91 protein-coding genes and 5 tRNA genes (1 of these 96 cut by a window edge) are annotated in these 115343 nt (G+C 66.5%); 22 read left to right on the top strand and 74 right to left on the bottom strand.

Features of this window, described 5'->3' with window-relative positions:
• The 4 genes from FB461_RS01590 to FB461_RS01575 all read right to left on the bottom strand — a co-directional run.
• Positions 1 to 578, bottom strand: the start of a protein-coding gene (locus FB461_RS01590) for a cystathionine beta-synthase (RefSeq protein WP_142118324.1). It extends 829 nt beyond the left edge of the window; 578 of the gene's 1407 nt are visible here — the first part of the coding sequence; the start codon lies at positions 576 to 578; its stop codon lies off the left edge, out of view.
• A 136-nt stretch (positions 579 to 714) separates the two neighbouring features.
• On the bottom strand, positions 715 to 1635 hold the full coding sequence (locus tag FB461_RS01585) for a carbohydrate kinase family protein (protein ID WP_142118322.1): 921 nt from the start codon (positions 1633 to 1635) through the stop codon (positions 715 to 717).
• Positions 1632 to 2858 (bottom strand): AGE family epimerase/isomerase, encoded by a 1227-nt coding sequence (locus FB461_RS01580; RefSeq protein WP_142118320.1) that lies wholly within the window; start codon positions 2856 to 2858, stop codon positions 1632 to 1634. Before FB461_RS01580 ends, FB461_RS01585 begins: the two co-directional genes overlap by 4 nt.
• 98 nt (positions 2859 to 2956) lie before the next feature.
• Positions 2957 to 3736 (bottom strand): isoprenyl transferase, encoded by a 780-nt coding sequence (locus FB461_RS01575; RefSeq protein ID WP_142120647.1) that lies wholly within the window; start codon positions 3734 to 3736, stop codon positions 2957 to 2959.
• Positions 3737 to 3851: 115 nt separating this feature from the next.
• On the opposite strand from FB461_RS01575, the gene trhA reads away from it, so the two are divergent.
• Entirely contained in the window at positions 3852 to 4538 is a 687-nt protein-coding gene (trhA, locus tag FB461_RS01570; RefSeq protein WP_142118318.1) for a PAQR family membrane homeostasis protein TrhA, read from the top strand.
• 118 nt (positions 4539 to 4656) lie between these two features.
• On the opposite strand, the gene FB461_RS01565 is transcribed toward trhA, so the two are convergent.
• The 3 genes from FB461_RS01565 to mca are packed head-to-tail and all read right to left on the bottom strand — an operon-like array spanning position 4657 to position 6867.
• On the bottom strand, positions 4657 to 5463 hold the full coding sequence (locus FB461_RS01565) for a nitrilase-related carbon-nitrogen hydrolase (protein ID WP_142118316.1): 807 nt from the start codon (positions 5461 to 5463) through the stop codon (positions 4657 to 4659).
• A 4-nt stretch (positions 5464 to 5467) separates the two neighbouring features.
• Positions 5468 to 5812, bottom strand: coding sequence for a hypothetical protein (locus tag FB461_RS01560; RefSeq protein ID WP_142118314.1), 345 nt, complete (start codon positions 5810 to 5812; stop codon positions 5468 to 5470).
• Positions 5813 to 5817: 5 nt separating this feature from the next.
• On the bottom strand, positions 5818 to 6867 hold the full coding sequence (mca, locus tag FB461_RS01555; RefSeq protein WP_142118312.1) for a mycothiol conjugate amidase Mca: 1050 nt from the start codon (positions 6865 to 6867) through the stop codon (positions 5818 to 5820).
• A 110-nt stretch (positions 6868 to 6977) separates the two neighbouring features.
• Between mca and FB461_RS01550 the strand changes: the two genes are divergently transcribed.
• On the top strand, positions 6978 to 7373 hold the full coding sequence (locus FB461_RS01550; RefSeq protein ID WP_142118310.1) for a DUF4307 domain-containing protein: 396 nt from the start codon (positions 6978 to 6980) through the stop codon (positions 7371 to 7373).
• Positions 7374 to 7471: 98 nt separating this feature from the next.
• On the top strand, positions 7472 to 7954 hold the full coding sequence (gene greA, locus FB461_RS01545; RefSeq protein WP_142118308.1) for a transcription elongation factor GreA: 483 nt from the start codon (positions 7472 to 7474) through the stop codon (positions 7952 to 7954).
• 10 nt (positions 7955 to 7964) lie between these two features.
• Here greA and ilvA read toward each other — a convergent pair whose 3' ends face one another.
• A complete protein-coding gene (gene ilvA / locus FB461_RS01540; RefSeq protein WP_142118306.1) occupies positions 7965 to 9185 on the bottom strand; it encodes a threonine ammonia-lyase in 1221 nt (406 codons plus the stop codon).
• A gap of 94 nt (positions 9186 to 9279) precedes the next feature.
• Here ilvA and msrA point away from each other — a divergent pair, with 94 nt between their 5' ends.
• Complete coding sequence (gene msrA / locus FB461_RS01535; protein ID WP_142120645.1) at positions 9280 to 9897, top strand: peptide-methionine (S)-S-oxide reductase MsrA; 618 nt, start codon at positions 9280 to 9282, stop codon at positions 9895 to 9897.
• A gap of 34 nt (positions 9898 to 9931) precedes the next feature.
• Here msrA and FB461_RS01530 read toward each other — a convergent pair whose 3' ends face one another.
• From FB461_RS01530 to FB461_RS01500, 7 genes are all read right to left on the bottom strand, one after another.
• The gene (locus tag FB461_RS01530; protein WP_142118304.1) at positions 9932 to 11611 is read right to left on the bottom strand and encodes a hypothetical protein; all 1680 of its coding nucleotides are present in this window, start codon (positions 11609 to 11611) and stop codon (positions 9932 to 9934) included.
• A 121-nt stretch (positions 11612 to 11732) separates the two neighbouring features.
• Complete coding sequence (locus tag FB461_RS01525; RefSeq protein ID WP_246045953.1) at positions 11733 to 12758, bottom strand: class C sortase; 1026 nt, start codon at positions 12756 to 12758, stop codon at positions 11733 to 11735.
• 26 nt (positions 12759 to 12784) lie between these two features.
• Positions 12785 to 14305, bottom strand: coding sequence for a SpaH/EbpB family LPXTG-anchored major pilin (locus FB461_RS01520; protein ID WP_170222550.1), 1521 nt, complete (start codon positions 14303 to 14305; stop codon positions 12785 to 12787).
• A gap of 77 nt (positions 14306 to 14382) precedes the next feature.
• Positions 14383 to 17124, bottom strand: coding sequence for a DUF7507 domain-containing protein (locus FB461_RS01515; RefSeq protein WP_170222547.1), 2742 nt, complete (start codon positions 17122 to 17124; stop codon positions 14383 to 14385).
• A gap of 473 nt (positions 17125 to 17597) precedes the next feature.
• On the bottom strand, positions 17598 to 18353 hold the full coding sequence (locus tag FB461_RS01510) for a LysR substrate-binding domain-containing protein (protein WP_170222545.1): 756 nt from the start codon (positions 18351 to 18353) through the stop codon (positions 17598 to 17600).
• A 31-nt stretch (positions 18354 to 18384) separates the two neighbouring features.
• A complete protein-coding gene (locus FB461_RS01505) occupies positions 18385 to 18792 on the bottom strand; it encodes an FKBP-type peptidyl-prolyl cis-trans isomerase (RefSeq protein WP_142118297.1) in 408 nt (135 codons plus the stop codon).
• Positions 18793 to 18843: 51 nt separating this feature from the next.
• Entirely contained in the window at positions 18844 to 19644 is an 801-nt protein-coding gene (locus tag FB461_RS01500; RefSeq protein WP_142118295.1) for a Bax inhibitor-1/YccA family protein, read from the bottom strand.
• A 116-nt stretch (positions 19645 to 19760) separates the two neighbouring features.
• Here FB461_RS01500 and FB461_RS01495 point away from each other — a divergent pair, with 116 nt between their 5' ends.
• Complete coding sequence (locus FB461_RS01495; protein WP_170222544.1) at positions 19761 to 20867, top strand: ferredoxin reductase domain-containing protein; 1107 nt, start codon at positions 19761 to 19763, stop codon at positions 20865 to 20867.
• A 292-nt stretch (positions 20868 to 21159) separates the two neighbouring features.
• Here the strand turns inward: FB461_RS01495 and FB461_RS01490 are convergent, their stop codons facing one another.
• Both FB461_RS01490 and FB461_RS01485 read right to left on the bottom strand, forming a co-directional pair.
• Positions 21160 to 22002 carry a cytochrome c biogenesis CcdA family protein gene (locus FB461_RS01490; RefSeq protein WP_142118291.1) on the bottom strand — a complete coding sequence of 281 codons (843 nt, stop codon included), beginning with the start codon at positions 22000 to 22002 and terminating at the stop codon, positions 21160 to 21162.
• Positions 22002 to 22874: a DsbA family protein gene (locus FB461_RS01485; RefSeq protein WP_142118289.1), complete on the bottom strand. Its 873-nt coding sequence runs from the start codon at positions 22872 to 22874 to the stop codon at positions 22002 to 22004. Before FB461_RS01485 ends, FB461_RS01490 begins: the two co-directional genes overlap by 1 nt.
• 239 nt (positions 22875 to 23113) lie before the next feature.
• Here FB461_RS01485 and FB461_RS01480 point away from each other — a divergent pair, with 239 nt between their 5' ends.
• A complete protein-coding gene (locus FB461_RS01480; protein ID WP_142118287.1) occupies positions 23114 to 25033 on the top strand; it encodes a heavy metal translocating P-type ATPase in 1920 nt (639 codons plus the stop codon).
• A gap of 74 nt (positions 25034 to 25107) precedes the next feature.
• On the opposite strand, the gene FB461_RS01475 is transcribed toward FB461_RS01480, so the two are convergent.
• From FB461_RS01475 to FB461_RS01410, 14 genes are all read right to left on the bottom strand, one after another.
• Positions 25108 to 25184 (bottom strand) — tRNA-Leu (locus FB461_RS01475).
• Positions 25185 to 25190: 6 nt separating this feature from the next.
• Positions 25191 to 26579, bottom strand: a complete 1389-nt coding sequence (locus FB461_RS01470; RefSeq protein WP_142118285.1) for an NAD(P)/FAD-dependent oxidoreductase — start codon at positions 26577 to 26579, stop codon at positions 25191 to 25193.
• Positions 26580 to 26692: 113 nt separating this feature from the next.
• Positions 26693 to 27667 (bottom strand): Ppx/GppA phosphatase family protein, encoded by a 975-nt coding sequence (locus FB461_RS01465; protein ID WP_142118282.1) that lies wholly within the window; start codon positions 27665 to 27667, stop codon positions 26693 to 26695.
• Positions 27668 to 27672: 5 nt separating this feature from the next.
• The gene (locus tag FB461_RS01460; RefSeq protein WP_142120641.1) at positions 27673 to 28224 is read right to left on the bottom strand and encodes a DUF501 domain-containing protein; all 552 of its coding nucleotides are present in this window, start codon (positions 28222 to 28224) and stop codon (positions 27673 to 27675) included.
• A 79-nt stretch (positions 28225 to 28303) separates the two neighbouring features.
• Positions 28304 to 28774 (bottom strand): FtsB family cell division protein, encoded by a 471-nt coding sequence (locus FB461_RS01455; protein ID WP_142118280.1) that lies wholly within the window; start codon positions 28772 to 28774, stop codon positions 28304 to 28306.
• A 272-nt stretch (positions 28775 to 29046) separates the two neighbouring features.
• Complete coding sequence (eno, locus tag FB461_RS01450) at positions 29047 to 30327, bottom strand: phosphopyruvate hydratase (RefSeq protein ID WP_142118278.1); 1281 nt, start codon at positions 30325 to 30327, stop codon at positions 29047 to 29049.
• A gap of 274 nt (positions 30328 to 30601) precedes the next feature.
• Positions 30602 to 34702: a beta-1,3-glucanase family protein gene (locus tag FB461_RS01445; protein ID WP_142118276.1), complete on the bottom strand. Its 4101-nt coding sequence runs from the start codon at positions 34700 to 34702 to the stop codon at positions 30602 to 30604.
• Between the two features lie 465 nt (positions 34703 to 35167).
• Positions 35168 to 36151, bottom strand: a complete 984-nt coding sequence (galE, locus tag FB461_RS01440) for a UDP-glucose 4-epimerase GalE (protein ID WP_142118274.1) — start codon at positions 36149 to 36151, stop codon at positions 35168 to 35170.
• Positions 36152 to 36249: 98 nt separating this feature from the next.
• Positions 36250 to 37695 carry a Re/Si-specific NAD(P)(+) transhydrogenase subunit beta gene (gene pntB, locus FB461_RS01435; protein ID WP_142118272.1) on the bottom strand — a complete coding sequence of 482 codons (1446 nt, stop codon included), beginning with the start codon at positions 37693 to 37695 and terminating at the stop codon, positions 36250 to 36252.
• A 3-nt stretch (positions 37696 to 37698) separates the two neighbouring features.
• Positions 37699 to 39255, bottom strand: coding sequence for a Re/Si-specific NAD(P)(+) transhydrogenase subunit alpha (locus FB461_RS01430; RefSeq protein ID WP_142118270.1), 1557 nt, complete (start codon positions 39253 to 39255; stop codon positions 37699 to 37701).
• Positions 39256 to 39470: 215 nt separating this feature from the next.
• The gene (locus tag FB461_RS01425; RefSeq protein ID WP_142118268.1) at positions 39471 to 40151 is read right to left on the bottom strand and encodes a hypothetical protein; all 681 of its coding nucleotides are present in this window, start codon (positions 40149 to 40151) and stop codon (positions 39471 to 39473) included.
• Positions 40152 to 40292: 141 nt separating this feature from the next.
• Positions 40293 to 43871 (bottom strand): transcription-repair coupling factor, encoded by a 3579-nt coding sequence (mfd, locus tag FB461_RS01420; protein ID WP_142118266.1) that lies wholly within the window; start codon positions 43869 to 43871, stop codon positions 40293 to 40295.
• Positions 43872 to 43879: 8 nt separating this feature from the next.
• Entirely contained in the window at positions 43880 to 44485 is a 606-nt protein-coding gene (pth, locus tag FB461_RS01415) for an aminoacyl-tRNA hydrolase (RefSeq protein ID WP_142118264.1), read from the bottom strand.
• Positions 44486 to 44650: 165 nt separating this feature from the next.
• Positions 44651 to 45235: a 50S ribosomal protein L25/general stress protein Ctc gene (locus tag FB461_RS01410; RefSeq protein WP_142118262.1), complete on the bottom strand. Its 585-nt coding sequence runs from the start codon at positions 45233 to 45235 to the stop codon at positions 44651 to 44653.
• A 422-nt stretch (positions 45236 to 45657) separates the two neighbouring features.
• On the opposite strand from FB461_RS01410, the gene FB461_RS01405 reads away from it, so the two are divergent.
• Together FB461_RS01405 and FB461_RS01400 are read left to right on the top strand one after the other, a co-directional pair.
• Positions 45658 to 46707: a hypothetical protein gene (locus FB461_RS01405; protein ID WP_142118260.1), complete on the top strand. Its 1050-nt coding sequence runs from the start codon at positions 45658 to 45660 to the stop codon at positions 46705 to 46707.
• 167 nt (positions 46708 to 46874) lie between these two features.
• The gene (locus tag FB461_RS01400; RefSeq protein ID WP_142118258.1) at positions 46875 to 49316 is read left to right on the top strand and encodes a phosphoketolase family protein; all 2442 of its coding nucleotides are present in this window, start codon (positions 46875 to 46877) and stop codon (positions 49314 to 49316) included.
• Between the two features lie 36 nt (positions 49317 to 49352).
• Here FB461_RS01400 and FB461_RS01395 read toward each other — a convergent pair whose 3' ends face one another.
• From FB461_RS01395 to FB461_RS01355, 9 genes are all read right to left on the bottom strand, one after another.
• The gene (locus FB461_RS01395) at positions 49353 to 50408 is read right to left on the bottom strand and encodes a threonine aldolase family protein (protein ID WP_142118256.1); all 1056 of its coding nucleotides are present in this window, start codon (positions 50406 to 50408) and stop codon (positions 49353 to 49355) included.
• Between the two features lie 53 nt (positions 50409 to 50461).
• Positions 50462 to 56227 (bottom strand): GH92 family glycosyl hydrolase, encoded by a 5766-nt coding sequence (locus FB461_RS01390; RefSeq protein WP_170222543.1) that lies wholly within the window; start codon positions 56225 to 56227, stop codon positions 50462 to 50464.
• Positions 56228 to 56453: 226 nt separating this feature from the next.
• Positions 56454 to 60230: a discoidin domain-containing protein gene (locus FB461_RS01385; protein ID WP_142118252.1), complete on the bottom strand. Its 3777-nt coding sequence runs from the start codon at positions 60228 to 60230 to the stop codon at positions 56454 to 56456.
• Positions 60227 to 64288: an Ig-like domain repeat protein gene (locus tag FB461_RS01380; protein WP_142118250.1), complete on the bottom strand. Its 4062-nt coding sequence runs from the start codon at positions 64286 to 64288 to the stop codon at positions 60227 to 60229. Before FB461_RS01380 ends, FB461_RS01385 begins: the two co-directional genes overlap by 4 nt.
• A gap of 139 nt (positions 64289 to 64427) precedes the next feature.
• Positions 64428 to 68408, bottom strand: a complete 3981-nt coding sequence (locus tag FB461_RS01375) for an alpha-L-rhamnosidase-related protein (protein WP_142118248.1) — start codon at positions 68406 to 68408, stop codon at positions 64428 to 64430.
• 188 nt (positions 68409 to 68596) lie between these two features.
• Positions 68597 to 70096 (bottom strand): CDP-glycerol glycerophosphotransferase family protein, encoded by a 1500-nt coding sequence (locus FB461_RS01370; RefSeq protein ID WP_142118245.1) that lies wholly within the window; start codon positions 70094 to 70096, stop codon positions 68597 to 68599.
• A 35-nt stretch (positions 70097 to 70131) separates the two neighbouring features.
• Entirely contained in the window at positions 70132 to 71118 is a 987-nt protein-coding gene (locus FB461_RS01365) for a ribose-phosphate diphosphokinase (RefSeq protein ID WP_142118243.1), read from the bottom strand.
• On the bottom strand, positions 71115 to 72815 hold the full coding sequence (glmU, locus tag FB461_RS01360) for a bifunctional UDP-N-acetylglucosamine diphosphorylase/glucosamine-1-phosphate N-acetyltransferase GlmU (RefSeq protein ID WP_142118241.1): 1701 nt from the start codon (positions 72813 to 72815) through the stop codon (positions 71115 to 71117). Before glmU ends, FB461_RS01365 begins: the two co-directional genes overlap by 4 nt.
• 110 nt (positions 72816 to 72925) lie before the next feature.
• A tRNA-Gln gene (locus FB461_RS01355) sits at positions 72926 to 72997 on the bottom strand.
• A 72-nt stretch (positions 72998 to 73069) separates the two neighbouring features.
• Between FB461_RS01355 and FB461_RS01350 the strand changes: the two genes are divergently transcribed.
• Both FB461_RS01350 and FB461_RS01345 read left to right on the top strand, forming a co-directional pair.
• Complete coding sequence (locus FB461_RS01350) at positions 73070 to 73708, top strand: TetR/AcrR family transcriptional regulator (protein ID WP_425466867.1); 639 nt, start codon at positions 73070 to 73072, stop codon at positions 73706 to 73708.
• A 255-nt stretch (positions 73709 to 73963) separates the two neighbouring features.
• Positions 73964 to 74470: a MarR family winged helix-turn-helix transcriptional regulator gene (locus tag FB461_RS01345; protein ID WP_142118239.1), complete on the top strand. Its 507-nt coding sequence runs from the start codon at positions 73964 to 73966 to the stop codon at positions 74468 to 74470.
• Here the strand turns inward: FB461_RS01345 and FB461_RS01340 are convergent.
• The 6 genes from FB461_RS01340 to rsmI form a co-directional block, all read right to left on the bottom strand.
• Positions 74415 to 75332: a 4-(cytidine 5'-diphospho)-2-C-methyl-D-erythritol kinase gene (locus tag FB461_RS01340; RefSeq protein ID WP_142118237.1), complete on the bottom strand. Its 918-nt coding sequence runs from the start codon at positions 75330 to 75332 to the stop codon at positions 74415 to 74417. The two genes, FB461_RS01345 and FB461_RS01340, sit on opposite strands and share 56 nt — an antisense overlap.
• A 3-nt stretch (positions 75333 to 75335) precedes the next feature.
• A complete protein-coding gene (rsmA, locus tag FB461_RS01335) occupies positions 75336 to 76205 on the bottom strand; it encodes a 16S rRNA (adenine(1518)-N(6)/adenine(1519)-N(6))-dimethyltransferase RsmA (RefSeq protein WP_211349818.1) in 870 nt (289 codons plus the stop codon).
• Positions 76205 to 77299 (bottom strand): resuscitation-promoting factor, encoded by a 1095-nt coding sequence (locus tag FB461_RS01330; protein WP_142118232.1) that lies wholly within the window; start codon positions 77297 to 77299, stop codon positions 76205 to 76207. Before FB461_RS01330 ends, rsmA begins: the two co-directional genes overlap by 1 nt.
• Positions 77300 to 77374: 75 nt before the next feature.
• Positions 77375 to 78289 carry a TatD family hydrolase gene (locus FB461_RS01325; protein WP_142118229.1) on the bottom strand — a complete coding sequence of 305 codons (915 nt, stop codon included), beginning with the start codon at positions 78287 to 78289 and terminating at the stop codon, positions 77375 to 77377.
• A gap of 7 nt (positions 78290 to 78296) precedes the next feature.
• On the bottom strand, positions 78297 to 79898 hold the full coding sequence (metG, locus tag FB461_RS01320; RefSeq protein WP_142118227.1) for a methionine--tRNA ligase: 1602 nt from the start codon (positions 79896 to 79898) through the stop codon (positions 78297 to 78299).
• Positions 79899 to 80078: 180 nt separating this feature from the next.
• A complete protein-coding gene (gene rsmI / locus FB461_RS01315; RefSeq protein ID WP_142118225.1) occupies positions 80079 to 80921 on the bottom strand; it encodes a 16S rRNA (cytidine(1402)-2'-O)-methyltransferase in 843 nt (280 codons plus the stop codon).
• Between the two features lie 34 nt (positions 80922 to 80955).
• Between rsmI and FB461_RS01310 the strand changes: the two genes are divergently transcribed.
• On the top strand, positions 80956 to 82818 hold the full coding sequence (locus tag FB461_RS01310) for a dolichyl-phosphate-mannose--protein mannosyltransferase (protein ID WP_170222541.1): 1863 nt from the start codon (positions 80956 to 80958) through the stop codon (positions 82816 to 82818).
• A 172-nt stretch (positions 82819 to 82990) separates the two neighbouring features.
• On the opposite strand, the gene FB461_RS01305 is transcribed toward FB461_RS01310, so the two are convergent.
• Complete coding sequence (locus FB461_RS01305) at positions 82991 to 83479, bottom strand: flavin reductase family protein (RefSeq protein ID WP_142118221.1); 489 nt, start codon at positions 83477 to 83479, stop codon at positions 82991 to 82993.
• 48 nt (positions 83480 to 83527) lie between these two features.
• Positions 83528 to 84595, bottom strand: coding sequence for a DUF3048 domain-containing protein (locus tag FB461_RS01300; RefSeq protein ID WP_246045952.1), 1068 nt, complete (start codon positions 84593 to 84595; stop codon positions 83528 to 83530).
• A 439-nt stretch (positions 84596 to 85034) separates the two neighbouring features.
• Between FB461_RS01300 and FB461_RS01295 the strand changes: the two genes are divergently transcribed.
• The 3 genes from FB461_RS01295 (at position 85035) to FB461_RS01285 (ending at position 87685) form a co-directional block, all read left to right on the top strand.
• Positions 85035 to 85505, top strand: a complete 471-nt coding sequence (locus FB461_RS01295) for a polysaccharide deacetylase family protein (RefSeq protein WP_170222539.1) — start codon at positions 85035 to 85037, stop codon at positions 85503 to 85505.
• Positions 85506 to 85619: 114 nt separating this feature from the next.
• Positions 85620 to 86768: an AMP-binding protein gene (locus FB461_RS01290; RefSeq protein WP_246045951.1), complete on the top strand. Its 1149-nt coding sequence runs from the start codon at positions 85620 to 85622 to the stop codon at positions 86766 to 86768.
• Positions 86769 to 86806: 38 nt separating this feature from the next.
• On the top strand, positions 86807 to 87685 hold the full coding sequence (locus tag FB461_RS01285) for a 1,4-dihydroxy-2-naphthoate polyprenyltransferase (RefSeq protein ID WP_142118215.1): 879 nt from the start codon (positions 86807 to 86809) through the stop codon (positions 87683 to 87685).
• Here FB461_RS01285 and FB461_RS01280 read toward each other — a convergent pair.
• A complete protein-coding gene (locus FB461_RS01280) occupies positions 87653 to 88006 on the bottom strand; it encodes a DUF4229 domain-containing protein (RefSeq protein WP_170222537.1) in 354 nt (117 codons plus the stop codon). The genes FB461_RS01285 and FB461_RS01280 overlap by 33 nt on opposite strands.
• Positions 88007 to 88046: 40 nt before the next feature.
• On the opposite strand from FB461_RS01280, the gene FB461_RS01275 reads away from it, so the two are divergent.
• Positions 88047 to 88400, top strand: coding sequence for a PLD nuclease N-terminal domain-containing protein (locus FB461_RS01275; RefSeq protein ID WP_142118211.1), 354 nt, complete (start codon positions 88047 to 88049; stop codon positions 88398 to 88400).
• Here FB461_RS01275 and FB461_RS01270 read toward each other — a convergent pair.
• The 8 genes from FB461_RS01270 to FB461_RS01235 are packed head-to-tail and all read right to left on the bottom strand — an operon-like array spanning position 88307 to position 96332.
• On the bottom strand, positions 88307 to 89725 hold the full coding sequence (locus tag FB461_RS01270; RefSeq protein ID WP_246045950.1) for a YibE/F family protein: 1419 nt from the start codon (positions 89723 to 89725) through the stop codon (positions 88307 to 88309). The genes FB461_RS01275 and FB461_RS01270 overlap by 94 nt on opposite strands.
• Positions 89722 to 90519 carry an ABC transporter permease gene (locus tag FB461_RS01265; protein WP_246045949.1) on the bottom strand — a complete coding sequence of 266 codons (798 nt, stop codon included), beginning with the start codon at positions 90517 to 90519 and terminating at the stop codon, positions 89722 to 89724. Before FB461_RS01265 ends, FB461_RS01270 begins: the two co-directional genes overlap by 4 nt.
• Positions 90516 to 91457 (bottom strand): ABC transporter ATP-binding protein, encoded by a 942-nt coding sequence (locus FB461_RS01260; protein WP_142120631.1) that lies wholly within the window; start codon positions 91455 to 91457, stop codon positions 90516 to 90518. The genes FB461_RS01265 and FB461_RS01260 overlap by 4 nt, the downstream gene beginning before the upstream one ends.
• 22 nt (positions 91458 to 91479) lie before the next feature.
• The gene (ccsB, locus tag FB461_RS01255) at positions 91480 to 92529 is read right to left on the bottom strand and encodes a c-type cytochrome biogenesis protein CcsB (RefSeq protein ID WP_246045948.1); all 1050 of its coding nucleotides are present in this window, start codon (positions 92527 to 92529) and stop codon (positions 91480 to 91482) included.
• Positions 92526 to 94109, bottom strand: coding sequence for a cytochrome c biogenesis protein ResB (gene resB, locus FB461_RS01250; RefSeq protein ID WP_246045947.1), 1584 nt, complete (start codon positions 94107 to 94109; stop codon positions 92526 to 92528). Before resB ends, ccsB begins: the two co-directional genes overlap by 4 nt.
• The gene (locus FB461_RS01245; protein WP_211349817.1) at positions 94106 to 94936 is read right to left on the bottom strand and encodes a cytochrome c biogenesis CcdA family protein; all 831 of its coding nucleotides are present in this window, start codon (positions 94934 to 94936) and stop codon (positions 94106 to 94108) included. Before FB461_RS01245 ends, resB begins: the two co-directional genes overlap by 4 nt.
• Positions 94933 to 95691 carry a TlpA family protein disulfide reductase gene (locus tag FB461_RS01240; protein WP_342776101.1) on the bottom strand — a complete coding sequence of 253 codons (759 nt, stop codon included), beginning with the start codon at positions 95689 to 95691 and terminating at the stop codon, positions 94933 to 94935. Before FB461_RS01240 ends, FB461_RS01245 begins: the two co-directional genes overlap by 4 nt.
• The gene (locus tag FB461_RS01235; protein WP_142118208.1) at positions 95688 to 96332 is read right to left on the bottom strand and encodes a histidine phosphatase family protein; all 645 of its coding nucleotides are present in this window, start codon (positions 96330 to 96332) and stop codon (positions 95688 to 95690) included. Before FB461_RS01235 ends, FB461_RS01240 begins: the two co-directional genes overlap by 4 nt.
• 99 nt (positions 96333 to 96431) lie before the next feature.
• On the opposite strand from FB461_RS01235, the gene FB461_RS01230 reads away from it, so the two are divergent.
• Complete coding sequence (locus tag FB461_RS01230; RefSeq protein ID WP_142118206.1) at positions 96432 to 96980, top strand: YceI family protein; 549 nt, start codon at positions 96432 to 96434, stop codon at positions 96978 to 96980.
• A 410-nt stretch (positions 96981 to 97390) separates the two neighbouring features.
• Here the strand turns inward: FB461_RS01230 and FB461_RS01225 are convergent, their stop codons facing one another.
• Entirely contained in the window at positions 97391 to 97720 is a 330-nt protein-coding gene (locus tag FB461_RS01225) for a glutaredoxin family protein (protein ID WP_246045946.1), read from the bottom strand.
• A 61-nt stretch (positions 97721 to 97781) separates the two neighbouring features.
• Here FB461_RS01225 and FB461_RS01220 point away from each other — a divergent pair, with 61 nt between their 5' ends.
• The gene (locus FB461_RS01220) at positions 97782 to 98576 is read left to right on the top strand and encodes an HAD family hydrolase (protein WP_142118202.1); all 795 of its coding nucleotides are present in this window, start codon (positions 97782 to 97784) and stop codon (positions 98574 to 98576) included.
• Between the two features lie 252 nt (positions 98577 to 98828).
• On the opposite strand, the gene FB461_RS01215 is transcribed toward FB461_RS01220, so the two are convergent.
• The 3 genes from FB461_RS01215 to FB461_RS01205 form a co-directional block, all read right to left on the bottom strand.
• On the bottom strand, positions 98829 to 98927 hold the full coding sequence (locus tag FB461_RS01215) for a 30S ribosomal protein bS22 (protein WP_003792170.1): 99 nt from the start codon (positions 98925 to 98927) through the stop codon (positions 98829 to 98831).
• A 119-nt stretch (positions 98928 to 99046) separates the two neighbouring features.
• The gene (locus tag FB461_RS01210; RefSeq protein ID WP_142118200.1) at positions 99047 to 99253 is read right to left on the bottom strand and encodes a helix-turn-helix domain-containing protein; all 207 of its coding nucleotides are present in this window, start codon (positions 99251 to 99253) and stop codon (positions 99047 to 99049) included.
• A gap of 95 nt (positions 99254 to 99348) precedes the next feature.
• Positions 99349 to 100527, bottom strand: coding sequence for an acetoin utilization protein AcuC (locus FB461_RS01205; RefSeq protein ID WP_142118198.1), 1179 nt, complete (start codon positions 100525 to 100527; stop codon positions 99349 to 99351).
• A gap of 143 nt (positions 100528 to 100670) precedes the next feature.
• Between FB461_RS01205 and FB461_RS01200 the strand changes: the two genes are divergently transcribed.
• Both FB461_RS01200 and FB461_RS01195 read left to right on the top strand, forming a co-directional pair.
• On the top strand, positions 100671 to 102062 hold the full coding sequence (locus tag FB461_RS01200; RefSeq protein WP_142118196.1) for a TrkH family potassium uptake protein: 1392 nt from the start codon (positions 100671 to 100673) through the stop codon (positions 102060 to 102062).
• Positions 102055 to 102753, top strand: coding sequence for a potassium channel family protein (locus tag FB461_RS01195; protein ID WP_142118194.1), 699 nt, complete (start codon positions 102055 to 102057; stop codon positions 102751 to 102753). The genes FB461_RS01200 and FB461_RS01195 overlap by 8 nt, the downstream gene beginning before the upstream one ends.
• A gap of 156 nt (positions 102754 to 102909) precedes the next feature.
• On the opposite strand, the gene FB461_RS01190 is transcribed toward FB461_RS01195, so the two are convergent.
• Complete coding sequence (locus tag FB461_RS01190) at positions 102910 to 103809, bottom strand: hypothetical protein (RefSeq protein ID WP_142118192.1); 900 nt, start codon at positions 103807 to 103809, stop codon at positions 102910 to 102912.
• Between the two features lie 192 nt (positions 103810 to 104001).
• Between FB461_RS01190 and radA the strand changes: the two genes are divergently transcribed.
• Both radA and disA read left to right on the top strand, forming a co-directional pair.
• The gene (gene radA / locus FB461_RS01185; protein WP_142118190.1) at positions 104002 to 105384 is read left to right on the top strand and encodes a DNA repair protein RadA; all 1383 of its coding nucleotides are present in this window, start codon (positions 104002 to 104004) and stop codon (positions 105382 to 105384) included.
• Positions 105385 to 105398: 14 nt separating this feature from the next.
• Positions 105399 to 106484 carry a DNA integrity scanning diadenylate cyclase DisA gene (gene disA, locus FB461_RS01180; RefSeq protein ID WP_142118188.1) on the top strand — a complete coding sequence of 362 codons (1086 nt, stop codon included), beginning with the start codon at positions 105399 to 105401 and terminating at the stop codon, positions 106482 to 106484.
• 171 nt (positions 106485 to 106655) lie between these two features.
• On the opposite strand, the gene FB461_RS01175 is transcribed toward disA, so the two are convergent.
• The 7 genes from FB461_RS01175 to FB461_RS01145 all read right to left on the bottom strand — a co-directional run bounded on the left by FB461_RS01175 (position 106656) and on the right by FB461_RS01145 (position 109374).
• The gene (locus FB461_RS01175) at positions 106656 to 107798 is read right to left on the bottom strand and encodes a UDP-N-acetylmuramate dehydrogenase (protein ID WP_142118185.1); all 1143 of its coding nucleotides are present in this window, start codon (positions 107796 to 107798) and stop codon (positions 106656 to 106658) included.
• 10 nt (positions 107799 to 107808) lie between these two features.
• Complete coding sequence (locus FB461_RS01170) at positions 107809 to 108219, bottom strand: MaoC/PaaZ C-terminal domain-containing protein (RefSeq protein ID WP_142118183.1); 411 nt, start codon at positions 108217 to 108219, stop codon at positions 107809 to 107811.
• Positions 108216 to 108683, bottom strand: coding sequence for an FAS1-like dehydratase domain-containing protein (locus tag FB461_RS01165; RefSeq protein ID WP_142118181.1), 468 nt, complete (start codon positions 108681 to 108683; stop codon positions 108216 to 108218). Before FB461_RS01165 ends, FB461_RS01170 begins: the two co-directional genes overlap by 4 nt.
• Before the next feature lie 8 nt (positions 108684 to 108691).
• Positions 108692 to 108862: a 50S ribosomal protein L33 gene (gene rpmG, locus FB461_RS01160; protein ID WP_142118179.1), complete on the bottom strand. Its 171-nt coding sequence runs from the start codon at positions 108860 to 108862 to the stop codon at positions 108692 to 108694.
• Positions 108863 to 108938: 76 nt separating this feature from the next.
• Positions 108939 to 109015, bottom strand: a tRNA-Met gene (locus FB461_RS01155).
• A gap of 102 nt (positions 109016 to 109117) precedes the next feature.
• Positions 109118 to 109189: transfer RNA gene (locus tag FB461_RS01150), tRNA-Thr, on the bottom strand.
• Positions 109190 to 109292: 103 nt separating this feature from the next.
• Positions 109293 to 109374, bottom strand: a tRNA-Tyr gene (locus FB461_RS01145).
• Between the two features lie 134 nt (positions 109375 to 109508).
• On the opposite strand from FB461_RS01145, the gene FB461_RS01140 reads away from it, so the two are divergent.
• Positions 109509 to 110003 (top strand): YajQ family cyclic di-GMP-binding protein, encoded by a 495-nt coding sequence (locus FB461_RS01140; RefSeq protein WP_142118177.1) that lies wholly within the window; start codon positions 109509 to 109511, stop codon positions 110001 to 110003.
• A 207-nt stretch (positions 110004 to 110210) separates the two neighbouring features.
• Here FB461_RS01140 and FB461_RS01135 read toward each other — a convergent pair whose 3' ends face one another.
• The 5 genes from FB461_RS01135 to FB461_RS01115 all read right to left on the bottom strand — a co-directional run bounded on the left by FB461_RS01135 (position 110211) and on the right by FB461_RS01115 (position 115096).
• Positions 110211 to 110669, bottom strand: coding sequence for a hypothetical protein (locus tag FB461_RS01135; RefSeq protein WP_142118175.1), 459 nt, complete (start codon positions 110667 to 110669; stop codon positions 110211 to 110213).
• A gap of 48 nt (positions 110670 to 110717) precedes the next feature.
• The gene (gene htpX, locus FB461_RS01130) at positions 110718 to 111596 is read right to left on the bottom strand and encodes a zinc metalloprotease HtpX (protein ID WP_142118174.1); all 879 of its coding nucleotides are present in this window, start codon (positions 111594 to 111596) and stop codon (positions 110718 to 110720) included.
• 126 nt (positions 111597 to 111722) lie between these two features.
• Complete coding sequence (locus FB461_RS01125) at positions 111723 to 113096, bottom strand: FAD-dependent oxidoreductase (protein WP_142118172.1); 1374 nt, start codon at positions 113094 to 113096, stop codon at positions 111723 to 111725.
• Positions 113097 to 113285: 189 nt separating this feature from the next.
• Positions 113286 to 114266 (bottom strand): FHA domain-containing protein, encoded by a 981-nt coding sequence (locus FB461_RS01120; protein WP_142118169.1) that lies wholly within the window; start codon positions 114264 to 114266, stop codon positions 113286 to 113288.
• On the bottom strand, positions 114260 to 115096 hold the full coding sequence (locus tag FB461_RS01115) for an FHA domain-containing protein (protein ID WP_170222536.1): 837 nt from the start codon (positions 115094 to 115096) through the stop codon (positions 114260 to 114262). Before FB461_RS01115 ends, FB461_RS01120 begins: the two co-directional genes overlap by 7 nt.
• Positions 115097 to 115343 lie beyond the last annotated feature (247 nt).

Below are 115343 nucleotides of genomic sequence, written 5' to 3'. Positions count from 1 at the left end.
AGGTAGCGCCCGGTGCCGGTTATCGTTCCGCCAGTGCCCACGCCGGCCACGAAGTGCGTGACCCGGCCATCGGTATCGGCCCAGATCTCCGGGCCAGTCGTGGCGAAGTGGCTGGCGGGACCGTTGGGGTTCGAGTACTGGTCCGGCTTGTAGGCGCCGGGAATCTCGGTGACGAGTCGATCCGACACCGAGTAGTACGAATTGGGGTCGTCGGGCGCGACGGCGGTAGGCGTAACCACGACCTCGGCGCCATACGCCCGCAGCACGTCCTGCTTGTCCTGGCTGACCTTGTCCGGGCAGACGAAGATGCAGTCGTAGCCCTTGCGCTGAGCGACCATGGCCAGGCCAACGCCGGTGTTGCCCGACGTGGGCTCGATGATCGTGCCGCCCGGGCGGAGCTGACCCGATCGTTCGGCAGCCTCGATGATCCGCTCCGCGATGCGGTCCTTGACCGAGCCGCCGGGGTTCAGGTATTCGACCTTCGCGAGAATGGTCGCGCTGAGTCCCATCGACACCGCGTTCAGGCGAACCAGCGGCGTCGAACCGACGAGTTCCGAAATGTGCTCGGCGTATTTCATTCCTCCACCGTACCGACTCCCTCGCAAGAAAATCGAAAGTGCCACGGAGCGGACGCGCTCGCCGAGTCGGCCCGGAACAACCGCCCGAGCGTTCCGGACTTAGCCGCAGCCGATGGAGCGGGATCGGGCGAGGTGGTCAGCCGTCCAACTCGGCCAGCGTGGGCGGGTCCGCCCCCGGGCGCGAGACCGTCACCGCGGCTGCCCTGGCGCAGCGATTCAGCACCGCCACGAGCGCCTCGTGATCGATCGTCTTGACCGCACCCTGGTGGCCGTAGCCCAGCGCGCCGGCGCTCAGCAGACCGTCGATCAGCGCGCCCATGAAGGTGTCGCCGGCCCCCACCGTGTCGACCACCTCGACGCTCACGCCATCGACCTCGAAGTTCGCCTCCTCGGTGAATGCCAGCGCGCCGGAGCCGCCGCGAGTGACGATGACGAGTCCGGGGCCGGAAGCCGCCCAGCGTCGCGCAACGTCCTCGTAGGATTCGCCGGGGGCGACCCACTCGAGATCCTCGTCGGACACCTTTACGACGTCGCTGATGGCGACGAGCCGCGCGAACTTGCGGGCCGTAATCTCGGGCGCCTCCATGATCGCGGGTCGCGCGTTCGGGTCGTAGGAGATGGTCGCGCCCGCAACCTTGAGCGCCGAAAGCAGGTCATAGAGCGGACCGGCGGCGGGCTCCAGCACCGCCCCGATCGACCCGACGTGCACGTGTCCGATGCCGGACAGATCGACATCCGCCGGGATGTTCCAGTCGATGTCGAAGATGTACCGGGCCCCGCCGTCCTCCCCGAGCACGGCCGTCGCGGTCGACGTGTGGTCGGACCCGAACGAACTCGGCTCGACCACGACGCCGGACGCTCGCAGCCACTGCGCAATCCGCTGGCCAGCGGCATCGTCACCGACCCAGGTCAGCAGGTGCGGGGTGCGGCCGAGCCGTCCCAGGGTGATGGCGACGTTCGCGGGAGAGCCGCCGGGAACCTCGTCCACGGAACCGTCGAGGCGATGCACCACGTCGATGAGTGCCTCGCCGATGATCAGCAGACCGTCGTTGCTCATTTGATCAGTCCCTCGGCAATCGCGCTGGCGAGCGACGGCGTCAGGGGCAGGCGCGGGATCAGCGTCGCCTGCACCGCGTGATACAGGTCGGGCTTGCCGGGCCAGACGATCGCCGCCGGAACGTTTTCAACGTCGAGTTCGTGGAACCAGGATCCGCGCTCGTGGTCGATCAGGTGGACATCGATGTAGTCCCACCACGCGGCGTACACCTCGGCGTACTCGTCCTCGTGCGTGCGGTGCCACAGCGCAGCGGCCGCACCGACGCCCTCGGCGGCGACCCAGTGCATGCGGCCGCGGACCACGGGGACGCCCTCCCAGTCGGTCGTGTAGACGAACCCGGGTTCCCCGTCCACGTGCCATCCCTTGTCAACGGCCGCCCGGAAGAGGCTGCGGGAAGCGTCCAGGAAGTCGCCGTGCGGCAGACCGAGCTTGTCGAGCGATGCCTCCAGGTGCAGGATCAGCCGAGCCCACTCGAGCGAGTGGCCGATGGTCACGCCGTACGGCTTGAACTGATCGTCGCGGCGGTCATCGTTGTAGTCGAGAAGCGGGACCCAGGTCGCATCATAGTGCTCCGGAATCTGCCAATCGTGGCCCTTGGCCTGGTCGATCACGAAGTCGACAACGCGCTGCGCGCGCAGTAGCCAGATCGGGTCTTCGGTGACGTCGGCAACCGCCAGCATCGCCTCGACGCCGTGCATATTGGCGTTTATGCCGCGGTAGGGGTCGAGCTCGGAGAAGTCGGTGTTCCAGGTGTCGACGAGCTTGCCGGCCTGCTCGTCCCAGAAGTACTTTTCGAAGACCGCGATGGCATCGTCGAGGAGTTCGCGCCCCCCTTCGAGTCCTGCGCGCGTGGCGGAGGTTCCCGCCAGCAGGACGAACGCGTGGGCGTAGGCGGACTTGTCGGCCTCTGGCCCATCGGCGCCGATGGACGAGAACCACCCGCCGCCATCGGCGTCCCGCAGACGCGTCGACAGCCCGTCGAGGACGTTCTGCGCCACGGGCTTCGAACCGGGCAGGCCGAGCAACGCGCCAATCGAGTACACGTGAACCATGCGGCAACTGATCCAGGTGTACACCGGCTGGTCCAGAATCGGCTGACCATTGTCATCGAGAACCCCGGCGCCACCATCGGGGTGAACGACGTTACGTCCGAAGTCGAGAAGATTGACCGTCTCCCCCTGCAGCCATTGACGGTGGCTGGCAAGGTCGTACCACGGTTGCATCGATTGTTACCTCTATCTGGATTGTGATCTTCGTGCCTGGCACCGACGCCGGACGATCACCTACAACGTTGTCAGTCCCACGCTACTACCTCAGAGCACTACCTTCCCAGACGGCGTTCCCGCTCGGAATAGGACCTCAGTGCCCTGAGGAAGTCCACGCGGCGGAATTCCGGCCAGTATGCCTCACAGAAATAGAATTCCGAGTGGGCAGACTGCCACATGAGAAAGCCGCTGAGCCGCTGCTCCCCCGAGGTCCGGATGACGAGATCCGGATCGGGCTGGCCACGAGTGTATAGGTGCGCGGCGATGTCCTCGACATCGAGGCATTCCGCAACAGAGGCAAGGTCCTCGCCGTTCGCCAGGCGCTCGCGAAGCGCGGCGCGCACGGCATCGGCAATCTCGTGGCGTCCGCCGTAGCCGACAGCGACGTTGACCTGCAGTCCGTCCGTGATTCCCGCCGTGGCCCGCTGCGCCTCGCGCAGGGCGGCCGCAACCGATTCGGGCAGGAGCTCGAGCCGGCCCACGACACGCAGCCGCCATCGACCGACCTCGGCGAGGTCGCGGATGGTCTCCTCGATGATCACGAGGAGGTCCGTGAGCTCATCGCTCGAGCGGCTGAGGTTGTCCGTGGACAGCATCCACAGCGTTGCGAGCTCGATGTCGAGTTCCTCGCACCACGACAGGAACTCCGCGATCTTGTCGGCGCCCCTGCGGTGTCCGGTCATCGCCGGCTCGCCGAACGCGCGCGCCCAGCGGCGGTTGCCGTCGAGAATGACGCCGACGTGACGAGGCATCCGACTGGTGGACAGCGTCCCGAGCAGCCTGCGCTCGTAGGCGCGGTACAGCGGGCTGGGCAAGCGCCCGATCTGCCTCACCATGCGCTGCGACCGCGGCACCGTCCGGCCGCGCTCGCTATCTGCTGAACTCACGGGGACCAGGTTACCCGAGCCGCCGTGAAACGTACCGTAAGTTACGGTACCGTAGGTTAGGTCCGTGAGATCAGCGACTTTGGAGCTACCCGTGGTGACGACGATCGATCCCCAACCGATCAAACCGCGATTGCGCGGCTGGCTGCATGCCGCCGCCGCGCCGCTGGCGCTCGTCGTCGGCATCGTGCTGATTTGCCTCACGCCCACCATCGCCGGAAAGGTCGCGAGCGCCATCTTCGCGCTCACCTCCGTCATGCTGTTCAGCACTTCGGCGACGTACCACCTGGGCCACTGGTCGGTGCGCACCAAGGCCGTCCTGCGCCGACTCGATCATTCGAACATCTTCCTGCTGATCGCCGGCACCTACACCCCGCTCGCCGTCCTGCTCCTGGATCGCAAGCCAATGATCATCCTGCTGTCGGTGATCTGGTCCGGTGCCCTGATCGGCTTGCTCGCCCGCGTGCTGTGGATCGGCGCCCCACGCTGGCTCTACGTCCCGATCTACATCGCACTGGGTTGGGTTGCCGTCATCTACCTACCGGCCTTCGCGCGCGGGGGCGGTGAGGCGGTCGTGTGGCTGATCATCGCGGGCGGCCTCGCCTATACGCTCGGCGCGGTCGTCTACGGGCTGAAGCGGCCGAATCCCCTGCCGCGCTGGTTCGGCTTCCACGAGATATTCCACCTGTTCACGCTCATCGCGTTCGCGTGCCACGCCACGGCCATCATGATCGCGGCCGTGGCGCTGCGCTAGGGCCGCCCAACTTCCGCCGAAATCGTTGGCGGGCTCGTTGTTCGCGTGCGGGCGCTTGAACGGGCGCAAACGCACGAAACCCGGGCATCCGACGCGTCAGCCCGACGGGAAAATCCAGCTAGAGCGGTTCGACCCGGTACTTGCGGGCGGCGAGCGACGGATTGCGCAGTCGCGCGGCGCGGATCTCGTCCGCAGCCACCGAATACGCGAGGAAGCCGGGCTCGTCGCCAAGCCGCGCACGAACCTCGCCATCTGGGGCGACAACGAGTGAATTCCCCGTCACCGCCTGCCCCGCGAGGCCGACGGCGGCCACCACGGCGACGTTCTCTATCGCCCGGGCCCGCGCCAGGGTTTCCCAGTGGCTGAGTTTCCCCGGCCCGCTGGCCCATGCCGCCGGCACGAGGACGATTTCTCCGCCCGCATCGATCACGCGTCTGGCAGATTCGGGGAAACGCAGGTCGTAGCACGTGATGATGCCCACCCGAACGTCGGCGATCGAGATGACCGTGGGCGTGGCAGCCGGATCGCCAGCCGTGAGCCGGTCCGATTCGCGCGCCCCGAAAGCGTCGTAGAGGTGCACCTTGTCGTACGTGCCAGCGATCGTTCCGGCCGGGTCTGTCACGACGATCGTGTTGCGTGGGCGGGCGCCATCTGCCGCCCCGACTAGGTCGGGGCAGGTCGCGACCCCGGCGGCGATCCAGACGGCGTGCCGCCTCGACAGTTCGCGCATGCGCGTCACGTAGGGGCCGTCGAGGAGCTGCGCCTGCGCCGATCCAACACCAGCCGGGTCGAATCCGCTGGCGTACTCGGGCAGGACGAGTAGGTCGGCCTTCTCGGTTCCGGCCCGTACCGCAGCGTCCTCGAGCGCGGCGATATTTACGGCGGGAACGTCCGAACCGGCGGTCTGCGCGACGAGGAATCGCATGATGTCAGCCGCGACCTGCCCCGGGCGCCCCGCTGGTCCCTGGCGGTGTCTGCTCCAGCCTGGCTGAGACGTCCATGCTCGACGGCGCGGCAGCGCCCGGGGGTGCCGCCAGCGAACCATCCGGCAGGAACGTAGCGCTCGTGGTGTGATTCGCGTGGTCGGCGTGGTGGATGCGGCGAATGCGACGGGAAAGCGAGACCATCAGCACGATGCCCGCGCAGACGATGGCGAACGTGACCAGGAAGCCCACCACACCCGGAGCGATGTCCGAGTCCTTGAGCTCTCCGCGCAGGACGGGAGCAGGCGATTGGGAGGCGGCCAGCAGGCGCCCCGTAATCTCGTTCAGCATGATGGTCACTTTCCTTGGTTCTGATCGGATTCGAGCGCACTGGTGGTTTTCGCCGCGGCGGCTAGCGGATCGTCCGCCCCGAACAGTGTCGAGAGCGGATCGCCCAGCTCTTCGTAGCCTGCCACGCTGACATCCCGGCCTCGCGCCGCTTCCTGCAACTCATCGTCGCTGGCCAGCGCGTCGATCCCGGCGAACAGGTCCACCTCGGGCAAGGTGATCTGGACCCGCGCCGCGGCGAGCTCGTACTCCTCCCACGGCCAGATCCTCGATTCGAGTTCGCGCGGCACCGCGAAGAAGAAGCCGTTCGGGTCGATCTGACTCGCGTGCGCGAGCAATGCGCCATCGCGTGCATCGTAATGGTCCTCGACGGCGATGCGGGTGGTGACCGGCCGTTCGTGGATGGCCCACTCCTCCCGGAGTTCGATCCACGGGCCGTAGGGCGAATCGAGTCCGGCGTCCAGCATCGCCTCGTGGAGCACCTTGGAGCGTTCGAGCGAGAAGTCGTGGTTGTAGTAGAGCTTAAGCGGAGCCCAGGGCTCCCCTGCGTCCGCGAATTGCTCGGCGTCGCCCGCCAGGAGGAAGGCGGCCACCGCGACCTGGTGCGAGCGAATATGGTCGGGGTGCGGATATCCCCCCATTGGGTCGTACGTCGTCACCACGTGGGGCCGGAACTCCCGTATCACGCGAACGAGCGCGGCGGTCTGCTCGCGCAGATCGCCCGCCGCGAAGGAACCCACCGGAAGCGGCGGCAACGGATCACCCTGCGGCAGACCGGAGTCGACGAAGCCGAGCCAGCGGTGGCCGACCCCCAGCGCGGCGGCCGCCGCTGCCATCTCGTGCCTACGAACCTCGCGCATGGCCTCGAGCCCGCCATCGACCGGCGCGAAGGCGGGGTTGAGCACGTCACCTCGCTCGCCGCCCGTGCAGCTCACGACCAGGACGTCCACCCCCTCGCTCGCATAGCGAGCCGTGGTCGCGGCGCCCTTGCTCGATTCGTCATCGGGATGGGCGTGAACGGCCAAGATTCTGCGAACTGGCGCCACCATTACCTCCATGCGGTTCTGACTCCCTCGATTATCTCAGGCTCGGGGACGCGTTCGCCCTCTTGTCGGGTGGGACACTTAAAAGACCAGTCAATTCTCGTCAATTCTCGAAAGGGTGAGCGATGCACGAGTTCAACGAAGTCGAGGACGCCGAAGCGGCCGCCTCTACGCGCTGGCTGGGCCCGCGGCAACGGCTGATCGCGGGAATCATCCTCGCCATCGGGATCGGGGTGGCGGCGTGGTTCGCCTTCGGTAACGAGAATTCATCGGTCGCCGCGGACGAGGTCTCCTTCACCATCAACGGCTCGGAATCGGTTTCACTGACCTTCAACCTGACGAAACCAAAGAACGCCGCGGTCACCTGCGTTGCCGAGGCGCTATCGCACAATTTCCTCCAGGTGGGCTATCAGGAACTCGAATTCGGCCCCGCGACGGCCGAAAAGCAGCAGTTCACGACGACGATACCTACGACCGAGAGGGCCGTCACCGCAGTCGTGAAGTATTGCCTCTCGCAGTGAGACTCGCTGTTGTATGATGGCAAGTTCATGCGCCCTGGCGCCTACAGGCTAAACGTTAGGCACCCCGGTGCCTACATGCACAACGAAGGGAGGCCGCCGTGCCCAACTCATCAGGTACTTGGCTGACCCAAGAGGCATTCGACAAACTCAGTGCCGAGCTGGAGAACCTAAAAGGTCCGATTCGCGACGAGATCACCCGCCGCATTGCTGCCGCACGCGACGAGGGGGACCTGAAGGAGAACGGCGGATACCACGCCGCGCGCGAGGAGCAGGGCAAGAACGAAGCCCGCATTCGCGAACTCGCCGAGAAGCTACGCACCGCACAGGTCGGAACGCCGCCCGATGACGGCGTGGTCGAGCCCGGAATGCTGGTCACCGCGCTCGTAAACGGCAAGGAAATGGTCTTCCTGCTGGGCTCTCGCGAGATCTCCGAGACCACGGACGTCAGCGTGTTCTCGCCGACCTCACCGCTGGGTGAAGCCATCGACGGCAAGCGCGTCGGTGAATCGACCACATACACGGCCCCGAACGGCAACCAGATTCCCGTGGAGATCAAGGACGCGAAGCCGTTCACCGGCTAGGGAGACGCGCCTAGTCCACGATTCGATAACCGCGGCCCCGAAGACTCGCCAGGAGTTCCTGGCAGTGTTCGGGGCCTTTGGTTTCCACCTGGAAGATCACCTCGACCTCATCGATCGCCAGATCCGGGCCGGTGCGGACGTGATCGACGTGCATCACGTTGCCGCCATCGCGCGCTAGTTCCACCACCAGCGAGGCGAGGGCTCCCGGCCGGTCGATGAGCCGCACCCGGAGATTGAGGTAGCGCCCGGCCGCGACGAGACCGTGCCGGATGACGCGCAGCAGTACGGTTGGGTCGACGTTTCCGCCCGATAGCACCACGCACACCGGCCCGCGCGCGAACTGCTCGGGCCGGGCAAGCAGCGCGGCCACTCCGACGGCCCCGGCCGGCTCCACGACGAATTTTGATCGTTCGAGCAGGTGCAGCAGTGCGCGGGAGATGTCCTCCTCCTCGACGGTCACGATATCGGCGCGACCGTGCGCAACGGCGAACGGAACATCCCCGGGCCGGGCGACCGCGATTCCATCGGCCATCGTCGAACGACCCTCGACCGTAACCGGCGCGGCGCTCGCCACGGACGGCGGCCACGAGGCGAACTGCGCCGCCTGCACCCCCACCACGCGGGTGGTCAGACCGCGCGTCGTCACCGCCTGCACGATGCCGGCCAGCAAGCCGCCCCCGCCGACGGGGCTGACGATCGTCGCCACGCCCGGGAGCTGTTCCAGGATCTCGAGCGCGACGGTGCCCTGCCCGGCCACGACATCGGGATGATCGAACGGATGAATGAACACCTTGCCGGTCTCGTCGGCTTCGATAGCCGCTGCGGCGAGCGCGTCCGCGACCGAATCGCCCGTGAGCCGGACCTCGGCTCCGTAGGCGGACGTGGCCGCGATCTTGGGCAGGGCCGCATCGGTGGGCATGTAGATCGTGGCACTGATGCCCAGTTCCGCCGCGGCGAGGGCAACACCCTGCGCGTGATTGCCGGCGCTGGCCGCTAAGACGCCGCGGGAGCGCTCGTCCGCTGAAAGCCCGGCCATGCGCGTGTACGCGCCGCGGATCTTGAACGAGCCCGTGCGCTGGAGATTCTCGCACTTGAGCCACACCGGGACGCCGACCAATTCACTTAGCGCGCGGGAATAAGCCAGCGGCGTTCTCCCCGCCACGCCGCGCAGCACACGGGCGGCTGAGGCTATCGGGTCAGTCGCCCCAGAGGGGGCGGGCGTGGCGCTCATGTCTCACGACACTACCGAACCCGACCGGTGGCACACTAGGAATGTGAGCGAAAACCCGTGGAACGCGATCTTCGGCCGCCGGGAACCGGCGCGAATGGTCGATCAGTCGAGCGCCTTGCCGGGACGAGACTTCCCCGTCCTGCCCTCCCCCGGGCACCACGCCGTGCTGGGCACGCCCATCGCCCCGCCGTGGCCTGAGGGCATCGAGGTGATCTACCTAGCCCTGGGCTGCTTCTGGGGCGCGGAAAAGGTGTTCTGGCAACTGGACGGCGTCTACACGACCGCTGTCGGATACCAAGGCGGCATAACTCCCAACCCTACGTACGAGGAAGTGTGCACGGGCAGGACCGGGCACGCCGAGACTGTGCTCGTCGCGTTCGATCCGGCACGCGTGGAAGCAGCCGCGATCCTGCGAACCTTCTGGGAGGTTCACGACCCGACGCAGGGCTTCCGACAGGGGAACGACGTGGGAACGCAGTATCGTTCAGCCGTCTACTACACGAGCGAGGCGCAGGCGGAACTGACCGAACAGACAGGCAGGACTTTCGCCGAGCGGCTCGCGCAGGCCGGGTTCGGCGCCATTACAACCGAGATTCGCGGGGCGGCCGATGCCGGCCCCTTCTACTACGCCGAGGACTACCACCAGCAGTACCTGGCGAAGAATCCGAACGGCTACTGCCCGGTTCACGCAACTGGCGTGTCCTGCGGCTAAGGGCGGCGTGGCGCGCGGCGATCCCGACCCCAAATCAATCGTCCCAGTAGTAGTTAGTCGAACCGAGTGCGAGTCCCACGCCATGCGGAGACGCCTTGCCTCGAACGTCGCGCATGAAGCCGATCGTCGTCCGCTCCTTCGTGCCGTTCGCGAAGCGCAACTCGATCCGCCCAGCGCTCACGATCTTGTAGGTCCCCCGCTTGTCCGGCGGGATGACCGACCAGGACGATCCGAGCCCCGGCCACGAGCCTATCGACCACCCTGATCGGACGAACCGGCCCTTCTTGTCGAAGGAGAGGCGTGTGGTCGTTGTGGTACACGTGAGCAGGCAGTTGCCGTACCAGTCGTTGTTGAGGAGATTCGCGGCGAAGCGGGTGCCGCGCTTGGGTAGGGTCAACGGCTCGTAGTAGCGGCGCGCATCGCCCTTTCCGAACGATCCGGAGAAGCCCTCTGTCGTCACTTTGAACGTGCCCTTGCCGACCTTCACCTTGCCCGTCTTGGGGTTGTACTTGTAGCGCACGCACGATTTCGACCTCTTCACGCATCGCGGCTTCTTGCCGTTCTTACTGACTCCCACGTACACGAATTTCTTGTTGACGAAGCGCACCGTCTGGGTGTCCCAGCCGCTGTACGAGTTAAGGTCCGTCGTGGCGAATCCCCAGAAATACTGCCCGACGAGGGTCTTGTATCTTTTTGGTTTGGGTTTTTGCACAATGGTGATCGTTCGCTTGGCCGTTGCCCCACCTGCTTCTCTGACGGAGATCACCAGTTTCGTCGTCTTCTTCTTACTGCCGAGCTTTACCTTCACCCGGAGGGCACGCGACGTGCTCCCGTCGGAGAGGTCACCCACGGAAATCGTCTTCTTCTTGAAAGTGAGATGTTTGCCCGACAGCCCCGCGGATACGCTCTTCGCGAGCCCCTTGCCGCGATTGCCGACCTGGAAACGTATTTCGAGCCATTTTCCCTTCAACGCACCCTGCACGGGTGCCGCGATATCGACCACTGCCACGGAGGCCTCGGCAAGGTCGTCCGAATAGACGTTCTGCGCCACCACCCACGTCCCGGCGTCCAGCACGCCCACAACGGCGCCGGCGCAGTTCCAGTTACCCGCGGCGACCTGCCCGTTTGCCGCGGAGGTCGCGGTGACGCGCGCCCCGGACTGCTTCACCGTCGCGTTGATGTCGCCGCCCCACGTCGTGCCCGACATCATCCCGCCCTGCGCCCCAGAACCGGGAACGATACGCAATTCGAATTTCGACACGCAATAGTCGTTCGCGTTCCACACGCCGAAGTAGACATCCACCCGCACCGGGTTGGCCGTCGTCGGCGGCGCCTCGAAGGTGATGTCCGCGACGGTCACGCCCTTCGCGCTGTGACGGACCTCGATCTTGTCGACGGTCTGGGATTTCAGGACGCTGGAATCGGGCCAGGATGTGTCGTCGAGGAGGGCGGTTCGGTCGGGGCGACCGGCGGCCATCACTCCCCCTTGGCTGGCCGGCGCGGCCTGCGTCTCGGCTTCATCACCATCCCCGCCAGAGCGATGCCCCGGTTTCGAGGTCGCGCTCAGCATGGCGGAGCCTGCTCCGTGCGCCACGAAGGGCGACTCGATGGCGGAAGCGAGACGCGCGGGCACCGCGGATTGCGCATCCTCGCGGGGTGCCGCTGCAGCGATCGGCAACCCGAGCCCGATCATCAATCCGCCGGCACCGAGCATTGCGATAAGTCTGGCTCCACGCATCTAGTCCCCCTCAAGATCGGGGACACCCGCGCTACGTCCTCTAACGCCGGTTTACGCGGCGAGCGTGGCATCCCCCGGTGTCACGTCTGAGTCCAGGCTATGCAGGGATCGCAGATTCGGCATCCGGTCCATCGCGCTCGCCTGTCCGGCGGACGCGCCCTGCGCTCCAGACGTACAGGCCGACCAGGATCAGACTGCCGCCGGCGATCGCCACCCACCAGGGGAATCGTGGGAGGTCAGAGGGGTGACCTGCTCCGGCGAGGTCAGATGGCGGCGTCGGATGCACCCGCTCGCCGGTCACTAGTATTCGGTGGCTATTGATTCCGACCGGGGTGCACGTCACAAGGGTGACGAGGTCGCGCCCGGCCTGCGGTTGCAGCGTCTGAGTGTCCTCTGGCTCGACCACCTGCGTCTCCACGACCTCGTAGGTCAGCACCTCGGCGAATACCTCGATCACGAAGCGGTCGCCGACATTCACCCTGTCGAGGTTGGTGAAGAGCGTGGCCGAGGCAAGCCCGCGGTGTGCCGTCAGGACCGCGTGCGTTGAATCGCCGCCCACCGGCAGTGCCGTACCCTCCAGGTGCCCGACCCCGTGCAACAGCGTCTCGTCGTCCGTACCGTGGTAGATGGGAAGGTCGACATCGATTGCCGGGATCTTGATCCGCGCCATGAGCCCGTCGTTGTCCGCCCGCAGGAGGGTTTCGTAGTCCCAGCCGCCGGAGTCCGCCCCATCTGACGTCGGGATCCGGCTCCCCGCACCGACTACGGCCCGTCCGGCCACCAGGTCCGCGTTGTAGGCCGTGGCCTCCTCCAGCGCCTCATCGCGCTGCTGAGGTCCGATCTCGCGCAGGGAATTGTTGTAGGTATCGATCGCCCTCGACTGGTTGTATTGCGCCAGCCAGGCCGCGGCCGAGGGATAGAGGAGAAGCGTCACGCCCGTGAGGCACACGAGGGCGATGAATAGCGCGGACTTGGGTAGCCGCCAGCGGCGTTCGCGTGTGCCAGCGGCGCGTCGACTTTGGGACGATTCCCCCGGCGCCGCGGCCAGCGGTGCGGTTTCGGCTGGGGGTGCGGGAGCCCGTCCGGCTCCCGCACCCGCAGCATCCCCATGCGTGTTGCTCACCTATTGCACACTACTTGGGCAGTAGCTCAGGCGGCCGCCGACTTGCTCCTGCGGCGATTGTTGACGAGCGCCGCGCCACCGGCGACGAGCACGAGCCCGGTGCCGATCAGAATCAGCAGCGCGGTTCCCGAACCGCCGGTGAGCGGCAGGTTCCAGCCCGAACGCTGCGTGTTCTCCACGGGCAGGTAGTTGTTCACGGCAACGGTCCGGTCTCCGATCGTTGCCGTCTGTCCGTTGACCACTGTGACAGCGATCGGGGCGGTGATCGGCACGTACCCATTGGGGGCCGTGATCTCGCTCAGGTAGTAGGTACCCGGCTTGAGCGCGTCGATGGTGATGCTGCCGTCCGGGCCGCTCGTGCCGACCCACGGGGTGCCAGCGATGCTCACCCGGTCGGTCAGGCCGGAATCGCGGAACAGGTGGAAGACAGCATTGCGCAGACCGATGGGCGAGCCGTTGCTATTGGCGTACTTGAAGATGCGCAGCTGGCCGAAGGTTGCGTTCTCGGCGTCATTGGAGACCTCCGTGCTGGTGTCGTTCACGTAGAGCGCGACATTGTTCGAGATGACGCCGTTCGACGGGATGGCGGTGACGCGCGTGCGGACAACCCAGGTGACCGTTCCACCCTGCGCGCTACTCGTCAGCACCGTGCGGCCTGCGCCGGTGAAGTCGAGCTGGACAGGACCGGTGCCGGTCACGTTGTAGTCGGTCCCCGACGTGACAGGGACGTTCGCAGCGGCTGCGCTCGTGACCGTGACCGACTCGGTTGACAGATACGTCTGACCGGCCCCGGGGGTGTCGATGAGGCGGAATACGGACAGCGGATCCGTTGTCAGGTAGGGGACGTCCGCCGTAATGGTCCACTCGACGACGTCACCGGCAGCGGCAAGTGCACCACTAGTGCCGAGATTGGAGGACTTGCTGACGCCGGTGACCGCGTTCTTGGGGTACACGTGCACGTCGTAGAGCCAGCTGCTGTCGCTCGCCTTTGCGGTCGGAACAGAGACGAGGAACGGCTTGTGCGGCGTCACGATGCCGTTGCCGCCGTTGTCAGCGCCCTCGAGCACCAGGTAAATACCGAGGTCGAGTCCGGTGAAGCTCGCCTGTCCGCTGGCGTTCGTCTCCTGCGTCGAGCCGGACTGCGTCACGGTGAACGTGCCAGCCGTCCCGACGGTCACCGAAGTCGGTGCCGTGATCGAACCGTTGACCGCGAGGCTACCGATCTGAGCCTGAACCTGCTGGAACGTGGCCCAGCCTGCCGGGGTGGTCAGGTCGATGCCATTGAGCTTCCAGACGGAGAATTCGACATCCTCCAGCGCCGGCGCGGTGACGGTCTGAGCCTCGCCGGAGGCCGGGGCGCCAGGTGTGGCGGGCTGCGCGTGCTTGTGCACGATGATGGACGAGTTGCCGTTGCGGGCGGTGTCAATGTCCACCGGGGTCGCAGCTCCCGCCGGCTGCGCAGCCGCGAGCGCGCCCGCGGTCGCGAGCAACGCGGCAGTTACAGCCGCAGCGATGCGCTGCCATCTGCGTTTCGTCGCGATATTCATGGTTGATCCTTTCGTAGTGCGCCAGGTGAAAGCGCTGTGGGGTCGAGCAGTAGATCCGCTCGAAGCGGTGTGTGCGGTCATGAGGTCATGCCCGTCTGGGGAGTGCCGCGCGAGCCTCGTCGTCGCCGGACGATACTCATGGCAAGCGCGAGGGCAACTAGCAACGCACCGCCAGCCAGTAGCCAGTCGGCACCGAACCCGCCGGTGAGCGGGAGAGTGAGTGCGTCCGTGCGGGCATTGGCAAACTGCCCGAGGGCGATGCAGGTGTGCCCCGTGGCGACGCAGGAAGTATTTGTGCTCCCCGTGACGGTGAACGTGTGCGGCGTGGTGTCGATGAGGTGGCCTAGTGGCGCGGCGTATTCGACGAGGGTGTACGTGCCCCACGCGAGTCCGGAAAGCGAGAAGCGACCGCCTGTCGCGTTGCCGTCGAGCCCGCTACAGACCGCGGGGAGCGTTGCGTCGCAATCGGCGATCTGCACTCCGCCGGGATAACTGGGGCCGGTCAATGTCCACACGGATCCGGAGAGGAGTTGCGGGGAGGTGTCCGTGTTGACCTTGTCCCACGTTGCCGTGCCCGCGATGGCCGTGTTCGTGACTGAGCAGGTGACGTCCATCGTCCCGGTGAGGTAGATGCGATCCCAGTGACCGGTGTCGACGAGCACCGGATCGTCGTTCTGGTCGACGCAGGACCAGGCACCCGGGGTATAGCCTGGTGGACCCGGATATGAACGGAGGTCGGTGGTCTCGTAGTCCTTGAGGTAGTAATTGCCCGGCCGCACTGGGACGTTGCTCACGCCACCGGTCTGCCCCGGGTTGCCGGTACCCGAGATGATGGGCTGTCCTGCCGCGATCAAATCTGAGTGCGGTTCTGCCCCGATGGTGAAGTCAGCGGGTGTCGCGGTCGAACCCGTTGTTCCGTTGTCCACGATCTTGATGAGCGTGATGCCCGCACGCGCCGGTCCGGCGGGAACAGTCACGGAGTGCTGTGCCTGAGTCGGGTTCGGGATGCTCCCGGGCGAGGTGGCGTTGGCGTAGGCCGTGTTCGGGATGCCCGGACGGCGCAGATCGGCTCTCGTGACCGTGTATGTCGCAGTGGCCGCGCACGACGCGGTTGCCCCGACGGCGAGCGACGATACGCAGGGGGCGTTGGTGAGCGAGAGTGTGAGACCGGCGAGCGGATCGGTGATCGTCACGTTCGTCAGCGGAACATTGCCCGTGTTCGTCACTGAGAACGTGAACGTGACCGTCTCGCCTTCATCCGCGAGTGAGTCGGCGCCGGAAATCGAGTAGGCCTTCGTGACGGTCAGTTCGGGACGAGCGGGAGTGAGAACGTTGGCGGAGTCGTCATCGGTGACGGTCAGCGAGGGGTTATGAGGGCTCACACCTCTGGCTGTCGCGGTGTTCTGCACGTGGCCGGCCGCCAGATCACCGACGACGATGGAGTGGCTGCCCGTCGACGAGCAAGTCGCCGTTGCTCCCGGGGCCAGGGACGCGACGCAGGCCTGCGCGGTCCAGCCGAGCAGCGGATCAGCGAGGGTCACCGGCGCGAGCGTGATGTTGCCAGTGTTCTCGACGCTGAAGGAATACGAGATCGTCTCACCTATGTTGGGCTCACCGTTCGCGTTCCCATCGGTGAATACGGCCGTCTTGGTCAGGCGGATCTTTGGGTCAGGAGCTTCGAGTTTCGCTATCGCAGTCGAATTGTTGGATGTGACCGTGGTCGATGAGAATACGCCCGTCGCATTCGCCGTATTGCTCAACTCGTAGTCTGGTGCGGTTGCTGTTGCTGCATCGGCGGCGGTGACCGTGTAGGTGCCAGTACAGGTCATCGTGGACCCGGGCTGCCCCGCTGCGGCGAGAGTGGTCGAAGGGCAACTAATTGAGGTGATCTTCGGATCGTGTACCTGCACGTTCGAGAGGGCGACTCCGCCATTTGTCAGTGTGAAGTTGTAGGGCACCAGGTCGCCCTGCCGGTAGGTGGTCCGATAGAGAGGAGACGCCGTGTTGAGCGCCTTGACGAGACCCAGCCCGTCAATGTTGTCGTAAGTTTCGACAGCGAGGTTGCGGATGAGGTGAACGTCGTTGCTGCCGCCCGTGGAAGACGAGAAGCCGAACTTGTAGGTCGCTGGGATCTCGACGTCGGTCGTGTACGTCAGCATCGTCACGAAGCCCTGGGGTCCACTCCCATCCGGGTCAATTTCAACGGTAATGGTGGTAAATCCGTTCGAATTGGCGGGCGTGATCGTGATCTTCACCCTCCGGACCGCCGTTACCGGGTTGGAGCCTGTGTCGCGAATGCCCCAACTCCGATGGTCCCACCAGTTCTGATTCGCAGTTTGGCCATTGACGGACGTCGAGGCCCAGAGGCAGTACCCCTCGACCCATTGGCCGGCCAACGCGCCCGATGTCGCCACCCGGCCTGGACCACGCAATGAAACATTGGGCCGATAGTTGTCTTGGTTACCGGCGGAGAACCCGGGGTTCTGGGGCGATGTGCAGCCTCGGCCACGGTTTTCGTTGTTACGCGGGTAGTTTCCCCAGGCGTCGAGTCCGAGCCCCAGGAATCCGTGCTCGACGCCCGGCTCGTTGTCTCTCGACGCGTATCCGAGCGACCCACCCGGGGCACCCGTGTCCGTGAGCTGGTATGCACCGTCGGACAGGAAGAAACTGATGCCGTCCGCGCCGTTCCCGCCGTACTGCGCCTGATCGAAGGTGACGATCAGGCCACCGGTGGCCGGAAGTGCCTGATTGTAGAGAATTCCTCCGGTGCGATTGCTGCCCGTGTCGGTCAGCTGCAACCAGCCCGGGGTCGTTCCCATCGTTGGAACAGGACCGCTTTGATGCGCTCCACAATGACTGAGGCTCGATCCTCCGCCTGGCGGCGTGGACCCGTTCGCCGCACCCGTGAGGCACGCGTCCCCGAGTCGGAGAACAGCAGGATCACTCACCGATGAACCACTGAAGCTCTCGGAGAGGAGCGGCGTACCGGCGAATGCCGGGGTAGAGGAAACGACAACGCCGAGGGTCAGCATTGAGCCCAGAATCACTACCGCCATTACGAGCGCAGCAACACGCACACGAAAGAGCGAGAGTCGGGCCGTCAATGTGGATCTGGCAAGCAAAATTCACCTGTCTCATGGGGGATTCCCATCAGGGTACGGGTGATTTCGCATTACCGGGTAGGGGTTTTCACCCAAGTCCGGCAGTTTCTAGCGAGACAATCTTCACGTTAGGGGGAAAAATCGCACTCGGTGATGAGGCGGCTCCGTCTGCATACCTACAGACCCGGAGATCAGCGCCGTCGTCCTCGACCCTTGCCGTTGTTGGACTTGCCGCCAGGACGAGGGGAACCTTCGCCTTTGCGCTGCGTCTCCCGGGGGGTCGGCTTTCCGGACGATTGCGCCTTGCGCGGGGCACGTGCGGCGACGGTCCGTGACCTCTCTGCGGCAACCGGCCCAGGCACGGGCTGCGGCGATTCCCCGCGGGAACTGTTCGCGCCGCGGCCGCGCACGATGCCGGCCAGTTCCTCGATCAGCGGGTCGTCGAGCCACCGCACCCAGGTCAGGGCGATCCTCGAGGTGGGAACGCCCGCGAGCGGAACATAGGTGACGTCCTTGCGGTGGTGCAGGCGAGCGAGGGACATCGGGACTATCACCTGGCCGGCACTCGCCGCGCACCACTCGATCGCCTCCTTGACGCTCGGCGGCTCCTCGGTCGAGCGCCTGCCGGGCATTGCAGAATCGCCCTCATCCCAGATCAGTCCCGTGCCGGGCGGATCGAGCACGATCTCGCCAGCGAGGTCCTCAGGGGTGCACTCAGCGAGCAACGTCAACTCGTGCTCGACGGGCACGACGACGACGCTCACCTCCTCATACAAGGGGATCCTGTGCCACTCCCCGGTGCCGGGTATGGGCATGCGCACGAGCGCAGCTGCGAACTCACCGGACCGAAGACCAGCGAAGGACTCGTCCTGGGATGCCAGAGACGCGAACAGCGGGGTGGCGGGGAATCGTTCCCGCCACACCCGCTGCCACTTGCCAGGGCTCACGCCCGGCACATACGCGAGGTTGAACGCCAACTCAGCGCTTGATGCCGAGCAGGTCGACGACGAAGACCAGGGTGTCGTCGCCGCCGATGCCCGCCTGCGGAACACCGCGGGCGCCGTAGCCGAACTCCGGCGGAATCGACACGAGCACGCGGGAACCGACCTTCTTACCGACGAGCGATTCGTCCCAGCCCTTGATGACCATGCCGACGCCGATCGGGAAGTCGATCGACTGCCCGCGCCGGAAGGACGAGTCGAAGATGCCGCCGCCCCAGATCTGCCCGTGATAGTTCACGTCGATCGCGTCACCGACGGCGACGATTTCGCCGTCGCCCTCCGAGAGGATGGAAACCTGCAGGCCGTCAGGGGCAGAATCGGTCGGGAAGGACAGCGTCGGCTCGATGCCGAATTCGCCGGTTACCTCGGGAAGTTGAACGCTCAATGGATGCTCCAGATCGTGGTGGATGGGTTGGCCGTGTCGGCAGGGACTACGTCAGTTCCGCAAGATGGCCAGCAGGCGCAGGAACTCGAGGTAGAGCCATACGAGGGTGACCACGAGCCCAAACGCCGCCGCCCACGCGAACTTCCGCGGCGCGCCGGCCTGTACGCCGCGCTTGATCGAGTCGAAGTCGCTGATCAGGGACATTGCGGCGAGTACGACGGCCACGATGCCGATGATGATGCCCCACTGGCCCCCGCGCATTCCCCAGCCGTCCAGGACGCCGGTCCACACCAGGATGAGGTTGGCCAGCGAGAACAGCGCATACCCGGCGATCGCGACCAGCAGGAACCGGTTGAACTTTGGCGTCACCCGCACAGCACCCGACGTGAACAACAGCAGCGACGCGGTGAACGTTGCGAGGGTGGCAAGCACCGCCTGCAGCACAATGCCGTCGTACACGACATTGAAGGAGGCGGAGATGCCGCCGAGGAACAGGCCCTCGGCCGCGGCATACAAGGCGATGAGCACGGGGCTCGGGTTGCGCTTGAACGCGTTGACGAGGCCGAGCACGAGTCCCACGACCAGTCCGCCGAGCCACAGGCCGGGCACGGAATCCACGAGAGACCAGGACACGACGCCGGTTGCAAGAAGCAGCACCAGGAGGCCCGCCGTCTTCATGATGACGTCGTCATACGTCATGCGGTTCGTGTCGAGCGGCGTCGCCGAGGGGGCGTTGTACATCGACTGCAGCGTCGACGGGTCGCCCGTCGGGGTAGCCGTGGACTGGTCCGGAAAGTGCTGGACCTGCGTAGCGGAACTGTAGGCAGGGCTTGAGAAAACGGGATTGGACATCGGTGGGACTCCAAAGTGGTCGTTTGATGCGGCCGTGGCAGTCGCGTCGAGGGCGACCGGTCCAAACGATTGTAGTCGTTTGGGCTGGGAATTGGCGCAATGGGACGATGAGGTACATGGACACCTCCCCGCTGCCTGCCATCTCCGCCCGCAACCCCCAACAGGTGCGGATCGCAGCTGCCGAACTCGTCGCACGCGCCGCGCCCGGGCACGAGACCTGGCTGGTCTCCCTGGCAGCGGATGCTGCCGCACTCGGCATCGAGCCCGGCGACACGGTGGGCGTTATCCCGCCCGCGCTCGCGGGCCAGGTGGAGGGGGTTGTAGCCGCGCTTGGACTCGTCCCCGGCTCCCCCGCGCGGGCCACAGGTGATCAGCCTGTCGGCGCGTGGCTTTCGACGCGCGAACTGTCCATCCCCTCGATGAAACTGCTCCGCCTCGCGGGACTCGCGCCCGCACCCGGACCGCATTCGGCGGCGCCGCCGGTGCCCGATGCGCTCGATGTCATTGCGTCGATTCCCGATGCCCCCGCGCAGGCCGACGCGATACTTGCCACGCTCCGCCCCGCAGCCCCTCGCGCGTTCTCGCTCGCCTCGTCACCGCGCGAGGAGGAACGGCTAGACCTGATCGTGGGGCACCATCCCACCGAACGCGAGGGGCGCATGCGCGCCGGGGTTGCCTCGTCCCTCCTCACCACCGCGGTGGGTGCGAACGCCGCGATCTTCCCCATTCCCAATCCGCAGTTCCGGTTGCCGGACGACGGCAGCGACCTGCTGCTCATCGCCACCGGGACGGGGTACGGGCCCTTCCGCGCGTTCTTGCGCGAGCGCGGGCTGACGGGGGCGCCGGGCCGAGCCTGGCTCGTGTATGGCGAGCGCGGGAGCGGTGGCGAGGGCGGTGGCGAGCGCCGCAGCGCATTCGAGGACGAGTTCTCCGCCGCCCTTGCGTCGGGTTCACTGTCGCGGGTGGATGTCGCAATGTCCACCCGCCAGGACGGTCCTCGGTACGTGCAGGAGGTCCTGCAGGAATTCGGTCCGGATGTCGTGGACTGGCTAGATGCGGGTGCGCGTATCTACGCCTGCGGGAACGCGGGGATGGTCGAATCAATCGGCGGCGCCCTGGCCCAGGTTCTCGTAGACGAACTGGGTATCAGCGCGGGTGAGGCGGTGGCTCAGGTGGAAGGCTGGCGAGAATCCGGCCGCCTGGCCCTCGACGTGTTCGCCTGACTTTTTGTGTCCGGCCATTTTTCAGTGCCCGGCCGCAATCGAGTGCCCGGCCGTAATTCCGTGCCCGGCCGCAATCGAGTGCCCGGCCATCGTTTGCGGGTTCCCCCGTCGTTTGCTCGCTTGTGAAAGCCCCAGGCGCACAGAAAGCCCGCAAACGATAAGTGAAGGCGGGCCAGCGCGGTCGCGACAGGCGCGGTCGCGACAGGCGCGGTGCGCGCGGTGGGGTGCGCGCCGCGCGCCGACCCATCAGTCGGGTTCTGTCGTGCGCGTTGCCGCGCCGTGGCGTCGCCCCTCAGTCGGAAGCTGTCGCCCGCGATCCCGACCGAATGCGCCGCGACCAGGCGATGCGGCCCGCGATGCCGGCGGCGAGAAGCACCAGTGCCACGGCGATAACGAGCGAGTTCGGCACCGCTGAGGTCGCGTCGAGCACCGCCGATTCGAGTCGGACGTGCTGCCCCGAGGTGAGGGGCGACGGCAGCAATGCGGTCCCCTCAGTCACCAGCAGCAGGACTCCCAGCGCGATCGTGAAGACTCCCCCAGCGAGCTGCGTCCACGTATTGGTCCAGGTGACCGGCCCGAGCGAGAGCGAGAATCCGCGGGGGCGGACGAGCCTTTGGAGCGACGGAAGCCTCGTCCACAAAAGCGCGAGCAACAGCAGCGGAATGACCATCCCGGCCGCGAACGAAAGCAGGACGATCCCGCCGTACAGCGCGCTAGCCGATGCCACGGCAACCGCCAGTACAGTCCCCAGGATCGGTCCGGCGCACACCGAAGCGATGCCGTACACGACCCCGAGCGCGTAGACGGCAAGTGGCGTCGTCCCACCGGCGAGCGTGCGGCCGCCCGGCAGCGGGATATTGATCACCTGGAGTGCGCCGAAGACGATGACGGCGATCGCCGCGATCGCGATGACGGCCGAGCGGTGCTCGCCGAAATAGGCGCCTACACTTCCCGCGAGCACCCCGAGCGGCACGAGCGTCGTGATAAGCCCCAGGTAGAAGATGCCCGTGCGTTCGAGTAGCCGTCCCGGACTCGTGAACGCGTACGCGAAGAATGCGGGCAACAGGAGCGCCGAACACGGGCTCAGCAGCGTGAGCAGGCCGCCCGCGAGCGCCCCGATGATGCCGATGTCCATCAGCGGCCCGCCGCGGCCAGCTTCTCATCGATGGCTTTCGTGAAGGTTTCGAGCGACTGCGCGCCACCAATCACCGTGCCGTCGATGTTGAAGAACGGCACGCCCGCCACGGCGTTGACGCGCGCGTAGTAGGTGCTTTCCTTGACCTGCTGGATCAGGTCGGGGTTGTCGAGGTCCTGCTCGAACAGATCCAGGTCGGGCACGCCCGCATCGGCGGCGAACTGCAGCAGCTTGTCGCGCGGAAGATCGGGCAGGCCGCGCTCGGGGGCCGCGGCGTAGGCGGTGCGGAGGAAATCCTCGAACGAGTTCTGCCGCGCCGCCGCGCGAGCCGCGATTGCGCCCTGAGTGGAGTCGTCACCGAAATATGCGACGTCGTAGAACTCCCAGCGGACCAGGCCCGTGTCGATGTAGTGGGTCTTGAGCGCCTCAAATGTGTCGTTCATGAACGCCGCGCAGTAGGAGCACCGCAGGTCCGTCCACTCCACGACCGTGACGGGAGCGTCGATGTCGCCGATCGCCATAGTGTCGTCCGGATCATGGCGGGCGTGGTCGATGCCCTCCTGGCCCGTGGCCGGGGCGACTTGATCCGCCTCGGGGTCGACGCTCTGATTGGACGAGTCCTCCGTCGTGCCCTCGCCGCCTGCGGCGGACGTTTCTGCCGCGGGTGGGGTCGCCGATGGGGGCTGTTGGGTGTTGTTGTTCGTCAACTGGCCCGCGATGACGACGGCCGCGAAGACGGCAACGGCGACGCCCGTGATGAACAGGTAGCGGCCGCGCCGGGGCGGCGCGGCCGCCTGCTGCGCGGGGTTCGGGTGCGAAGCGCCGGCAGGCTGGTTGTCTGACTGCGCGGCGGGGCGATCATCGTGGAGCACAATCCCTACGTTATAGGTCGAGTATTACGTGGCGCGGATGTGATCGAACCGTGAGACGGGGTATGAGACGGATCGTGCGGGCGTCAATTTGACCGCCGCGATGTGCGTCTGGGGCCGTCTCAGATGCCCGCTTGACGCATTGGCAGGCGGTCGGCCCGGATGCCCGAAATGCCTGGAATTGCAGTGAGGATAGGCTTTCCTGCGGTGCATTTGCTGAGCAAATTTGCAAGGCTGACACTATGGCAAGGTTAGTCAGCGCGATCCGCGTCTACCCGCAAGTGTTTGCCACGCTCGTCGTGGCGATCGCCGGCCTTGTGCTGTCCGCGACGCCCGCCGGACACTTGACTGCGTGGCTGGTCGGGGGCTACAGCCTCCTGATCGCCGCTGTTGAGGCAGTCTCGATGATCCGCCAACTCATCAAGGGGCATGCGGGTCTGGACATTTTGGCAGTCATGGCGATCACGGCCGCCGTTCTGGTGGGTGAACCCTGGGCTGCGCTGATCGTCGTGCTCATGCTCACAGGCGGGACGGCGCTGGAGGACTACGCATCGAACCGGTCCACCCAGGAACTGACGGCGCTACTGCGCCAAGCGCCACAAACGGCGCTTCTCGTGTCGGGCAGTGACTTAGAAGATGGCGCACGCGAGGTTCCCGTTGATGAGGTTGTCGTCGGCGACATCCTGCTGGTGCGCCCCGGTTCGGTGGTTCCCGTCGATGCGGTCCTGCTGACCGAATCGGCAATGTTTGACGAGTCGTCGCTTACCGGGGAGAGCCTGCCCGTGGATCGTGCCGCGGGTGAACACGTGTCCAGCGGCGCCGTCAACGGTTCCACGGCAATTCGCATGCGCGCTGTGGCAACCGCCGACCAGAGCGAATACCAGCAGATCGTGCGGCTGGTCGAACAGGCCGCGGGCAGCAAGTCGAAGGTGGTGCGGCTCGCTGACCGGTACGCAGTGCCATTCACCATCCTGTCCTTGGCGATTGCATCGATTGCCTGGGCGGTCAGCGGGGACTCCGTCCGGTTTGCCGAGGTCCTGGTCGTGGCAACCCCCTGCCCGCTACTGATCGCCGCGCCTGTCGCCTTCCTGGGTGGTATGAGCCGCGCCGCACGGCACGGTCTGATCGTGAATAGCGGGCAGACACTCGAACAACTCTCGCAGGTCCGGTCCGTGGCCTTCGACAAGACCGGCACGATCACGACCGGGCATCCCAGCTTGGAACGCGTGATTCCCGCACCCGGTTTCAATGACGATGAAGTGCTTCAATATGCCGCATCGGCCGAGGCCTACTCGTCGCACGTCTTGGCCGGAGCCGTTGTGGCCGCAGGCCGGGCCCACGGCCGCGCCCTGCTCGAATCCACCGGGGCCGAAGAACTGCCCGCCAATGGGGTCACTGCAACGTTTGCTGCCGTGCCGGGACGAACCGAGGTGACCGTGCGGGTCGGTAAACCGTCGTGGTTGCGTCAATTCGCGCCCACGCTGGAACGCGTTGAAGTGGCGCCTGGCGAATTGGCGATTTATGTGACGGTGGATGATGCGCCAGCAGGCGCGCTCGTCATGCGCGACCAAACGCGGCCCGAAGCCAGCGAAGTCATGCGCGACCTGCACGAACTTGGCGTCACTCGAACCCTCATGGTCACGGGCGATGTGGCCGCCACTGCCCACATCGTTGCCCGTGAGGTCGGGATCGATGAGGTGCATGCGGACTGCCGCCCGGCCGATAAAGTCCACGTCGTCACGGATGTGCAACCGCGACCCCTGATGATGGTTGGCGACGGGCTCAACGATGCCCCGGTGCTCGCGGCCGCGGACATCGGCCTCGCGATGGGTGCGCGCGGCGCGACTGCCGCCAGCGAATCGGCAGATATTGTCAACCGGTTCGACACCCTGGCGGGCGTCCCCCAGGCCGTGCGGATCGGCAAGGACACCGTGCGCATCGCCCTGCAGAGCATCTGGCTTGGCATCGCGATTAGCGTGGCCCTCATGTTGGTGGCCGCCGCCGGGTTCCTTCCGGCCATCGCTGGCGCATGGCTGCAAGAGGTGGTCGATCTCGTCGCCATCCTAGGAGCCCTGCGGGCCATCGGCCCCCGCTCCGAACGCAAACCCGCACTCGTGCCCGGCCGCACCACTATGACGCGAGTCGTGGCACACACCAAGTAGCACCCCGGCACGCCAATGGCCCGGACCCACATCGTGGATCCGGGCCATTGCGATGCTTTCGCAGCCTTGCAGGTTGGTGCCCCCAGTGGGACTCGAACCCACACTGTGCCGATTTTAAGTCGGCTGCCTCTGCCAATTGGGCTATGGGGGCGGCCCTTTAAGCGGACTTGGCAGGCTCGTCCTTCTTAGCCTCTTCCCTCGGCTTCGGCGGGGCCGAAGCGACGCGGAACGATGCGCGCGGGTCGGCCGTCGCACCGAGCGGGCCGAGCTCACGACGCAGGAACGTTGCCGACAGCCAGCCGAAGATGATGCGGGTCTTGCGGCTCGGGGTCGGCATCGCCATGACGTGGTACGCGCGGTGCGCGAACCAGGCCGGCCAGCCCTTCAGCTTCACGACGCCGAACAGTACGGCGACGCCCTTGTGCAGGCCGAGCGACGCGACGGTGCCGAGGTTCTTGTGCTTGTACTGGCTCACGCCGCGGCCAGCCAGGTTGGCAACCAGGTTGTCGGCCAGCACCTTGGCCTCGCGGATGGCGTGCTGAGCGTTCGGCGGGCAGAACTTGCCCTCGTTGTACAGGTCCGGCACGGCGGCGCAGTCGCCTGCACCCCACGCGCCGGGGACCACGTTGCCCTCGTAGTCGATGACCTGCAGCGTCGCGGAGACGGTCAGGCGGCCGAGCTTGTCCGTCGGCAGATCCGACTCGCCGATGACCGGGTTGGCACGCACACCGGCGGTCCACACGATCGTGTCCGAGTCGAACTCGACACCGGTCGAGGTGACGACATGGCCGTCGACGCACGAGCTCAGGAAGGTGGAAAGGTGCACGTCGATGCCCCGGCGACGCAGGTTCGCCAGGCCGTACTGCGCCATCTCGAGCGGCAGTTCGGGCAGGATACGGTCGGCGCCCTCGATGACGACGAACTTGAGGTCGTCCTGCGACAGGGAGGGAATCTTCTTGACGGCGGCGCGGGCCATGTCCTCGGCCTCGGCGACCGCTTCGATGCCGGCAAAGCCGCCACCGATGAAGGTGAACGTCAGCAGGCGCTTACGGAGCGCCTCGTCCTCGGTGTGGGCGGCGATGAGCACGCGGTCGAGGATCTTGTTGCGCAGGTAGAGCGCCTCTTCGACGTGCTTGAAGCCGATTGCTTCCTCGGCCAGGCCGGGAATAGGCAGGGTGCGGGCGATCGAGCCGAGGCCGATGACGAGTTCGTCGTACTCGATGTCGAAGTCGGGGCCCACATTCGGGCTGACGGTCACCTTGCGTCCCGCGTGGTCGATTCCGGTGACTTTGGCCTGAACCGTCTCGATGCCGCGTAGCGCGCGCAGGAACGGAGCAACCACATCGCGCCCACCGATCGCACCCGAGCCGACCTCGGGGAGGAACGGCGCGTAGGTCATGTACGGCAGCGCGTCCACGACGGTGATGCGCGCGCGCGAACCGAGGCGGCGGCGCAGCCGGCGCGCGGAGTACAGGCCGACGGATCCACCGCCGAGAACGAGAATTCGAGGGGCACCCGACTTAGCGGTCACCGACGCACTAGGCACACTTGTCTCCTGGGATGGAACGGATTGATGCTTCCAAGACTACGCCTTCGCCGCGTGCCACCGAAATCGCTCAGAATGTGGGCCTATCGCGCAACGGACGAAGGTCTCGTTCCCTATTCGACCAGGGACCACGCGATGCCGTCGAGAATGTCGTGCTCAGACGTGAGGATCGGCCCGAGTTCTCTCCCCTGAGCAGCGACTTCGTCTCGCACCCGCGCCACAACCTCTGACCAGACGAGCGCTCCGGCCCCGATCACGTCGATCCGCCCCGGGTGCATGAACCCCAATTCCGCGCGCTGTGCGCGGTCACGGGCCAGCAAGTCCGCGGCGCTCGCCAGCACGTCGTCCACCGACAGGGTCGCGCCGTTGATGCGGTCGCGATCGTAGGCGGCCAGTCCCAGCGCATGCGCCGTCACGGTCGTAATTGATCCCGCCAGGCCCACCAGGGTCGCCGTCTGCCCCAGCGGTACGATTTCGGCTGCCTCGTCCAGCGCCCGACGAATGTCGGCACGGGCGGCCTCGATCTCGGCAGGCGTTGGCGGGTCAGAGCGCAGGTGCCGCTCCGTCATGCGCACGCAGCCGACGTCCATCGACTTCGCGGCCTGCGGGCGATCGGTGCCGAGGACGAGCTCCGTCGAGCCGCCACCGAGGTCCACGACCAGATACGGGGCGGGGAACTGCCCGCCGAACACGCCCGTCGCGCCGCGGAACGACAGGTACGCCTCTTCGTCCCCGGACACCACTTCCGGCGTGACACCCAGGATCTCCCGGATGCCGGAGAAGAACTCGTCCCTGTTGCTCGCGTCCCGAGTCGCCGACGTTGCCACGAAACGCACCCGAGTCGCGCCCAGTTCGGCTATCTTGGCGGCGTACTCGCGCGAGCGCTCAAACGTCCTGGCCAGCGCCTCGGGGTCTAGGCGCCCCGTCCGGTCGACGCCCTGGCCCAGCCGGACGACGTGCATCGTCCGCTCCAGGTCGGTGAGCGTACCCGCCTCGCGGTCGATGTCGGCAATCAGCAGACGGATCGAGTTGGTGCCGCAGTCGATGGCGGCGACGCGCGTAATCTGTTCAGCCACTTTTTCAGCCATGACCACTACCCTGCCACGGGACGGGCGATGCACTGGCACGCCGACGGGTCAAACTGGCGGGCGCGGATGGCCAGCGCGATGGCCTCGTCCCCGAGAGGGTTGATGCCGGGCCCGGCGGACAGCGAGTGCGCGATGAGCACGTGCAGGCACTTGACGCGCGTGGGCATGCCGCCGGCCGAGATGCCGTGGATCTGCTCGACGAAGCCGAGGCGCTCCCGCTCCGCGAGGTAGTCCTCATGGGCGCGGCCGTACGCGGCTCGTAGTTCCGGGTCGGTCTCGAGGCGGGCGCTCATGTCCTTCATCACTCCCGACGCCTCGAGCGTGCTGGCGGCGGCGGTGATCGCCGGATGCGTCAAGTAGTACAGGGTCGGGAAGGGCGTCCCGTCCGGCAGGCGTGGCTCGGTCTTGACCACCCAGGGCCGACCACACACGCAGCGCGCGGAAATGCCCGCAGTGCCGCGGGGGGCTCGTCCAAGCTGCCATTCGATCTCGGCGAGGTCCTCGGCGCTTGCCTCGGCAGCGGAGCCGTCGGGTGCATATCCGCCGCGGCGGCGCAACTGCTCGGCGGCCTGTTCGGTGAGCGTGAGCGGGGCTTCGTCCCCGCCCTGCGGGACATTAAGAGTGGGAGGCACCCATCTATTGTGCCGTGTCGGCCTCGGTGGATCCCGCAACCTCGACGGATTCCCACAAAGTGCCGTACCAGGAATCCTCCTTACCGATCGGGAAGGTTACGGCGCCCGGTTCGACAGTCCGCCCCGTCTTGGGGTTGGTCTCGTCGACGACCGTGGCGGGGTCGATCACCTTGTAGCGGGTCTCGCCCGGGTAGCCGAAACTGAGCCGCTCGCGCGCCTGCGCGGCGACGTACTTGCTGTCCTTCCAGCGATCGATCTCGGACTGCAGATCGGCGTTCTCGGCCTTGGTCGCCGCGAGTTGCTGCTCCATGGCCCGGGTCTGCGCCCGCTGATCCACGAATCGCATCATGGTCGGCACGACGATAGCCAGGGCGCCGAGGGCGATGATCGCGAGCACGATAACTCGAACGGATACCGGCCCGACCCAGCGCATGCGATCGCCCTGCGGGCGGTCGACGGGGATCCGGGCAGTCATGCTGCCATTGTGCCGAAGTTCCCTGGAAAGCCCGCAGAGGCGCGCCCACGGCTCGCCGCATCGTCCCTCGGGCACATGAGACCACCGGTTGTGGTTGCTCGGCACCCGCTATATCGGGTGTCCTGGAGCCGTAACCGGTGTCCGCGGCAGGGCACGTCCATGCACGGCACGTCCATGCAGGGCACGTCAATGCAGGGCACGTCAACGACGCGTGGGGCCGCCCGCCAGACGGCGGACGACCCCACGCGGGTGTCGCTGGCTTAAGTTCTAGCTCAGAACTTGGCGCGAGGGAACGCGCTACGGCCTGCGTAAACCGCAGCCTCGCCCAGACCCTCTTCGATGCGCAGCAACTGGTTGTACTTGTTGATGCGCTCGCCACGAGCCGGCGCGCCCGTCTTGATCTGACCCGAGTTCGTCGCCACGGCGAGATCCGCGATGGTGGTGTCCTCGGTCTCACCGGAACGGTGCGACGTCATGGCGGTGAAACCGGCACGCTGCGCGAGCTGCACGGCGTCGAGCGTCTCGGTGAGGGTACCGATCTGGTTGAGCTTCACGAGCAGCGAATTGGCCGCCTTCAACTCAATGCCCTTGGCGAGGCGCTCCGGGTTGGTGACGAACAGGTCGTCGCCGACGATCTGGACGCGGTCGCCAACCTCGGCGACGAGCTGCGACCAGGCGCTCCACTCGTCCTCGCTCAGCGGGTCCTCGATGGACACGAGCGGGTAGTCCGTGATGAGCTGCTCGTAGTACTTGACCATGAAGTCCGTCGACTGGGCCTGGCCCTCGAACTGGTAGGCGCCGTCCTTGAAGAACTCGGTCGATGCGACATCGAGAGCGAGCGCGACGTCAACGCCCGGCTTAAAGCCGGCCTTCTCGATCGCGACGAGGATCTCGTCCAGCGCGTCGCGGTTGCTCGGCAGGTTGGGGGCGAAGCCGCCCTCATCGCCCAGGCCCGTCGCCAGGCCCTTGGACTTCAGCACCGACTTGAGCGCGTGGTACACCTCGGCGCCCCAGCGCAGACCTTCACGGAACGTGGGCGCACCGATCGGCGCGACCATGAACTCCTGGATGTCAACGTTGGAGTCGGCGTGCGAACCGCCGTTGAGGATGTTCATCATCGGAACGGGCAGAACGTGTGCGTTCGGGCCGCCGACGTAGCGGTACAGGTCGAGGCCGGCGCTCTTCGCGGCGGCTTTGGACACGGCGAGCGAGACACCCAGGATGGCGTTGGCGCCAAGCTTGCCCTTGTTCGGGGTGCCATCGAGCTCGATCATGGTGGCGTCAACGAGACGCTGGTCCTCGGCGTCGAACCCGATGATCTCGGGGGCGATGACGTCCTCCACTGCGGAGACCGCACCCTCGACACCCTTGCCCAGGTAACGCCCCGCGTCGCCATCGCGGCGCTCAACGGCCTCGAACGCGCCGGTCGATGCGCCCGAGGGAACGCCCGCGCGGGCGTAGCTGCCGTCTTCAAGTGCGACCTCGACCTCGACGGTCGGGTTGCCGCGGGAGTCAAGAATCTCGCGCGCGCCTACGGCTACAATTTCTGCCACTTTCGCTCCTTTTGAGGTGTTTGTCTGCACGTACGTTCCAAGCCTAGTCGCTTCGGGGCTGTGCTAGGCGGGACCGGGGTCCCGCCACCGAGCCGACATCAAGCATTCATCCACCGTTGGCGCTGCTCAGGCGGTGGGACGTCGGATTCGTTTGCCGGCCCTCTGGAGACCTGCCTCGCGAGTGCACGCGCACCGGAGGCATTCGCGCGGGCGGCGGGGAGGAGGGGCACACGCTCCTCCTCCCTGCCGCCCTGGCGTGTTGGGTCAACCTGTCCTAGAACTCCCAGCGCTGGTTGATGTCACCCCAGCAGTCCCAGATCTGCAGCTTCTGGCCGCTCGACGGGGTGGGCTGGCCGTCGCGAACGTCCAGGCATTTGCCCGAATTCGGGTTGCGTAGCGTTTTGGTCGACGGGTTGTACTCCCACTTCTGGGCACCCGTGCCGTTGCAGTTCCACAGCCACACGTCCGTACCGTTGGCCGTCCCCGAACTGGCGACGTCCACGCACTTACTCCCGATTCGAATCTCGCCGTTCGGGTTTCGAGTCCAGATCTGGGCGCCGGTGCCATTGCACGTCCACGCCTGGAGCTTGTTGCCATCGACGAAGTTGGACGACGGCACGTCCACGCAGAGGTTAAGCCCGGCCACGCGGACCGCACCGGTTCCGTTCGTCAGGCTCTGATAGCCGTCGCCTGAGTTCCCGCCGCCGTTGTTGTTGCCGCCTGGCGCGCATCCGTTGTCGACCCCGACGACCCGCCAGACTCCCCCCTCTCCCGTGGTGCCAGGAGTCTCACCCTGTGTCCACCACTGCGCCTCGTAGACGAGCGTTGCGAGGCTGACGCGATCGCCCTGGACGTAGACGGCCTGACCGTCCCACGGCTGGGCGCACGTGCCGCCGTTGTTCCCGCCGCCGTTGTCGCCACCACCGCCGTTGTTCCCGCCGCCGTTGTCGCCACCACCGCCGTTGTTCCCGCCGTTCGTCAGCGGAGGGGCCGCGCCGGTGAACGGGTCGAGTTGGAGGAAGGCCTTTTGCGGGTTGGTTGTCGAGACCAGGGATTCCTGCTCGCTCACGTCGTCATAGGCGAAGGCGTAGGACCGCCCGGAGACCATCTGGTCGTGGACGATCTTGACGTAGTGGTTGGTCCAAGCCGCATCCGTGAAGTAGGTACTGGGATTGGCCGGTTGGCTCGTCTGCGACATGATGTTGGATCGGTTGAACCCGGCACATATGGTGCGGGCAACCTCGCCCTGGACCCCGACACCCGTCAGGGATCCGTCACAACTGACCACGTTTTGCGGGGTCGGCTTCGTGATCGAGATTGCCGGCGACCCGGATGCCGATCCCGAGGGCTGGAACACGAAGGTCGAACCTTGAACCTGGCCGGTGTAGACGAAGTTCTGGTCGTCCTTCCGCGGTCGCAACGTCAGGGTCGTGTTCTGATACTTGCTCCACACCTGATCGATGTAGGACTGAACCGGAGCAGTCGCGAGGACCCCATCGATCATGCCGTCCTTGGCGCTGAGAATCCGCAGATACTGCCCGTTGTGGCGCTTGACCAGCCCACCCCAGCCCGGTTGCGCTTCGAGGTAGCTGATGATGTTCTGCAGACCGTTGTCCTTCAGTCGGCCAATCGAGAATGTGTCGCCACCTTCAAACTCAACGCCCACCTGGACCGGCGGGCCCACGAAGTCGACCTGACTGGAGTTGAACCACAGCCCGGTGTTCTGGTCCGGGTGCCGTACGAGCGAGTATTCCGCCGATCCGTGCAGGATATTCACGTTCGGGTCAGAGGCGTTGAAGATCGAGGGGTAAGCGAAGTTCGTGATTCCGTCCCCGTCGATGACCTTGGAGAAGGTGAGCTTCTGGCCGTAGGAGTAGTAGATCCGGCCCGAGGACAACAACGGCGAGGGCACCGTGATCGACTGCCCATTGCCCGGTCCAGTGATCGAAATGTCCCCCACCGGCGCCGGAGTGCTCGTCCCGCCGGACAGCGCGTGGAACGACCCCGAAGCATCGATCCACCCCGCCTGGTTCGACGTGTTGCGTCCCAGGATGTAGATGTAGACCGGGTCGGACTTCCCCGACTTGTTGCTGATCACGAGCGGCACGGGAACCTTTGGTCCAGTGGTGCCGCCGCCGTTGTCACCGCCGCCGTTATCTCCACCGCCGCCGTTGTCACCGCCGCCGTTATCTCCGCCGCCGCCGTTGTCACCGCCGCCGTTATCTCCACCGCCGCCGTCGCCGGGTGAGCAGTTCTCAGCGGTCCCGGAGCGCGACCAATTGAAGACGGTCGAGACATTGCCAGCCTGGTCCACAGCACGCGCCCACACGTTTTGCGCGTCGCCGGGGATCGTGACGCTGCCCGTATACGGCAGCCAGAGGTTGCAACCGATCTTGTAGTCGATGTGCACCAGGTTGGCGGCCGTAACGTTGTCGGATGCGCTTGCGGTCAGGGTTGTCCCCGACACGCTGGCGTTCAGCGTCGGCTTGGTGACATCGCCGGTGGACGAGTTGTAGGCCCGCATCCACTTCGTCTTGTTGTCCTCGTTCCCCGCCGAGAATGCGGGACCACCCTGGTCGTTGACGATGTGACGGATACCGCCGCCCAAGCCATCCGAACAACCCGCGATACCCTTCGAGGCGCTGAGGGATGGGATGCATCCGTTCAGCCAGCGTGTAACCGCGCGATTGACCTTGACCGTCGATTTCTTGGGAACGGAGATCCCATTCTCGGCCCAGACCGTGTCGACCCAGCGGTAGTAGGAGTAGACGCCGGCGCCGAACAGTTCGTGGCTGGTGACCGAGGCGTCGACCTTGTAGGACGAGTAGCCCTCGCGACCACGGTCCGAGTGCTGAGCTTGGGTTCGCGGCTCGTACGGGATTTCGGACTGGTAGAAGATGGTGCGTCCGTTCTCACCGTTCCACTCGGTCTGCGTCTTCTGGTAGTGCTCGACGAAGAGTCCCAGCGCTGTCACGTTGTCACCGTTGACGCGCACGCCGACGTTCGCGGGGTTGCGTTCCCACTGGTACCCAACGTTAACGTCCGCGTCGTTACCGTGGTCGGCTCGCCAGGACCAGATGTTGTCGAGCAGCGCGTAGTCGGAGTTGACCTCGAGTGCGGTGTCGACGTTGCCCTCCTGTGCCCCACCGATGCGGAAGAACACGTCCGACAGCGTGGTCGGGTCGGCCTGGTTGGACACCGTGGCATGTCGCGGTCCCACCTTGACGAGCACGTCCGACTTCACCGAATGCGCCTCGATCATGAGTCCAGCGATCTTGACGCCAGCGACATCGGCGACCTCGATCGCGGCGTTGCCTGCCGTCGGCCGTAGCGTGGCGAGTCCGAGTCCGAGCACGACGGTGCCGGTTCGGTTGACTCGCAGTGGCTGATCGAACGTGTACTGACCAGGGGTGAAGAGGATGTGCTTCCCGTTGCTGATGGCCGTGTTCAGCGAGGTGATCGAATCGCCCGGCTTGGCGACCACGAAGTCGTTCAGGGATATCCGCGTTCCCGCTCCGGGGTTTGATCCCGACCATGACGGACCGGATGCGTTCGTCCGCACGGCAGGCACGAACACGCCATATCCGTCCGACTGATTCCAAGTGAGGAAAGGAGCTTCGCGGCTGACGGGCGTGTTGCCGTAGTTCGCGTGCTTGTTGGCACCGTACTGGTCCATGCCCGGGGTCTGCTGGCTGTCCGGGTAGTTGTCTACCGGAGCGCCGTTCGTTCCGGAGAACACGATGTTCCACACGCCTGGCTCCGAGTAGGAGCCGATAGTCGAATCACGGTGGTAGAACTGCTGCTGCGAGCCGGTCTGCACGAGTCCGTCGATTCGGGAGTCAGACGTGAAGCCACCAGAGGCCATCGCGCCGTACCGGCCCATGTAGGTCAGATCGCCTTGGATGTGGACGCGGCGCATCGGGGCGGCCTGCGAGACGGACCAGCGCATGCGGTTCGGCTCAATCCATCCTTCGCGAACGTCACCCTCGACGGGTGCTCCGGGCTGCGCCGTCGTCTGATCTACGGGTCGCTGGATCGGTTTGATCGCGACGTTCGCCAGCGACCGCCAGAAGTTGTTCAGCGAACCTGGGCCCTGGCACCACCAGGGGGTGTTGCACACCTGCTCGGGCTCGACGTGGAGGGCGCCGTTGATCTGGACCTGATCAGGAGTGAGGCCCAATCCGGCAACGGAGGTGTAGTAACCGACCTCGCTGTTGATGAAGTTGGTTGCCAGAGCCGGGTTAAGCTCGGCCGCGCTGCCATACGTTCCCGGCTTAAAAAAGAAGGCGCGGCGCTTGGTCGTCCAGTGATTCGCATCCCCGGACATATCCGCCGAAGCGCTTTGCAATGCTTGATTGATGCTGCTCGTGCTCATCGACGGCTCGAATATTGTCACATTCGGACCAAAATCCGGATTGAATGCGTCGGCACTCGCTGTGGTTGCCAAGCCAGTGGTCATGCCTGATATCACAAGCGAGGCGATGGCTCCGCTTATGACGAGGGCGGAGGCTGGACGCGGCATTCGGTGAGGCGTTTGTGCAGGTGGAAGCGTTCTCGCAATCACACGCGTTCTCCTTTGAACATGGATGGTGTTTGTCCGGTCGCGACATTGAAACCGTTTTCGCGAGTCCCGAAAGATCGCATCATTGCGAATCCAATTCGGCCCATATTCACGCTAGCATCGGAGTTATTTCCGCGCATTTCGCGGGCGCACGCGCGTGCAAGTCATGAAGGCACCGGCCCGATCAGCGGCGATGTCGAGAGGTTTTGCCCGGGACGGGAATCCTACGGACGGGATCTGGCGGAGAACTCGTCCCCGGCAGGCAGGAGACCGCCCGCGTCAGATCTCGATGCGATGGGGACCGGCCTGCCAGGCCTCCCACGCCGAAGCGATGATGTCGGGAAGGCCGAACTCGGCACGCCAGCCGAGCACGTCGTTGATCCTCGTCGGATCTCCCACCAGTTCGGCGGGGTCGCCGGGTCGGCGCGGCAGGATCTCGGGAGCGACGTCCAGGCCGCTGACCCGTCCGATCTCGGCGATGACCTCGCGAACGGATGAGCCTTCGCCGGTACCGACGTTGAAGACGTCGTAGGGGCGATCATTGCGCTCGAGATAGTTGAGGCTGTCGATGTGGGCGCGGGCCAGGTCAGAGACGTGGATGTAGTCGCGCACGCAGGTCCCATCTGGCGTCGGATAGTCGTCACCGAAGATCAGGGGACGCCGCCCGGCGGCCAGTTTCTCGAGCACCATCGGCACGAGGTTGAGGGCGGCGGGATCCCCCAATTCTGGAACGCCAGCACCGGCGACGTTGAAGTATCGGAGTGCCACCACTCGCAGTCCCCAAGCGGTCGCGGCGTCGCTCGCGAGCCATTCGCACGCGAGCTTGGTTTGCCCGTACGGGTTGATCGGCACAGCCGGGCTCTTCTCGCTGACGATGCCGACGTCGGGTTGGCCATAGGCGGCGGCGGAGGACGAGAACACCAATCGCGACACCGACGCCTGCTCCATTGCGGCGAGGAGATTGGCCATGCCGCCGACGTTCTGCTCGAAGTACCAGACCGGACGCGCCACCGATTCTCCGACCTGCTTACGGGCGGCGAAGTGGATGACGGCCGTTGCTCCGACCTCGCGCAAGAGCGTGGACAACTGGTCCTTGGCTTCGGGCTGGGCGATGTCGAGTTCTATGATCGGTGCCCCGCCCACGCGGCTGGCGTCGCCCGTCGACAGGTCATCGACGATCACGACTTTATCGCCTGCCTGCTGCAGGAGCCGGACGACGTGCGCCCCGATGTACCCGGCCCCACCGGTCACCACGATCGTCATGCCTGCCCTCTCATTCCACCAGCGATTGCAATGCCTCTAATCTACGTCACAGGTGGCGCGAGCCGAACGCCGCTGAACACCCCGCGGCGCAGAGCGGGCTATCCGACCTTGGCGGCGTCGACCGCGTGGACGAGTTCTTCCACCCTGGTCTTCGCGTCACCGAACAGCATCTGCGTGTTGTCCTTGAAGAACAGCGGATTCTGCACGCCCGCATAACCCACGGCCATGGAGCGCTTGAACACGACGACGTGCTTCGCGTGCCAGACCTCGAGGACGGGCATCCCGGCGATCGGCGAATTCGGGTCCTCCATGGCGGCCGGATTGACGGTGTCGTTGGCGCCGATAACGAGCACGACGTCGGTGTTCGCCAGGTCGTCGTTGATCTCGTCCATCTCCTCGACGATGTCGTACGGCACCTTGGCCTCGGCAAGCAGCACGTTCATGTGACCCGGCAGGCGGCCCGCGACGGGGTGCACTCCGAAGCGGACGTCCACCCCGGCGGCCCGCAGTTTCGCCGCCAGGTCGGCCACGGGGTACTGCGCCTTGGCGACGGCCATGCCGTAGCCGGGTGTGATGACGACGGTCTTCGCGTCCCTGAGGAGGGCGGCCAGATCTTCCACGTTGGTTTCGTGGTACTCGCCGGTCACCTCGGCGCTGGCACCAGCGGGAGCATCCCCGAAGCCGCCCAGGATCACGGAGATGAACTTGCGGTTCATGGCCTTGCACATGATGTAGGACAGGATCGCACCGGAGGCTCCGACGAGTGCGCCGGTGATGATCAGCAGGTTGTTCGAGAGCATGAACCCGGCGGCAGCCGCGGCCCAGCCGGAGTAGCTGTTGAGCATCGACACGACCACCGGCATATCGCCGCCACCGATCGCGGCGACCAGGTGCAGGCCGATCAGCAACGCGACGACCGTCATCGTTATGAGCGCCCAGAGCGAGGGCTGGGCGAGGAACACCGCGAGTAGTACGCCACATGCGACGATCCCGCCGAGGTTGAGGAGGTTGCGGCCCGGCAGCGTAATCGGCTTGGACTTCATCCTGGCCGACAGTTTCAGGTACGCGATGACCGAACCGGTGAACGTGATGGCACCGATGAAGATGCCGAGGAACACCTCGACGAGGTGAACCGCGTCGTCCTTGGGCTCCGTGACAAACGAGTTGAATCCGACCAGGACGGCGGCGATGCCGACGAACGAGTGCAGGATCGCAATCATCTCGGGCATCTGCGTCATCTCGACGCGACGGGCGGCTATGGTCCCGATCACGGCACCAATCAGCAACGCGCCGGCGATCAGTGCAGCGGTGACGGCGGTGTTCGCCTCCGCCTCCATCAGTGCCAGTCCGATGGTCGCCGCGAGCGCGATCACCATGCCGATCTTGCCCGCCAGGTTGCCCTGCCGTGCGCTGGCCTGCTTGGACAACCCGGCAAGGGAGAGGATAAACAGCACTCCGGCGATGAGGTAGGCCGCCTGGACGAGCGCGTGCCAGCGGTCGGGTTGCGCCACGTCGGCCACGGTCGAAGCGAGGATCGAGGTCATGGGTCAGGCCTCCTTGCGGAACATGTTGATCATGCGGCTTGCCACGAGGAAGCCGCCGAAGATGTTGATGGACGCCACGGTCGCGGCGGCGAAGGCGAGGGCCACGACCCAGGGATTGGACGATCCGAGCTGCAGGATCGCGCCGACGAGAATGATCCCCGAGATGGCATTCGTCTGCGCCATCAGCGGCGTGTGCAGCGAGTGCGACACGTTAGTGATCACGTAGAAGCCGATGAAAACGGCCAGGATGAAGACGGTGAAGTAGCCGACGAAGGCCACGGGCGAGAACGTGATGGCCAGGCCGATCAGCACAGCCGCTAGGCCCCCATACGCGAGCATCTTCTGCTCCTTGCGCTTAGCGGCAAGTTTCGCGCGCTCCGCGGCCTGCGCAGGATCCTCGGCCGGGGTCGCGGGAGCGGCATCCGCCTGCGGTGCCGCCGAGACCTGGACGGGCGGCGGCGGCCACAGCACCTCACCGTCACGAGTCACCGTGATGGACCGCTGGACGATGTCGTCCATGTCGAGCGTGAGTGCGCCATCCTTCGCGGGGGTCAGGAGCACGAGCAGGTTCACGATGTTCGTGCCGTACAGCTGGGAGGCCTGCGAGGCCATTCGCCCCGGCAGGTCGGTGTACCCGACGATGGTGACGCCGTTCCCGGTGACGATCTTCTCCCCCGGCACCGTCAGCTCGCAGTTGCCGCCACCCGAGGCGGCGAGGTCCACGATCACGCTCCCCGGCCGCATGCTCGCGACCATAGCGGCCGTGATCGTGCGCACTGCCTTGCCGCGAACGAGGGCGGTCGTGATGACCACGTCCGCCTTGGCCGATTCCTCGGCGTAAGTCTCGGCGGTGGCCTGGAGCTGTTCCTCGGTCAGTGGCTTGGCGTACCCGTCCGCGCTCACCTCCTGCTGACCCGCGGAGCGGACGAATACGGCGCCCATCGATTCGATCTGCTCGGCGACCTCGGGGCGCACGTCGAAGGCGCGCACCTGCGCGCCGAGCGACCCCGCCGCACCTAGCGCCGCAAGACCGGCCACACCGGCGCCAATGACGAACACGCTGGCCGGCGCGGTCTTCCCGGCGGCGGTCACCTGGCCGCCGAACATGCCGCCGTAGGCCTCAGCCGCCTCGATCACGGCGCGGTAGCCCGCGATATTGCTCATGGACGAGAGCACGTCGAGGGATTGCGCCCGGGAGATCCGCGGCACGGCATCCAGGCATAGGCCCGTCACGCCGTGATCGCGCAGCGCGTCTACGAGGTCGGGGCGGTCACTCGGTGCCATCCGCGAGATGACGGTTGCGCCGGGTCGCATCGTCGCGATCTCCGCGACGGAGGGCTCGTCCATCTTGATGACGATGTCGGCCGCCCAGACCGAAGCGGCCGGCGCGACAACGGCGCCCGCCGCGATATAAGCCGAGTCAGGGAAACTCGCCCGCGTGCCGGCGCCCGCCTCGATCGCGACTTCGTAACCGAGCGAGATGAGCTTCGCGACCGTCTTGGGCGTGGCTGCGACAATTCGCTGGTGGGGGGCCGCCTCCGTGGGGACGCCGATGCGCATTTTGCTCCTCCTGAGTCGAGTCGGGGCTTCCGCTATCGAACCTACGGCATGTCCGATTTGCCCGATAGGACCATTGTCCCCGGTGGCGGCGCTCCCCGGGCATTTTGGATGAATCGACTCACTTTCGCGCCGTGTGACGCGAAGACGACAGAGTCGTGTTCGGCGCCCCCGCCGGGACCCCGAACACGACTCCTGATTCCTGGCCGATCGCGACGCTAACTCGCGTCCGACGGGGTCGCGGATTTCGTATCCGGCGGTGTGGACGAGGCATCCGGACCACTCGATCCCCCGGCCGCACCCTGGTCATTCGACGGGCGACCTGGCAGGCCTGGCGCGGAACCGGAGCCCTGCCCCGATCCGCCTGACCGGGAGTTCGCGTCGCTATCGGAGCCAGCCGCTCCCCTGTCGCGCCCGAAACCGCCGCTGGGAGGGCCGCCCTGCCCGTCACCGCCCAAGCCTCCCTTCCCGGGGCCAACGAACTGCCCACTGCCCGGCCTGTCGCCGTGATGGCCAACAGCCTGCGTAATCAGCGAGGACGCCGTGGCCGTAAGCGCCAGCGCGAGGGCGCTGATGCCAGCGGCCCAGGCGATGCGTTTCTTGGTCCACCACGAGGGCGACACTTGAACCGCTGGCGCGACTGCGACCTGCTGCGCGAGGCCCGGCGGAATGCTCGCCTGTACCGTTGCTTGCGACGGCGGGTAATGCTGCGGCTGCTCGCCATCTGGCGCCGCCACGGGCGCCTCGAGGACGGGCGCTGTGGGAGGAATCCCTTCTGAGGATGCCGTGGCAGGGACCGGTGCGGTGCCGAACGTGGCGTCGGCGGGTGTTGCGGGGCCCGAAGGGTGCTGAACGCTCTCGCCTCCGGCAACTCCCGCTGGCTGGTTGTCGTGAGTCATCGGTATTCTCCTCTCGATGGAATTTCCCTCGATGGAATTTCCATAGTCCGATAGTGAGGAGGCGCACTGAGCGATGACTTTAAGACGGCTATGCCCGGACTGAGGAAATGCCGTGGCGGGCAACGCCGCGCGACGACCGGGCTACCGATTCACCGGGACGATCGCCGCGATCAACTCGCGCGCCCATTCCAGCAGCGGCAGACCGACGATGGGCGGCGCCCCCATGCGCTTCGGCTTGGGATAGGGCACGAGCAGCGTCCGCACGGCGGGCTTGATGATCGAGCCCGGATACAGTCGCTTGAGTCGCAGACCTGAGGACTCGGGCAGTTCCACGTGCGCGAGCCGCACGAAGTTGCCCTGCACCACGACCTCGGCCAGCCCGTACTGGCGGGCCAGCAGGCGGAACTCGGCCACGGCGAACAGGTTCTCCACCGGCAGTGGCAGCGCCCCGTAACGGTCCTGCAGTTCGGCGCGGATCTCGTCCAGCGCTCCTGGCGCCGTGACCTCGGCCAGCTTGCGGTAGGCCTCCAGGCGCAGGCGCTCCCCATCGATGTACTGATGCGGGATGTGCGCGTCGATCGGCAATTCCACCGTGACCTCGGGAGCCTCGTCCTCGCCCTCACCGCGGAAGGCCTGGACGGCCTCGCCGACCATGCGGACGTAGAGGTCGAACCCGACTCCCTCGATGTGCCCCGACTGCTCGCCGCCCAGCAGGTTTCCGGCGCCGCGGATCTCCAGATCCTTCATGGCGATCTGCATGCCGGCACCGAGGTCGGTGTTGGCCGCGATCGTGGCCAGGCGGTCGTGCGCCGTCTCCGTGAGCGGCTTCTCCGGCGGGTACAGGAAGTACGCGTACGCCCGTTCCCGCCCGCGCCCCACGCGCCCGCGCAACTGGTGCAACTGCGACAGGCCGAACAGATCGGCGCGCTCCACGATCAGCGTGTTCGCGTTCGAGATGTCGAGGCCGGTCTCCACGATCGTGGTACACACCAGCACGTCGAACTTCTTCTCCCAGAAATCGCGGATCACGTGATCGAGCTGCTTCTCGGACATCTTGCCGTGCGCTACGGCGATGCGCGCCTCGGGCACGAGGGAGGCAATGCGCGACGCCGCACGGTCGATCGATTCGACCCGGTTGTGCACATAGAAGATCTGCCCCTCGCGCAGCAGTTCGCGCCGCACGGCGGCGGCGATCTGCTTGTCCTCGTACGCTCCGACGTACGTGAGAACCGGATGGCGTTCCTCCGGCGGGGTCGCGAGCGTCGACATCTCGCGGATGCCGGTGACGGCCATCTCGAGCGTGCGCGGGATCGGGGTTGCCGACATGGCCAGCACGTCGACGTTGGTGCGCAGCGCCTTCAGCGTCTCCTTGTGCTCGACACCAAAGCGCTGTTCCTCGTCCACGATCACCAGGCCGAGCGACTTGAACTGCACCGAGCCCGTGAGCAGGCGGTGCGTGCCGATCACCACGTCGACCGTCCCATCCGCAAGCCCGTCCATCACGGCCTTGGACTCCTTCTCCGTCTGGAAGCGCGACAGGGTTCGGACTTGAATGGGGAAGCCCGCATACCGCTCGGTGAACGTCTCGAAGTGCTGCTGCGCGAGCAGGGTGGTCGGCACGAGCACGGCAACCTGACGACCGTCCTGGACCGCCTTGAAGGCCGCCCGCACCGCGACCTCGGTCTTGCCGTAGCCCACGTCACCGCAGATCAGGCGGTCCATGGGGACGGCCTTTTCCATGTCGGCCTTGACCTCGTCGATCGTGACGAGCTGATCGGGGGTCTCGATATAGGGGAAGGCGTCCTCGAGCTCGCGCTGCCAGGGCGTATCGGGCGAGAAGGAGAACCCCTTCGTCGCCATGCGGGCCGAGTACAGGCGGATCAGCTCGCTCGCGATCTCCTTCACGTGCTTGCGTGCGCGGGCCTTGGTCTTGGTCCAGTCGGCGCCGCCCATCTTCGACAGCGACGGCGCCTCGCCGCCCACGTAGCGAGTGATCTGATCCAGTTTGTCGGTCGGCACGAACAGCCGGTCGCCCGGCTGGCCGCGGCGCGAGGGCGCGTACTCGATGACGAGGTACTCACGCGTCGTGGCGGCCTCGCCCTTGCCCGCGGTGCGCTGGACGAGTTCGACGTACCGCCCTACGCCGTGCTGCTCGTGGACCACGAAGTCGCCCACCTTCAGCTGGAGCGGGTCCACGACGCCGCGGCGGCGTGCTGCCAGCCGAGACATATCGCGCGTCCCGGCCACCGCGCGGCCGGTGATGTCGGCCTCCGAGAACACCGCCAGGCGATGCTCCTCCGAGGCGAACCCGGTACCCGCGAGCGCCGGCACGACGTGTACGACGCCCGGTTCCGGGGCGTCGGCGACCTCATCGACAAGCCGCGCCGGAGTTCCCGCCTCCGCGAGTTGCTCGACCATGCGCTTGGCCGGACCCGGCCCCTGCGTCGTCGCCACGAGGCGCCAGCCCTGCTGCTGGTGCTCGTGAATCGTGCCGAGCGCCTTGGCCACGTCCCCGTGGAACGTCGCCAGTTCGCGCGCGGCGATGCGGATTCGCCCGCGGTCGGAGGACGAGCCCTCCGTCGCGCTATCCGTGGCATAGTCGAGGGCTGCGGCCGGGTCGGTGGCGTCGACGCCGAACGGGCCGATGGTCCACCAGGGCTGCTCGCGTTCCCCCGCCACCTCCCGCACCTGTTCGAGGTTCAGGAACGAGGCGGCACTGAGGTCGATGGGTACCTGTCCTCCGGCCGCGGCGCCGGACCAGGCGGCGGCGAGGAACTCGTCCGTCGTGGCCACCAGATCGGCGGCGCGCCTGCGCACCCGCTCGGGATCGCACGCGACGATGACGGCTTCGCGCGGGACGAGCGACAGGACCGGGACCATCTCGTCCACGAGCGCGGGAGTGAGCGATTCCATGCCCTCGACGGCGATGCCCTGGGCCAGTTTCTCGAGCATCTCCTGCGCGGCCGGCACCCGATCGGCGAGATCGCGCGCACGCTCGCGCACGCCGTCGTCGAGCAGCAGTTCGCGGCAGGGCGGGGCCCACAGACCGTGCGCGGCGACTTCGAGTGAGCGCTGATCGGCCACGGCGAAGTAGCGGATCTCGTCCACCTCGTCGCCGAAGAACTCCAGGCGCAGCGGGTGATCCTCGGTCGGCGGGAACACGTCGACGATGCCGCCTCGCACGGCGAACTCGCCGCGGCGCTCCACCATGTCGACGCGCGTGTAGGCCGCTGCGACCAGGTCTTCGACCAGTCGCTCCATGTCGATCTCATCGCCCGTGCGAGCAGACACGGGCACCAGCTCGGCGAGCCCGGCCACGATCGGCTGGAGCAGCGCGCGCGTCGGAGCCACGAGGACACGGATCGGGCCGGCCAGGCCGTCCGTCTCGGGGTGGACCAGGCGACGGAACACGGCGAGGCGCGTCGCGACCGTGTCGGAACGCGGGGACAACCGTTCGTGCGGCAGCGTCTCCCAGGCGGGCAGCACGGCCACGTCGCCCTCCGGCAGATAGCAGCGCAGGGCGGCAGCGAGTTCGTCGGCCTCGCGGCCGGTAGCGGTCACCGCCAAGACGGTGCGCTTCTTCGCCAACTCGGCGACGACGAGCGGCCGCACGCCGGCCGGCGCGATGATGTCCGCCTCGCCGCCATCGGCGACCGTCACGGCGATCTCGCGGAACTCTTGCGTTTCCGCGGCGAGCGCGAGGAGTCCGAGCAATCTCATGAGTCGTGTCAGGCCTGTTCCTTGGAGTGGTACTTCTGCTGCGTGGCGAGCAGCCCTTCGGTGACGATCATCTCCGCCGCGTCGGCCGCGGCGTCGACGAGGAAAGGCACACTTCCCCGCTCGGTGGCCGAGAAGTCCTTGAGCACGAAATCGGCCACGTCCATCCGGCCCGGCGGGCGGCCGATGCCGACGCGCAGGCGGACGTAGTCCTTCGTTCCCAGCGCCTTCGTGATGTCCCGCAGTCCGTTGTGCCCGCCCTCACCACCGCCGACCTTCGCGCGAATGGCCTCGAACGGTATGTCGAGTTCATCGTGGATCACAAGGATGCGATCGGGTGACACGTCGAAGTACTTGGCCAGGCTGCTCACCGGGCCGCCGGACGTGTTCATGTAGGTGCTGGGCTTGGCCAGGATCACCCTGGGGCCGGGTGCGCCACCGGGCAGGACACCCAGTCTGCCCTCGGCCACCTTGGCGTTCGATCGATGCGCCGAGAACGTAGCCCCGATGCGCGCGGCCAGGTCGTCCGCGACCATCTGGCCGATGTTGTGGCGATTATGCGCGTACTTACTGCCCGGATTGCCGAGCCCGATGATGAGCCAATCGCTGGATGCCATGAGTCCCTTAATCCGCTCCTACTTTGCCAGTGTGTCGTGCCCGTGTCGTAGATGGGCCATCGCACCGGCCCGCGACCGCTCGGGTCGAAGATGCCCAGCGAGAAAAACAACCGCCCTCCCCCGTCAGCGTAGACGTTGGGGAAGGGCGGCTGCGAAGTGCGAGGATCAGGCCTCGGTGGTTTCGGTCGCCTCTGCCTCGTCCTCGGCGGCGGCCGACTGCGGCTCCGAGACGGTCAGCAGGACGGTGGTCGGGTCGGTGACGAGTTCCGAACCGGCGGGCAGGGTGATCGCACCCGCGGTGACCTGGGTGCCGGCGGTCAGGCCGGTCACGTCGATGTCGATCGACTCAGGCAGGGCGGTCGCGTCGGCCGCGATGGCGATGTTCTGGTGGTCAAGCAGCACGAGGGTGCCCGGAGCGGCATCGCCAACGATGTTGAGTTCGGCAACGACCTCGACCTTCTCGCCGCGCTTGACGATCAGGAAGTCGACGTGCTCGACGGTGTCGCGGATCGGGTCACGCTGGACCTCCTTGGCGATGACGAGCTGCTTGTCGCCCTCGATGTCGATCTCGTACAGCGCGTTCGCGTGCTTGAGAGCCAGCAGAGTCTCGTGGGCAGGCAGGGCGATGTGGATCGGGTCGGCGCCGTGCCCGTACAGGACGGCCGGCGTCTGGGACGCGCGGCGCAGGCGACGCGCTGCGCCCTTACCAAATTCGGTGCGCTTGGACGCGGAGAGCTGAATTGACGACATGAGTTGAACTCCATTGGAACGTACTGGGCCGAGCGCCAGTGGGGAGCGCCGGCGAATCGCCTAGGCGTGGGGCGGGTGACGGACGCAAGCGTGCGCACGCCCTGTCGATCACGGACGGCACCTGCACACAAAACGCAGTGGCGGTGCTGGCGGATCAGGTGCGCGGTGACTAGTGGTCTCCGTATTCGCGCCCATCGCTCGTCCCTCGCCGAGGCAACCTCACTACTATAGCCGATCGATCGCGCCCTTCGGAAGACGCACCACCGTGTGCGCCTCCCTGGTTCGGCTGCGCTCGGCCTTTCGTCAGCAAACGAATCGCAATCGCGCACACGAACTGGGCGCGAGCCGCCGCGCCGATCCGTACAGTAGCGCTGCAGCGGCGCTCAAGTGACTCGCCAGCGACCGGCGCCAACGTGTACGTCATGAACAAACTCACATCCGGCAGACGGTCCGCGACCGCTGGCCTGCTCTGCGCCATCCTCATCATGTTCCTCGCCGCGCAAGCCACCACGCAGATCGTCGCGCCACGCGCCTCCGCCGCAGCCCCCAGCGCCCCGCACACGACCGCGACCCGCTATCTGTACAGCGGCACGTTCACGTTCAACGCCACCAATGACGTGCTCATCGACTTTCCCGGCGATAACGACGAGACCCGCCACATCAAGGCCAGCCTGACCGGGACGCTGCCACTCGTCCAAGTGACCGAGGGCCAACGGTTGGACCCGGTCCTCGCGTCCGTCGCCACCTCCGTTCACGTCACCAGCGCGAACGCCAAGGTCGTTTCGCGTACCAATGACGGCGCGAACACGACGACCTGCACGGGGACGGCCACAAAGGTGATCGGCCGCCCCTGGCTCGCGGCCCTCCTGATGAGCACGCAACTGCACGCCTATTCCCAGTTGCAGTTCCCCACCTCGTGCGTCAGCACCGAAGCCGGCGATCTCGGCACGACGACGTACGCCTTCGGACCCATGGGCGCCGATCTGACCGCTGCCACCGGTGTCGTAGGAGACCCCTCCATCGCGTACACGATCAAGGACGATGCAGCCACCTCGCTGGCGCCGGACGCCAGCTGCCCGGGTGAATACACACTGCCCGGCAGCACATGCAGCTTCAAGATAGACGGCAAGCTCACCCTGAAACTGATCAAGAAGATCGAACCACCCAAGAAGCCCGCCAAGAAGCCCGCCAAGGCCACCATCGGTAAGGGCGCGAAGAAGGTCAGCGCCAAGGTCCCCTGCCCGGCAGCCCGGGCGTGCACGGTCACGATCCGGGTCACGCCCCTGCGCGGCGGGCCCACGCTCACCGTCAAGAAATTGACCGTCAAGCCGGGCAAGACCAAGTCGCTGTCCATGAAGATCCCTAAGAAGAAGCGCGCAGCCGTCAAGAGGGCGGGCGGCGTCACGGTGAAATTCACCTATCGCAGCGCCGGCAGCAAGGCGTCTTCCCAGACCCGGCGCGCTCGTCTCTGATCACCCGTGATGCGCTGAAACAGGCAGTGCACTCCCGCGCGAAGTGCGGTTGTATGGAATCACGAGGGTCCGGCGCGTCGAATCGGCGATGCGCCGGACCCGCAACTGGAGCGCGACTTTGGCACCGGCGGTGAGCGGTGCAGGCGCGGTGGAGACGGAGGAAGGCGATGACCGAGGTCAACGACGAGACACTGAACCGGATCGACAAGTGGTGGCGCGCCGCGAACTACCTGTCGGTGGGCCAGATCTACCTGCTGGCCAATCCGCTCCTGCGAGAGCCGTTAAGCAGGGATGACGTGAAGCCGCGACTGCTCGGTCACTGGGGCACGACGCCCGGGCTGAACTTCATTTATGCCCACCTCAATCGGGCCATCGCGGAGCGTAAGCAGTCCACCATCTATATCGCCGGACCGGGACACGGTGGGCCGGGAATGGTGGCGAACTCGTACCTCGAAGGCACGTACACCGAGACCTATCCCGATATCACCGGCGACACCGAGGGTCTGCGCCGGCTCATGCGCCAGTTCTCCTTCCCCGGCGGCATCCCCAGTCACGTCGCGCCCGAGACACCCGGTTCCATCCACGAGGGTGGCGAACTCGGCTATTCCCTCTCGCACGCCTACGGCGCCGCCTTCGACAATCCCGGCCTGCTGGTCGCGGCCGTCATCGGCGACGGCGAGGCGGAGACCGGCCCGCTGGCGACGAGTTGGCACTCGAACAAGTTCCTGAACCCGAAACTCGACGGGGCGGTGCTGCCCATCCTGCACCTCAACGGCTACAAGATCGCGAACCCGACCGTGCTGGCCCGCATCCCCGATGAAGAACTGCACGATCTCCTGGTCGGCTACGGCCATCGCCCCCACCTGTTCGTCGCGGGCTTCGACGACGAGGATCACCTCTCGATCCATCGCCGGTTCGCGGCCCTCCTGGACACGGTCCTGGACGAGATCGCCGCCATCAAGAAGGCCGCGGCGTTGGGCGACGATTCTCGTCCCACCTGGCCAATGATCGTCTTCAAGACCCCGAAGGGCTGGACCTGCCCCAAAGAGATCGACGGCAAGCTCACCGAAGGCTCGTGGCGATCCCACCAGGTGCCACTTGCGAGCGCGCGGGACACCCCGGCGCACCTCGACGTGCTGCGCGGCTGGCTGGAATCGTATAAGCCGAACGAGCTATTCGATGAAAACGGCCGACTTGACGCGGACGTCGCGGCACTAGCGCCCGAGGGCGAATTGCGGATGAGCGCCAATCCGCACGCCAATGGCGGCCTGCTGCTGAAGGATCTGCGGCTGCCGGATTTCCGGGACTTCGCGGTGGAGGTCCCCAGCCCAGGGGCGTCGATCCACGAGGCGACCCGGGTGCTCGGCCGCTGGCTCGCGGAGGTGGTACGCCTCAACCCGGACAACTTCCGGATCTTCGGGCCCGACGAGACGGCATCCAACCGGTTGCAGGCCGTCTACGAGGCGACCGACAAGGTGTGGGAGGCGCAGTACCTCTCCCCCGAGGTCGACGAGCATCTGGCCCGGGTGGGGCGGGTGGTCGAGATGCTGTCCGAGCATCAGTGCCAGGGATGGCTCGAGGGTTACCTGCTGACCGGTCGCCACGGCCTGTTCAACTGCTACGAGGCGTTCATCCACATCGTCGACGCAATGTTCAATCAGCATGCCAAATGGCTGAAAGTCACCAACCACATTCCCTGGCGGCGTCCCATCGCCTCGCTGAACTATCTGCTCTCGAGCCACGTGTGGCGCCAAGACCACAACGGGTTCAGCCACCAGGACCCCGGATTCATCGACCACGTCGTGAACAAGAAGGCCGAGGTGGTCCGGGTCTACCTGCCCGCCGACGCGAACACCCTCCTCAGCACCTACGACCACTGCCTGCGGTCGCGGCAGTACGTCAACGTCGTCGTGGCGGGCAAGCAGCCGTCGCCAAATTGGCTGACGATGGACGAGGCCATCGCCCACTGCACTCGCGGGCTGGGGATATGGCAGTGGGCCGGAACCGAGGTCGAGGGCGAGGATCCCGACGTGGTGCTCGCGGCCGCCGGTGACGTGCCGACGCTGGAGGTGCTCGCGGCCGCCGACCTGCTGCGCCAGCGCATACCGTCACTGAAAATGCGGGTGGTCAACGTCGTCGACCTGATGCGGCTCCAAGATCCGAAGGAGCATCCGCACGGGCTGCCGGATCGCGACTTCGACACGATCTTCACCCCGACGAAACCCATCATCTTCGCGTATCACGGCTACCCGTGGCTCATCCACCGGCTGACGTATCGGCGCACGGGTCATGACAACATCCATGTACGCGGGTACAAGGAGGAGGGCACGACCACCACTCCCTTCGACATGGTGATGCTCAACGATCTGGACCGCTACCGCCTGGCCATCGACGTGATCGACCGCGTGCCCGGCCTCGGTTCGCGCTACGCGGGGCTGCGCCAGGAGATGCTCGATGCCCGCCTGGCCGCGAGGGAGTACACCCGCGAATTCGGCGAGGACATCCCCGAGGTGCGCGACTGGGTGTGGCCGGGCGCGAACGGGGACGGAGCCGACACTCCGCCGGTGGACCGCACGGCAACCGCCGCCACCGGCGGGGACAACGAGTAACCGCCAAAGGCCTCCTCCACTGCCCAGCGAGGCCCGTCAGGCCATGACCGCCACGGCGGCGGCGAGGAACTCGTCCACATCACCGTCGGTCGTGTCGAACGAGCACATGAGGCGGACCTCGCCGATGGCCAGGTTCCAGTCGTAGAAGCCGAACCGGGCGCGCAGTTCCTCGCGCACTCGTTCGGGAATGATCGCGAAGACGGCATTGGTGTCGGTCGCCTGAGTGAGCCGCCAGCCGGGCAGTTCACCGCGCGCGATGGCGGCGTCCAGCCCTGCACGCAGGCGCGCGGCGGCAGTATTCGCGGCCGCGGCGCTGCGCAGCCACAGGTCGGATCCGTAGAGAGCGACGAGCTGGGCCGAGACGAAGCGCATCTTGGAGGCGAGCTGCGCGCTAAACTTGCGCACGAAATCGATCCCCTCCCCGGCGCCGGGGCTCAGGACCACGATCACCTCCCCGGCGATGATCCCGTTCTTGGTGCCGCCGAGCGTCACGACGTCGGCACCGACCTCGGTGGTGATCTCGGCCAGCGTCGCACCCAGCGCGGCTGCCGCATTGGACAGCCGTGCCCCGTCGATGTGCACGGCCATGCCGAGCGCATGCGTGCGCTCGACGAGCGCGCGCAGTTCGTCCAACTGGTAGACGGTGCCGAGTTCTGTCGGCTGCGCGATGGATATCGCGAGCGGCTGCGACCGGTGCGGGTCGCCGATGTTCGCGGTGAACTCATCGAGGTGAGCAGGCGTAAGCTTCCCGTCCGGCGCGTCGACTGTGAGCAGCTTGATCCCGGCCATGCGCTCGGGAGCGGCGTTCTCGTCCACGTTGAGGTGGGAGGACGCGGGCGTGATCACGCTGCCCCAGCGGGGCAGCATAGCCGCCAGCGACACCACGTTGGCGCCGGTGCCCGTGAGCACCGGATAGGCCTGAGCCTGCTCCCCGAAGTGGCCGCGCACGACCTCGCACAGGCGCTCGGTCCATGGATCGTCGCCGTATCCTGGCCGATGGCCGGAGTTCGCCTCGATCAACGCCTCCAGCACCTCGGGATGCGCCCCCGCGTAGTTGTCGGAGTTGAACCGGCGGGCAGAACTGGCATCCATCAATCCAGGATACGGCGACCCGATTTCGGTCAGGTTTCCACCGCTGCGGTGTCCTATCGCAGTTTGAGCAACACCTGCTTGGACCACTTCGCGTTGACCGTCTTTGCCGAGGTAGGCACGAATTTGGCCTTGACCTTGATCGAGGACGAGTACCGCTTCGGCAACTTGACCACGATCTTGCCCTTGCGCTTGGCCGTCAGCTTGACGGTCTTCACGACCTTCTTACCGACGCGAATGCGCACCTTGCCGGTTGCCGCACGGCCGTTGGTCAGCGTTGCCACGCGAACGGTCAATTTCGGCTTCGTCCCGGCACGGAACTTCTTGCCGGACACCGTGACCGACTTGGTGGTCGCCTTGACCACCCGGAGCGATACGCCGGCCGACTGCGCCTGCGCCGATTTGCCGCCTGCGGTCAAAGTGGCCGCGAGCCCCCGGTAGGTGCCGACGGGCAGCCGTGCCGGGACCGGGAGGGCTGCCCGATAGATCGAGCCCTGCTTGACGACCGTGGCCGTGCCGAGCAACCTGCCGCCCGCGCGGAACGCGACGACGCCGGAGGTGACACCGGACACCGTAGCCGAGATCGTCACTCGGCGCTTGGCCACGGAATCGTACGCCTGGCTGGGCTTCGACAGCACCGGAGCACCCACCTTGGCTACGACCGGATCGACCGGCTTGGGGTCGCCGCCACCGGGTCCGTCCGGGTCCACGGGCGCGGCCGCCACGGTGATCGTTGCGCCCACGACCTTGGAGAGTTCACCGTCGGTCACTGTGATATGCACCTGGTACGTTCCCGCCGCCGCGAAGGTGTGGGAACCGGAGACGATGCCATCCTGCACGGTGACCTCTTCCAGCGCGGTGCCGTCGCCCCAGTTCGCGTACGCCCGGTAGTCGCCCCGGCCGCCCGATGCCGTGGCAAGTTCGGCCGCGAGCGGCTTGCCCGCCGTGGCGCTCGGCACTTGTCCGCTTGAGGCCGCCGCGAGTGGCGGGACAGCGGAGCCGTCGAAGGCCAGCGCCACGATGTGCGCCTTCCCGGCCGGAATGTCGGTTCCCTGGTCTTCGAGGCGAATCCGGTTGAGCGTCTTCCCGGGTTGCAGGGTCACCGGGTCCGTGGCGAACACGGCAAGGTTCTTGGCGGGCAGCTCCTGGCCCGCGTCCTTGAGGCGGCCAGGCGCGTTGAACACCTGGGTGTTGCCGGTGATAGGGTTACCGGCCTTGTCCACCCAGTCACCGAAGGTGACGTCCACCGCCTGCTCGGTGCTGTCGCTGTAGCCGAGCCAGACTCGGACGGTCCGCTGTCCCTGGTTGGCCATTCCCAGGAACGAGATCCGCTCACTACCCGGGTTCGGGGACACCGCGAAGACCTGCCCGCGACCGGTAAGGGTGTCGCTGTTCCCGGCGAGAACGTCCGGGAGCGTGTACCGGAAGGTGCGACCAGCGAGCTGGATCGTCTGCTCCACGCCGAAATCGATCCCGGCGGCGCGAATCTTGGCGCGGTCGTACGCGTAGCCCTCACCGTCGCAACTTCCGCCGATCCCGAGCTCCGAGAAGCACGCGACGTTCGCCGCGGATGCCAGCTGTGTGGCCGTGCGATTGTCGACGTAGACGTTGACCGGCACCTTCGCGCTCTTGTGCTGGCCGCCCTGCGATGCGTCGACCGTCACGACGTGCAGGCCGGGAGTGCTGAACACCAGATTGGCGCTCACCACGTAGCCGCCGAACGGATTCGCCGTCACCGTGCCCGGGACGGGACCGTTGCCATCGTCAACCGTCACCGTGGGCGCCTGGCCGTTCGTCGTCACGGTCGCGAGCGTCCCGGTGAACACCGTCCCCGCACGCACGTCGAGCGCGTCGGACGCGTGGACGGCGAGCTGACCCGCCGACGACCCGCGCTTGACGACCAGGAACTCGACCTCCGACAGCGCGAGATCGCCGCCGCCGGTACCTGTGACCACCAGCCGGTAGCGGCTGTAGGAACCCGGCGATGCGACCGTGAACGGCCTCGTCTGCGTGCGCCAGGGGAACGCCTCCCCACTGCGCTGGTCCAGGATCGTCCAGGTTGTTCCGTCATCGGAGCCTTCGAGTCGCCAATCGCGCGGATCCCCGCTGGCGGAACCGGCACCATTCGTGAGGGTGTACTCGTCCACCGTGACCGGCCCGACCTTGGACGACCCCGTGACGCTGCCGCCGGGCGAGGAGAACTGCGCCACCGCACTCGAGGTGTTGTCGGCGAGCGGCGCGGCCGCGGTACCGACTGCGGAGATGCTCGCATACTTGGCGTCGAGGAAGTCGATCGACGGCGTCGGCTGCTCAGCGGGCAGGACACTCTCGCCCCAGCCCGAAGGCTGCTCGCCCATCGTGAAGTCGAGCGTGTGGTCGGAACCGTCGAACGCATCCGCGACGCCCAGCGAGGCCTTCTGCAACGGCGCGCCATCCAGCTTGGCCGTCTGCACGTAGACGTTCTTCACCGAGTTGTTCGACGCGTTGATGGTGACCTTTCCGTCACGTCCCAGCGGCTTGACTACGGCCTTGCCGTGGACGGGCGAGCCCACCGCGTATTCGCCAGAACCGATGGCTAGCGGGTAGAACCCGAGCGCCGAGAACACGTACCACGCGCTCATCGCGCCATTGTCCTCATCGCCCAGGTATCCCTGGCCGATGTCCGAGCCGACATAGAGGCGCTGAACTGCCTCACGCGTGAGCGCCTGCGTCCGGCTCGGCTTGCCCGCGCCAGCGTAGACCCACGGGATGTGGAACGAGATCTGATTCGAGGCGCCCCACTGGCCCATCCGCACGTCGCGAGCCTCGTACGTCTCGTGAATGCGCCGCGTATTCGCCGTCTCCGGGGTTGCGAAGAACGTGTCGAGCTTGGCGATCAGGCCCGCCTGCCCGCCGTACAGCGCAGCCAGCCCGTCGACGTCGTGCGGTGTATGGAAGGCGAAGTTCCAGCCGTTCGTCTCGGTGTAGGTGTGGTGCCCGGTCTCGGTGCCCGAGTCCCAGTCCTCCGGGTTGTACACACTGGTGCGATTGGACAGGTCGTACGCCCCCGGCGCCAGCAGCCAGTCGCCGTTCGCCTTGCGCCCTTGGAAGAAGCCGAGCGGCGTGCTCGCGTCCCCCGGATCTCCCACGCGGGAGTCGAAGAGGTTGACGTAGCTCTCGGCCCGGCCAAGCAGATACCTGGCGTCGTCCGCGTAGCGCGCGCGGCGATCTGCGGCCACGTTCGTGTCCTGCGCCAGCTTGGCCGCCATCTTACCCAGCGCGTAGTCGTTGATGATGCCCTCGAGCCCCCACGACACCGACTGGTCCAACGACGCAGGACTGTAGCCCAGGAAGATCGACTCGTTCAGCGCCTTGCGCCCCACCTGGTCGGCCACGTAGTTGCCGTTCGCTTGGATATTTGAGGACGAGGCCGCCGTCGCGTTCTTGAGCCCAGCCGCGTAGGCCTCCTCGGCCAGTGATGCCGGGATGGCCCCGGCGATGTAGGCGTCCGCGAACGACGCGTCCGAGCTCGTCCCCGTCATGGAGTCCTTGTAGCCCGGGGTGGACCAGCGGGCGATCCAGCCGCCGGCCCGGTACTGCTCGACAAAGCCGTCGATCAGGTCCTTCGCGACGTCCGGATACAGCAGATTGTACAGGGGCCAGGCCGTGCGATAGGTGTCCCAGAAGCCGTTGTTGACGTACATCCTGCCGTTGTTGATCTTCGCGTTGGTGTCGGTCGCGGTCGCCGCGCCGGTCGTGGCGTTCACGGGGCTGGCATACTTCCACACCGGCGTCGCCGCCGAGCCGGTGTTCTCGTGCTGCGCGTTGGGGTAGAGGTTCAGACGGTAGAGGCTGGAGTACATCGAGATCTTCTGCTCGTCCGTCGCCTGCTGCAGGTCCACGACGCCGAGGCGCTGGTTCCACGCGGCCTGCGCGGTCGCGCGTACCTGGCTGAAGCTCTTGTCCACGACCTCTAGCTCGTAGTTGTGCCACGCCTGGGTCACGCTCATCAGCGACGTCGCGATGCGCATCTCCACAACCCGGTTACCGGGGTCGGAGGTATCGAAGGAGACGTACTGGGCGCCGCTGCGGTCACCAGCGGCTGTCCCCTGCGCGACCGTGGAACGGTTGAATCGCGCATGGACGAACATGCGCGTCGTGCCCTCGGCGCCGCCCTGCATCCAGCCATCGAACCCGGTGTTGTCGCTCCGCAGGGTGAAGCCCGCGTCGTGCGACACCTTGTCGAGGAAGATCGTTCCCCGGTTGTTCGCGCTCGCCGGGAATGTGAACCGGAGGATCGCCGCGTGATCGGCGGGCGCGATCTCGGCCTTGATGCCGTTGTCGAACGTCACCGAGTAGTAGTCCGGCCGCGCGATCTCGTTGTCGTGGCTAAACGTCAGCTGGCGATTTCCCAGGCCGGCGTTGGGCGTTCCATCCGTGGTGACCGACGGCATGAACTGCATCTGATTCCGGTCGTTGATCCAGCGGCTCGGCTCGTGCGAGATGGCAAGCCCCTGCAGCCGCGGCTTGTTGGCGGAGGTGTTCGATCCCTGGTACTTGTACAGGTCGACGTTAGACGACCCCTCAGTCAGCGGGGTGTAGAAGTTGAATCCATTGGGTACGGCCGTCGCGGGGAAGGTCGCACCACGGGTGTAGTCACCCGTGGAGTCGGAGCCACGGCGTGTGTCCACATAGGCGGTCAGGCCATCGGCCGATGTATCGATGACGCGACCGCTGCCGATGCGGATGTCATCCACCCAGCCGGTTGGAGTGGAGGCCGCCGAACCGCTCGGGTTGTCGTAGGAGAGCAGTACCTTGTGAACGGTCGCTCCCGCGAGCGCACCCAGGCCCACCCGCACCGAGTTCCACTGACGCGCCAGGAGCCGCTTGGACTCGCCCTGACCGCGGGCGGTTGCGGGGAACCCGTAACTGTCCGTCAGGCCGGCGAGCGACATGCGCTTGGGCGTGCTGCTGCCAGCCTCCGTGTATTCCAGATCGACCGCGACGTAGGTGGCGGGCCAGGCCAGTTCGAGCTCGTCCAGATTGGGGAAGATCTTGTAGGTGAGTTCGGTATTGGATCCGATCTGCAGGTCGAGGTCCTGGTAGAGCACATTGGTCGTGCGAGCGGCGCCATCGGCCGTGTGGAAGCCCCAGTAGCGCAGCGCCTTGGTGCCACTGAATCCGACCTTGGCCTTGGCGACGCGGCTCGACCAGGGGCCATCGTCTACGGCGGTCTGCCATGGAGTCACATTCGGTGTCGAGGACCCTGTTCCGATGAGTTCCACACCGGCCAGTTGAGTGCCAGCCGCGCCGTTGTTGTCGCTCACGTCTATCCGATAGCGCGAGTAATCGCCCTGCTTGTCCGCAGGTACAGCGAAGGAATGCCGAGTGTGCAGGCTGGGTGCGCCCCCATTGCCCCACAACTGACCCGTGCGGGTGTCCAGGGTGGTCCAGGTGTTGCCGTCGTTCGAACCCCGCAACGTCCAGTTCTTCGGGTTGCGGTCGGGGGCGTCGTTGGCCGTGGTGAGCACGTACCGCGTCACCCGCTGCGGGCCGGCGAAGACGAGATCCACCTTCGGCGTCTTGGTGTTGGCGAACCATTTGGTCAACGGGTCTCCGTCGATGAGCTTCGCGGCGGATTCGTTCGGGGCGTTTTCCGCGCTCGCGCTCACAGATGAGGGAGCCAGGTTCCCACGCGAGTAATTGGTGCCGGAGAAGTTCTCGGTCGTCGCTCCGGCGGCCGAGTAACTCGTCGAGTTGACGAGACCCGCCGGGGCAGCGACCTCATCGAACGACGTGTAGAACGGGTTGGTCTCGGCATTCGCGGCCTGCGCGCTCGGCATACTTGCTCCCAACGATCCACCGCACAGTGCGGCGATGGCGAACGCGGCCGTGATACGCCGACCGCTGCGTGAACGGCGCGGTTTTCCGATTGACGACAAACGCATCTCAATACCTAACTGTGGGGGATCACTCGTAGTGACGTTCTCAAGGATGTTCTTGTTTAGTGGGATCTACCGAATGGCTTCCCCGCCCGCCGCACGATAGGCGCCGGGCGGGGAAACCGGCTTATCGGGCAGCCTGGACGGTGATCGTCCTGGTCACGGTCCGGAGGGCCTTGTTGCCTGCGAATTTCACCGCGAACTTGACCCGACCGCGGACCGCTACCCTTGCCGTCTTCGCTTTTCCGCTCTTGCTCACACGGACGGTCGTTACCCGTTTGCCGTTGACGGAGACGGCTGCGCGACCGGTGGCGGATACGCCCTTGGGTTTGACCACAGTGATGCGGAAACTGGCTATGCCGCCCGAGCGCTTCACGCTGATCTTTACCTTCGGCTTCGCCTTGACGACCGAAATCCGTTGCCGGTGAGTGCTGGCCGACTGGCGCGCGGTTGCAACGGTGCGGGCCACAATCGTTCGCTTACCCGATTTCTTGAGCGCGGGAAGCTTGATCCTGGCCAAGCCGCTGGCGGGCACGGTCACCTTGCGCGTCTTGCCCCAGCCAGTGAGTGTCACCCGTCCTCCGCGCCAGGTTCCCGTACTCGTCACGCGAACGGTCGCCGTCGTCTTCTTGCCCACCGTCGCTTTCCCGATGGTCACCCGAGTGGTCACCCGGGCTTTGTCGACCGTCAGCACCTTGGTCGCGGAACGTGAATCCCGCCAGCGTCCCATGTCCACGCTCCGGAACTCAGCGGTAAGCGCGTGATCACCGATCGCCAGGGATGAGGGTATCGTCACCTTTCCAGAGCCGGCCACAACAGTTCCGCGAGCGATCTCACGGCCCGATTCGGCGATTATCACGGTACCCGCGGGCGCGCCTGCACCACCGGACGTCACGGAGACTTCCGCGACGACGGGACGCTTCGCGTCTGCTACCACGGCGCTAGAGCTGAGCTTGAGCACTGTGGCGGTTGGGACGCTCACTTCGGCGGCCGGAGTAACTGTGACGGTAATCGATCGTTCGACCCCTGATGACAGGCCCGTGACGGTCAGAGTGTGCTCTCCCGTGATGGAGGGCACGACTACCTCTGCCGTGAACGCCCCGGTGGAATCCGCGGTGACCTGGCTGCTCGCCCCGCCCTGCCAGGCGAGAGTGATCGATTCTCCTGGAGTGAAGCCGCTTCCCACGATCGGCAACGCTCCGCCCGCGATGACTCCTCCGCTTCCGATGTCCCCCAGGGTGATGTCGCCGACCCGGGTGACTCCCGTCGGGCCGTACACCTCGAAGTCCCACATCGAGTACGACCACTCGGTGCCTCGCTGCACTCCGACGAAGCGGACGTAGCGCCCCTGAGTGCCCTCGGGCAAAGCGATGGTCTGGTCGCCACCGGTTGCGCCGGTGATGGTCTTGGCTACATCCCAGTTCGCGCCGTCGAGCGAGGTCTCGATCCGGAAATCTCGGCCATAGGCCCCTTCCCAGTTGATCCGTACAGCACCGATCTGCTGGGCACGACGAAGGTCTACCTGCGCGTTCTGCGCATCGGTCGCGGCAGATTCCCAGCGCGTGAACCGGGACCCGTCAGTGAGGTTGGCTCCCACATGGTGGGTGTTGGTCGTGCTCGACACCTGCACCGGGACATTTCTCGCAAGATCGCCTAGGTGGACTTCGATTGCGCGCAGGTCGAAGGTACCGATGGGAATGGCGACGCGCACGTACCTCGCCTTACGAGGAGTGAACGTGGCCGTCTCACGCCCGCCGAGGGACGAGACCTGAGTCGCAGTCGTCCAGGACGAGCCATTCGTGGAAGTCGCGATGGTGTAGTCCGCCGGATGGGTGGCTCCCCAGGCCACGAGGGCTGACCCGACGCTGTGCTCGGCGCCGAGATCGAGGACGACGTTCTGCGCCTGCGTGGTCGTCGCGGCCCAGCCCGTCGTGAAATCGCCATCGACGAGGCTCGCGGCGGTCACCGCGCTGACACTCGTGGGGGAAACACCCACCCCTGCGGCCAGAGCCAGGTCACGGCTCGGTGACACGTCATAGGCGATGGGCTCACCGTTGGCAGAGATGGTGTGCCCCTCGGTCGACAACGTTGCTCCGGCCGGAAGTTCCACCAGCACGATGGAACCGCCCGCAGGCACTGGCACCGTTACCTGTCCGGACGCGCCACGCGCCAGATAGGAGCCCGTAACTGCGTCATACAGGTCGCGTGATCCGGTGAGGGGGATCTGCACCTGGGCAACCGACCCGGTCGGGTTGTAGATCAGCGACGTGGGATAGGCATTGTTCCCGAAGTGATCCAGGGCGTTCAGATCCGTTCGCAGGACGTCTGCCACGTTCGTCGGTTTGATGACGGACATGAATCCGATCCAGCCCGAACCGTAGAGACCCAGGTTCGTTGAGTCCGGCCCCAGGTTCCACCCACCGGATCTTTCCGGGTGCGTGACATCGGCCGTGGCCAGGATGCCGACTCCGGAGTGCGGCTGCAACCCCTCGTACGCGATTGCGCCGGCACGCTTGTCGGTCTTCCATCCCGTGGACGATCCCGGCTGACCGGTCTGCTGCGTGCTGATCACGCCCTCCTGCTGGTTCGCAGCCACTTGGTCGGCGAAGAACCACCGGGCCGACGTGTTGACGTTGAGCAGCCAGCGACCGACGGTGTTGGCATACTGCGTGTCGTACTTGGCCGCCGCGGCCAGCCAGGTCGTCACGAACGAGTTCATTGCGAAGGCGTAGCCTCGAGTCGACGAGTCACCGTCGAATCCGGTGTCCGAGAGGCTGCCAGAGAGTCCCGACACCGTCCTACTGGCCCACCGCAACGGGCTGGTGCCTGCACTGCGGAACCCACCGATTGTGCCCCAGCCGTTGCGGGCAACAGTGTCGTACTGGAGCCACTGGAAATACTTTGCCACGTCGTAGTTGGTGCCGTGCATCGCGTTCATGCGCGCGGCCAGGTACGGCAGCAGCATCGTGATGATCTCGTAGTAGCGGTTCTCGCTGGAACGATCCATCGCGTCCATCGTCCACTTCGCGGTCTGGAGGTATTTCGCGTCACCGAAGTGATCGTGCGCCCAGATCAACACCGCAGCCGTAGCCGCTCCGATATCCGTGGCCTGGTTCCAGCCAGCGTTGATGATGGGCTTCATCTCTTCGAAGTCATAGTCCTGCATGTTGAAATCGGCGTTCGCGCCGCCGATCTGACGGACCATCGCGTCGTAGTTGTCTGCGATGCCCCGCAGGATCTCGTCCATATCCGTGGCATCGGGATACATCGATCCCATGGCGTAGTACAGGACGTTGGGCAGGAACTGGTACCAGCCGTCGCGCGTGCCGGGGATGTCCTTGCCATCACCGGTCTTTCCGAGGAGCGGCGTGTTTCCTGCCACGCCGATGCCCTGATGAACGAAGGTGCGCATCATGTCGACGTAGTTGCAGGTGGTCACACCCGAGGGCAGATTCGGCTTGTTGCAGGGCTGGTTGCTCTTGTCGATTCCGATCAGCGTGCCGGAGATGATGGACGAGAACTGCGTCACCGATTCCTGGTAACCATCGCCGTTGTTCGTGCCGAGCCGCTGGATGCGATCATCGCCCCAGTAGGCGGGCATCTTGAATGAGGTTTCGCCCGGATCCATGTTGTACGCGGTTGAATCCTCCATGATGGTGGTGAAGTCACCGCGGTTAGTCCAGTCGTACGCGAGGTCGTCGAACGCCTGTGCGCGCTGTACCCAGTCGAAGGAGTGGCTCCCCGCCACTCCGAATGCGGGCACGGGGGAACTCTCGAACGACGCCACCCCGCCCGTCACGATCTGGTCGGCGGAGATCGCCCCGGCGGTGGTCGGGGCGAAAAGCGAAATCGCGCATCCGAGGGCGATGGTTGCGCCTATCGCGCGCCTGTGAGATGTGTTCATCGGATTCTTACCTTCACCGTCGTTGTGTGGTTGCTGGACTTGTAGGTTCCGTTGCCGCTGTACCTCGCCGTGACATTCGCGGACTTCTTGAACTTCGTCGTCGCTTTCGCCTTGATCTTGACCGTGGCAACGAATCGCGAACCAGCCTTCTTGATCTTTGCCTTGCCGAGGGTGTGCTTGCCAGCGGTGAGGCGCACTGTGCCGGTGACGCGGGCGCCGTCGGTGCCCGTGAGCACGACCCTCACCGTCGCCGGATTGTTGCGCATGATCTTCTTGGTGGACTTCTTCGGCTTGATGACGCGCGCGGTCACCTTCTTGATCTTGGTCTTCGTCACGTTCACGCTGAGACTGCTCGATGAGGCCGCGAAATCGCTTCCCGTCGGCACATACGTCACTGTGGCGCCGAGCCGCCCCACCGCCAGGTTCTTCGGCAGCGACACGGTCGCGCGACCGCGGACCAACGCGGCGGAACCGAGGATCCTATTTTCAGCACGGACCTCGACCCGGCCGGAGGGAACAGCCCCGTCTGCACGGACATTCACCGCGACGCGCGCGGTCACTCCGTATCGGGTACTCACCTTGCTCGGTGCGACGATGGTGGTGTCCTTGGGCGTACTCGGGTCCACTGGCGCGGCCTTGACGGTGAACGCGAGGCGATAGGTGCGGGTTGTCACTCCGTCCTCAGCTGTCACCAGCACGGTTGTGGTTCCCGGCAGCGCCGATGCCGGGGTTACGGTGACACTCGCCCGCTGGTCGGTGGCAATACCCGTGACGCCGGGAACGATCGTTGTACCAGCGGGGAGTTCGACGGCGTAGTCGGTCTTGCCCGCACTAAAGCCGCTCAGAGACGTGCCGCCGACGCTCAACGACGACAGTGATGCATCTGTACTCGCCTGATACCCGCCCTCAGGGGTGTGAGAGACGCCCGTTTCCGAGACATCGATCGTGGGTGGCAATCCGCCGTGCCCCACCGCGGCCCCGCTGAGCCGGATCGTCGTGCCATCAATGTCGAAGCCGAACTTCTGGTTCCTGTGAGTGAGCCCAGAAACACCGCCTGTAGCACCCTCCAACCGCAAGAAGGTCGGGGTCCCCTCGTCGAGACGGTAGCCGTTCGAGATCAGCATGAAGTCGATGAAGTTGGAGATGCCGAACAGCGAGGGACGGACGCCCGATGCCTTGATATGACCGCCGACCGCGCCGTTACCGGTTTCGTGATACACCTCCGCGAACCACTTCGCGATGACCATGTCTCGGTTGAAGGAGTTGACCAGAACGTTCGCCTGATCCAGCAGGTCCTGGCGCGTGTAGTCGCCGAAGGCGCCGGCGTCGAGCAGCCCGTACGTGATCAGTTGAACGTCCGGCGCCTTGACGCGGATCCGTCCGAGACCAGCGAGCTGGCGGTTGTCGTCGTAGTCCCACTCGTGGCGCTGCAGGACCTTCGCCTTGAAGTTCGCGCCCAACTCGTCGGCGACGAGCGCCGTCGTGGTGTAGTACGACAGGCCCTGGCGCACCCAGCGCCCCTTCTGGTCACGGTAGGGCTGCCCTTCGGTCTCCGGGTGCTCGGGGATCGAGGTGCGGCTCGTTTCCAGGAACACCTTCTGCACGGTCGGCCACACCTTGCCAGCGCCGTCCTGGGTGGTCGGGAAGAACCAGTCCTCATAGTCGCGGGTTAGCGACGTGATGAGCGACGTGTACTGCGCCGATAGGTCATTGTGACCGAGAAGATCGGCGATCCTCACCGCAAACTTCAGGTCATAGATGAGCGAGGCCACGAACTCGCTGTCGCGTTCGTCCGTCGCGTCGTTGCTTCCGAAGATCCAGCGCAGGTTGTGCGACTCCCAGATCAGGTGGGCGTGCAACTCGTCGAAGATCGACTGGAGTTTGGCCTCGTCCCCCGTGACAGAGTAGAGAATCCACGCGGTCTGCGCCTTGCGACTCGGCAGGGACTCGCCTTTGAGGCCGCCCTTCGCGTCGACCCCGTTCGTGTCGGTGGGCGCGGGGCCGTCCATCTTCACCGACTTCATCATTCCGATGAACGAATCCCAGGAGGCGCTCGGGTTGGTGTAGACGAGTTGCTGCATGCCCAAGAGCGAATCCCAGGAGGCCACGTTCTTAGTACCGGGCGTACCGTGCATCCATAGCGATGGCTTCCCGGTACCAACCTGCGCATACAGGTTTCCGGTCTCCGGCGTCGCTGGCAGGACGTTCATCTCCAGGTTGATCCAGGCATAGAAGTAGAACACCCGCATGCGATCCGACTGCACGCCGCCATCGGCGACGCGGTTGATCGAGTAGTCCTCGAGAGCAGGCACGCTGCCGAGGTATTCATTCCAGTGCTGGGTCCAGTGCGCGATTCCGCTCGCCTGCTCGTCCCTGCTCGCCCGCGCTGCGGTACGGGACTGCGTCGCGGCATCCGACTCGCCCGCGACTGCCCAGGCGATTCCGATGTAGCGGTCGGTCCCATCGGCGGGCAGTGCGGCCGACCAGTAGCCGGACGAACTCGTCGGGGCAGCGGTGCCGGGGTCCCCGTTCTTGAAGGATTGCAGGCCGCCATAGAATCTGACTTCGGAATCGAGCGGAAGGGCGACGCTACGCGACGCGTAGGGTCCGGTGACAGTGATGGTCCGGGTCGCAGCGTCGTAGGCGGGATTCGAGTGCTCCAGCACTCCCCCGACGGCAAGGTCGCCGTCCCCGGTCGCGCTGATCTTCCGTACCAGGCCATCGATCTGCCCGGTGGAGAAGTAGTCCTCCGTGTCGACGGTGATGTTGTCGTAGGTTCCCCGCATCGTCACGGATGCGGGTGTCCACGCGTAGTCGACGTTGTTGGCCTCGAAGACGGACGAGGAACCTCCGGAATGAATGGCGATGCGGTCAAAGCGAGTCGATGTGTTGTGACCGACTTGGAACACCTTGAGCGTGAAGTTCTTCGAGCCCGTCCAGCCCGTCAGGGCGCGCAGGTTATAGGTGAATACGCCGTGGCTGGCGGTATCCACCTGCAACGGGATGTCTCCGCTTCCGGAGTTGACCTTCACGGCCCATTCGCCGGTACCCGAGGATGCCTTGAGCGACAGGAGCGGGTAGGTGTCGACGTTGAGCCCGGAGATCTGGGTGGTCGCTGCACCCCAGGCGTCGCCGGAGCTGCCCAAAGCGATGACGCCCTCACCCGCGGAGGCAACTATCGATCCGTTCGAAGGGCCCGACCATCCGCTCACGTTGTCGAAGTTCGTCTCCCAGCCGACGGCCTGTCCGGTGCTGGGAAAGTCGTTCTCCCCGATCTTGTGGATCGAGATCGAGTCGAACGTCACTGAGACATTCGACGAGCCGGTGTTGTATGTGCTGGCCCACAACCGGAGCCGGAACTGCTGAGCCCCCGTGCGGCCTGCTTCCGCAAGCTTCTTGGCGAGTTCGACGGTGAATTCGCCGGTCACGGACGAATCAGGCTGGAATTTCACGACTTCCGGTCCACTTCCCCCGACGAAGTGGGCCTCGATCGACCAGAGCCCGTTCGCGGGGCTAATCGAAGGCACATGGACGGTCAGCAGGGGCTGGTCACCAGGGCTGAAGTTGACGAGGGGCGATTGGAGGTATCCCCATTCGGCGCCGGAATTGGTGACCGTCACCTTGCCGCCCGAGTACACGGAAGTGGCATCGCGCAGGGTCCACCCTGCCGCCTCGGTGGCCGCTTGCGAATCAAACGACTCGTTCAGCGAGTATTCCGGGGCCTCCGCTCCTTTTTCGTAGACATTGAGGATGTTCTTTACGTGAATAGCCTCGTCGTGGGCGTAGAAGCCGTTCGAGAGAGGAAGGTTCGTCCCGCCCGAGTACTCGATCTCGCTCCGTTCCGTGGTGGCCCCCACCTCCTCGAACGCGAAGGGGTTGATGACGGTACGCGAATAGGGCACGGAAAGCCAGCGAGGCTGGGTCGTACTGGTATCGCGCAGGTCCGCCACGGTCGGTATCTGCGGCAACGCGGCAGTGGCCACGGGTGCAATGAGTGCACCAGCGGCGAGAAGCGCACCGATTCCGGTGGCGGCGATGCCCTTGAGTACTCGATTCACGAGGAATCTCCTTCTGGAAGCCCGCCTGGCGGTAGCCTGCGGCGAGTGGAACGGCGGTCGCGGTGATGGCGTCCGGTGTCGAGTGGATCGGCAAGTGGCGGTCGGCGTCCGGTATTGCCAGGTCCCGGACGCCGCGCGGCTACTTGACGACTCGCAGTTTTGTCGTCTTCAACAGCTGCGAGTAGGTTTTGCTCTCGGTCATAGCCACCTTGAGCCTGGTCGTCTTCTTCAGTCCCTTGGTGGCCGATTTCTTGATCGTCACGGTCACGACCGATCGCGTGCCGCTCTTCTTGAGCTTCCCGGACGCGACGGTGCGCTTCCCGGCCTTCAGGACGACCTTGCCCGTAGGCGCCACACCTGCGACACCCGCGACGATGACCTTCACCTTCGCGGCCTTGCCGCGCTTGATCTTCCCGCCCGCCTTCTTGGGGCTGACGATCTTGACGGCCTTCAATGTGGGCTTGGCCTTCGTCACGGTGAGAATGGACGAGGCCTGCGCCGCTTTGAACGACGTCCCCGAGGGGGTGAAGGCGATCCGGAACGAGTGCCGGCCAACGGCGAGCGCCGCGGGCAGGACCACAGTGGCGCGCCCCGCTGCCAGTTTGGCCGAGGCCAGCTTGCGCGAGCCTTCGAATACCGCGATGTCACCCGCGGGGATTGCGCCAGTCGCCTGGGCCGTCACCACCAACCTGGCGGATTGGCCGAATGCGGCAGCGATGGTCGCGGGTGCGACCAGGGTCACCGCAGTTGGCTGCGGGCCCGGCTCCCCCGGCTTGGTCGCGACGGTGAAGTGAATCGAGTAGGTGGCCGTCGTACCGTCGGCGGCGGTCACGACGACCTCAGCCGTGCCGGGAAGCCCGGCCGCCTGCGATACCGAGACGCTCGCCCCGGGGTGCGCCGCCGAGGCGGACACCTGCGGAACGCTGGCGGACCCAACCGGTAGCTCCACCTGGTAGTCCTTGACCGCTGCGGTGAATCCCGGCACCGCGACACCGTCGTATGCCAACGAGGAGAGGGACGCGTCGCTGGATGGTGCCGCGACGGGTGGCAGCACGGTCTGACCGACCACGGAGACGTCGATGCTCGCGGGCAGCGATCCCGCGTTCACGGCCGTGCCGCTCAGTTTCGCGGTCGAACCGTCGATGTCGAGGTCGAACGGCAAGCCGTGCACCTTCAGCCCGGTCAGACCGCCCGTGGTGCCTGGCAAGCGAAGGATGGCCGGGTCTCCGACATCCATGCGATAGCCATTGGCGATCCACACGTTGTCGATGAAGTGGATGTTGCCGAAGATAGACGGGGCAACCGATCCGCCCCAGATCGAACCGTCGCCATTCACACCATAGGTCTCCGCGAAGACACCCGAGCGGATGATGTCGCGGTTCATGATGTGCAGCACCTGCTCGGCTTCCGTCGCCATGCCCTGACCCAGCAGGCCATAGGTGACGAACTGAATGTCGGGCGCCTTGATGTCTTTGTTGCCCGGGCCGGTCAGCCCAGCGAGACCCTTGGAGACATTGAAGTTGTTGTTGAACAGCGTCTTCAGCTTGTCCATCTGGGTCGCCCCGAGGCCCGGCGTATGCAGTCCGGTGAGAACGTATTGGATAGGCTCCGTCACGTTCCCGTGGATCGGCCAGCCCTGGGTATTCGCGATCCAGGTCTTGTACAACGGCGATCCGCTCGGCGGGAAGAACAGGGAGGCGTACGTGCTGGTCAGGGTGGTCGCTGTCTGCTCCCACCGCTGCGCATCGCTCTCGTGGCCGAGCTGGCGCGAGATCTTTGCTGCGTATCCGAGGTCTACGATCATCGACACGTAGAACTCGGCGTCGCGCTCAGCCTTGCCACCCGAAGTGTAACTCCACTGCATGTTCTCGTCACGCGACGCCCAGTCGAGGTACTGGACCATGCGGTCATAGACGGACGCGAGCTGGGTCTGGTCGCCCGTCACCTCGTAGAGGATCCACGCGGTCTGCGCCTTACGGCTGGGCAGCGTCTCGTGACTCGTCCCGGGTTCCGGCACGGCGTGCTTCAGGTTGCCCTTGAACGCGCTCCAGGCTATCTGGGGCCGGATGTATGACATGAACTGGATGCCGAACAGCGAATCCCACTCCGCCGACGCCTCGGCTCCGCGCGGGCCTGACGCGTAGGTCGATGGCTTACCCGTGGCGATCTGCCAGAAGCCATCCCCGGGCTCCTGCGTCTCCGGCGTTGGCGCCATTATGTTCGTCTCTAGCCCGATCCACGCCGTGTAGTAGGCCCGCTTGACGTCCGCGGATGAAAGTCCCTTGGCGTCGATCCCGCTGAGCTCGAAGTCCTGCGGGGCAGGCACCTGCGCGAGGAAGTCGTTGTAGTGCTGCCGCCAGCCCGTGCGGGCCTGTTCGAGGGCGGTCACGGTTGCGGCGTTGCCCGCGTGTGCGGCGCTGGCCGCAGCGGCTCGGGTGGCCTCGGTGGACGAGTTGCTCGCCATCAATTCGTAGCCGAAACCTATGGCGAGGTCGCTTGCAGGATCGAGCGTGGCCGCCCAGTAGCCGCCACCGGGGCGAGGATTGGCTCCCCCGTTCTTACCCTTGCGGGCCGATCCCTCGGACGTGAAGAAGTACAGGTCGGTGCCCGCCGGGAGCTTCACGGACCATGCGTTCGAACCGAAGTCCTTCGACGTGATCACGCTCAACGTACCGGTGGCCTTGTCGTAACTCGCCTCTCCCTGGTAACGGCCGAGGACCGCGAGGTAGCCGTTCGAGAAGGTGGGACGGAGAACTCGTCCAAAAGCATCCATGCCAACGGTCGTGTCGAAGCCCGCGATCGAGTCGCCCTCGGCCCACTGCGCGGTGTAGTCGATGGCCTCAGGCCGCCAGGTGCTGGTGTATGAACTCGCCGCGTCGAGCCACTGCGGCGTACCGGAGAAGTGCAGGTTGGTGAAGAGGGTGGACGAGCCCACCGCTCCGTTGTGGTAAATCCGCACCTGGAAGGTCTTGGTGCCGCTCCAGCCCGTCGCGGACGCCACATCGAGGGTTACGGTGCGCGCGTCGGTCAGGTCGGATGACGCGACCTTCTTCTTCTCGTACCCGCCCTCGACGATGGCAGCGTTCCACGACCCGGACGTCGCGCCCACGGTGATGGACATAGTCTGGAAGCGATCCAGGTCGACGGTCACCGAACGCTCGATCGCGCCCCACTCGCTGCTGGCTCCCGCGCCGCGCGTCACGCGCCCGCCGCTGGAGTCGGCCGAATAGGTCATGCCGTTGCCCTGGTTGTTGTTCGCGCTCCAGAGCGACTGCGTCGTGGCGTTCATGGGATCGGAGAAGCCCACGGTGGGTTCGACCGGTTCGCCACCGTCGTCACCAGTGCCCCAGAACTGGAGATAGTCGAACGTGGCCGTCCGCGCGTTGACCCCGTCGCTGCGCGTCACGAAGAGGCGGACCTGGAAGGTCTGGACGCCCGTGAGCGATGAGGTCGAGTCGATCTCCGAGAGGTCATAGTCGAAGGTTCCGGCCTGGTTCGTGTCGGATTGAACGGTGCGGTCACCGCTGCCGTCCGGCCAGATCTTGAGCGCCCAGTAGCTCACGCCACCGCCGCCCAGTTCGGGTACGGACACGGTGAGCATCGGGTACTCCGTGAGGTTGACCGTGATTTTCTTCGAATAGACGTTTCCGTATTCGCTGCCAGCGGCCGTGGTCGCCTTCAGGCCCTTGTTGGCGCCGTCCAGATTGACGATCTGCGAGGTCACGTTCTCGTTTTGCCAGTTGTTGGTGGCCAGGTCGTTGAAGTCCTCGCGGAATCCGACCTCGGTTGCCGTCGAGCCACCGGCCGACTGCGGCGCTCGGTCCTGCGCGCGGAAGATCTTGAGCTGCGGCTCCTGGTAGCTCTCGCCGCCCCATCCGAAGTATTCGGTCTTCAGCGGGATCGTCGGTGCCAGTTCGGCGGGGTTGCCCGGGTTCAGCGTGATGCGCGAGCCCGGAGACGATATCCAGCGCTGCTGATGCGCGGAAGAATCGGCCAGGTCGTCGGTAGTGACAGCAGCCGCCTGCGGCTCGGCACTCGGTGCCGCATGTACCGCTGGGGTCAGCGCCATCGTCAAGGCGAGTGGAACTGCGGCCACGATGGCCGAGAGACGTAACTTCATCGTGACTCCTCTTGCATTGACCACGTCGGCGTGATCAAACCGGTTTGAGCCTAGTGGGTTGCGGCCGCACCCTCAAGAGGGAAGAACGTTCGCCTGCGCCGATCGGCCGGGAAGATCGGCCTCAAGCGAAGCGTTTCGGCCCGTGGCGACTATTTGTAACGATTCAATAACAAAGGTGGTTAATCGGATCATCGCGCTGTTGCGCCGAGGACGCGCGCCAGTTCAGCTCGCCACGACTCTTCCCAGCCGCCGCCCGGTCGCTGCCCGAACAGCGCGTCTCGGGCTACCGTTCGAGCCGCCTCGCGATGATCGGCACCGAGGGCGTCCCCTATAGCGGCTGGCAGATCGGCGAGGTCGCCCCGCACCCGGTAGAGGGCCGGAAGCACGACTTCGTCGACCGAAGGTAGCGGGTCTGCCTCGCTCAGGCCCTCCGGCTTCACCACGATGATCGGGCGTCCCGTGACCAGGAAGTCCGCGATGACGCTCGACGGATCAGTGACGAGGAGGTCGGCCTGGCTCGCCACCGTCGCGAAGGTCGCGCCGGTCGCCTCGATGCCCCACGCGTGACCAGTCCCAGTGCGCCGGGTGTCTTCTCGCAGCAGTTTCCTGATGCGCCCGATCTCGCGCCGCCCCGAACGAGTGCGACCAGACATGGGATGCGGGCGGAAGACAACCCGCGCACCCCCCGCTATCAGGGCTTCGACGATGCCGTAGCCGATCCCGAGGGAACTGAGACGGGTGAGTGAGTTGTAGCCGTTCCAGGTGGGCGCATAGAGCGCGGTCGGGCGACCGCTGTCCGCCGGCCGAGTCATTGTCAGTTCGGCGAGCTGCGGCCGCGAGATGATGCGAAACTTCGATGGTTCGATCGCCACTCCACGTTCGGCATAGCGCTCGATCGAATGCTGCCCCGCGACCCAGATCTCGTCGAACATTGCATGCCCTGGATGTGAGGAGAGCGGCTTGTCCGAGTCACCATGGCCCAGATACACGTGTCGCGGCCCACGCCAAGCCACCATGTCGAGATTGCGCGGAAGTGTGTTGACGTAGAACACCGCGCGCAGAGACGGAGCGAGCGCAATCTCAAGATCCTCGGCGCGCGGGAGGAGGAGAACCGGCCACGGCGAGCCAGGTGCGAGTTCGCGCAACGCCGACCGGTCGCGGACGATGACGATTCCGCGTGCGCCTGATTCCACCAGGAGTTCCTGCCACATCGCTATCTGGTAGCGGTTGTGGCTGATGCGGGAGGTATAAATCGCAAACTGCGGGCCGAGCGCCGCGATGCGCTCGGCGTAGGATGCCGTTTGACCGCGGCTGCGTACGATGGCGCGGTATGCGGTATACGCGGTCCCAGCCAGGATGAGTCCTCCGACAGTCGCCACGATTGCTGCCGCAAACGGCCGCCCGGACCACGCGACGAGAGCGGTAACTGGAGCAGTGACGGCCCGGGCCCACGCGACGAGCACCGCGCGCCCGCGCCCGACCGCGACGGGGGGAATCCCCGGGATTCCGTTCGCGGCGACAAGTGGCACGCTGGCCACACGCTCTGCGACTGGCCGAATGAGCAGGGTGAGCGCGGCTATTACGGCCGCGATCGCGACCCACCACGGTCGGGTGGATCCGGACCCCAGCCCGGCCACGGCCAGGGCGGCCAGCGCGGCCGCCCCGAGGTCACCGGCGTGCCTGTTCACCAATCGCCACAGTCGCGCCACGACACATCAAACCGTCAGGCGTTGCCGTCGAACAGCGACGTGACAGAGCCATCGTCGAAGACCTCGCGGATCGCCCGAGCGATGACCGGCGCGATGGACAGGACGGTCAGGCGCTCGAAGCGCTTCTCGGCCGAAATTGGGAGCGTGTCGGTCACGATGACCTCCCGGGCGCCCGATTCCTGCAGCCGCTGGGCTGCGGGGTGCGACAGGACTCCGTGCGTGGCGGCGACGATGACGTCCTTCGCGCCGGCCTCCAGCACCACGCGCACTGCCTCGGCTATCGTGCCCCCCGTGTCGATCAGGTCGTCGACGAGAACAGCCGTGCGGCCGGCGACATCGCCGACCACGCGGTTGGCCACAGCCTGGTTGGGACGAGTGATGTCGCGGGTCTTGTGCACGAATGCGAGCGGGCCACCGCCCAGTTTCGCCGCCCACTGCTCCGCGACGCGGATGCGGCCGGCATCCGGCGAGACGACCGTGACGTTCGTGACGTCCACTCGCGTCTTCACGTAGTCGGTGAGGAGCGGCATCGCCCACAGGTGGTCAACGGGCCCGTCGAAGAAGCCCTGGATCTGCGCAGTGTGCAGGTCAACGGACATGATGCGATGCGCGCCCGCGGTCTTGAACAGGTCCGCGATCAGTCGGGCCGAGATCGGCTCGCGGCCGCGGTGCTTCTTGTCCTGCCGCGCGTAGCCGTAGAACGGGATCACCACGGTGATGGTCTTTGCGGACGCGCGCTTGAGCGCGTCAACCATCAACAGGTGCTCCATGATCCACTGGTTGATGGGGCTCGTGTGGGACTGCAGCACGAACACGTCCGAGCCGCGCACCGACTCGCCGACTCGGGTGTAGATCTCGCCGTTGGCGAAGTCGTAAGCGTTGACGGGAGCGAGCTCCACGCCCATTTCCTCGGCGACGCGCTGGGCAAGCTCAGGGTGCGCTCGTCCCGAGACGAGCATCATCCTCTTTGTTCCGCCGTTCTCGGAGAACAGTCCCGTCATTGACCCGCGCCGCCTTCATTGTTGGAGTTGTCGCCTTCGACGCCGCCCACCGGCGTGCCGAAGGGCGGAGTTTGGATGCGATAGCCGAAGCCCGCGCCATCGACAGGGGTGGCCGGTGGCGCCTGTGAGCCGCGCTGCTGGGCGCGGGCTTGCTCCTCGCGCGCCTGGCGGCTGAGTCCGCCGCCGTCGGTACCCTGACCGCCGCGCGCCTTGCGAGCGATGTCAGCCGCAGCGGTGCCGGGCCGGCGGCGCTCGACCCAGCCATCGATGTTGCGTTGCCGTCCGGCGGATACCGCGAGCGCTCCGGCGGGGACCTCGTACCGCACGACCGTGCCGCCTGCGGTATACGCGCCGTCGCCGATCGTGACCGGCGCGATGAAGATGTTGTTGGCGCCGGTTCGGGCACCATCGCCGACGGTGGTGTGGTGCTTGTTCACGCCGTCGTAGTTGACGAAGATCGTGCCGGCACCGATGTTGGTGCCCTCGCCGATGGTCGCGTCGCCCACGTAGGACAGGTGCGGAACCTTGGTTCCCTTGCCGATCTTCCCGTTCTTGACCTCGACGAACGTGCCGATCTTCCCCGCCTCGCCGAGCTCGGTGCCGGGCCGGAGGTAGGCGAACGGGCCCACGGTGGCACCCGCTCCGATCACGGCGAGCGATCCGTGCGTGCGGATGATCGTCGCGTTCTCCCCCACCTCGACATCCGTCAGCGTGGTGTCGGGGCCGATCGTCGCGCCCTTGGCGACGGACGTCGCACCGTGAAGCTGCACCCCGGGCAGGAGGGTGACGTCCTGGGCGAGGTCCACGTCCACGTCGATCCACGTCGTGGCTGGATCGACGACGGTCACGCCGCGCTGCATCCAGTCGTTGAGGACGCGACGGTTGAGCTCCGCGCCGAGAATCGCGAGCTGCGCTCGGTCGTTCACGCCTTCGACGACCATCGGATCATCGGACTTCACGGCGCGTACCGGCAGGCCCTGCTGGTGCGCAATGGCGACAACGTCGGTCAGGTAGATCTCGCCCTGCACGTTGTGCGTGGTGACCTGCCCCAGCGCGGCTCGCAGCAGGGCGGCGTCGAAGACGTAAACAGATGAGTTGATCTCCGCGATGAGGCGCTGCTGATCGCTCGCGTCGCGCTCCTCGACGATGCCCGTGACCTGGCCCGTCTCCGGGTCGCGCAGGATGCGCCCGTATCCGGCGGGGTTCGCGACCTCCGTCGTCAAGATGGTCACCGCGTTCGCGTCCGCGGCGTGCGCCGAGACGAGTTCGCCGAGCGTGTCCGCGTCCAGGAGCGGGACGTCGCCCGCGATGACGACCACCGCCCCGTCGATGTAGGCGTCGCTCACGGTGCCTTCGCTGTCGATCGGCGCGCCGTGCTGTCCCGCGAGACGTGCCTGCACCGACGCGTCGAGCGTGCTCAGGCCGCACTGGACGGCGCGTCCCGTACCGGGGACATCGTCCTGGTCGGCGATCAGCACATCGGGGTTGATCTCCACGGCGTGCTCGGCCACCTGATCGCGCTGGTGCCGCACGACCACGGCAATGCGCTGCGGATCGAGTCCCTGCGCAGCGTGGATGGCGTGACCCAGGAGGGAGCGGCCCCCGATACGGTGCAGAACCTTGGGAGTGTCGGAAACCATGCGGGTCCCGGCACCTGCGGCGAGGACGATGACAGCTGCTGGGGCGGCGTACGCCACGGAGAAACTCCTGTCCGTATCTGAGCCACCCGACCGGCGTGGCGTTCGCACATAACTCTACCGCGATCGATGGCCGCGACCGCGCCTGTCGACGTCTGTGGAAAACTCAGCTCCGCCCCCAGGGCTCGAACCTGGACTATGGGCACCAAAAACCCGTGTGCTGCCAATTACACCAAGGCGGAACGGCGCCCGCAGAATCTCAGTGAGCGGGTGCGCCTCGACTATTGTGCCAAAGATTCAGGCAAGATGGAGACATGGCCTCTGAACTCAAGCGGACGCGCATGTCCGCGCAGGAGCGTCGGGAGCAGTTGCTCGACGTCTCGCGCCGGCTCTTCGCCGCGAAGGGGTTCGAGGGCACCTCGGTCGAGGAGATCGCCGCGCAGTCCGGCGTTTCGAAGCCCATCGTGTACGAGCACTTCGGTGGCAAAGAGGGCATGTACGCCGTCGTGGTGGACCGCGAGACGCGCGCGCTCACGGACGCCCTTTCCGGGGCGCTGGCCAAGGGCGGTCACCCGAAACTGCTGGTCGAGCGCACGGCGCTCGCCCTGCTCGGCTACATCGAGGAGAACGAGGACGGCTTCCGCATCCTCGTGCGCGACTCCCCCGTTGCTCAGGCGACCGGCACGTTCTCGAGCCTGATCGGGGACGTCGCAACGCAGGTCGAGCACATGCTCGCCGATCAGTTCCGCAGGCGGCGGCTCGACGCCGAGGCGGCACCGATCTACGCGCAGATGCTCGTCGGCATGGTCGCGCTGACCGGACAGTACTGGCTCGACGCCCGCGAACTCGACAAGTCCGTGGTGGCGGCCCACCTGGTCAACCTCGCCTGGTTCGGGCTGTCGGAACTCCGGCGCGATCCGCACATCGCATCCGCGGGCGCTTCACCCGCCTAGCGCAGTGACGGCCATCGATGTGCCGCCGACGGCCCGGCACTCGACCACCGATGGCCCGTCGCCGACCAAGCCGGTTCGCGCCATGATCGTGCTGTTCGAGGTGTGAAATACCAGTTAGCGAACTGCACTATCGTTGCGCGAACCACGCGCAGTGACCGCGCCGCGAGTGCGAGTCGCGGGCCATCTCGCTTTGGGACGCCGCCCAGCCCGGCGGCGAAGCCATCAAGAATCTTGACGTCAAGGTATCGTCTAGGGATGACCGATCGCGACGAGGTGGACCAGATAGTCGGGGCGTGGCACCGCGTGCGGCCGGACCTCGATCTGGCGCCCCTCGAGGTCATGTCGCGTATCACCCGCATCGCTCGCCTCCTCGACAAGGCGCGGCGACGCTCCTTCGAGCGTCACGGCCTCGAGACCTGGGAATTCGACGTCCTCGCCGCGCTACGCCGCGAGGGTGACCCGTACTCCCTCTCGCCCGGAGCGCTGGTCGCGCAAACCCTTGTCACCTCGGGCACGATGACCAACCGCGTGGATCGCCTGGTCGCGCGCGGACTCGTCACGCGCGAGCCAGACCCCACGGATCGGCGCGGGGTCGTCGTGAGTGCAACCGTGCGCGGGCTAGACCAGGTGGACGCCGCCATGACCGACCTCATCGAGGTCGAACGCGCCCTCCTCGGCGCCCTGACGACGGCGGATCAGGCTCGCCTCACGCAAACGCTGCGTGCGTTGCTGAGCTCGCTTCACGAGCCTCGTCCGGAGTGACCGTCACCGCCGTGCGGGCGCCGCTCACGGTGCCCGAGGCGAGCCATGCCGCGCAGATCTCCGCCGCGTGGTCGGCGTCGCGAGCGAGTGCGGCAACGGACGGACCCGACCCGCTGACGATGACGCCCAGCGCCCCCTGACCAGTTGCGAGGTCCATCACCTGGGCGAGGCGCGGAATGAACTGCAGCGCCACGGGCTGCAGATCGTTGTGGAGTTCGGCGCCGATGGCCAGGAGGTCACCCGCCGCCAGCGCGGCGAGCAGCGCTGACTCAGCATCCTGGTTCAGTGCCCTCGGCGACAACGCATCGTAGGCGCGATACGCGCCGGCGGTCGAGATGCCCTCGTCCTGGAAAGCCAGCGCGAAGTGCAGTGGAACGGCGCTCGGCACCGGCTGCACGCTGTCACCTCGGCCTGTACCGAGCGCAACGCCGCCGAGCACGGCGAACGGCACGTCGGCCCCGAGCGGACGCGCGATAGCGGCGAGTTGACGCGGGTGCAGGCCGATCTCCCAGAGCTCGTTCAGCGCAAGCAAAGCGCCGGCCGCGTCCGCCGAACCGCCGCCCATACCGCCCGCAACCGGCACGCCCTTGACGATCTCGATGGCGACATCGGGGCGGCGCCCGACGCGCTCAGCGAGTAGCTTGGCGGCGCGGGTAGCCAGGTTGGACTCGTCCAACGGGACGAGACCGGCCGGGTCGTTCGCCACCCGGAGGGTGAACTCGCTTGCTGGCGTCACGCTGATCGTCTCGCGCAGGTCGAGCGACGCGAACACGGTGCGCAGGGGGTGGTAGCCGTGCTCGTCCACCGGACCGCTGCGGAGCGAAAGATTGATCTTGCCGAATGTGGTGACAGAAATCGTCATGGCTCAGGTAACTCCTCGTACTGCTAATTCCGCGCCGGAGCGAGCAAGCTCGGACGCGATGCGCGCGTAGTCCTCGACATCCAACTGCTCGCCGCGCGCGCGAGGGTCGACTTCCGCGACGCCCAGCGCATCGTCGAGCATAGCGGAGTTGTCCACGAGGACACTAAGTGCTTTGCGCACAGTCTTGCGTCGCTGCGCGAACGCTGCGTCCACCACGGCGAACACCTGTCCGCGCGTCGCCTCGGTCTGTACCGGATCGCCCTTGTCTATCCGGACGAGCGCGGAGTCGACGTTGGGAACCGGCCAGAACACCGCCCGGCCGATGGTGCCGGCGCGGCGAACCGTGCCGTACCAGCGCGCCTTAACCGAGGGCACGCCGTACGTCCTGGAGCCCGGGGGTGCGGCGAGCCGGTCGGCCACCTCGGCCTGCACCATCACGAGTACCGACTGCAGCGATGGGACGCTGGCCAGCAGATGCAGGATGATCGGCACCGCCACGTTGTAGGGCAGGTTGGCGACGAGCGCGGTCGGCTCGCCCACATCCGTGACCCTCATCGCGTCATCGTTGATGACGACGAGACGATCGCGCGCCTCCGGCGCGAATGCGTCCACGGTCGCCGGAAGTTGCTCGGCTAGGCGTGGATCGATCTCCACGGCGGTGACGTGCGCGCCGGCTTCGAGCAGTCCCAGGGTGAGCGAGCCGAGTCCCGGTCCCACCTCGATCACCCGGTCGCCGGGCTGAACCTGAGCGGCGCGCACGATCTTGCGCACCGTTCCGGCATCGTGAACGAAGTTCTGTCCCCACACCTTGGTCGGGGTCACTCCGGCGGTCGCGGCAAGGTCGCGAATTTGTGCTGGACCTAGTAGTTGCATCAGTAGAAGTTGCGGGCTTTGAAGAAGGACCAGGCGCCGCATGGCGTCTTGTACCGGCCCTTGATGTAGCCCAGGCCCCACTTGATCTGCGTCTCCGCGGATGTGCGCCAGTCGGAGCCGGCGCTACCCATCTTCGAACCGGGGAGCGCCTGCGGGATGCCGTACGCGCCGGATCCCTTGTTGTGCGCGGTGACCCGCCAGCCCGATTCGCGCTGCCACAGCGCATCGAGGCAGGCGAATTCGTCCTCGTCCCAGCCGCGATCCAGCACCATCTCCTTGGCGATGGCGCGCGCGCTTCCCGGGGTGATCGGTGAGGACGTGGGCACGTCGATGTCGGACGCGGCCGACTTGGAGCCGACGCGGACGATCTTGTTGACGGGCGCCTTGGTGACGGCGGAGGCGATCTGCTGACGCGAGATTTCCTCGCCGGCCACGGTTACCACCGAATACGTGGTGGTGCGCGTTCCCTTCTCGCCCTTGGTCTCGACGACCTTCTCGCCCTTTTCCAGGCTCGGGTCGTCCTTGGTCGTCGTCTTGAAATCGACGTCCTCGACAACGGTGGTGGACGAGGTGGCCGCCTCCGCGACGGTGACCGCGGCACCCTCGGCGAGCGCGGTGTCCAGACCGGGGATCACGGCGTCGGAATCACCGAGCGTAACCTCGAGATCGCGGAGCAGTGAGCGAACTGTGGTCGCCTGCGTGGCGACTTGCTTGGCGGCACCGTCGATGGTGACCGTGACGTTGATGAGCGGACCGCGCACGGGGTCCTCGGACCGGCTAGCCGCACCGCCGCGGAGCATCAGGTCGGATTCGTCCTGGGGGGTGCGGACGGTGACTTGATCGCCGTCGGAAATCTTCTCGTCCGCCGATGGTGCGACGATCTCGGAATCGGCGGGGGTGATACCCGCGGCCGCGAGTGCGTCGCCGACCGTCGAGCCGAACGTGGTCACAGTGACCATGGCTCCGTTGTGGTCGACGGTGATGCGCTTGTGGCTCGCCGCGAATCCCACGGTGCCAGCGGCGAGCACCGCGACAACGGTGCTACGCGCCACCCATTGGGTGACCTGACGGCGGAGGGGGCTTCGGACTGACACGCAAATAAACCTTAAGGTCGGCAGACAACTCGTCCAACGATAACGAATTAACCACGCTCTGGCGAGTGTCCTACGTCACAGGCCGGGCCACGGGCCGTACAATTCCTCGCTGTTTGCCGAGATCACGTCACAGAAAGCGGCGAGATCCTGCCCGCGAATTTCGGCCATCGCGCGGGCCGTGACGGCCGCCAGGTAGGGGGCATTGGGGCGTCCTCGCAGCGGGTGCGGGGTGAGGAACGGCGCGTCGGTCTCCACGAGGAGTTGCGCGGCGGGGGTGACGCGCAACGCCTCGCGCAGAGCGTCGTTCGCCTTGTAGGTGACGGGCCCGGCGAACGAGAGGTACCAGCCCTGCTGCACGCAGTATTCCGCGAACGACCGGTCCCCGGAGAAGCAGTGGAACACGGTCCGATCGGGTGCGCCGTCCTTGCGCAGGACCTCGACGACATCGGCGTGCGCGTCCCGATCGTGGATCTGTATGGGCAAACCGAGTTCCTTGGCGAGCGCGATGTGCTCGCGAAACGACTCAATCTGCGACGTCAGCCCGAGTTCGCCGGTGCGGAACCTGTCGAGGCCCGTTTCGCCGATGACGCGAATGGCATCGCAGCCGCGCGCCAGGTCCGCGATCTCGGCGATCGCATCGCGCAGGGCTATCCGGTGATGCGCCTGCGGGCGAGGCTCAAGACCGTCGGGCCCGACCTCACGCACGCCCGCGTGCAGCACGGCCTCGTTGGGGTGGATCGCGATGCCGCCAAGAATGGGATACTGCCCGCACCACTTGACCGTGGTGCGGGCGGCGGGCAGGTCGCATCCGATCTGCACGATCCGGTCCACGCCCACCGATGCCGCGGCCTCCAGGTGCTCGGCGATCGTCGGCACAGGCACGCCGGGCTCGAGGATGTCGTCGACGAAATCGAGATGGGTGTGGTTATCGACGATCCTGCCCGGCAGCGGCTCCGGCGGCGCGGGCCACGAGCGGTCGCGGTTTCCCACTTGCGGCCTACTCTTCCTCGATCCGCGGGAACAGCGCCGCGCCCTTGGTCACCGTGGTTCCCGCCGCGAGATGCCCAAACGATCCGGCGCTGGCGAGCGGTGCGGCAGCGAGGTCGCCGTCCGCGCCGAGGCTCTCCCAGAGGGCGGCGGAGGCGGTAGGAATGACAGGGTTCAGCAGCACGCTGAGCGCGCGTAGCGCCTCGGCCGCAGTCACCAGGATGGTGGCGAGCCGACCGCCCTGCACGCCAGCGCCGGACTCGTCCGTCTCGCCCGGGAGCTTCGCGACCTTCCACGGCTCCTGCTCGGTCAGGTACTGGTTGGTAGCATCGACCAGCGTCCACACGGCGGACACCGCGTCGGTCGTGCTGATTCGGTCGATTGCGGCCTCAGCGTCCGCCAGCGCCTTGGCAGCGACGGCTTCGAGCCCCGCTTCGGCATCCGTCAGCCCGCCTACTGAAGGCAGCGCGCCGCCGAAGTACTTGCCGATCATGGCCGTCACACGGGAGGCGAGGTTGCCGAGGCCGTTGGCGAGTTCCGCGTTGTAGCGCGCCGAGAGGTCCTCCCACGAGAACGACCCGTCGTTGCCGAACTGCACGGCGCGGGTGAAGTAGTAACGGAAGGCGTCCGCTCCGAAAACCTCGACGATTTCTCGCGGGTGGATGCCGGTGAGTTTGGTCTTGGACATCTTCTCGCCGCCGACCAGCAGCCAGCCGTGCGCGAACACCGTCTCGGGCAGGGGTAGCCCGGCGGCCATCAGCATCGCCGGCCAGATGACGGCGTGGAATCGGAGGATGTCCTTGCCGACGAGGTGCACGCTCGCGGGCCAGATGCGCTCGAACTCGGCCTGCTTGTCGGCGTCCTCGAGCCCGATGGCGGTCGCGTAGTTCAGCAGCGCGTCGAACCATACGTACAGGACGTGGCCGGAGTCCCACGGTAGCTCGATGCCCCAGTCGAAGGACGAGCGCGAGATGGACAGATCGCGCAGGCCCTGGCGGACGAACCCGATGACCTCGTTGCGCGCCGACGCGGGCTGCACGAACTCGGGGTGTTCCTCGTACAGCGCGAGCAGGCGATCTCCATACTGGCTGAGCGGGAAGAAGTAGTTCTCCTCGGAGAGCAGTTCGACGGGACGCCCATGGATCTTGCAGAGCAGTTGACCCTCCTGGTCGCCCGTGCCCTCGATCAGATCGCCGGGGAGTTTGTACTCCTCGCAGGCGACGCAGTACGGGCCCTCGAAGTTGCCCTTGTAGATCTGCCCCTCGTCATACAGGCGCTGGATGAATCGCTGCACCGCGACGACGTGGCGCTCGTCCGTGGTGCGGATGAAGTCGTCGTTCTTGATCTCGAGTAGGTCGAGCAGCGGCCGCCACTCCTCGCCCACCAGCCGGTCCGCCCACTGCTGCGGCGCGACGCCCTGCGCCTGCGCGGTGCGCATGACCTTCTCGCCGTGCTCGTCGGTTCCGGTCAGGAACCAGACGTCCTGCTGGCGCTGGCGGTGCCAGCGCGTGAGGATGTCCGCCGCAACGGTCGTATATGCGTGGCCGATGTGCGGTGCGTCGTTGACGTAGTAGATGGGCGTAGTGAGATAGAAACAGGAGGGCTCAGCCATGCCTCCCATGGTAATGCGCGCATCTCAGTGAGTGAGAACGGGTTTCGGAAAATGGACCACCAGCGACCGAATGCGAGGTGTCTGATACGAAGCCGACACCAGTTGTGGTTGTGGGACACCCGATATTGGCGGTGCCCGGCAACCACATCCGGTGTTCTAGCGCGGTCGAGCGAGCGGCGATCAGCGCGAGCCGCCGCGTGCCGCGAGCGCGGCCTCGTACACGTCCCGCTTGGCCGCACCGGCGGCCTCGGCCACAGCGGACGCCGCCTCCTTGAGCCGCACCCCGTCCGCGACGAGGTCGAGCACGCGCCGGGCCAGTTGCTCCAGGTCCACGGTCTGCTCGCGAGTCGCACCGCTGACCACGATCACGTACTCGCCGCGGGGCGTCCCCACGTCTTTGACCAGTGCGCCGATTTCCCCGCGCAGCACTTCCTCGTACGTCTTGGTGAGTTCCCGGCAGACGGCAGCAGCCCGATCCGCCCCGAACGCAGCCGCCATGTCGGCCAGCGACTTGTCGATGCGATGCGGCGATTCGAAGAACACCATGGTTCGTGCCTCGTCCGCGAGCGCCGCCAGGAGTTTGCGCCGATCGCCCTCCTTGCGCGGCAGGAATCCCTCGAACGTGAACCGGTCCGTGGGCAGCCCTGACAGCGCGAGCGCGGTCAGCACGGCCGAGGGGCCGGGTGCCACAGTCAGGGCGACTCCGCGCCGCGCCGCTTCCGCGACCAGCGGGAAACCCGGGTCCGACACCGTGGGCATACCGGCGTCCGAGACGACGACCACGAGCTTGCCCGCCTCCGCGGAGTCCAGGAGCGCATCGACTCGGTCGCGCTCGTTGTGCTCGTGATGGGAGATGAGTTCGGCCTGCATCGCCACACCCAGGCGCCGGGCCAGATCGCGCACCTTGCGAGTGTCCTCCGCGGCGATCACGTCGGCGGTCGCGAGCAGTTCCACCAGGCGGGCGGATGCGTCGCGAGAGTTGCCGATGGGCGTCGCCGCCAGGACGATTCGTGCTTCAGCCATACGTCACAGCGTGTCATAGGTAGCATTGCGTTACGTGAGCACAGCAGCGCAGGGCCGCCTCGGCCACCTGGACGAGTTCCGTGCGCTGCTGTTCAGCCACCGCGAACTGAACCTCCGCGATCGCGGGTGGCTGCTGCCCCTGATCGTGACGGCCATCGGCGGCCTCATCCGGCTGATCGGGCTGAATCATCCGAGCACCCTGGCCTTCGATGAGACGTACTACGTTAAGGACGCCTACACCTACTGGGAGCTCGGCTACGACGCGCAGTGGCCCGAGAAGATCGACGACCAGTTCGCGGCCGGGAGCCCCGACCTGTACAGCGAGAAGGCCGCCTACACGGTTCATCCGCCGGTCGGCAAGTGGATCATCGGGCTGGGCATCAAGCTGGGCGGCGTTGAGAACCCGTGGGCGTGGCGTATCGCGACGGCGCTCCTCGGCACGATCGCGATCCTGATCCTGGCGCGCACCGCGCGCCGCCTGCTGTCCTCCACCAGGCTGGGGGCGCTGGCCGGCGGGCTGCTCGCCATTGACGGCCTCGGCATCGTGATGTCCCGGATCGCGCTGCTGGACGGCGTGCTCATGTTCTTCGTTGTCGTCGCGTTCGGCTGCGTCGTGGCCGATCGCACCGATTCGCGCCGCCGCCTCGCCCTAGCGGCCGCACGCGCCGCGGACGAGGGCCGCCCCCCGATACGCCTGCGCACCGGCATCCGATGGTGGCGCATCGGGACCGTCGTCGCGCTGGGACTTGCCATGGGCACCAAGTGGTCCGGCCTGTACTTCGTCATCGCGTTCGGCGCGCTGATGGTCTGCTGGGATCTCTCGGCGCGCCGGGCGATCGCGCGCAGCGGGATTGGGCCTCGCCCCAGTGGCGGCCGCGCGGTTCCGGTTTCCAAGAAGGACGAGTCCTCCGCCGCCCTCGATGACACGGCGACCGATGCCGCAGCCCTCGCGGCGACAGCCAGCGACGAGTTCCCCGCCGAGAGCGGCGACAACCCCGACACCGATCACGATGACCCGGCGACGGGGGACTCGTCCTCTCCCCTGCCCTGGGTGCGCGACTGGCTGCTGCGCGACGTCGCCCGGGCGGTACCACTGGGACTGCTCGCCGTCGTCGTATACGTCGCGACGTGGTGGAAATGGTTCACGCATCTGGGCGCATGGGGGCGCACCTGGGCGGCCGGCCACCCCGAGGCGTATCCGAGCCTGCTGCCGGATGCGCTGCACGGCTGGTGGGACGGCGCGCGGTCGTTCATCCATTACCACTCGACGATGCTGGAGTTCCACTCGCACCTCGACTCGGCGCACCAGTACATGTCGAATCCGTGGCTCTGGCCCATCCAGTACCGCCCGACGTCCTTCTTCTGGGAGGACACTGATATCTCGTGCTTCGGTGACGACAAGTGCATCGAGGCGATCACCGCGCTGGGCAATCCGGTGCTCTGGTGGGTGGGGACAGCGGCCATGATCTTCGCGCTGTGGCGGCTGGTCACGCGCCACGACTGGCGGGCCGGGGCCGTCATCGCGGGTTACTTCGGCGCGTGGGTGCCGTGGCTGTTCTTCGCCCACCGCACGATCTTCAACTTCTACATGGTCGTGCTCAGCCCGTTCGTGGCACTCGCGGTCGCCTACGCAGCAGCGGTGCTTCTCGAACGGACCGAGGTGTCCGCCTCGCTCGTGGAACGGGCGAACGAGGACGGCGAACTCACGCGCGCGAAACTGGCCGCGCGTCGCCTCGTCCGAAGGTCCAGGCGTGGGCGACGGAACACCACGTGGGCGGTTGCGGCGATCATTGCCGCGATTGTGGCCGTGTCCGTGTTCTTCCTGCCGCTGTGGACGGGCATGCCGGTGCCGTACCTCTTCTGGCTGGTCCACATGTGGTCGGCTTCCTGGATTTAGCGGGGCCACTGGCGCCTTCGCCAGGGATGCGCCACGGATCGAGCGAGGCTGGTTTCCGGTCGGGCTGGCGGGACGAGTTCGGACGGACCGAGGCCGCGTGCGCGCGAATTCCGCAGCCGAACCTCCCGCTACGCCCCGAACAGGACCGGTGCGGGACCGCCGCGTCCGCGGGTTAACTCTGGATGTACTGGCCGAATTGCCGGATCAGGGGCTCAGCGCCGGCCTCCGCGTTGGCTCCCATCCAGGTGACGGCCCCGGCGGTGAGGACGTGAGTCGCCACCTCGAATGAATCCGAGGTGCGAGCGACCACCCAGGCGAGTGCCCCGTCGATCAGCGCGGGGCCTTCCGGAGCGCGCCGGTGGTGCGGTACCGAATCGAGCAGGCCGATCAGCGGCGTGCCGGGTTCAGAAAGCCACTGCGCGATGCCCCGCTGGGACGCCGAGAGGAAGCTGAGGGCCCAGGAATCGGCGTCCTCGACGGCTTCGGCCATTCGACCGAGGGAATACAAGGAGACGAGCACGGTCGGTGGATCCCAGGACACGGCGATGACGTCGGTCACCGTGCGGGCCACGTCCAGCCCGCGATGGCGCGCGGTAACGACCGCGACGCCCTTGGCGAGTCGATTCGAAACGTCGCGGAACTGCTCGCTCGCGTCGTTCATGCCCCGGCGATAATCATCGGCTTGCGCGCGTCAGTTCACGCGCGGGAGTCAGTTCTTGGACCACGACTGCGAGTTCGGCATCAGTTCCACCCAGGTGTTTCCGGGTGCGAGCTCCACGTCCTCGCCGTTGGCTGTCAGGATGACCGGTGAGGCGGTGTCCTTCTTCTTCCACTCGACCTCGATCGCCTTGCCCGCGCTGATGACGAGTCCCTTACCGGAGCCGATGACGATGGTCTCCGGCACCGCCGTGCCGGCGGGATCGCGGTACTTGGTGGTCTCGAGCTTCACCTTGAGCACCACCACGTTGGCGGCGCTCAGGCGCGTGCCGTCCGCCACTGTCGCGGGGGTCGACCCCTCGGAGCGGAGGAACTTGCCCTCGTCCCACTTCCAGCGCGGATTGAAGCCCTGGGACATCTGCACCGAGAGTTCGTCAATGGGACTGCCCGCGGTGGCAGCCGTCGACTCCTCCGCACTGGAGGCGTACTCGAAGGCCGGATCCGGCAGCTTCTTGTGATCGCCCTTGGCCTGCTTCCAGAACGCGGTCGTGTCGCCGAGCACGTTGTGGGGGGCGGCACGCCCTGGCATGCGGGAGAATCCGGCGTCGCCCCGGTCCATGCTGATCACCTGCAGTCCCGCTGCCGGCGCCAGGCCGAGGAAGGCGCGCTGACCGCCCGAGTACGCGAGCAGACCGCCGAGAGGCGCCACGATATTCGCGTCCATGGGCCGCACCGAGCGCACAGGCGCGACCTGCTTCGGGTTCTTGGACTGGAAGACCGCGATGAAGCGAGTGATGCCGCCCTCGACGACCTCCTCGTACACGATGTCCGCTTGATCGATGCCGATCTGCGGGCGTGCCGATGGCGAGTTCTCGATCTTGATCGACAGCGCAGGACGCTTCGCCACCTTGTCCGTGGGAACGCCCGTGAGCGGCCAGACGAGTTCCCTGACCGGCTCAGGCGCCGGGACGCGAGTCGCGACGGCGGGTGGCAGGACGCTCACCGACACCGGTTCGGGGGTTGCGGGCTTACCGCAACCGGCCAGCAGGAGCGCGGCGCAGGCCGTCAGTCCGGTTGCCGCGGCAGTGAGTTTCGCAGTATTGAAGTGGCGCCGATCCACGTTAGTTCTCCCTCAAGCCAATGTTCGCCGACCACGTTACAGCCTAGGGCTCGGCCTAGGCTTAGGTGGTGAGCCGCGCCCGAGGACACGCCAAATGGATGAGAGATGGGAATGCTGCGATTCCATCGCGACGCGGAAGCCGAGGCAGGATGTGAGATCGCGGCTTTGAAGAAGCGGGGTCGTGGACGACCCGGCAGAACTGGTAGAGCCTTCTCAGAGGGTTGAGCCACGTCAGGATGATTCTTGCGCCCTTGTCTGTGAGGCACATCATGACGCCGCACCGGCTTTCGCCTCGTCCTCGGAAATCGACACCGCGGGGCGTCTATACGGTGGCAGTCAGATCTTCCCCGCGCGCATCAGGTGCAGGCGACAGCAGGACTGACTGCTAGGAATGTTAGGGAGCACAGTGATACGAGTAAGCCGAAGAGGGTTCCTTGCCTTGAGCAGCGCAGCCGTGGCTGGCTTCGCCGCAGGAGCAGCAGGGGAAACCGAGGTTGCGGCACTCGCGTCACGGGGGCACCTGGACTTCTACAACAGTTACGCGGCGACCATCCACGCGGGGCGAGTGACACCGCCTCGCCACAACCAAATCTCGGTCGTATGGGGCGGACCCGACGTCGCGAAGGTGGCATTGACGTTCGATGACGTTCCCGCAGGCGATTGGACGCCGCGGGTACTCGACGCGCTCAGCGCAGCCGACGCTAACGCAACCTTCTTCGTTCAAGGGAACAGCCTGGAGCAGAACTGGCAGATACTCGCTGACGCGGTCGGCACGCACGAGATCGGCATCCACACCTGGGACCATTCCGACATGGGACGGATGACTCTGGCCCAGGCGACCGATCAGCGAAAGCGGGCTGGATCTGGTCACCGTCTCGGAGTTGCTCGGTGCTGCTTGATGCGTGGCTGAGTTGCGACTTCGCCAGCCCCTCATCGTGTGCGGGTTTGCGGTTCGACTGCGGGGACTGCGGCGGGCGCACGCGAACCGGGAACCCGCACACGACGTTTGTCCTACGATGATCTGGTGCCCCACTCCCGACCGTCCGCAGCTACCTCCGGCGCACAACCCGTCGAGTCGGAAGTCCGTGCCCTAGTTGCCGGCGAAGTCGATCACCTCGTGGTCGGTACCTCGGGTTCGTCAGGCGGGTCGCGGCGCGTTCGGCTCTCACGCGTGGCACTGCAGGCATCCGCCGCCGCAACCCACAGGCGCCTGGGCGGGCCGGGGAACTGGCTGTTGTGCCTGCCGACAAGTCATATCGCCGGCATTCAGGTGCTGATCCGAGCGGTACTGGCGGGCACGAATGTCGTGACCCAGCCGTTGGACGATGGGTTCGCGCCGCAGGCCTTCGCCAACACCGCCCGCGAACTCGGCCCGGGGCGCCGGTACACCTCGATCGTCCCTACGCAACTGACCCGACTCCTTGCGCACGACGAGGGAACCGCAGCGCTCGCGCGCTTCGACGCGGTGCTCGTCGGCGGGGCGGCAACGGACCCGGAACTCCTGACCGAGGCACGCCTGGCCGGAGTGAATGCCGTGACGACCTACGGGATGACGGAGACCTGCGGCGGCTGCGTCTACGACGGGCGGGCGCTCGACGGAGTCGAGCTTTCGATCGACCCCGCTGGCAGAATCCGGGTCCGAGGGCCGGTCCTGGCCGATGGCTATCTCGATGCCGAGGGCAACCTCGACGAGGCCGCCACCAACCAGCACCTGACCGCTGACGGCTGGTGGGTGACGAACGACCTCGGCTTCATCGACCACGGCCTGTTGCGCGTCACCGGCCGCGCGGACCGTATCATCAACACCGGCGGGGTGAAGGTCGACCCGGAGGCGATCGCGGCGGCGGTCCGGTGCGCGCTGGCTCCCAAGAGTGAGGCGCTCGGGGACGGGGCGCCCGGATACGAGGTTCACGTGCTCGGCTTGCCGGACCGGGAGTGGGGCGAGCGCGTCGTGGCCGCCGTCACCCCGACCGCTGGCGAGGACGTTCCGACGTCGCCAGTACGATGGTCCACCGAGAGGGTTCTCGCTCTGCGCACCGCCATAGCCCGGGAGTTGGGCCGAGCGGCGGCCCCAGCAGAGGTTTTCACGGTCGCATCCCTGCCCCGTGGCGACCTCGGCAAGGTCGACCAGGCCGCGCTCGCGACGCTACTCCAAGCGGCACCGCAAGGCTGACACTCCAACGTACGCGACGACCATTATCAGGAGGGCTCATGGCCACCGCATCCGAATGGCTTAGCGGCGCCCGGCCGCGCACGCTGCCCGCCGCCGCGGCACCGGTGCTGGTGGGCACAGCCGCCGCCGAGTTCCATAGTGAGGCCCACCTCGGCGCGGCGCTCCTGGCGCTCGGAGTCGCACTGAGCCTGCAGATCGGCGTGAACTTCGCCAACGACTACTCCGATGGGGTGCGCGGAACGGACCTGGATCGGGTGGGGCCCACCCGCCTGGTCGCGTCGGGCGCGACGAGCGCCCGTTCGGTCAAGTTCATGGCGTTCGCCTGGCTGGGTCTGGGCGCGCTGTTCGGCCTGGCGCTCATCACGGTCAGCGGGATCTGGTGGTTGCTCGCGGTCGGCGTCGCTGCGGTGCTCGCAGCGTGGTACTACACGGGAGGCCGCAATCCCTACGGCTATCGCGGGCTCGGTGAAGTGGGGGTGTTCGTGTTCTTCGGGCTCGTCGCCGTGCTCGGGACGATGTATACCCAGGTCCACGCAGTCTCATTTGCGGGCGTGCTCGGGGCCGTCGCCATCGGCCTATTGGCTTGTGCACTCCTGATGGTTAACAATATTCGCGACATCGCCACGGACTTCACCGCCGGGAAGCGCACGCTTGCTGTGCGGCTGGGCGAGCGCCGCGCCCGCAGGGCGTTCGTGGCGATGCTGTGGCTACCGCTACTCATCGCCGTGGCCGCGGCCCCACTCACGTCCGGATGGTCGCTCATCAGCCTGGTGCTGCTCGCTCCCGCGGTTGTCTTGTCGATCCCGGTAATGGCGGGTGCGTGGGGCCGCGCGCTCATCCTGGTGCTGGGGGGGACCGGCATCTACGAACTCGCCTACGCCGCCCTATTCAGCCTCGGCCTGCTCCTCGCCGCCTAGTCCTTCGGCCGCGTCCTTGGTCGGCACGTCCTGCTTCGCCAACTCGATGGTGGCGGAACGCTCGATGGCCTCGTCCTCCTCCGCGAAGTAGGACTCGTCCTTCTCGCTGAAGCGGTGCCCAGCCTTTCTCCGCTGGCGACGCTGTGCCAGATACTGAGAGGCCTGCTCGCGCGGCCGGCCCAGGACCGCGTACGAGATCAAGAGAGCGAGCACGACGGCCCACACCCACAGCAGCCAGCCTCGCATCCCGAACTGATACAGGACGATGACCGAGATGAAAACCAGCGCGATCCGGTAGGCGGAGTACAAGACGAAGGGCACGCATTCCAGGGTAACGGCTCTGGCGCACTACGCTAGGAAGATGCCCCGCGCCCTGCTGACTCTCGCCGCGATCGGACTGACCGTGTTTGCGGCTGCCGATTGCTACTCAAGCCCGCGCTACCGGCTCGTCGGCGCGCCCCGCTGGCTCTGGATGGTGTTGATCATCCTCCTGCCGCTCATGGGCCCCATCCTGTGGCTGATCGTCAGTCGCAACGCCAAGCGGCCGGCCCCGATTGCCCCCGACGACGACCCAGATTTCCTTCGATTCCTGGAGAATCGAACGCGTCGGGCAACCTATGGTCAGGAAGCAGGCGAGGGCGAAGACGGGCCTGAGGAGTCCGAATCGTCCGACGACCCGGGCGAAGGCGAGGCCTCCTCCGGCTCGTCCAAGTAGTCCGCGGACACCGCTGCATCGTGGATAGCGTGCCGGGGGAATCGCGACGGAGCTTGGGAGCCGGTCTCCTCGGCCGTAGGCGCGTGACGGCCGCGCTCAATCTCGCCCGGCGTACCGTCGTCCCGCGCGCCGGGCGCCATGGCGGCGGCAATCGCGGTCGTGATAGGGATGGCGAGCACCAGCCCGATGGAGCTGACGAGCGTGCGCACCACCTCCTCGGCCACCGCACCGGATGTCAGTGCCGTGCCGATCGCCTGCTGCTGCATCAGAATCAGCATGAATAGTGGCAGCGAGGCGCCGAGGTACGCGAACACGATCGTGTAGACCGTGGAGGCGATGTGGTCGCGGCCCACTCGCAGGGCGCCGCGCATGATGGTGAGGCGGCTCGCGTGCGGGGCCAGTTCGCGCATCTCCCACACGGCCGAGGCCTGGGTCACGGTGACATCGTTGAGCACGCCGAGCCCCGCGAGCACGATGCCGCACATGACCAGTCCGCGCAGGTCGAGGTTCGGCACGTACAGCGGCAGGGAGATCGCCTCCTCCGACGTCATGCCGGACAGTTGTGCGGCGTTCGTCGCCCACATCGCAATGCCGGTGGTGAGCGACAACCCGGCGATGGTGCCGAGCAGGGCGGTCGAGGTCCTCACCGATACGCCGTGCGCGACGTACAGCGAGACGAACATGATGGCCACGGCGCTGACCAGAGCGATCGGCATCGGGGGTCCGCCCGCCAACAGCGCCGGGATCGTGAAGTATCCGAGCACTCCCACCGAGAGCAGCAGGCCGACGAAGGCGGATACGCCCCGCCAGCGGGCGACCAGGAACACGAGGACCGCGTAGAGGATCGCGAGAGCGAGGATGGGGGCGCTGCGCTCGTAGTCCATGAAGATGTAAGGACTGGCATCCTCGCCTGAGCCGTCGTCCACCCCGATGGCATAGGGCAGATAGACGACACGGATCTGGGCCCCCACCTTGACCCCGGCGGCGACTTCCTCGTATGGCAGGTGGACGGTCGCTTCGTCTCCCACCTCTGGGATCGGATCGCCGTTGGCGGTGAGCCGCGCTCTGGCCTCGTTCGGAATCCCGGTCACGCGGATGGTGATGACGGCGTCCTCGACGGGATCCACGCCGACGATCTCGGCGTGCAGGATGGTTGCGTTCGGATCGGTGACCGGCAGTGGGTCCGGTAGCTTGTCGGAGTCGGGCCACAGGGCGGCCATCCCCACCACGGTCGCCAGGACGACGGGGATGAGGACCGCCAGGATGATGCGGATCGATCCGCGTCCCGTCGATGCGGCGTGAGCGTGCGCGTGAGCGGCGCTCACGCGATGTCCTTCCGCAGGGTGGTGGCTCGGCCGATGGCGGCGAGCGCGACGCCGTAGCCGGTCAGGACGAGCGCCCCGGCCCACCAGGGCAGTAGTCCCCCGCCGGAGATGGCGTTGTACACACTGCCCTGGGTGAGCGCCTCGCCCGCAGCGCCCGGCAGGTAGGCGGCGATGTCTCCGCCCGCTCGCGGCATTGCTGCGGGCAGGGCTATGCGCAGGATGGGCTCGACGAATTGAGTGAAGGCCAGCACGACCACGACCACGACGGCCTGGTTCGTGAGCGTCAGGCCGAGTCCCACGCCCACGACCGTCCAGATCGTCAGCGCCAGTACGCCCAGGGAGATCGACCGCCATACCTCGCCGGAGCCGAGCATCGAATCGTGGCCGAGGATCTCCAGCACGCCAGCGCCCGCGGCAACCCCCGCGAGGATTCCGCATACGCCGAAGATGACGCCCATCGGGATCGCGGCGACGAGCTTGCTCGCCGCGAATCGCCCTCTGCTCGGGTAGAACAGCAGCGTGGGAACGATCGTCTTGTGCCGGAACTCGGCGGTGACGGCAAGCGCGCCGACGAGCACCGGGAACACGTAGCCCAGCGAGACGGCGATCGTGTAGACCGTCTTGACGATCTGGATGTCGGTGAGCGCCCCGAGCTCGCCCGTGGTGTCGGTGACGAAGCTATAGGCCATGACCCCGGACAGGAATACCATGTAGGCCGCCATCGAGGCGAGCAGCACCCACCACATGCGCGTCGAGAAGAACTTGGCGATCTCCATGCGGACTGAGGCGATCACTCTCCGGCCCTCCCGTCTTGTGCAGTTGCGGGGTGATGATGGGACTGTGGCGGCCCATCCACGAGCCGGAGGAACGTCTCTTCCAGCGAGGGCGCGTCATCCTCGAGGCGGTGGATCTCGACGCGCGCGGCATATAGCGCGTGTCCGACCTCGCTGGCTCGCACCCCCGCGATGCGGAAGGTGCCCGCTCCTTCGTCGGTCACCGGCCAGCCCGTCGCCTGCAGGGCGGCTCGCAGCGCATCGGGATCCGGGCCGGAGACCACCGCGGCGGGCTCAGCGAGGGCGTGGAGTTCGCGTAGCGCGGATTCGTGGACGAGTCGCCCGCGAGCGATGATGACGACGTCATCAACGGACTGCTGGACCTCCGACAGTACGTGGCTCGAGACGAGCACCGTCCTGCCGGATTCGGCGTAGTTCCGCAGGAACGTCCGCAGCCACGCGATGCCTTCCGGGTCTAGCCCATTGGTGGGCTCGTCCAGGATCAGCACCTCGGGATCGCCGAGGAGCGCCGTGGCGAGCGACAGCCGCTGGCGCATTCCAGTCGAGAATCCCTGGACGCGGCGATTCGCGGCGTCCTCGAGTCCCAGGAAGCTGAGCAATTCGTCGCAGCGTGCATCGCCGGCCCCAGCGGCGGGCGCGAAGAGCCGCAGGTGGTCACGGGCGGTTCGCCCGGGGTGGAAGGACGATGCCTCGAGCGCCGCCCCGATGTGCCGGGCAGGCTGACGGAAGTCGGTGTAGCGACGACCGTCGAAGGTCGCGGTTCCGCTGTTCGCGCGTGCCAGGCCGAGTAGCATCCGCAGGGTCGTCGTCTTGCCCGCGCCATTGGGGCCGAGGAAACCGGTGACACGACCGGGCTCGACCACGAAGCTGAGATCGTCGACGGCGTGCACCCGCCCGAAGGATTTGCTCAGGTTCGAAACCTGAATACCGAGTGACATACTCACTACGCCTCTCCCGGGATCACAGTCCCGAGTACGAGTGCTTTCCGTTGAACAGCAGGTTCACGCCCGTGAAGTTGAAGATGAGGCACGCGTAGCCAGCGATGACCAGGTACGCGGCGCGGCGCCCGGTCCACCGGTTGGTGGCGCGGGCGTGCAGGTAGGCGGCGTAGACGACCCAGACGACGAACGACCAGACCTCCTTGGGGTCCCACTGCCAGTAGCGTCCCCAGGCGTCCTCCGCCCATACTGCGCCGGTGATGAGCACGAAGGTCCACAGCACGAAGGCGATGGAGTTGACGCGGAAGCTCGTCACCTCGAGCGTCGACGGGCTGGGCAGCGCGCTCAGCCAGCGCCAGCGCAGGATGCCGGCGTTCGCGGGTACGGCGGGCGCCTCGTCCTCGATCTGGACGGTTACGAGACGCGATGGCTTGTCATCCCACGTGCTCCCAGCGGCGGCGCTTCCTGCGGCGATGACCTCAGCCTCGCGGGGCGCCTGTCCAGCGCTCGCGGCCTCGAACGCGCGGTCGTACGAGTCCCGGAGCAGTTGCAGGACGGTGAGCACCATGCCGACCGTGAAGATTCCGGCACCGGACACGGCGATACCGACGTGCAGGATCAGCCAGTAGCTCTGCAACGCCGGCTGAACGCCGTCTGCGACCACATGCCACTGCGTCAGCCCCACACCGAGGAAGGCTGTGGCGATGCCCGTCACGGGGGCCCCGATGAACCAGACGCCTTTCCAGTACGCGACGATGAGGAAGGCCACGATGGCGACGAAGGAGCCGACGAGAGTGAACTCGTACATGTTTGCCCACGGCGCCCGGCCCGCGGCGATGCCGCGAGTGATAATCGCGGCGAGCTGCAGCAGCACGCCGAGCTGCACGACGGAACGCGCCATTCCCAGCGACTTCGCGCGTCGCCGGTCGCTCGTCTTGACCTGCGCCTCCGTTGTGCTGTCGGCGAGCGCCCCGCGTCCGGAGACGAGGTTGACCGTGAACAAGATCATCGCGATCAGATACGCCGTCGCGGTGCCCCACACGAGGACATCGCTGACTTCAGCGATCGTCATTGTCCCTCCAGATTGCTGTTCTTCGGCTGCTTGGGATCCGCGGAGTCGGGCGCGAGCGGGGCGGCGGCTTCCGCCAGTGAGCGTACCGCACGTTCCAGCCCGCCGTCATCGGTTCTCGATATGCCGGCGGCCTCGATCGAATCGGCCGTGATCCGGACCCACATGCGCCGGCGGGGGATGAAGAGGGATAGCCCGAGTCCGGCGACCGCTGCGAGCGCGGATACAAGTACGTAGGTCAGCGATGGATCGTGACGCAGATCGAGCGCCACGAAACGCTTCACGCCCTCGAACGTGAATTGGCCGAGCCCATCGGGCAGGTCCACGGTCTGCCCCGGTCGTACGACGAGCGTGACCGGATTTGCCCCGTCGAGAGACTGAGTCATGCTCGCGGTGTCGAGCTGGTACACGTTCTGCGGGATTCCGTCGTCGAGGCCCAGATCGCCGCGCCAGACGGTGAGCACCAGCGCGGGGTCCAGCAACTCGGGGAAAAGCGAGCGCCACGCGCCAGATTCGGTCTGGTCCGCGGTGGGCAGCAGGTAGCCGACCAGACCGAACTGTTCGCCCGAGGTCACGTCCGGAACCTTGATCGTGCCCTGCGAGGTGTAGACGCTGTCCCTCGAGATGAAGGGAATGGCCCCGGCGAACGCCACGTTTCCGTCCGCGTCCGTCACGCTCACCTCGGGGGCGTACCCGTTGCCCTGGAGATAGATCTTGGCGCCGTCGATGTTGAGGGGATGGTTGACCTTGATCTGCTTCTGGGCGGGCGCGCCGTCGCGGGTGATCGTGACGTGCGCAGTGAAGTCCTGCGCTTGCGCATCCGAGGTGCGGAACTGCGCGTCGAAGTCGTCGAGCGTCATGTTGAACGAGCTCATAGACGCCGGGTCGAACCAGGCTCCCGATTCGAACGTGTCGTAGTCCACCTGGGCGTTGGCGAAACCCTTGCCCTGGACGAGGATCACCTGGCCGCGGTAGTGAAACAGCTGCCCCAGCGCGACCGAGATGAGGATGCCGACCAGCGCGACGTGGAAGAGCAGGTTGCCGGTCTCACGCAGGTAGCCGGACTCGCCGCCCACCACGATCGCGCCTTCCTGGTTCGAGATTGCGGTGCGGAATCGGCCGGTGAGGCGCGGGCGGCGCAGGAAGCGTAGCGCTCGGGCGGAGGCCTCGTCCACGTCGACGCTGACGCCAGCCGAGGCGACATGGACCGGCATGCGCTCGAAATTGCGCGGTGCGCGCGGCGGGGCCTGGCGTAGCGCGCGCGCATGCACGCGAATGCGCGGGATGATGCAGCCGATCAGCGAGATGAACAGCAACAGGTAGATCGCCGAGAACCACACCGAGGTGTACACGTCGAACAGTTGCAGTCGATTGAGGAGATCGACTCGGTCGGGGTGATCCTGCAGATACCGCTGGTAGCCAGTCGGGTTAGCCATCCGCTGCGGGATGATCGAGCCGGGAATCGCCGCGACGGCCAGCAGCATCAGCAGCATGAGTGCCACGCGCATCGACGTGAGCTGCCGCCAGATGAACCTCAGCCAGCCGCGCCAGCCGAGTCCCGCGACCACGGTCGATTCGCTCACAGGACCGTCTCGAATCCGGAGATCCACAGTTGCAGGTGCGATGCGAGGCTGCTCCACACGCCGGTGAGCATCAACGCCCCGAGGAGAATCAGCAGCCCGCCACCGATGCGCGAGGTGGCGAGGCGATGACGCCGCAGGAATGCCATGAGGCGAGCGGACGACCCCAGGCCGAGGGCGACGATCACGAACGGGATGCCCAGCCCAAGGCAGTATGCGAGCGCGAGGACGCCGCCGCGCGCTGGCGAGCCCCCGTCGAGCGCGAGCGCGTTGATCGCGGTGAGGGTCGGTCCCATGCAGGGCGTCCAGCCCAGGCCGAAAGCGATGCCCAGCAGCGGCGCCCCCCAGACACCGGTCGACTCCGGCAGCCGGAATCTAGCCTCTCGCTGCAGGGCGGGCACGAGCCCCACGAATGCGAGTCCCATCACGATGACGATCACGCCGAGCGCGCGCTGAACAAGAGTGTCCCACTGCACGAGGAAGTGTCCGACCGTGCCGAAGAACACGCCGAGCGCGAGGAAAACGAGCGAGAATCCCGCAATGAAGAGGGCCACCCCCAGGCCGAGACGGCGACGGTCGGCGCGCGGTGAGGGCGGTGGTGAGGACGAGCCGACCGCCATCATCGCCGCGACCGTTCCAACGGGCTGCGCGGCGCGATCCGTCGCGGCGAGCGAGGTCACGTAACTGAGGTACCCCGGCACGAGCGGCAGGACGCATGGCGACGCGAACGAGATGAGGCCGGCGAGCAGCGCGATGGGGATCGCGAGCAGTACCGGCCCGGAGAAGACCGCCGTGCCCCAGGAGTTGCCGGCCTCGGCGAGGATGGTCACCCGGCCGCCTCCGCGAGCACGTCATCGATCAGCGTGGCAAGGGTCGCCTGCGAGGCCTCGCCCAGCACGCGGGCGGCGACCCGTCCCTGGGTGTCGAGCACGATGGTGGTGGGGACCGCCTGGATGGGGACGACGCCCTGCAGGGCCGAGGTTACCGAGCCGTCCGAGTCCTGAATCGACGGATACGTCACGGAGAACGTGCGCTGGAACGCCGCCGCAGCGCCCGCATCGTCGGTCGAATTCAGCCCGACCAGGTGTGCCTTGCCCTCGTACTGCGCTGCGACCTCGACGAGACCGGGCGCCTCCTTGCGGCACGGCGGGCAGGCCGCGTACCAGGTGTTCACTACCACGACGTCCCCGGCCCACGCGCCGGTATCGACGGGAGCGCCCGCGAAATCGGTGCCGTGTAGCCGCACCGCCTGGCCGCGCTCCGCGGGCGACCAGGTGCGGATGGATCCGTCTCCTGACTGGTAGCCCTGGTCAACGACATCTCCGTTGCCGGAGTCCGATGCGCAGCCGCCCGCGAGCGCGAGCGCCAGCAGGCACGCGACGGCGACGACGAGCGCCCGCAGCGAGCGAGTCGCGGGGCCATCCATGGCCCTGGTGAAAAGTCCGCCGCCGCGCGATGTGTCCCGCGCGCTGCCGCGCGAGAACCCGTCGACGGGTCTGCGGCGGGTCGAACCCGCATCCGCGGGACGCGTCGAGAGCCTGATCACCGCGTCGGCGCTCCCCGAGATCCTGGCCCTAGTCGTCACGCGCCGGCCACCCCGCTCGCGCCGGGCAGCAGGTCGGCGACCGGTTCGTGGAAGGTGATGCCCGTGTACTCGTCCCCATCGAAGTGGATCGAGGTCACGGACGCGAGGGAGCATTCGCGCTTGCGCGGGTCGTGCCACAGTCTGCGCCCCTCGAAGGCGAGGCGCGCGATCCAGATCGGGAGCTGATGACTCACGATGACGGCTTCGCGGCCGGCGGCCAGATTGCGGGCGTCGGCGACTGCGGCGTGCATGCGCGCGACCTGGTCGCGGTAGGGCTCGCCCCACGATGGACGCAACGGGTTGATGAGATGCGGCCAGTGGCGCGGATGCCGAAGCGACCCGTCGCCCACGCCGAACGTCATGCCCTCGAAGTAGTTGGCCGCCTCGATGACGCGGTCATCGGTGCTGATCTCGAGTCCGAGCGCGCTGGCGATGGGTGCCATCGTCTGCTGCGCTCGGGTCAGGGGCGACGCCACGAGCGCCGCGACGTCGTGGCTGCCGTCCGAGAAATAGGTGCCGAGGCGCGCCGCCATCTGCTGCCCCAGCTCGGACAACTGATAGCCCGGTAAGCGCCCGTAGAGGATTCCCTCGGGGTTGTGCACTTCGCCGTGGCGGACAAGATGCACCGTCGTGTGAACCATGAAGACAGTCTCCCAGACATTGCTTAACGCACCGTGATTGGTTTATGCTACAACTATTGCGTTTGCAATTAAGTCGATTCCAACTCTCCCAGGAGCAACATGACCACCCTTCCCGAGGGCCTGACCGCGGGCACCTACGCCATCGACGCCAGCCACTCCGCCGCCAGTTTCATCGTCCGTCACGCCGGCATCTCCAAGGTGCGCGGCTCCCTTGCGATCACCAGCGGCGAGATCGTGATCGCCGATGAGGTCGAAGGCTCATCCGTCGTCGCCGAGATCGACGCCGCGAGCGTCGACACCGGCAGCGAGCAGCGCGACGAGCACCTCAAGAGCCCCGACTTCTGGGACGCCGCAGTCAACCCCACCTGGACCTTCAAGAGCACCTCTATCGCCGCGGACGGCGCAGACTTCGCCATCACCGGCGAACTCACGCTCGCGGGCGTCACTCGCTCCGTCACGCTCGACACGGAGTTCACCGGAGTCGCTACCGACCCGTTCGGAAACTCGCGCGCCGGGTTTGAGGCCACAACCGAGATCTCGCGCAAGGACTTCGACATCACCTGGAACGCGGCGCTCGAGACCGGCGGGGTGCTCGTGAGCGACAAGGTGAAGATCGAGCTCGACATCTCGGCGATCAAGCAGGCGTGAGCCTTACGGCCCCCACGGGGCCCCCGCCTATCCGGGACGATAGATAGGACCATCTAGTGCAACTGTTCGCGGCGCAAGTCGCGAATGGTGGGGACCCGCACCTGACGTCAGGTGCGGGTCCCCTTGTGTCTCTGCAGGTACGTACGACTCGGCGTGGTCCATGCGGCTCGGCGTGGTCTCGATGCACTGGACCTGCAGCGCACCCCCTCGGCCCGACCCCGACAGGCGCGACCGACAGCGAACGATGCGCGCACCAGTCCCGGTTCACCGTCACTTAGTGCCGTTCACCGTATGAAATACATGCGGGTGAACGGCAATATCATGCCCCGAACCGGTGAGCGCGGCACGTGGCGCCCCGGCGTGCAGGTTGGTGCCCCGGTGTGCAGGTTGGCACCCCGGCGTGTGACGCCTCAGGCGCGGAGCACCCGACGGCCTGACGCCGGACCCTTGATCGCGGCGGCCAGCCGTTGCTCGTCAACGCGCCAAATGCCCTGCGGGGTTCCGTCCACGACAACCACGGGCACGCTGTCAGCCCATGCCTCGCGAGCGGCGGAGAGCTCGTCCTCGGTCAATGCCCGGCTGGTGCGCGCACCACTGCCGGCCACGTCCGTCACGCCGAACTCGCCGGACAGGTCGGTCTCGCGCCACGGTTCACCCAACTCGGCGCAGACCCGCTCCACAACCTCGCGGGCGGCGGGGCAGAGCGAGCACGCACCGCGTATGAAGAGTTCAACGCGCACAGATCGTATCCCCTCGCTCAAACCACGGCACGAATCGCACATGGCTATACAGTTGATGGTAATGACCTCCTCGACCGCAAACACTCGCCGAGCCGCATTCTTCGATGTGGACAACACCATCATTCGCGGTGCGAGTTCGTTCCACCTTGCGCGGGCGCTGGTCAATCGCGGGTTCTTCCGCAAGCGGGACCTGTTCAGATTCGCGGTCCACCAGGCGCGCTACCTCACGTTCGGCGAGAACAAGCGGCAGATCGCGGAAATCCGCAGCGAGGCGCTCGACATCATGCGCGGGCACCTGGTCGCCGAGGTCGTGGCCATCGGCGAGGAGGTTTACGACGAGGTCCTGTCGCTGCGCATCTTTCCGGGGGCGCTACGCCTGGTGAACAGGCACCTCGAACGCGGGGATGAGGTGTGGCTCGTCTCGGCGACGCCGATCGAGATCGGGGACCTCATCGCGCGCCGCCTGGGAACGACTGGAGCGCTCGGGACCATCGCCGAGCACGAGGATGGCAAGTACACGGGACGTCTGGTCGGCGACATGATGCATGGCGAGGCCAAGGCACGCGGCGTCCAGCGGCTCGCCAAGGAGCGCGGAATCGATCTGGCCGAGTCCTATGCCTACGGCGACTCGATGAACGACTCGCCGTTGCTGTCGACGGTTGGGCATCCCTGCGCGATCAACCCTGATCGCCGCCTGCGCCAGCACGCAAAGAAGGTGGGCTGGCCCATCCGGGACTTCCGCGGCTCGCGGGTGTTCAATCGGCGCAATGTGCGCACGGCCTCGGCTGCCGGCGCGCTCTGGGCGGCCATCATCACGATTCGCTCGGTTCTGCGGCACCTCCGCGGCCGCCGCTAGCAAGCTACCCGCTTGCGCCTCAGCGCTCGGCGCTCACGGGCTCACGGGCTCACGGGCTCACGGGCTCACGGGCTCACGGGCTCACGGGCTCACGGGCCATGTTGCGCCCACTCCTACCCGCGCGAGCCATGAAGCGCCCAGTTCACGCGCGGCTCACAGCCCCGCTCACGCGCGGCTCACAGCCCCGGCCCAACCACAAAAAAGCCCGCAAAAAGCGATTGAGCCCGGCCGAAGCCGAGCTCAATCATGACGTCACTTCTTGTTGCGACGCTGGTGGCGTGTCTTGCGAAGCAACTTGCGGTGCTTCTTCTTCGCCATGCGCTTGCGACGCTTCTTGATAACGGAACCCATGGGGCACTCCTTGCGGCAGTAATGAATCGTGGTCCTGCAATACAGCCTCGATCTACGCCGAGACAGCAAAGTCCGTCTTTCAGCCTACCCGCTCTGCGGCCTCTTCGTGAAATGCGGGGTCAAGACGTGATGCGATCGGCGTCAAAGTAGGCGCCCGCGAGGTAGTCGTCGAGCGCCTTCTGGGGCACGCGAAATGACTTGCCGACGCGCACCGCGGGAAGTTCACCGGAGTGCACCAGCCGATACACGGTCATCTTGGACACGCGCATCTGCTCGGCAACCTCAGCAACCGTGAGGAACTGGGTCGCGGGCGAGTCGGACGGCATCGATGTAACTCCTGATGTGACGAATGGTGCTCGAGGGACGCACATTCACTACGGCCAATGGTAAAGCCTTATCGACCAGGGCACGAAACACCCGGTTACAGGTCATAGGTAACATCGACGCCCAGCGCACCAAGCCCCGCGCGGCGTGCGGCCCGAATCGCCTGATCCACTGGACTGCCGGGGTCGAACCGGCCGGTCCACGCGTCGTACTCCGCGAGGCCGTCCTGCGCGCCCATCCGCCGTGGGAGCGAACGCTTGCCGAGTTCGCGGGCCCGCCGGCGCCACGCGCCAGGCACCGGATCCGCGAGCGCTATCGGGTGGTGCGCCGCGATGGCTGCGACGTGCGTCCACACCATCGGGACGACCCAGGAGACCTCGTACCCTCCCCCGCCCAGGGCCAGCCAGCGCCCCCCGCAGAATTCGTGCGCAAGACGGTGGACCACCTCGGCCGCTTCCCGCATCGCCCCAACGCTCAGCAGCAGGTCGCTCATCGCATCGAGTCGGTGGCCGTCCGCGCCGTGCTGCGACACGATGACGTCCGGGCCGAATTCCGCTATCGCGTCCGGCACAATCGCATCGATCGCGCGTAGCCATCCGCTTGAATCGGTGCCCGCCAGCAAGGGCACGTTGACGGCGCTGCCCGGGGCCGACACGCCTCCCGTTTCCGTCACGACCCCGGAGTGCGGATAGATGCCCGCCTGATGAATCGAGACGGTGAGCACCCGCGGATCGTCCCAGAACGCGGCCTGCACGCCGTCCCCGTGGTGGGCGTCGAAGTCGATGTACGCGATCCGGCGCGCACCGCGTTCCAGCAACGCCGCGATCGCAACCGCCGCATCGTTGTAGATGCAGAATCCGGCTGCGGCATCGCGATGGGCGTGATGCAGTCCACCGGCCATGTTCACCCCGTGGACGAGTTTCCCGTCCCATATGGCCCGGGCGAGTTCGACCGAGCCTCCGACGACGCGCGCCGCCGCCCGGTCGATGCCCGGCACGAGCGGAATGTCCTGCGTCCCGAGGCCGCGCGCCGCGTCCGCTTGGCCTCGCCCGGCGGCCTCGACCGCGGCAACGTAGGCCGGGGTATGGACGAGTTCTACGTCGCGCCGCTTCGCAGCAACGGCCGGAATGACATCCACATCAAGCAGGTCGAAGATGCCGCAGTCGTAGGTCAGGCGCATCGCCAGGTCGAGCCGGATGGGGTTCATGGGGTGACCGGGCCCGAATTGGTAGTCCAGCAGCGCGTCGTCCCAGGCGACACCGGCGCGTGCGGCCATGGACCCCTCCTCATCGGCATTGACGGGCACCCCGTCAGCCTACCCAACCGGGCAGCGGGCCAATCGGGCGGACTTCACTCGACCAGCGAAGGGCGACGTGACATGATCCATGATGGTCCTGGGAAGCAAGAAAAGGAGGGCGGATGACACTGCGAGATCGTTTCGCGCCGAGCGCGGTGCGCGACCTCATCGATCGCATCGCCCGCCAATCTCCCGCACGCCTGGCCATATTCGCCTTCGCCGGCGTCATCGGATTCTTCACGCTCCTGCTGATGCTGCCGCAGGCGACCGCCTCGGGGCACAGCGCCCCCGGAGTGACTGCGTTGTTCACGGCGACCTCGGCGGTCTCGGTCACCGGCCTCACCGTCGTGCCCACCGGCATCTACTGGTCGACGTTCGGCCACGTCGTCCTGCTGATAGGCATCAAGGTTGGCGGATTCGGCGTGATGACCCTCGCCTCGATCCTCGGCCTGGCAGTATCCCGCCGGATCGGCCTGACCCAGAAACTCATCACGGCATCGGAGACCAAGACGACGCGCCTCGGGGAGGTCGGCTCGCTGATCCGTGTGGTTATCGTCACCTCCACCACATTGGAGATCGCGCTCGCCCTGCTGCTGACACCGCGCTTCATTGCCCTGCGCGAGAACGTGGGCGAGGCACTGTGGCACTCGCTGTTTTACGCGGTCAGCGCCTTCAACAACGCGGGTTTCGTTCCCACGGCGGACGGCCTGACCGCCCACCAGAGCGACTGGCTGCTGCTCCTGCCCATCATCATCGGCGTATTCATCGGTTCACTGGGCTTTCCCGTGATCCTGAACGTCCTGCGCACGCTCCGACACACGCGCAAGCGTCGCTGGAGCCACTTCTCCCTGCACACCAAGCTCACGCTCGTAACCTCCAGCCTCCTGCTGCTGATCGGCAGCACACTGTTCCTGCTGACCGAATGGTCCAACCCGGCAACGATCGGCGGGCTGTCGGGGCCGGGCAAGCTGCTTGAGGGACTCATGATGGGCGTGATGCCACGCTCGGGCGGCCTCGCGACGTTCGATGTCTCGCAATCCCACGAGACCACCTGGCTTATCACGGATGCGCTTATGTTCGTGGGTGGCGGCTCCGCATCCACCGCTGGCGGCATCAAGGTGACGACCCTCGCTGTGATCATTCTCGCCATCTTCGCCGAGGCGCGCGGAGATCGGGACGTGGAGGCGTACGGGCGCCGGATCCCGCCGGAGACGCTGCGGCTCGCGGTCGCGGTCGTGTTCATCGGCGCCACGACCATCCTCATCACGTCGCTGGTGCTGCTACAGATCTCCGGCTCGACGCTCGACCGCGTGCTGTTCGAGTCGATTTCGGCGTTCGGCACGGTGGGACTGAGCACCGGCCTGAGCGCCGAGCTTCCCCCAGCGGGCCAATACGTTCTCGCCGCACTAATGTTCGTCGGCAGAACAGGAACCATGACGGTCGCCGCCGCGCTCGCGATTCGCGAGCGGCGGCGCGTCATCCGCCTCCCAGAAGAAAGGCCGATCATTGGCTGACCTACATTCGTCGTTCAGGACGGCCGACCAGCCGCGGCGTTCCAAGCGTGGCGGAGTACTCGTCATCGGGCTCGGGCGCTTCGGCTCCGCCATCGCCACCACGCTGGACCGGCTCGGCCAGGAGGTGCTCGTCATCGAACGGAACCCCGCCCTCATCCAGCTCTACGCCGACCGCATCCCCACGGTGGAGGCAGACGCCACGAGCCCCGAAGCCCTGGAACAGATCGGCGTGCGAGACTTTCCGGTCGTCGTCGTGGGCATCGGATCGTCGCTGGAAGCGTCCGTTCTCGTCACCGGGAACCTCGTCGACATGGGCACCGCGCAGATCTGGGCCAAGGCCGTGTCCGCCGAGCACGGGCGTATTCTCCAGCGCATCGGTGCCCATCACGTGGTCTTTCCGGAGGCGGACGCGGGAGCGCGCGTCGCCCACCTGGTCTCGGGGAAGCTCCTGGACTACATCGAGGTGGAGGATGGCTTCACGATCGTGAAGATGCGCCCGCCCAAGGAGACCCAGGGCTTCACCATCGAGCAGTCCAAAGTCCGCACCAAGTACGGCGTGACGATCATCGGGGTGAAATCACCCGGCGAGGACTTTGTCTACGCGACACCGCAGACGCGCATTTCGGCCTCCGACCTGCTGATCGTTTCGGGCCACTCCGAACTGCTGGACCGATTCGCGGCCAGGCCGTAGCGGCACAAACCAGCCGAGGATCGTCGGGGCCGGCGGGCGTGACGGGCGGCGACGCAAGATCGAGCGGGCGACGCAAGATCGAGCGGGCAGAGTGAGGAACCGTCGAAACTGACCGAGCGAGCAAGCCGGACGGTGACCGCGAAGGATAAGCCCTCGTCAGAGCCCGTAGCCGTCGTAGAAGCGCTGGAGCTGGTCCCCGGGGCCGGTGAGCGCGATGACCGTCGAGCCGTTGGTCCATACGAGGCCCGCAGGCGTCGCATCGCCGGGCAGTCCCGCCAATGGCGCCCACAGGTTTCCCACCACCGCGTCGCCAGCCCTGACGTCGCTCAGTGCCGTGTCCGTTCCCACGGTCTCGGCGGTGACGACCTTCGCCGCCTCGGCTGCCTCGTCGGCATCGCCCCATTGGCCGATCGTGACGGAGAGGGTAACTTCCGCACCGTCGATCGTGGCGGTGTACGTAGCATCGTACGCTTCGATCGCGTCGCGGTCGTCCACCCAGGCGGCGTTGTCAGCGAGGGCCGTCAACGTGAACTGATTGCCCGTCGCGGGGATGGCCTGGAAGAGTTCGCTGCCCGTGCCGCGTTCGAATGGCGTCCCCGCCGGTGTCGGCGCATCTGCCGTGACAGTGACCGTCGGCGCGGGCGCGGGCGCGCCGCTTCTCGACGAGACGATCGCGATGACGACCCCGGCGATGACGAGCAGTGCACCGCCCCCGATGAGTGCCCACACCCACCACGCGAAGCGCTTCTTGCCGTCCTGATCCTCGCTGGCGTCCTCGGGCGCTTCGGACTCCGCAGCGTCGGAATCGTCCTCGGCGTTTCCGTCGGCGTCGCCGCCGAGGATGACGTCGGCGAGGTGCTCGGCGGGCTCGTCCGCCAGCGCGCCTGCGGGTGCGACGGGAGCCGTCGCGGCGCCCTCAATGGGGCCCGTGTGGGATGCGTCGGATGCGGGAGTGGCTTGGGTTCCAGAGCCGAGTTGGTCATCCGCTGGCTGCCCGCCTGACCGGCCGCCATCGCTGCCGCCACGCACGGGCGGAAAGACTGGTCCGTCACTCATCCGTTGCCACTTCCTCACATCGCTTTCCTCGCGGGCGGCCGATAGCCACGCCGCGCCTAGGGCGACGATACCCAACCGGGACTCCAAATTAGGGACGATTCGCGGCGCGCGCCACGAAATCGATCCGGCTCGCTGATGCACGGCCCCGGCGGCGGCAACGTCCCTGTCCCAGGGTGCGGCTAGGTTAGTCGCATGGCGACCAACACCCGAAAGTCATCCGCCAGGCAGGCGCGCCCGGAATTCACTTGCACCGAGTGCGGCTGGCGCACCGCAAAATGGGTGGGTCGCTGCGGCGAATGCCAGCAGTGGGGCACGGTGGTGGAGGCTGCGGCGAGTTCCGGCCCCCGCACGACCGCGGTGGCGCCCGGCAAGGTCGTCGCCCTGCCCATCACCGAGGTAGAGGCCGACGCGACGACAGCCGGGCCCACCGGGGTGAGCGAGTTCGACCGCGTGCTCGGCGGCGGTCTCGTCGCGGGAGCCGTCGTGCTGTTGGCCGGCGAACCGGGGATCGGCAAGTCCACGCTCCTGCTGGACGTCGCGGGGCACTACGGCCGGGAAGACCGGACTGTTCTCTACGTGACGGCCGAGGAATCGGCCGCGCAGGTGCGCATGCGCGCCGAGCGCATCGGGGCGATGAACCCCGGCGTGCTCCTGGTATCCGAAACCGACCTCGGTGCAGTGCTGGGGCACATCGAGCAGGCGTCACCGGGACTGCTGATCGTGGACTCCGTCCAGACGATCGCGTCCAGCGAGGTCGATGGCCTGGCCGGTGGCGTCAGCCAGGTCAAAGAGGTCGCGTCGGCCATCATCGCCGCGGCCAAGGCGCGCGGGCTGCCCGTGCTTCTCGTGGGGCATGTCACCAAGGACGGCACGCTTGCCGGCCCGCGCACCCTTGAGCACTTGGTGGATGTCGTATGCCAGTTCGAGGGTGACCGGCACACTCCGCTGCGGCTGGTGCGTGCCGTCAAGAATCGGTACGGGGCGACCGACGAGGTCGGGTGCTTCGAACTCACCGACGGCGGGATCAGCTCGCTCGTGGACCCCTCGAAACTCTTCCTCTCACGCGATGCGGGAACCGTGGCAGGAACGTGCGTCACAGTCACTCTCGAGGGCAAGCGGCCCCTGACCACTGAAATTCAGGCCCTGGTCACGGACGCGGTGGCGAGCAATCCGCGGCGCACGACCTCGGGCATCGACTCGCCGCGGGTCGCGATGATTCTCGCCGTTCTCGAGCGACACGTCCGCCAGGGCATGAATCGTAGCGCCGATGTGTACGTCTCAACGGTGGGCGGCGCACGCGCCAACGAACCCGCCTGCGACCTGGCGATTGCGCTGGCGCTGATGTCCTCGGCTCGGGATCGCCCGCTTCGCCGCTCGCTCGTAGCTTTCGGAGAGGTCGGCCTGTCGGGCGACCTGCGACCGGTCGCAGGCTTGCAGCGCAGGCTCACGGAGGCCTACCGGCTCGGATTCAACCGGGCGATCGTCCCGGCCGGATCCGCGGACCAGGTGTCCGTGCCCATGAACGTCATCGAGGCCGACACGCTCGCCCAAGCGGAGAATCTCGCCATTTCGTAACTAGACTCATCGATGTGGCAAACACACTCGATCATCACGACGAACTCCTCTTCACCACGCTGGCTGCTGTGGCACCCGGTACGGAGTTGCGTGATGGGCTCGAACGCATCCTGCGCGGGCGAACCGGCGCGCTTATCGTGCTGGGCATGGACGATGTCGTCGCGGAGATCTCCTCCGGCGGATTCGTGCTCGACGTCCCGTTCTCGGCGACCAGGCTGCGCGAACTGTGCAAGATGGACGGCGCCGTCGTGGTCGACCCGGTATCCAACCGGATCGTGCGGGCCGCCGTGCAGATGCTTCCCGATCCAAACATCGAGACATCGGAATCCGGCACCAGGCACCGCACCGCGGAGCGCGTTGCCAAGCAAACCGGCCTGCCGGTCATCTCCGTGAGTCAGTCGATGCGGATCGTCGCCCTCTACGTCGGCCACTCCCGCCACGTGCTGGAGGACACCGACACGATCCTCGCGCGGGCGAACCAGGCCCTCGCGACGCTCGAACGCTACCGCGCCCGGCTCGACGAGGTCGCCGGGACGCTCTCCGCGCTGGAGATCGAGGACCTGGTCACGTCCCGCGACGTTTGCGCCGTGGTTCAGCGCCTGGAGATGGTGCGCCGCATCTCCGACGAGATCGGCGGCTATGTTGTAGAACTCGGGGCCGATGGCCGCCTCCTCGCGCTCCAGTTGGACGAGCTCATCTCCGGCGTCTCAACCGACCGCGAGGCCGTGATCCGCGACTACGTTGAGCTCGCCGCCCGGGACCGCAGCGTCGATTCCGTTCTGTCGGAACTGGACTCGCTCGACTCGGCGCAACTCCTCGACCTGGCCGCGATCGGCAAGGTACTGGAGATGCCCGGCGGGGGCGAGGCACTCGATGCCGCCGTGGCACCGCACGGCTACCGCCTACTGAATCGCATCCCCCGCCTGCCACCGATCATCATCGACCGGCTGGTCGGTCACTTCGGCGGCCTGCAGAAGCTCCTGGCCGCCTCCGTCGATGAACTGATGACGGTCGACGGCGTTGGCGAACAGCGCGCCCGCGCCGTGCGGGAGGGGCTCTCCCGTCTAGCCGAGTCCTCGATCCTCGAACGGTACGTGTAGTCCGCGAGCCGCCCATCGGATCAGCGATCCGGTCGGGCCACCCCCGCATAGGCCCTCGCCCCCCGTCGGTTCGCGGCACCATATTGCCGTTCGGGGTATGAAATACATGCCGGTGAACGGCAATATCATGCCCCGAAGCGGCGCGCGGAACTCGTGAGGATCCCCCGGAGCCTACTCGTCGAGGCTGACGCCGACGAGGACCGGCTCGGCCTCCAACCGAATACCGAATCTCTGCTGCACACCGGATCGCACCTCACGCGCCAGCGCAATCACGTCACTGGCGCTCGCCGAGCCGCGATTCGTCACCGCGAGCGTGTGCTTGGTCGACAGCCGCGCGGGACTGTCCTCGCCCGCGATCCCATACCCCTTCGGATATCCTGCGTGTTCGATAAGCCAGGCCGCCGATGTCTTCACGACGTCCTCGCGCACCGCCCCCAGGCTGGGCCCTGTGGTGAACTGCGGCAGCGGCGAGCGGACCGGATACCGTGGAGCGCCGTCCGGGAGGTCGGCCGCGAGCTCGACCGGAATGATCGGATTGGTGAAGAACGATCCGGCGCTCCAGCGGTCGTAGTCCGGTCGAGTCGGGTCATCGAGCAGCATCCCCTTGCCGCCGCGCAACGCCAATACGGCCTCGCGCACAGCGGAGTTCGGAACGCGGGAACCCACTTCGACGCCGAGCGTGCGGGCAAGTTCCCCGTAGGCGATGGGAGCGCTCAAGGACGCCAAACGCACCTGGAAGCTCACGGACAGCACGACGTAGGCGGGGCTCGGATACCAGGGTGCGCCCGGAAGTTCCGTCGCCGCAGACATCGAGGCCTTCAGCATCGACGAGCGGTAGCCGAACCCGAGCCTGCTGGCGGCGAAGGTTCTGACGGCGCCCGCCACGCGATCCCAGACGCGCACGTTCGCGACCGCACCGGCGACCTCTTGGCCGTAGGCGCCGATGTTCTGCACGGGAGCGGCCCCGACGGTTCCGGGGATGCCGGACAGCGCTTCGAAACCGACCCAGTCGTTCTCAATGGCCTCCAGGACCAGCGCGTCCCACGAGTGCCCGGCCACGACGTCGAACGACACACCGCCGCATGCGTCCTGGCTCTGCGGGCTCACCCCGGAGCGAACGTCCCGCACGACGACGCCGGCGAAGCCCTCGTCCGAGACGACCAGGTTGGAACCGCCACCTAGCACCAGCAACGGCACCCCGGCGTCATCGCATTCGCGGATGGTCTCGATGAATTCAGCTTCGGTGGAAACCTCGCGATAATCGTCGGCGGGGCCGCCGACGCGCAGGGTGGTAAGTTCATCGAATGCTGGCATGAACTCGACTCTAGTCGAGCTTGACCACAGCCTGCGCCTTGGTCAGGACCCTGGCGCCGTCGAGCGTCACGCCCAGGTCGAAGCGCACCGATTCGTCCGTGAGCGCGCCCACGGTGGCGGTCACGGTAAGGGTCACATCGCCGACGGCAGGCACCGGAACCGGACGTGTGAAGCGCGTCTGGTAGTCGATGATCGCGGCGGGGTCGCCCAGCCAGTCCTCAAGGACGGCGACGGCAGCGCCCATGGTCAGCATGCCGTGGGCGATGACGCCGGGCAGCCCGACCTGCTCGGCGATGGCATCGGAAAAGTGGATCGTGTTGAAGTCGCCAGATGCTCCGGCGTACTGCACCAGGCGCTTGCGGTCGAAGACGACTTCACGCTCGGCGACGATCTGGCCGACGGTTAGTTCTGCGGCGTTCATGACGCTGCCCCGTTCGTCTCCGCTGCGCGCACGGCGAGGGTGGAGCGCACGGTCGCGATGCGATCCTGCGGGTCGGCGGCACTAACGATTTCGCAGCGGGTGGACACGAGCGCGAGTCCGGCGCGCTCCTTGATCGAATCCACGTGGAGGATCGTCAGAACCTCGTCGCCGGCCACCAGGGGGCGCGCATAATCGAAGCGCTCGTCCGCGTGCACAACGCGGGAGAAGTCGATTCCCGCCGCGGGGTCCTCGATGAGCTGTGATTCGGCACGCTGCGCGATCACGACGGCGAAGGTCGTCGGCGCAACGACGTCGGCGTAGCCAGCGGCACGCGCGGCAGCCACGTCGTGATGGTGCGCGAGAGTAGCGCCCACGGCGCTGGCGAACTCGCGGATCTTCTCCCGGCCGACCAGATATGGCCCGAAGGGCGCGTATTCGCGCCCTTCGAAGCTGACGTCAACCACTGGGTGAATCAGCGGGTTTCGCGGTGCTGGGTCTTACGGCCGCAGCGGGGGCAGAACTTCGCCAGCTCGAGACGGTCGGGGTCGTTGCGGCGGTTCTTCTTCGTAATGTAGTTGCGCTCCTTGCAGTCCACGCATGCGAGCGTGATCTTGGGGCGAACGTCAGTCGACTTGCTTGCCACGGTACTGCCACCTCTCGCGCCTTGCGGCGCATGATCGTCATCGCGTGTCGCCGGTCGAACACGCTTCATTCAATGCTGGTAGCGGGGGCGGGGCTCGAACCCGCGACCTCACGATTATGAGCCGTGCGCTCTAACCAGCTGAGCTACCCCGCCGCATATCGTGCCGACTCTCGCATGCGCGAGCTGGTGTCGTCACGTGGTTTTGAACAATCGTTCGCGCCTCGCTATTCCGAGGCGGAAGTTGTGCATCACCAGAGCCCCCGATGGGAATCGGACCCATGACCTCAGTCTTACCAAGACTGCGCTCTACCACTGAGCTACGGGGGCAGCGCCGACTACAGTACCGCAACATGCGGCCACGAGTAAATCGGGCATTGCTGCACACCATCACCGAGGCGGCGAAGCCCCAGGCGATAAACGTGCAGTTCCGTGGCGGGTGAGGGATTCGAACCCCCGTAGCATGACGCGGCTGATTTACAGTCAGCTCCCTTTGGCCGCTCGGGCAACCCGCCTCGCCCGTTGCCGGGCGTGATTACTTTACTAGGAGTTGGCCGAGTTGCGAAATCGGTCCGTGATCGCGATTCGCTCCCCCGCGCCCGCCCGCCTAATCTTGAGGTAACTTCACCGCATTTCCAAGGAGACGACCGTGGCAGATTCATCGTTCGACATCGTGAGCAAGGTGGACCGGCAGGAGGTCGACAACGCGCTCAACCAGGCCGCCAAGGAGGTCTCGCAGCGCTACGACTTCAAGAATGTGGGCGCCTCGATCGCATGGAGCGGCGAGAAGATCCTGCTCATCGCCAACTCGGCGGAGCGCGTGCTGGCGATCCTGGACGTGTTCGAGACGAAGCTCATCAAGCGCGGCATCTCGCTGAAGTCGCTGGAGGTCGGCGACCGCGAGCCGAAGCCATCCGGCAAGGAGTACCGCTTCGAGGCGTCGATCAAGGAAGGCCTGAGCTCGGAGGCCGCGAAGAAGATCACCAAGATCATCCGCGACGAGGGGCCCAAGACGGTCAAGACGCAGATCACCGGCGACGAGGTGCGCGTCACCTCGAAGTCCCGCGACGCCCTGCAGGATGTCATCACGCTGTTGAAGGGGTCGGACCTGGACGTTGCGCTCCAGTTCGTGAACTACCGGTAGGCGAACTCGTCCGTCGCCAGGGCGCGTCCGCCGAAGGTGACGAAGCCACCGGACGGTACGGCCAGCGATTGGCCCGCGCGCTCGCGAGAGCCAATTGAACCGCGGATTCGCCTCTGCGGCGACGGGCGTAGCGCGGTTGCGACATCCGGGCCGATGATTCGGTCCGAAACGAGCCCGGAGCGTTGGCAGAAAACCGGGCTACCTCAATCAGGCCGGGGTATCGTCCTCGGTTGCGTCCGGAGCGTTGGCCGCGCTCTCGTCGCTGTCAGGCGCGTCAGCGGCTTCGATGCGTTCCGCCGTCTCGTTGAGTTCCGGCTCGGATCCATTCGTGGACGAGGCCTGCGCCGCCCTGCCCGCGCGCGCGGATTTCAGGACGATCGTCTCCGGCGTACCGTCGGCGCCGTAACCGATGCGCATGGCGTCTGACTCCCAGGCACGGTCACCGGGGACTGCAGACTCGACGGGGAGGTGCCGTCGCCGTTCCATTTCGAGGTTGGCGTTGTGCTGGCCGGGGTTGAAGGCCTCGTCCAGGCCACCGAACATACCCCCACCGCCGCCGGCCCCGTTCTCGTCGGGCTGGGCGAACCACTTGACCGCGAAGACCAAGATGACGATCCCGACGATGCTACCTACGACCCATAGGGCGGCCGTGCCAATCCACTCCATCGTCCTAGCATCCCACGGATGGCCCTGCGAGCCTCAACGGGGCAAGGCTCAGTAGTAGGTGACCGGCCCGCCAGCCATTCGCCGGAGGCGTTCGATGCGCTTGTCCATCGGCGGGTGGGTCGCGAGGAGAGAGCGGACTGTGCCGCCGAACGGATTGGCGATCATCAAGTGGGAGACGTTCTCGAGTTTGGGGGTGTCCGGGAGCGGGGCGCGCCGGGTTCCGCTCTCGAGCTTCTGCAGCGCACTGGCGAGCGCGAGCGGATCACCGGTGAGGGCGGCCCCATCCTCGTCCGCGTCGTACTCGCGCGTGCGCGAGATCGACATCTGGATGATGGCGGACGCGAGCGGTGCGAGCAGGGCGATGAGGATGGCCACGAGCGGGTTAGCGCTGTTGCGGTCGCGGCCGCCGCCGAAGAACAGCAGGAACTGAGCCACCGTGGAGATCACGCCCGCGATCCCCGATGCTACCGAGGCCGTGAGGATGTCGCGGTTGTACACGTGCATGAGTTCGTGGCCCAGCACGCCGCGCAACTCTCGCTCATCGAGTAGTTGCAGGATGCCCTCTGTGCAGCAGACGGCCGCGTTCTGCGGGTTGCGCCCGGTCGCGAATGCGTTGGGCGCCGCGGTTGGTGACACATAGAGTTTCGGCATGGGCTGGTTGGCCGTGGCGCTCAGCTCGCGCACGATGCGGTACATGGCGGGCTGATCCTGCTCGGTCACGGGATAGGCCTGCATGGAGCGGATCGCTATCGACGCCGAGTTCCAGTACCCGAGGGCGGTGCTCACGAGGCCGACGCCGCAGAACAGGATCAGCAGCGAGGAGGACCCATTCCCGACGAGAGCCCAGATGCCCAAGAGCACCGCCCACATGCCGCCGAACAGCAGCGCAGTCTTCAGCCCGTTGTGGTGCCCTCTCGAGATGCCCATCGAAATCCACGTCCCTTCAACCCTCGCGGCAATGCCTGCCTAGTTACGAGAATAGGGACCGCGACTGACAAAAGACTTAGGGCTTCGCTGACAGCGCAACTGTCAGCGAAGCCCTATGAAGTGGGGTCAGGCGCGAACGCCGCGCGCCGCTGAGATCATGCCCTCGCGCGTGGGAACCTTGATCCGCTCGCGGCCCTCGGCCTCTCCGAGCGAGCGCTCGAACGCGTCGAGTTGCAGCCAGTCGTCCCACTTCAGGAACGGCACGCCGCGCTCGGTGAGGAAATCGATGACGGCCTCGGGGGCGGGCTTCGGCGCGGTGGCGAGGCCCGCGACATCCTCGACGAGGTTCGCGATCGTCTCGCTCGCGTCGGACTTGGTCGAGCCGATCAGGCCCACCGGACCGCGCTTGATCCAGCCGGACGTGTACAGGCCGGGAACCTGCGCGCCGGAATCGTCGACGACTCGGCCAGCAACGTTCCGGATCACGCCGCGATCGGAGTCGAACGGCACGCCCGCGATCGGGCTGCCGTAGTACCCGACTGCTCGGTAGACAGCGCCCACCTGCCAGTCGTGATAAATACCGGTGCCACTGACGGTGCCGTCGCCGTTGAGCTTGGTGCGCTCGGTGCGGAGCACGTCAACCTTGCCGTCCCCGTCGGTGTCGAGGATCTCGGCCGGCGCCGACAAGAAGTGCAGGTGCAGCTTGCGGCTCGCGGTCTGCGTTGCCGGGTCGATCACCGCCCAGTCCGTCAGCGTCTTGACGACCTGCTTGGTCTGATTGGAGCCCTGGATGGCCGCCATCGACCCCTCGTCGAACTCGAAGTCCTCGGGATAGACGACCACGTCGACGTCGGGCACGTGGCCCAGTTCGCGCAGTTCGAGCGGCGAGAATTTCGCCTGAGCCGGGCCACGGCGGGCGAAGACGTGGACGTCGGTGACCGGCGAGGCCTTGAGCGCGTGGTAGACGTGGTCCGGGATCTCGGTCGAGTGAAGGTCGTCAGCGTGCTTCGCGAGGATGCGCGCGACGTCAAGAGCCACGTTTCCCGCGCCGATCACGGCGACGTGCTGGGCGCTGAGCGGCCACTCCGGCGAGTAGTCCGGGTGGGCGTCGTACCAGGAGACGAAGTCGGCGGCGCCGTACGACCCGTCCAGGTCGATGCCTGGGATGTTCAGTTCGGCGTCCAGGATGGCGCCAGTGGTGAAGATGACGGCGTCGTAGTATTCCCGCAGCTCGTCGATCGTGACGTCGACGCCAATCTCCACGTTCGAGATCAGGCGGATGTCCCCCCGGTCGAGCACCTTGTGCAGCGCGTTGATGATCTGCTTGATGCGCGGGTGGTCCGGAGCGACGCCGTATCGAACCAGGCCGAACGGGGCCGGTAGCCGCTCGTAGAGGTCGATAGACACCTCGACGTCGGTCTTCGACAGGATGTCGGCGGCGTAGATACCGGCCGGTCCTGCACCAATGACGGCCACTCGCACGGGGTGGTTTGTGGTCACGCTCAGTCCTCAACTCTCTCGGAACGTTCGAACAATCAATTGTCCCACCGGAGCCTGATTTTTACTGTGACGTAGGGCACGGCGGGCGCACTCCGGGCACGCCGGAAGCACTGCGTCGCGACGCTAGCATGTGAAAAGCCTCCCGAAAAAGGGGATTCCAGCCTCCGAGACGGCAGGTCGGGCCGGCGATCAGGCCGACTCGCGGATGACGAAGGTCGCACCCTCTCCGATGTCGATCACGGTCCCCACCTGGACCGTGGTCGGCACGTTGGGTGCCAGGCGCACCGAATCGCGCCCGGGGATCGTGATGTAGACCCCGTTAGTCGAGTGGAGGTCGGTGACGACCGCCTTCTCCGCGATCTGCGAGATCTGCACGTGCGTTCGGGAGATGTCACGGGCGGGCGAGTCGAATGCCAGCAGGCGCGGCGTCTCGGCACCCACTGCTCGCGAGTAGATCGGGGCACGCCCCATGATGAGCGGCCGATCTAGCGGCACCACGAGGCCGGTGGCCAGAACGACCGATAGCGGGCTGGCGATCGCTGAGGCCTCGTCCACCTCAGACGTGTCCGTATCAACGCCTTCCGCGAAATCGGCCGCGATACCGGTGAGGTCCACCGCACTGACCAGTTCGCGGATCAACTCTGCGTCGGCGACGCTCTCGCCGCCCCTCACGGATGGCGCGATGACCGTTGCCTCGACCTCGTCGTCGAGCACCGGTCCCAGGGAGTCCGAGACCTCGGGCTCGAAGATGGACGTCACCTGCGATGACCCGACCAAGCCCGATTCGACGTGCCAGCCCTCGCCGAGGCGCGCCTCGTTGTCCGGCAGCAGCAGGGTAGCGCGTAGCGCGCCGTCGACGTCTTCTCGCTCGATCGCGGCGCCGCCACCGACAGTCAGAATCGTTCCGTCCCCCGCCTGTAACTCAACCCGAGCACCCCCGCCCGCAATGGCCCGTAGCTTGGTACCCACCGCCTCGACCGAGGCGAATGGGAGATCGCTCTGGCCGAAATGCTGGAGAATCGCGACGATCGCGTCCCCCGAGATGATCTGAGCTGTGGCCTGCCACAGTGCGCTGGCGGCATCGTCACTGATTCCCGAGGACACCAGGGCGGTGCCCGTCGGCCGGATGACGGCAGCGCCCTCACCCGCGATGTACCGGCTAGTCAGCATCTGGTCAGCTCCTTAGTCGCGCGTCGTACGGTCAACGTCACGTCACCTAGTTCTACGACATCCGTGCGGCCGATCTTTACCCGCTGGCTCGGGTGGCAGATCGTCGTCGATCCATCGCCGCGAACAACCACGGTGCCGTTCGTGGACCCAAGATCAATTAACAATACGTTGCGCCTCATGGGTGTGACCACCGCATGCGACCGGGATAGCGACTCGTCTCCCGGTATCGCGACCAACAAATCCGCATATCCTGCGCGGGGTTTCGGTAGGCGGCCCACCACGAGGGCCTCGTCCAGCGGCACCTCCCGGACGAGTTCGCCGTTCCCGTCGCGCAGCGTGACCACCCACGTCCGGCCTGCATCCCGCGCAACTCCAACTTCCTCGCTGGGTTGAACATCCTCATGTCCGTCGACGGTCGTCGCCTCGGCGAGTTCGAGATGGTCGAACGGCGGGAAGGCGAGGGCTGGCGCCTCGGTGCCTACGACCTGTTCGGCCGGAGGCGTGGGGAGCGCGTCGCCGGAGAACGCCCCAGCGGGAGCATCAGTGAGATGCGCCACCCGCGGAGAAAACTCGCCCGCCCGCGCGGCAGCGCCGTGGGCCGCCCACTGCGAATCGTCCCGCGCGAGAGTGCCGGTGACATGGGCCGCACGCGACGAGTTCTCCCCCGGATGCGCGAGAGTGCCGGCGCTACGCGCCACCCCCGGAGAAAACTCGCCCGCCCACGCGGCAGGGCCAGACGGGTGTTCTGCGTGCGGGTCGAATGCCTGCTGCCACGCGTCTCGCGCGGGCATGGGTTGCTGGATCGCCACCGGCGATTCTGCGGCGACCACAGAATCGAGCGGGTGTGCGGCGCGCGTCGGCCCCGCGGATCCCCGCCCGCATTCAAGCTCATCTCCGCGGTCAGCCCCACGCGGACCCGCCGCAATACCGCGCAGTCGCAGACGGACCCGATGGGCATCCGATCGATGGGGGTAGCCGAGCGCGCGGGCGGCACTCATCGCGGCGCGCCCAAGCCGGTGCGCGCGCCGACCGCTCACTGCGTCGCGTTCAGTCGGCCCCAACATCGCCGCCCCCTCG

The organism is Rarobacter faecitabidus (assembly GCF_006716265.1).
Taxonomy (GTDB): domain Bacteria; phylum Actinomycetota; class Actinomycetes; order Actinomycetales; family Cellulomonadaceae; genus Rarobacter; species Rarobacter faecitabidus.
The sequence above is the reverse complement of the archived record's forward strand: the minus strand, read 5'-3'. Positions and strand labels throughout refer to the sequence as shown.

Coding starts and splice junctions, on each gene's coding strand:
- FB461_RS01585 (WP_142118322.1), bottom strand. CDS start 1,635: ATGAGCAACGACGGTCTGCTGATCATCGGCGAGGCACTCATCGACGTG.
- FB461_RS01580 (WP_142118320.1), bottom strand. CDS start 2,858: ATGCAACCGTGGTACGACCTTGCCAGCCACCGTCAATGGCTGCAGGGG.
- FB461_RS01575 (WP_142120647.1), bottom strand. CDS start 3,736: ATGGTGAGGCAGATCGGGCGCTTGCCCAGCCCGCTGTACCGCGCCTAC.
- FB461_RS01565 (WP_142118316.1), bottom strand. CDS start 5,463: ATGCGATTCCTCGTCGCGCAGACCGCCGGTTCGGACGTTCCCGCCGTA.
- FB461_RS01560 (WP_142118314.1), bottom strand. CDS start 5,812: ATGCTGAACGAGATTACGGGGCGCCTGCTGGCCGCCTCCCAATCGCCT.
- mca (WP_142118312.1), bottom strand. CDS start 6,867: ATGGAGGTAATGGTGGCGCCAGTTCGCAGAATCTTGGCCGTTCACGCC.
- FB461_RS01550 (WP_142118310.1), top strand. CDS start 6,978: ATGCACGAGTTCAACGAAGTCGAGGACGCCGAAGCGGCCGCCTCTACG.
- ilvA (WP_142118306.1), bottom strand. CDS start 9,185: ATGAGCGCCACGCCCGCCCCCTCTGGGGCGACTGACCCGATAGCCTCA.
- msrA (WP_142120645.1), top strand. CDS start 9,280: ATGGTCGATCAGTCGAGCGCCTTGCCGGGACGAGACTTCCCCGTCCTG.
- FB461_RS01530 (WP_142118304.1), bottom strand. CDS start 11,611: ATGCTCGGTGCCGGCGGATTGATGATCGGGCTCGGGTTGCCGATCGCT.
- FB461_RS01520 (WP_170222550.1), bottom strand. CDS start 14,305: ATGAATATCGCGACGAAACGCAGATGGCAGCGCATCGCTGCGGCTGTA.
- FB461_RS01515 (WP_170222547.1), bottom strand. CDS start 17,124: ATGGGAACGACCCCGGGCTGGTTGCAGCTGACCGACACGGGCAGCAAT.
- FB461_RS01500 (WP_142118295.1), bottom strand. CDS start 19,644: ATGTCCAATCCCGTTTTCTCAAGCCCTGCCTACAGTTCCGCTACGCAG.
- FB461_RS01495 (WP_170222544.1), top strand. CDS start 19,761: ATGGACACCTCCCCGCTGCCTGCCATCTCCGCCCGCAACCCCCAACAG.
- FB461_RS01490 (WP_142118291.1), bottom strand. CDS start 22,002: ATGGACATCGGCATCATCGGGGCGCTCGCGGGCGGCCTGCTCACGCTG.
- FB461_RS01480 (WP_142118287.1), top strand. CDS start 23,114: ATGGCAAGGTTAGTCAGCGCGATCCGCGTCTACCCGCAAGTGTTTGCC.
- FB461_RS01465 (WP_142118282.1), bottom strand. CDS start 27,667: ATGGCTGAAAAAGTGGCTGAACAGATTACGCGCGTCGCCGCCATCGAC.
- FB461_RS01455 (WP_142118280.1), bottom strand. CDS start 28,774: ATGACTGCCCGGATCCCCGTCGACCGCCCGCAGGGCGATCGCATGCGC.
- FB461_RS01445 (WP_142118276.1), bottom strand. CDS start 34,702: ATGAGCACGAGCAGCATCAATCAAGCATTGCAAAGCGCTTCGGCGGAT.
- galE (WP_142118274.1), bottom strand. CDS start 36,151: ATGACGATCGTGGTGACCGGTGGGGCCGGGTACATCGGGGCGCACGTC.
- pntB (WP_142118272.1), bottom strand. CDS start 37,695: ATGACCTCGATCCTCGCTTCGACCGTGGCCGACGTGGCGCAACCCGAC.
- FB461_RS01430 (WP_142118270.1), bottom strand. CDS start 39,255: ATGCGCATCGGCGTCCCCACGGAGGCGGCCCCCCACCAGCGAATTGTC.
- FB461_RS01425 (WP_142118268.1), bottom strand. CDS start 40,151: ATGACTCACGACAACCAGCCAGCGGGAGTTGCCGGAGGCGAGAGCGTT.
- mfd (WP_142118266.1), bottom strand. CDS start 43,871: ATGAGATTGCTCGGACTCCTCGCGCTCGCCGCGGAAACGCAAGAGTTC.
- pth (WP_142118264.1), bottom strand. CDS start 44,485: ATGGCATCCAGCGATTGGCTCATCATCGGGCTCGGCAATCCGGGCAGT.
- FB461_RS01410 (WP_142118262.1), bottom strand. CDS start 45,235: ATGTCGTCAATTCAGCTCTCCGCGTCCAAGCGCACCGAATTTGGTAAG.
- FB461_RS01405 (WP_142118260.1), top strand. CDS start 45,658: ATGAACAAACTCACATCCGGCAGACGGTCCGCGACCGCTGGCCTGCTC.
- FB461_RS01400 (WP_142118258.1), top strand. CDS start 46,875: ATGACCGAGGTCAACGACGAGACACTGAACCGGATCGACAAGTGGTGG.
- FB461_RS01395 (WP_142118256.1), bottom strand. CDS start 50,408: ATGGATGCCAGTTCTGCCCGCCGGTTCAACTCCGACAACTACGCGGGG.
- FB461_RS01390 (WP_170222543.1), bottom strand. CDS start 56,227: ATGCCGAGCGCGCAGGCCGCGAATGCCGAGACCAACCCGTTCTACACG.
- FB461_RS01385 (WP_142118252.1), bottom strand. CDS start 60,230: ATGAACACATCTCACAGGCGCGCGATAGGCGCAACCATCGCCCTCGGA.
- FB461_RS01375 (WP_142118248.1), bottom strand. CDS start 68,408: ATGAAGTTACGTCTCTCGGCCATCGTGGCCGCAGTTCCACTCGCCTTG.
- FB461_RS01365 (WP_142118243.1), bottom strand. CDS start 71,118: ATGACGGGACTGTTCTCCGAGAACGGCGGAACAAAGAGGATGATGCTC.
- FB461_RS01350 (WP_425466867.1), top strand. CDS start 73,070: ATGGCCTCTGAACTCAAGCGGACGCGCATGTCCGCGCAGGAGCGTCGG.
- FB461_RS01345 (WP_142118239.1), top strand. CDS start 73,964: ATGACCGATCGCGACGAGGTGGACCAGATAGTCGGGGCGTGGCACCGC.
- FB461_RS01340 (WP_142118237.1), bottom strand. CDS start 75,332: ATGACGATTTCTGTCACCACATTCGGCAAGATCAATCTTTCGCTCCGC.
- rsmA (WP_211349818.1), bottom strand. CDS start 76,205: ATGCAACTACTAGGTCCAGCACAAATTCGCGACCTTGCCGCGACCGCC.
- metG (WP_142118227.1), bottom strand. CDS start 79,898: ATGGCTGAGCCCTCCTGTTTCTATCTCACTACGCCCATCTACTACGTC.
- rsmI (WP_142118225.1), bottom strand. CDS start 80,921: ATGGCTGAAGCACGAATCGTCCTGGCGGCGACGCCCATCGGCAACTCT.
- FB461_RS01305 (WP_142118221.1), bottom strand. CDS start 83,479: ATGAACGACGCGAGCGAGCAGTTCCGCGACGTTTCGAATCGACTCGCC.
- FB461_RS01285 (WP_142118215.1), top strand. CDS start 86,807: ATGGCCACCGCATCCGAATGGCTTAGCGGCGCCCGGCCGCGCACGCTG.
- FB461_RS01275 (WP_142118211.1), top strand. CDS start 88,047: ATGCCCCGCGCCCTGCTGACTCTCGCCGCGATCGGACTGACCGTGTTT.
- FB461_RS01260 (WP_142120631.1), bottom strand. CDS start 91,457: ATGTCACTCGGTATTCAGGTTTCGAACCTGAGCAAATCCTTCGGGCGG.
- ccsB (WP_246045948.1), bottom strand. CDS start 92,529: ATGACGATCGCTGAAGTCAGCGATGTCCTCGTGTGGGGCACCGCGACG.
- FB461_RS01235 (WP_142118208.1), bottom strand. CDS start 96,332: ATGGTTCACACGACGGTGCATCTTGTCCGCCACGGCGAAGTGCACAAC.
- FB461_RS01230 (WP_142118206.1), top strand. CDS start 96,432: ATGACCACCCTTCCCGAGGGCCTGACCGCGGGCACCTACGCCATCGAC.
- FB461_RS01220 (WP_142118202.1), top strand. CDS start 97,782: ATGACCTCCTCGACCGCAAACACTCGCCGAGCCGCATTCTTCGATGTG.
- FB461_RS01215 (WP_003792170.1), bottom strand. CDS start 98,927: ATGGGTTCCGTTATCAAGAAGCGTCGCAAGCGCATGGCGAAGAAGAAG.
- FB461_RS01210 (WP_142118200.1), bottom strand. CDS start 99,253: ATGCCGTCCGACTCGCCCGCGACCCAGTTCCTCACGGTTGCTGAGGTT.
- FB461_RS01205 (WP_142118198.1), bottom strand. CDS start 100,527: ATGGCCGCACGCGCCGGTGTCGCCTGGGACGACGCGCTGCTGGACTAC.
- FB461_RS01200 (WP_142118196.1), top strand. CDS start 100,671: ATGACACTGCGAGATCGTTTCGCGCCGAGCGCGGTGCGCGACCTCATC.
- FB461_RS01190 (WP_142118192.1), bottom strand. CDS start 103,809: ATGAGTGACGGACCAGTCTTTCCGCCCGTGCGTGGCGGCAGCGATGGC.
- radA (WP_142118190.1), top strand. CDS start 104,002: ATGGCGACCAACACCCGAAAGTCATCCGCCAGGCAGGCGCGCCCGGAA.
- FB461_RS01175 (WP_142118185.1), bottom strand. CDS start 107,798: ATGCCAGCATTCGATGAACTTACCACCCTGCGCGTCGGCGGCCCCGCC.
- FB461_RS01170 (WP_142118183.1), bottom strand. CDS start 108,219: ATGAACGCCGCAGAACTAACCGTCGGCCAGATCGTCGCCGAGCGTGAA.
- FB461_RS01135 (WP_142118175.1), bottom strand. CDS start 110,669: ATGGAGTGGATTGGCACGGCCGCCCTATGGGTCGTAGGTAGCATCGTC.
- htpX (WP_142118174.1), bottom strand. CDS start 111,596: ATGGGCATCTCGAGAGGGCACCACAACGGGCTGAAGACTGCGCTGCTG.
- FB461_RS01120 (WP_142118169.1), bottom strand. CDS start 114,266: ATGCTGACTAGCCGGTACATCGCGGGTGAGGGCGCTGCCGTCATCCGG.